This window comes from Bounagaea algeriensis, from assembly GCF_054491375.1.
Genome location: NZ_CM137102.1, coordinates 682,524 through 797,866, shown reverse-complemented (window position 1 = coordinate 797,866; position 115,343 = coordinate 682,524). Strand labels below are relative to the sequence as shown.

Annotated in this window: 98 protein-coding genes, 2 tRNA genes and 1 riboswitch (2 of these 101 cut by a window edge); of the genes, 37 read left to right on the top strand and 63 right to left on the bottom strand. The window is 71.2% G+C overall.

The genetic code is table 11. The features are described from left to right. The 13 genes from ACVGV2_RS03630 to ACVGV2_RS03570 all read right to left on the bottom strand — a co-directional run. On the bottom strand, nucleotides 1-591 hold the 5' portion of the coding sequence (locus tag ACVGV2_RS03630) for an ABC transporter permease (RefSeq protein ID WP_459164633.1). 216 nt of this gene lie to the left of the window's left edge; the window shows 591 of its 807 coding nt (coding positions 1-591); the start codon lies at nucleotides 589-591; its stop codon lies beyond the left edge, outside the window. Nucleotides 592-595: 4 nt separating this feature from the next. Then, nucleotides 596-1,756 carry an ATP-binding cassette domain-containing protein gene (locus ACVGV2_RS03625; protein ID WP_459164632.1) on the bottom strand — a complete coding sequence of 387 codons (1,161 nt, stop codon included), beginning with the start codon at nucleotides 1,754-1,756 and terminating at the stop codon, nucleotides 596-598. A gap of 16 nt (nucleotides 1,757-1,772) precedes the next feature. After that, nucleotides 1,773-2,411, bottom strand: coding sequence for an ABC transporter permease (locus ACVGV2_RS03620; RefSeq protein WP_459164631.1), 639 nt, complete (start codon nucleotides 2,409-2,411; stop codon nucleotides 1,773-1,775). Nucleotides 2,412-2,428: 17 nt separating this feature from the next. Then, the gene (locus ACVGV2_RS03615) at nucleotides 2,429-3,355 is read right to left on the bottom strand and encodes an alpha/beta hydrolase (RefSeq protein ID WP_459164630.1); all 927 of its coding nucleotides are present in this window, start codon (nucleotides 3,353-3,355) and stop codon (nucleotides 2,429-2,431) included. Between the two features lie 19 nt (nucleotides 3,356-3,374). Further along, on the bottom strand, nucleotides 3,375-4,199 hold the full coding sequence (locus ACVGV2_RS03610) for an IclR family transcriptional regulator (RefSeq protein WP_459164629.1): 825 nt from the start codon (nucleotides 4,197-4,199) through the stop codon (nucleotides 3,375-3,377). Nucleotides 4,200-4,343: 144 nt separating this feature from the next. Beyond that, nucleotides 4,344-5,174 (bottom strand): DUF6282 family protein, encoded by an 831-nt coding sequence (locus ACVGV2_RS03605; protein WP_459164628.1) that lies wholly within the window; start codon nucleotides 5,172-5,174, stop codon nucleotides 4,344-4,346. A 63-nt stretch (nucleotides 5,175-5,237) separates the two neighbouring features. Continuing rightward, nucleotides 5,238-6,110 (bottom strand): nitrilase-related carbon-nitrogen hydrolase, encoded by an 873-nt coding sequence (locus ACVGV2_RS03600; protein WP_459164627.1) that lies wholly within the window; start codon nucleotides 6,108-6,110, stop codon nucleotides 5,238-5,240. Between the two features lie 160 nt (nucleotides 6,111-6,270). Next, nucleotides 6,271-6,344, bottom strand: a tRNA-Leu gene (locus ACVGV2_RS03595). 457 nt (nucleotides 6,345-6,801) lie between these two features. Beyond that, a complete protein-coding gene (locus ACVGV2_RS03590; protein WP_459164626.1) occupies nucleotides 6,802-8,124 on the bottom strand; it encodes an NAD(P)/FAD-dependent oxidoreductase in 1,323 nt (440 codons plus the stop codon). Nucleotides 8,125-8,460: 336 nt separating this feature from the next. Continuing rightward, on the bottom strand, nucleotides 8,461-9,402 hold the full coding sequence (locus ACVGV2_RS03585) for a LysR family transcriptional regulator (protein ID WP_459164625.1): 942 nt from the start codon (nucleotides 9,400-9,402) through the stop codon (nucleotides 8,461-8,463). Between the two features lie 38 nt (nucleotides 9,403-9,440). Then, entirely contained in the window at nucleotides 9,441-10,427 is a 987-nt protein-coding gene (locus tag ACVGV2_RS03580) for a formylglycine-generating enzyme family protein (protein ID WP_459165856.1), read from the bottom strand. Between the two features lie 61 nt (nucleotides 10,428-10,488). Then, nucleotides 10,489-12,840 carry an arylsulfatase gene (locus ACVGV2_RS03575; protein ID WP_459164624.1) on the bottom strand — a complete coding sequence of 784 codons (2,352 nt, stop codon included), beginning with the start codon at nucleotides 12,838-12,840 and terminating at the stop codon, nucleotides 10,489-10,491. 978 nt (nucleotides 12,841-13,818) lie between these two features. Then, on the bottom strand, nucleotides 13,819-14,829 hold the full coding sequence (locus ACVGV2_RS03570; RefSeq protein ID WP_459164623.1) for an aldo/keto reductase: 1,011 nt from the start codon (nucleotides 14,827-14,829) through the stop codon (nucleotides 13,819-13,821). 45 nt (nucleotides 14,830-14,874) lie between these two features. On the opposite strand from ACVGV2_RS03570, the gene ACVGV2_RS03565 reads away from it, so the two are divergent. Then, complete coding sequence (locus ACVGV2_RS03565) at nucleotides 14,875-15,843, top strand: mycothiol transferase (RefSeq protein WP_459164622.1); 969 nt, start codon at nucleotides 14,875-14,877, stop codon at nucleotides 15,841-15,843. 60 nt (nucleotides 15,844-15,903) lie between these two features. On the opposite strand, the gene ACVGV2_RS03560 is transcribed toward ACVGV2_RS03565, so the two are convergent. From ACVGV2_RS03560 to ACVGV2_RS03550, 3 genes are all read right to left on the bottom strand, one after another. Beyond that, on the bottom strand, nucleotides 15,904-16,329 hold the full coding sequence (locus ACVGV2_RS03560) for a nucleotidyltransferase domain-containing protein (protein ID WP_459164621.1): 426 nt from the start codon (nucleotides 16,327-16,329) through the stop codon (nucleotides 15,904-15,906). Between the two features lie 223 nt (nucleotides 16,330-16,552). Then, a complete protein-coding gene (locus tag ACVGV2_RS03555) occupies nucleotides 16,553-16,957 on the bottom strand; it encodes a type II toxin-antitoxin system VapC family toxin (protein WP_459164620.1) in 405 nt (134 codons plus the stop codon). Continuing rightward, complete coding sequence (locus ACVGV2_RS03550) at nucleotides 16,954-17,238, bottom strand: FitA-like ribbon-helix-helix domain-containing protein (RefSeq protein WP_459164619.1); 285 nt, start codon at nucleotides 17,236-17,238, stop codon at nucleotides 16,954-16,956. The genes ACVGV2_RS03555 and ACVGV2_RS03550 overlap by 4 nt, the downstream gene beginning before the upstream one ends. Before the next feature lie 276 nt (nucleotides 17,239-17,514). Here ACVGV2_RS03550 and ACVGV2_RS03545 point away from each other — a divergent pair, with 276 nt between their 5' ends. Further along, on the top strand, nucleotides 17,515-17,751 hold the full coding sequence (locus tag ACVGV2_RS03545; protein ID WP_459164618.1) for a ribbon-helix-helix domain-containing protein: 237 nt from the start codon (nucleotides 17,515-17,517) through the stop codon (nucleotides 17,749-17,751). Continuing rightward, nucleotides 17,751-18,050 (top strand): type II toxin-antitoxin system PemK/MazF family toxin, encoded by a 300-nt coding sequence (locus ACVGV2_RS03540; RefSeq protein WP_459164617.1) that lies wholly within the window; start codon nucleotides 17,751-17,753, stop codon nucleotides 18,048-18,050. The genes ACVGV2_RS03545 and ACVGV2_RS03540 overlap by 1 nt, the downstream gene beginning before the upstream one ends. A gap of 39 nt (nucleotides 18,051-18,089) precedes the next feature. Here ACVGV2_RS03540 and ACVGV2_RS03535 read toward each other — a convergent pair whose 3' ends face one another. After that, nucleotides 18,090-18,818, bottom strand: a complete 729-nt coding sequence (locus ACVGV2_RS03535; RefSeq protein ID WP_459164616.1) for a uracil-DNA glycosylase — start codon at nucleotides 18,816-18,818, stop codon at nucleotides 18,090-18,092. A 166-nt stretch (nucleotides 18,819-18,984) separates the two neighbouring features. On the opposite strand from ACVGV2_RS03535, the gene ACVGV2_RS03530 reads away from it, so the two are divergent. The 3 genes from ACVGV2_RS03530 to ACVGV2_RS03520 all read left to right on the top strand — a co-directional run bounded on the left by ACVGV2_RS03530 (nucleotide 18,985) and on the right by ACVGV2_RS03520 (nucleotide 22,453). Further along, on the top strand, nucleotides 18,985-20,469 hold the full coding sequence (locus ACVGV2_RS03530; protein WP_459164615.1) for a S10 family peptidase: 1,485 nt from the start codon (nucleotides 18,985-18,987) through the stop codon (nucleotides 20,467-20,469). Between the two features lie 257 nt (nucleotides 20,470-20,726). Further along, a complete protein-coding gene (locus tag ACVGV2_RS03525; protein WP_459165855.1) occupies nucleotides 20,727-21,611 on the top strand; it encodes an ABC transporter ATP-binding protein in 885 nt (294 codons plus the stop codon). After that, the gene (locus tag ACVGV2_RS03520) at nucleotides 21,608-22,453 is read left to right on the top strand and encodes an ABC transporter permease (RefSeq protein WP_459164614.1); all 846 of its coding nucleotides are present in this window, start codon (nucleotides 21,608-21,610) and stop codon (nucleotides 22,451-22,453) included. Before ACVGV2_RS03525 ends, ACVGV2_RS03520 begins: the two co-directional genes overlap by 4 nt. Nucleotides 22,454-22,464: 11 nt before the next feature. Here the strand turns inward: ACVGV2_RS03520 and ACVGV2_RS03515 are convergent, their stop codons facing one another. The 4 genes from ACVGV2_RS03515 to ACVGV2_RS03500 all read right to left on the bottom strand — a co-directional run bounded on the left by ACVGV2_RS03515 (nucleotide 22,465) and on the right by ACVGV2_RS03500 (nucleotide 25,522). Next, nucleotides 22,465-23,094 (bottom strand): adenosylcobinamide amidohydrolase, encoded by a 630-nt coding sequence (locus tag ACVGV2_RS03515; protein WP_459164613.1) that lies wholly within the window; start codon nucleotides 23,092-23,094, stop codon nucleotides 22,465-22,467. After that, nucleotides 23,091-24,032, bottom strand: coding sequence for a hydroxymethylglutaryl-CoA lyase (locus tag ACVGV2_RS03510; protein ID WP_459164612.1), 942 nt, complete (start codon nucleotides 24,030-24,032; stop codon nucleotides 23,091-23,093). The genes ACVGV2_RS03515 and ACVGV2_RS03510 overlap by 4 nt, the downstream gene beginning before the upstream one ends. Beyond that, nucleotides 24,032-24,556, bottom strand: a complete 525-nt coding sequence (locus tag ACVGV2_RS03505) for a PH domain-containing protein (RefSeq protein WP_459164611.1) — start codon at nucleotides 24,554-24,556, stop codon at nucleotides 24,032-24,034. Before ACVGV2_RS03505 ends, ACVGV2_RS03510 begins: the two co-directional genes overlap by 1 nt. 138 nt (nucleotides 24,557-24,694) lie before the next feature. Then, entirely contained in the window at nucleotides 24,695-25,522 is an 828-nt protein-coding gene (locus tag ACVGV2_RS03500; protein WP_459164610.1) for a biotin--[acetyl-CoA-carboxylase] ligase, read from the bottom strand. A gap of 363 nt (nucleotides 25,523-25,885) precedes the next feature. Between ACVGV2_RS03500 and ACVGV2_RS03495 the strand changes: the two genes are divergently transcribed. From ACVGV2_RS03495 to ACVGV2_RS03465, 7 genes are all read left to right on the top strand, one after another. Beyond that, nucleotides 25,886-26,524 (top strand): Maf family protein, encoded by a 639-nt coding sequence (locus ACVGV2_RS03495; protein ID WP_459164609.1) that lies wholly within the window; start codon nucleotides 25,886-25,888, stop codon nucleotides 26,522-26,524. Between the two features lie 339 nt (nucleotides 26,525-26,863). Next, the gene (locus ACVGV2_RS03490; RefSeq protein ID WP_459164608.1) at nucleotides 26,864-28,267 is read left to right on the top strand and encodes a dicarboxylate/amino acid:cation symporter; all 1,404 of its coding nucleotides are present in this window, start codon (nucleotides 26,864-26,866) and stop codon (nucleotides 28,265-28,267) included. A 191-nt stretch (nucleotides 28,268-28,458) separates the two neighbouring features. Next, nucleotides 28,459-28,839 (top strand): DUF1707 SHOCT-like domain-containing protein, encoded by a 381-nt coding sequence (locus ACVGV2_RS03485; RefSeq protein WP_459164607.1) that lies wholly within the window; start codon nucleotides 28,459-28,461, stop codon nucleotides 28,837-28,839. Between the two features lie 67 nt (nucleotides 28,840-28,906). Continuing rightward, entirely contained in the window at nucleotides 28,907-29,557 is a 651-nt protein-coding gene (locus ACVGV2_RS03480; protein WP_459164606.1) for a DUF3558 domain-containing protein, read from the top strand. Between the two features lie 153 nt (nucleotides 29,558-29,710). Further along, nucleotides 29,711-30,079 carry a hypothetical protein gene (locus ACVGV2_RS03475; protein ID WP_459164605.1) on the top strand — a complete coding sequence of 123 codons (369 nt, stop codon included), beginning with the start codon at nucleotides 29,711-29,713 and terminating at the stop codon, nucleotides 30,077-30,079. A 55-nt stretch (nucleotides 30,080-30,134) separates the two neighbouring features. Beyond that, nucleotides 30,135-31,028, top strand: coding sequence for a PPE domain-containing protein (locus tag ACVGV2_RS03470; RefSeq protein WP_459164604.1), 894 nt, complete (start codon nucleotides 30,135-30,137; stop codon nucleotides 31,026-31,028). Next, nucleotides 31,025-31,903 (top strand): ESX secretion-associated protein EspG, encoded by an 879-nt coding sequence (locus ACVGV2_RS03465; RefSeq protein ID WP_459164603.1) that lies wholly within the window; start codon nucleotides 31,025-31,027, stop codon nucleotides 31,901-31,903. The genes ACVGV2_RS03470 and ACVGV2_RS03465 overlap by 4 nt, the downstream gene beginning before the upstream one ends. Before the next feature lie 41 nt (nucleotides 31,904-31,944). On the opposite strand, the gene ACVGV2_RS03460 is transcribed toward ACVGV2_RS03465, so the two are convergent. Together ACVGV2_RS03460 and ACVGV2_RS03455 are read right to left on the bottom strand one after the other, a co-directional pair. After that, nucleotides 31,945-33,702 carry a glycerol-3-phosphate dehydrogenase/oxidase gene (locus tag ACVGV2_RS03460; RefSeq protein ID WP_459164602.1) on the bottom strand — a complete coding sequence of 586 codons (1,758 nt, stop codon included), beginning with the start codon at nucleotides 33,700-33,702 and terminating at the stop codon, nucleotides 31,945-31,947. Between the two features lie 167 nt (nucleotides 33,703-33,869). Next, nucleotides 33,870-34,037, bottom strand: coding sequence for a hypothetical protein (locus ACVGV2_RS03455; RefSeq protein ID WP_459164601.1), 168 nt, complete (start codon nucleotides 34,035-34,037; stop codon nucleotides 33,870-33,872). 60 nt (nucleotides 34,038-34,097) lie between these two features. On the opposite strand from ACVGV2_RS03455, the gene ACVGV2_RS03450 reads away from it, so the two are divergent. Next, the gene (locus ACVGV2_RS03450; RefSeq protein ID WP_459164600.1) at nucleotides 34,098-34,847 is read left to right on the top strand and encodes an MIP/aquaporin family protein; all 750 of its coding nucleotides are present in this window, start codon (nucleotides 34,098-34,100) and stop codon (nucleotides 34,845-34,847) included. A 51-nt stretch (nucleotides 34,848-34,898) separates the two neighbouring features. Continuing rightward, on the top strand, nucleotides 34,899-36,404 hold the full coding sequence (glpK, locus tag ACVGV2_RS03445) for a glycerol kinase GlpK (protein ID WP_459164599.1): 1,506 nt from the start codon (nucleotides 34,899-34,901) through the stop codon (nucleotides 36,402-36,404). A gap of 131 nt (nucleotides 36,405-36,535) precedes the next feature. On the opposite strand, the gene ACVGV2_RS03440 is transcribed toward glpK, so the two are convergent. The 3 genes from ACVGV2_RS03440 to ACVGV2_RS03430 form a co-directional block, all read right to left on the bottom strand. Beyond that, nucleotides 36,536-37,558 (bottom strand): tetratricopeptide repeat protein, encoded by a 1,023-nt coding sequence (locus ACVGV2_RS03440; protein ID WP_459165854.1) that lies wholly within the window; start codon nucleotides 37,556-37,558, stop codon nucleotides 36,536-36,538. A gap of 257 nt (nucleotides 37,559-37,815) precedes the next feature. Then, nucleotides 37,816-38,211 (bottom strand): thiol-disulfide oxidoreductase DCC family protein, encoded by a 396-nt coding sequence (locus ACVGV2_RS03435; protein WP_459164598.1) that lies wholly within the window; start codon nucleotides 38,209-38,211, stop codon nucleotides 37,816-37,818. A 99-nt stretch (nucleotides 38,212-38,310) separates the two neighbouring features. Continuing rightward, the gene (locus ACVGV2_RS03430; protein WP_459165853.1) at nucleotides 38,311-39,714 is read right to left on the bottom strand and encodes an NAD(P)H-quinone dehydrogenase; all 1,404 of its coding nucleotides are present in this window, start codon (nucleotides 39,712-39,714) and stop codon (nucleotides 38,311-38,313) included. Nucleotides 39,715-39,866: 152 nt separating this feature from the next. Between ACVGV2_RS03430 and ACVGV2_RS03425 the strand changes: the two genes are divergently transcribed. Next, nucleotides 39,867-40,319 (top strand): gamma-glutamylcyclotransferase, encoded by a 453-nt coding sequence (locus tag ACVGV2_RS03425; protein WP_459164597.1) that lies wholly within the window; start codon nucleotides 39,867-39,869, stop codon nucleotides 40,317-40,319. A gap of 10 nt (nucleotides 40,320-40,329) precedes the next feature. Here ACVGV2_RS03425 and ACVGV2_RS03420 read toward each other — a convergent pair whose 3' ends face one another. The 12 genes from ACVGV2_RS03420 to mbhE form a co-directional block, all read right to left on the bottom strand. Continuing rightward, on the bottom strand, nucleotides 40,330-41,763 hold the full coding sequence (locus ACVGV2_RS03420; protein WP_459164596.1) for an FGGY-family carbohydrate kinase: 1,434 nt from the start codon (nucleotides 41,761-41,763) through the stop codon (nucleotides 40,330-40,332). Beyond that, nucleotides 41,760-42,521, bottom strand: a complete 762-nt coding sequence (locus ACVGV2_RS03415) for an HAD family hydrolase (RefSeq protein ID WP_459164595.1) — start codon at nucleotides 42,519-42,521, stop codon at nucleotides 41,760-41,762. Before ACVGV2_RS03415 ends, ACVGV2_RS03420 begins: the two co-directional genes overlap by 4 nt. A 95-nt stretch (nucleotides 42,522-42,616) precedes the next feature. Then, nucleotides 42,617-43,321, bottom strand: coding sequence for a hypothetical protein (locus tag ACVGV2_RS03410; RefSeq protein WP_459164594.1), 705 nt, complete (start codon nucleotides 43,319-43,321; stop codon nucleotides 42,617-42,619). Nucleotides 43,322-43,491: 170 nt separating this feature from the next. Further along, nucleotides 43,492-44,838 (bottom strand): amidohydrolase, encoded by a 1,347-nt coding sequence (locus ACVGV2_RS03405; protein ID WP_459164593.1) that lies wholly within the window; start codon nucleotides 44,836-44,838, stop codon nucleotides 43,492-43,494. A gap of 825 nt (nucleotides 44,839-45,663) precedes the next feature. Continuing rightward, nucleotides 45,664-45,978, bottom strand: coding sequence for a hypothetical protein (locus ACVGV2_RS03400; RefSeq protein WP_459164592.1), 315 nt, complete (start codon nucleotides 45,976-45,978; stop codon nucleotides 45,664-45,666). Nucleotides 45,979-46,186: 208 nt separating this feature from the next. Further along, nucleotides 46,187-46,534, bottom strand: coding sequence for a monovalent cation/H(+) antiporter subunit G (mnhG, locus tag ACVGV2_RS03395; protein ID WP_459164591.1), 348 nt, complete (start codon nucleotides 46,532-46,534; stop codon nucleotides 46,187-46,189). Further along, nucleotides 46,531-46,797, bottom strand: a complete 267-nt coding sequence (locus tag ACVGV2_RS03390; protein WP_459164590.1) for a monovalent cation/H+ antiporter complex subunit F — start codon at nucleotides 46,795-46,797, stop codon at nucleotides 46,531-46,533. Before ACVGV2_RS03390 ends, mnhG begins: the two co-directional genes overlap by 4 nt. A gap of 3 nt (nucleotides 46,798-46,800) precedes the next feature. Further along, nucleotides 46,801-47,355, bottom strand: coding sequence for a Na+/H+ antiporter subunit E (locus ACVGV2_RS03385; protein WP_459164589.1), 555 nt, complete (start codon nucleotides 47,353-47,355; stop codon nucleotides 46,801-46,803). After that, entirely contained in the window at nucleotides 47,348-48,892 is a 1,545-nt protein-coding gene (locus ACVGV2_RS03380) for a Na+/H+ antiporter subunit D (RefSeq protein ID WP_459164588.1), read from the bottom strand. The genes ACVGV2_RS03385 and ACVGV2_RS03380 overlap by 8 nt, the downstream gene beginning before the upstream one ends. Beyond that, a complete protein-coding gene (locus tag ACVGV2_RS03375) occupies nucleotides 48,889-49,338 on the bottom strand; it encodes a Na(+)/H(+) antiporter subunit C (protein ID WP_459165852.1) in 450 nt (149 codons plus the stop codon). Before ACVGV2_RS03375 ends, ACVGV2_RS03380 begins: the two co-directional genes overlap by 4 nt. A 5-nt stretch (nucleotides 49,339-49,343) precedes the next feature. Beyond that, nucleotides 49,344-49,934: an MnhB domain-containing protein gene (locus ACVGV2_RS03370; RefSeq protein WP_459164587.1), complete on the bottom strand. Its 591-nt coding sequence runs from the start codon at nucleotides 49,932-49,934 to the stop codon at nucleotides 49,344-49,346. Then, on the bottom strand, nucleotides 49,931-52,366 hold the full coding sequence (gene mbhE, locus ACVGV2_RS03365) for a hydrogen gas-evolving membrane-bound hydrogenase subunit E (RefSeq protein ID WP_459164586.1): 2,436 nt from the start codon (nucleotides 52,364-52,366) through the stop codon (nucleotides 49,931-49,933). Before mbhE ends, ACVGV2_RS03370 begins: the two co-directional genes overlap by 4 nt. Nucleotides 52,367-52,913: 547 nt before the next feature. On the opposite strand from mbhE, the gene ACVGV2_RS03360 reads away from it, so the two are divergent. From ACVGV2_RS03360 to ACVGV2_RS03345, 4 genes are all read left to right on the top strand, one after another. After that, a complete protein-coding gene (locus ACVGV2_RS03360; protein ID WP_459164585.1) occupies nucleotides 52,914-54,764 on the top strand; it encodes a serine/threonine-protein kinase in 1,851 nt (616 codons plus the stop codon). Between the two features lie 199 nt (nucleotides 54,765-54,963). Continuing rightward, entirely contained in the window at nucleotides 54,964-55,815 is an 852-nt protein-coding gene (locus ACVGV2_RS03355) for a purine-nucleoside phosphorylase (protein WP_459164584.1), read from the top strand. A gap of 84 nt (nucleotides 55,816-55,899) precedes the next feature. After that, on the top strand, nucleotides 55,900-57,591 hold the full coding sequence (locus ACVGV2_RS03350; RefSeq protein WP_459164583.1) for a phospho-sugar mutase: 1,692 nt from the start codon (nucleotides 55,900-55,902) through the stop codon (nucleotides 57,589-57,591). Between the two features lie 151 nt (nucleotides 57,592-57,742). Next, on the top strand, nucleotides 57,743-58,204 hold the full coding sequence (locus ACVGV2_RS03345; RefSeq protein WP_459165851.1) for a flavodoxin family protein: 462 nt from the start codon (nucleotides 57,743-57,745) through the stop codon (nucleotides 58,202-58,204). Nucleotides 58,205-58,688: 484 nt separating this feature from the next. Here the strand turns inward: ACVGV2_RS03345 and ACVGV2_RS03340 are convergent, their stop codons facing one another. From ACVGV2_RS03340 to lat, 3 genes are all read right to left on the bottom strand, one after another. Then, complete coding sequence (locus ACVGV2_RS03340; protein WP_459164582.1) at nucleotides 58,689-59,828, bottom strand: glycosyltransferase family 2 protein; 1,140 nt, start codon at nucleotides 59,826-59,828, stop codon at nucleotides 58,689-58,691. Nucleotides 59,829-60,307: 479 nt separating this feature from the next. After that, entirely contained in the window at nucleotides 60,308-60,934 is a 627-nt protein-coding gene (gene upp / locus ACVGV2_RS03335; protein WP_459164581.1) for a uracil phosphoribosyltransferase, read from the bottom strand. A gap of 198 nt (nucleotides 60,935-61,132) precedes the next feature. Then, a complete protein-coding gene (gene lat / locus ACVGV2_RS03330) occupies nucleotides 61,133-62,677 on the bottom strand; it encodes an L-lysine 6-transaminase (RefSeq protein ID WP_459164580.1) in 1,545 nt (514 codons plus the stop codon). Nucleotides 62,678-63,046: 369 nt separating this feature from the next. Here lat and ACVGV2_RS03325 point away from each other — a divergent pair, with 369 nt between their 5' ends. Further along, nucleotides 63,047-64,453 (top strand): sugar porter family MFS transporter, encoded by a 1,407-nt coding sequence (locus ACVGV2_RS03325; protein ID WP_459164579.1) that lies wholly within the window; start codon nucleotides 63,047-63,049, stop codon nucleotides 64,451-64,453. A gap of 23 nt (nucleotides 64,454-64,476) precedes the next feature. Here the strand turns inward: ACVGV2_RS03325 and ACVGV2_RS03320 are convergent, their stop codons facing one another. After that, the gene (locus ACVGV2_RS03320; RefSeq protein WP_459164578.1) at nucleotides 64,477-66,783 is read right to left on the bottom strand and encodes a heavy metal translocating P-type ATPase; all 2,307 of its coding nucleotides are present in this window, start codon (nucleotides 66,781-66,783) and stop codon (nucleotides 64,477-64,479) included. 213 nt (nucleotides 66,784-66,996) lie between these two features. Here ACVGV2_RS03320 and ACVGV2_RS03315 point away from each other — a divergent pair, with 213 nt between their 5' ends. Next, nucleotides 66,997-68,955 (top strand): cytochrome c oxidase assembly protein, encoded by a 1,959-nt coding sequence (locus tag ACVGV2_RS03315; RefSeq protein WP_459164577.1) that lies wholly within the window; start codon nucleotides 66,997-66,999, stop codon nucleotides 68,953-68,955. Here the strand turns inward: ACVGV2_RS03315 and ACVGV2_RS03310 are convergent. The 3 genes from ACVGV2_RS03310 to ACVGV2_RS03300 all read right to left on the bottom strand — a co-directional run bounded on the left by ACVGV2_RS03310 (nucleotide 68,916) and on the right by ACVGV2_RS03300 (nucleotide 75,477). Beyond that, entirely contained in the window at nucleotides 68,916-71,234 is a 2,319-nt protein-coding gene (locus ACVGV2_RS03310; protein WP_459165850.1) for a heavy metal translocating P-type ATPase, read from the bottom strand. The two genes, ACVGV2_RS03315 and ACVGV2_RS03310, sit on opposite strands and share 40 nt — an antisense overlap. 82 nt (nucleotides 71,235-71,316) lie before the next feature. Further along, nucleotides 71,317-73,833, bottom strand: a complete 2,517-nt coding sequence (locus ACVGV2_RS03305; protein ID WP_459165849.1) for a beta-glucosidase family protein — start codon at nucleotides 73,831-73,833, stop codon at nucleotides 71,317-71,319. A gap of 333 nt (nucleotides 73,834-74,166) precedes the next feature. After that, on the bottom strand, nucleotides 74,167-75,477 hold the full coding sequence (locus ACVGV2_RS03300; protein ID WP_459164576.1) for a benzoate/H(+) symporter BenE family transporter: 1,311 nt from the start codon (nucleotides 75,475-75,477) through the stop codon (nucleotides 74,167-74,169). A 440-nt stretch (nucleotides 75,478-75,917) separates the two neighbouring features. On the opposite strand from ACVGV2_RS03300, the gene ACVGV2_RS03295 reads away from it, so the two are divergent. Further along, nucleotides 75,918-76,823 (top strand): AurF N-oxygenase family protein, encoded by a 906-nt coding sequence (locus ACVGV2_RS03295; protein WP_459164575.1) that lies wholly within the window; start codon nucleotides 75,918-75,920, stop codon nucleotides 76,821-76,823. Between the two features lie 4 nt (nucleotides 76,824-76,827). Beyond that, the gene (locus ACVGV2_RS03290; RefSeq protein ID WP_459164574.1) at nucleotides 76,828-78,477 is read left to right on the top strand and encodes an FAD-dependent oxidoreductase; all 1,650 of its coding nucleotides are present in this window, start codon (nucleotides 76,828-76,830) and stop codon (nucleotides 78,475-78,477) included. A 5-nt stretch (nucleotides 78,478-78,482) separates the two neighbouring features. On the opposite strand, the gene lexA is transcribed toward ACVGV2_RS03290, so the two are convergent. Then, complete coding sequence (gene lexA / locus ACVGV2_RS03285) at nucleotides 78,483-79,145, bottom strand: transcriptional repressor LexA (protein WP_459164573.1); 663 nt, start codon at nucleotides 79,143-79,145, stop codon at nucleotides 78,483-78,485. 92 nt (nucleotides 79,146-79,237) lie between these two features. Here lexA and ACVGV2_RS03280 point away from each other — a divergent pair, with 92 nt between their 5' ends. Then, nucleotides 79,238-80,158 (top strand): alpha/beta hydrolase, encoded by a 921-nt coding sequence (locus ACVGV2_RS03280; RefSeq protein ID WP_459164572.1) that lies wholly within the window; start codon nucleotides 79,238-79,240, stop codon nucleotides 80,156-80,158. Between the two features lie 141 nt (nucleotides 80,159-80,299). Here ACVGV2_RS03280 and ACVGV2_RS03275 read toward each other — a convergent pair whose 3' ends face one another. Both ACVGV2_RS03275 and ACVGV2_RS03270 read right to left on the bottom strand, forming a co-directional pair. After that, nucleotides 80,300-81,967, bottom strand: coding sequence for a class I adenylate-forming enzyme family protein (locus ACVGV2_RS03275; RefSeq protein WP_459164571.1), 1,668 nt, complete (start codon nucleotides 81,965-81,967; stop codon nucleotides 80,300-80,302). 20 nt (nucleotides 81,968-81,987) lie between these two features. Beyond that, on the bottom strand, nucleotides 81,988-82,956 hold the full coding sequence (locus ACVGV2_RS03270; RefSeq protein WP_459164570.1) for a cyclase family protein: 969 nt from the start codon (nucleotides 82,954-82,956) through the stop codon (nucleotides 81,988-81,990). Nucleotides 82,957-83,195: 239 nt separating this feature from the next. On the opposite strand from ACVGV2_RS03270, the gene ACVGV2_RS03265 reads away from it, so the two are divergent. After that, on the top strand, nucleotides 83,196-84,128 hold the full coding sequence (locus ACVGV2_RS03265) for a TetR family transcriptional regulator (protein WP_459164569.1): 933 nt from the start codon (nucleotides 83,196-83,198) through the stop codon (nucleotides 84,126-84,128). A 16-nt stretch (nucleotides 84,129-84,144) separates the two neighbouring features. Here the strand turns inward: ACVGV2_RS03265 and ACVGV2_RS03260 are convergent, their stop codons facing one another. Then, nucleotides 84,145-85,752, bottom strand: a complete 1,608-nt coding sequence (locus ACVGV2_RS03260) for a long-chain fatty acid--CoA ligase (protein WP_459164568.1) — start codon at nucleotides 85,750-85,752, stop codon at nucleotides 84,145-84,147. A 288-nt stretch (nucleotides 85,753-86,040) separates the two neighbouring features. Further along, the gene (locus tag ACVGV2_RS03255) at nucleotides 86,041-86,403 is read right to left on the bottom strand and encodes a DUF2267 domain-containing protein (RefSeq protein ID WP_459164567.1); all 363 of its coding nucleotides are present in this window, start codon (nucleotides 86,401-86,403) and stop codon (nucleotides 86,041-86,043) included. A gap of 263 nt (nucleotides 86,404-86,666) precedes the next feature. Here ACVGV2_RS03255 and ACVGV2_RS03250 point away from each other — a divergent pair, with 263 nt between their 5' ends. After that, entirely contained in the window at nucleotides 86,667-86,906 is a 240-nt protein-coding gene (locus ACVGV2_RS03250) for a hypothetical protein (protein ID WP_459164566.1), read from the top strand. A 294-nt stretch (nucleotides 86,907-87,200) separates the two neighbouring features. On the opposite strand, the gene ACVGV2_RS03245 is transcribed toward ACVGV2_RS03250, so the two are convergent. Both ACVGV2_RS03245 and ACVGV2_RS03240 read right to left on the bottom strand, forming a co-directional pair. After that, complete coding sequence (locus tag ACVGV2_RS03245) at nucleotides 87,201-87,392, bottom strand: hypothetical protein (protein WP_459164565.1); 192 nt, start codon at nucleotides 87,390-87,392, stop codon at nucleotides 87,201-87,203. 233 nt (nucleotides 87,393-87,625) lie between these two features. Then, nucleotides 87,626-88,108, bottom strand: coding sequence for a Dps family protein (locus ACVGV2_RS03240; protein ID WP_459164564.1), 483 nt, complete (start codon nucleotides 88,106-88,108; stop codon nucleotides 87,626-87,628). A 180-nt stretch (nucleotides 88,109-88,288) separates the two neighbouring features. Here ACVGV2_RS03240 and ACVGV2_RS03235 point away from each other — a divergent pair, with 180 nt between their 5' ends. Next, a complete protein-coding gene (locus ACVGV2_RS03235; RefSeq protein ID WP_459164563.1) occupies nucleotides 88,289-89,425 on the top strand; it encodes an AI-2E family transporter in 1,137 nt (378 codons plus the stop codon). Between the two features lie 57 nt (nucleotides 89,426-89,482). Beyond that, nucleotides 89,483-90,667, top strand: coding sequence for a hypothetical protein (locus ACVGV2_RS03230; RefSeq protein ID WP_459164562.1), 1,185 nt, complete (start codon nucleotides 89,483-89,485; stop codon nucleotides 90,665-90,667). A gap of 54 nt (nucleotides 90,668-90,721) precedes the next feature. Here the strand turns inward: ACVGV2_RS03230 and ACVGV2_RS03225 are convergent, their stop codons facing one another. The 10 genes from ACVGV2_RS03225 to ACVGV2_RS03180 form a co-directional block, all read right to left on the bottom strand. Then, complete coding sequence (locus ACVGV2_RS03225; RefSeq protein ID WP_459164561.1) at nucleotides 90,722-93,070, bottom strand: glycoside hydrolase family 65 protein; 2,349 nt, start codon at nucleotides 93,068-93,070, stop codon at nucleotides 90,722-90,724. Between the two features lie 8 nt (nucleotides 93,071-93,078). After that, on the bottom strand, nucleotides 93,079-93,828 hold the full coding sequence (locus ACVGV2_RS03220) for a beta-phosphoglucomutase family hydrolase (protein ID WP_459164560.1): 750 nt from the start codon (nucleotides 93,826-93,828) through the stop codon (nucleotides 93,079-93,081). Nucleotides 93,829-93,939: 111 nt separating this feature from the next. After that, nucleotides 93,940-94,266 carry a DUF2795 domain-containing protein gene (locus ACVGV2_RS03215; RefSeq protein WP_459164559.1) on the bottom strand — a complete coding sequence of 109 codons (327 nt, stop codon included), beginning with the start codon at nucleotides 94,264-94,266 and terminating at the stop codon, nucleotides 93,940-93,942. Between the two features lie 182 nt (nucleotides 94,267-94,448). Beyond that, nucleotides 94,449-95,483: a baeRF2 domain-containing protein gene (locus tag ACVGV2_RS03210; protein WP_459164558.1), complete on the bottom strand. Its 1,035-nt coding sequence runs from the start codon at nucleotides 95,481-95,483 to the stop codon at nucleotides 94,449-94,451. Nucleotides 95,484-95,572: 89 nt separating this feature from the next. Then, nucleotides 95,573-95,776: a DUF2795 domain-containing protein gene (locus ACVGV2_RS03205; protein ID WP_459164557.1), complete on the bottom strand. Its 204-nt coding sequence runs from the start codon at nucleotides 95,774-95,776 to the stop codon at nucleotides 95,573-95,575. A gap of 161 nt (nucleotides 95,777-95,937) precedes the next feature. Next, entirely contained in the window at nucleotides 95,938-96,684 is a 747-nt protein-coding gene (locus ACVGV2_RS03200; protein ID WP_459164556.1) for a DUF2267 domain-containing protein, read from the bottom strand. 101 nt (nucleotides 96,685-96,785) lie between these two features. Continuing rightward, nucleotides 96,786-98,840 (bottom strand): heavy metal translocating P-type ATPase, encoded by a 2,055-nt coding sequence (locus ACVGV2_RS03195; protein ID WP_459164555.1) that lies wholly within the window; start codon nucleotides 98,838-98,840, stop codon nucleotides 96,786-96,788. Continuing rightward, entirely contained in the window at nucleotides 98,837-99,199 is a 363-nt protein-coding gene (locus ACVGV2_RS03190) for an ArsR/SmtB family transcription factor (protein ID WP_459164554.1), read from the bottom strand. Before ACVGV2_RS03190 ends, ACVGV2_RS03195 begins: the two co-directional genes overlap by 4 nt. A gap of 176 nt (nucleotides 99,200-99,375) precedes the next feature. Continuing rightward, nucleotides 99,376-99,448 (bottom strand) — tRNA-Ala (locus ACVGV2_RS03185). 174 nt (nucleotides 99,449-99,622) lie between these two features. Beyond that, nucleotides 99,623-101,176, bottom strand: a complete 1,554-nt coding sequence (locus ACVGV2_RS03180; RefSeq protein WP_459164553.1) for a CitMHS family transporter — start codon at nucleotides 101,174-101,176, stop codon at nucleotides 99,623-99,625. Between the two features lie 183 nt (nucleotides 101,177-101,359). Between ACVGV2_RS03180 and ACVGV2_RS03175 the strand changes: the two genes are divergently transcribed. The 4 genes from ACVGV2_RS03175 to ACVGV2_RS03160 all read left to right on the top strand — a co-directional run bounded on the left by ACVGV2_RS03175 (nucleotide 101,360) and on the right by ACVGV2_RS03160 (nucleotide 107,944). Then, nucleotides 101,360-102,964, top strand: coding sequence for an ATP-binding protein (locus tag ACVGV2_RS03175; protein ID WP_459164552.1), 1,605 nt, complete (start codon nucleotides 101,360-101,362; stop codon nucleotides 102,962-102,964). A gap of 130 nt (nucleotides 102,965-103,094) precedes the next feature. Continuing rightward, a complete protein-coding gene (locus tag ACVGV2_RS03170; RefSeq protein WP_459164551.1) occupies nucleotides 103,095-103,781 on the top strand; it encodes a response regulator in 687 nt (228 codons plus the stop codon). 151 nt (nucleotides 103,782-103,932) lie between these two features. Continuing rightward, a riboswitch (cobalamin riboswitch) is annotated at nucleotides 103,933-104,159 on the top strand. A 133-nt stretch (nucleotides 104,160-104,292) separates the two neighbouring features. Beyond that, a complete protein-coding gene (locus ACVGV2_RS03165; protein ID WP_459164550.1) occupies nucleotides 104,293-106,776 on the top strand; it encodes a ribonucleoside-diphosphate reductase subunit alpha in 2,484 nt (827 codons plus the stop codon). Nucleotides 106,777-106,867: 91 nt separating this feature from the next. Further along, nucleotides 106,868-107,944 (top strand): ribonucleotide-diphosphate reductase subunit beta, encoded by a 1,077-nt coding sequence (locus ACVGV2_RS03160; protein ID WP_459164549.1) that lies wholly within the window; start codon nucleotides 106,868-106,870, stop codon nucleotides 107,942-107,944. A gap of 193 nt (nucleotides 107,945-108,137) precedes the next feature. Here the strand turns inward: ACVGV2_RS03160 and ACVGV2_RS03155 are convergent, their stop codons facing one another. Further along, nucleotides 108,138-110,204, bottom strand: coding sequence for a M28 family peptidase (locus ACVGV2_RS03155; protein WP_459164548.1), 2,067 nt, complete (start codon nucleotides 110,202-110,204; stop codon nucleotides 108,138-108,140). 443 nt (nucleotides 110,205-110,647) lie between these two features. Here ACVGV2_RS03155 and ACVGV2_RS03150 point away from each other — a divergent pair, with 443 nt between their 5' ends. The 4 genes in view from ACVGV2_RS03150 to ACVGV2_RS03135 are tightly spaced (at most 29 nt apart) and all read left to right on the top strand, a layout consistent with a single transcriptional unit that may run on beyond the window. Next, nucleotides 110,648-112,072 (top strand): pyridoxal phosphate-dependent decarboxylase family protein, encoded by a 1,425-nt coding sequence (locus ACVGV2_RS03150; protein WP_459164547.1) that lies wholly within the window; start codon nucleotides 110,648-110,650, stop codon nucleotides 112,070-112,072. Beyond that, the gene (locus tag ACVGV2_RS03145) at nucleotides 112,069-113,766 is read left to right on the top strand and encodes an IucA/IucC family protein (protein ID WP_459164546.1); all 1,698 of its coding nucleotides are present in this window, start codon (nucleotides 112,069-112,071) and stop codon (nucleotides 113,764-113,766) included. Before ACVGV2_RS03150 ends, ACVGV2_RS03145 begins: the two co-directional genes overlap by 4 nt. After that, nucleotides 113,763-115,055, top strand: a complete 1,293-nt coding sequence (locus ACVGV2_RS03140; RefSeq protein ID WP_459164545.1) for a lysine N(6)-hydroxylase/L-ornithine N(5)-oxygenase family protein — start codon at nucleotides 113,763-113,765, stop codon at nucleotides 115,053-115,055. The genes ACVGV2_RS03145 and ACVGV2_RS03140 overlap by 4 nt, the downstream gene beginning before the upstream one ends. Nucleotides 115,056-115,084: 29 nt before the next feature. Next, a protein-coding gene (locus ACVGV2_RS03135) for an IucA/IucC family protein (RefSeq protein WP_459164544.1) crosses the window boundary here: on the top strand, nucleotides 115,085-115,343 show its beginning. 1,520 nt of this gene lie beyond the right edge of the window; the window shows 259 of its 1,779 coding nt (coding positions 1-259); the start codon lies at nucleotides 115,085-115,087; its stop codon lies off the right edge, out of view.

Sequence of the window (115,343 nt, the reverse complement as noted above, 5' to 3'; positions counted from 1 at the left end):
GGCGGTGCGGATGCCGGCCAGCATCACGGGCACGGCCAGCGGCAGTTCGATCTTCCACAGCACCTCCGTTCGCGTCATGCCCATCCCCCGGGCCGCCTCGATCACCGCGGGGTCGACCTGTTGCAGCCCGGCGAGCGTGTTGCGCAGCACCGGCAGGATGCCGTAGATGACAAACGCGATGATCGCGATCGCGTTGACCCCCAGGCTGAGGAAGGTCACCGCGAGCAGCACGATCAGTCCGATGGAGGGGATCGCCTGACCGAGGTTGGCAACGGTCAGCAGCGGCGCGGACAGCGACCGGCTCCAGGAGCGCGTGAGCAGCACACCGGCGGGGATCGCGATCGCGAGGACCACGGCCGACGTCGTGACGGTCAGCAGCAGGTGTTGGACGAACCGGCTGAGCACGTAGTCGGCGTTGAGGCTGCGCTGTTCGATGAGGTCCAGCGGCTGGGCGGAGACGTGGGCGTGCAGGGCGGCCAGCACCACCGCCAGCGCCACCGGCCTCGCCGCGTAGCGCGCCGCCGTCACGATCCCGGCCGGTACGCCGCGGGCGGGCCGGCCGGTGGTGGGGTCGCGGGTGAGGACGGCCATCGCGCTACATCCCCTGCAGCTCGTCGCAGGCCCGCGTCGTGGCGGCGACGCGGGTGTTCAGCAGCTCGCGGAGCGAGTCCAGCTCCAGCACTCCGCGGTAGGTGCCGTGCTCGTCGACGACGACCGTCGCCGAGGAGTTGTGCGACAGCATCGCGTCGAGCGCTGCGAACAGCGTGTCCGCCGGGCCGAGCCGCGTGATCAGCGGCATTTCCGCACCACCTGCACCTGCCGCTTCCCGCGGCAGCCAACCGGTCGGGCGGCCGTGCGCGTCGAGCATCGGCAGGAATTCCTCACCGCGCTCCCGGACCAGGGCGGCCCGCTCCGCACCGGTCATGTCCGCCCGCGCCGCGGGCCACCGCGGAACCGGCACGGATTCGAGGGTGGCCAGCGAAAGGCGTTTGACGGCGGTGCCCGTGCCGAGGAAGTCGGCGACGAACTCGTCGGCCGGTTCGGCGAGGATGTTCTCCGGGGTGTCGTACTGGGCCACGGTGCCGCCCTCGCGGAAGATGGCGATGCGGTCGCCCATCTTGATCGCCTCGTCGATGTCGTGCGTGACGAACACGATCGTCTTGCGCAGTTCGGACTGGATGCGCAGGAACTCGTTCTGCAGCGCCGCGCGGTTGAGCGGGTCGATCGCGCCGAACGGTTCGTCCATGAGCATCACCGCCGGGTCACCGCCGAGGGCTCGTGCGACGCCGACGCGCTGCTGCTGCCCGCCGGAGAGCTGCTTGGGGTAGCGGTCGCGGTAGCGGGCCGGGTCCAGACCGACCAGTTCGAGCAGTTCGTCGGCGCGTGCGCGGACGCGCGCGGCGCTCCAGCCGAGCATCCTGGGCACCGTTGCGATGTTGTCGCCGACGGTGCGGTGCGGGAACAGCCCGGTCTGCTGGATGCTGTAGCCGATCGTGCGGCGGAGTTCGTCCGGGTTCACCTCGGTGACGTCGGTTCCGTCGAGGTGGATGCGGCCCGAGGTCGGCTCGATCAGCCTGTTGATCAGCTTCATCGTGGTGGTCTTGCCGCAGCCCGACGGTCCGACGAACACCACGATCCGCCCCGCGGGGATGTCCAGGTCGAGGTGCTCGACCGCGGCCGAGGACTGCCCGGGGTAGGACTTGCTCAGGCCTTCCAGGCGGATCATGGTGCGCTCCGCGCGCGTCGTGCCGGTCATGGTTGCCTCCCGCCGGTCACCGAGGGGGTGTGGTGAGTCGGTTCAACAGGGCGAACAGGCCGTCGAAGAGCACGGCGAGCAGGATGATCCCGGCGATGCCCTCCAACGTCAGGTAGATCGCGAACGGCGTGCCGGCCTTGGACAACCCGTCGAGGATGAGGTTGCCCAGTCCGGGGCCGTTGACCGCGGCGGCGATCGCCGCGATCCCCAGCAGCAGCTGCGCGGCCACCCGCAGGCCCGTGATCACGACGGGCCACGCCAGCGGGAACTCGACCGAGACGAGCCGCCGCAGCCGGTTCATGCCCATTCCCTTGGCCGATTCGACGACGGCGGGGTCGACTTCCCGCAGCCCCACCACCGCGTTGCGCATCACCGGCAGCAGCGCGTACATGGTCAGCGCGACCACCGACGGGCCGCTTCCCAGTCCGAGCGGTGCGATGAGCAGCCCGAACAGCGCGTACGAGGGGATGGTCAGGAACGTGGACGTGCACCCGAGGACGACGGTGCGGGCCCGGTCGGTGCGGTAGATCGCGATCGCCAGCGGAATGCCGATCAGCACGGCCAGCCCGAGGCCCTGCAGCACGAGCACCGCGTGGTCGAGCGTGGCCGCCGCCACTTCCGGCCAGTTCTCGGCGAAGTACTCGAGGAATCCCATCGCGTCCCACTTCGCTGCTAAGCGCTCACCGGGGCTTGCCCGAAGCCCGCGGAACCGAGCGGTTCGGCCAGGAAGGAGTCGACCATCCCGATCAGGTCGCGGAAAGTCGGGTGTTCGTCGAACATCCACTCCGTGTGGCCGCGACCTTCGAGGATCTCCAGGCGTTTCGGTTCGGCGGCGTGCTCGTACAGCGAACGCGCCTCGGCCGGCTTGTGCAGTTCGTTCTCGCCGCCGTGCACGATCAGCAGCGGACGCGGCGCGAGCTGGTCGGCGACCGCCTCGGGGCGGAACCGCAGCAGCATCTCGGCGGATTGCAGCGTCACGCCGGAGCCGAATCCCGGTGCGCGGTACAACTCCTCGCCCACGTAGCCGTCGGTGGCGGTGTCCAGGTCCAACCGCACGATGTCCCACGGCGAGGCCACTTCGGACCGCCCCAGTTCCGTCCGCCGGGCGCGGTCGGCGACCACGCGCTCCTGCAGGCGCCGCCAGCTGTCCTCGTCGTGCATCGCCCTGGTCGACCGGTTGCCGTCGCCGATCCCGTTGGCGCACACCACCGCTGCCACCCGCGGGTCCTCGGCCGCCTCGGCCACCACGACGCCACCGCCCATGCCCCAGCCGAGCAGGCCGACCCGGTCGGCGTCGATCTCCGGCAGCGCCGAGACGCGGTCCACGGCGGCGCGCAGGTCCTCGACCCACTCCTGCGGGACGAGCCGGCCGCGTTCGCCTTCGCTGAGGCCGAATCCGCGGTAGTCGAAGGTGAGCACCGCGTAGCCGCGCGGCGCCAGCGCGCGGGCGAACCGTTCGGGGTGGATGACCTTGAGCCCCTGGTAACCGGAGGAGGGAAGCACCACCGGGTACGGGGCGCCGGCCCCGTCGTCGGGCAGGTGCAGGTCGGCGTCGAGCCGCAGACCGCTGCTGAAGAATGGCAGAGCGCGTGAGTGCACGGTTCCTCCCGGTGTTGTTTCAACTGCGTGCGCGGCGGCCCGCTCCGACCGGCACGTCCGGCACCGACGGCAGCGGTTCCTCGCCCGCCATCGCCGCGGAGATCTGCCCAGCGGCCGCGCACACGATCCGCCCCGCCTTGTCCAGTTCCCGCTGCAGGCGGAACTTGGGCGCGGAAATGTTGAGAGCGGCGATGACACGTCCGCGGAGGTCGCGGATCGGCGCGGCGGCGGCGACGAGGCCTTCTTCGAACTCCTCGTCCACGAGGGCGTATCCGCGCGCCCGCGCCCGGTTCAGCCGTTCCAGCAGTTCGGCGAGGTCGCGGGCAGCGCCGGGCCCGGCCGCGCCGAACGAGACGTCCGCGAGGAGCTCCTCGACCTCGTCGTCGCCGTGGTCGAACAGCAGGGCGCGGCCGGACGAGGTGATGTGCAGCGGTGTCACGCGACCCACCCAGCCAGCGGTCTGCACGGCCCGCACGGGGCTTTCCGACAGCAGCGTCAGCGCACCGTCGCCGTCGAGCACCGTCAGGTGCGCGCGTTCCTTGGCGGCCGCGACCAGTCGGCGCAGCACGTGCGGCGCCTCCGCCAGCAGGCGTTGCCGCCCGACGTTGACGGCCATGCTGAACAGCCGCCAACCGAGCCGGTAAACCATGGTCTCGGGGTCGCGTTCGACCATCCCGCTGTCCTCGAGTTCGCGCAGGGCGCGGGAGATCTGGGTCTTCTCCTTGCCCACGCGGCGCGCGATCTCCACCACGCCGAACCCGCCGTGCTCGCAGGCCTCCGCCGAGCCGAGAACGGACAGGATCGCCACCGCCCGGTGCACGCTGGACGCCGTCTCCGCTGCCATGGCAGGAATAGTGGCGAATCTCGCAGCTGGGAGCAACGATGGTTGCTGGTACAGCAACATCTTGATCAGGGCCGCGCGGCGCAACCGGCCCGCTGCGGGGAGGCGGGAAGCGCGACTGTTCCGCTTCCCGGGGCTTCTCGACGGTCAGGTCGGCTCGACGAGGGACGCGGGCAGGTCACCGGCGCACGCGAGCAGCCGCCCCCTGTCGAGTCCCTGGCGGGCCAGCACGTCGACGAGCGCGGTCAGCGCCTCGGGCGGTTCCGGCGAGTTCGGCTGCCCCGCGTCGGAGGAGAGCACCACGCGCTCGAGGCCGACCTCCTCGGCGAAGGCTGCCAACCCGCGCGGGGTGCATCCCGGCTGGTGCAGCAGCTGGAACGCGGTGATCTCGACGAACCCGCCCGCCTCGGCGAACTCGGCCGCTTCGGCCGCGCTCATGGCCGGCACCGTGTAGGAGGGGTGGGTGAGCAGCAGTCGGCGCACGCCGTTCTGGCGCGCCGCATCCAGCAACCACCGCACTTCCGGAGCGCTGATGTGCCCGGTGGCGAGCACGGCGTCGGCCTCGGCGACGTACCGGCAGATCGTGCGCACGTCCTCGGCGACCGACCAGTCGACCGGCGGGATCGCGTAGGTGCGCGTTGGCAGGTCCGGTACCGAACAGCACAGCCGCGGCAGGTTCGCGGCATGCTGCGTGTGCGCATCGGCGGTGGGCATCCACACCACTCGTCCGCCGGCGCTGAGGCACGCCGCGACGGCGGTGGGGTTGATCCCGCCCACGTGCTGGTTCAGGGCCACACCGCCGTACACCCGCGGCGACTGGCCGCGTCCCGCCGCCGCGGCGCGACCGACCGTCGACTCGTAGTGTCCTTTCAGGACACACCCGTGGAAACCCGCCGCGGCGTAGGCCGCCACCGTCTGCCGGTCATCGGCACGCCTCTCGGTCACGTCCGGGGCCGCGTGCACGTGCAAGTCGAACACGCCTCCCACACTGACCTCACCGGCCCGGGTGCGCAACGCTCGTTGCTGATCCAGCAACAGGTTTCAATCGGCGCCCTCGTCGGCCAGTCGCCGGGCCTCCCGCGCGAGGAGTTCGAACCGCGCCTCCTGCAGCAGGGGCAGCTCACGCCGCCGGCGGCGCGCCTGCGCGACGTCGATGTCCACTGTGGTCAGGAAGGGTTCGCGCAGGGGCGCCTCGGCCACCACCTCGCCCGAGGGCGCGACCACGCGGGACCCGCCCCAGAACGAGACTCCGCTCTCCTCGCCCACCCGGTTGACGAAGACCACCCAGCACTGCTGCATCCGCGCGATGAACAGCAACAGCTCCCGCCAGTACGCCACCGTGTCGACGGCGCCGCCCTCCGCGGACCCCTGCCCAGCGGGCGCCTCCTCGGCGGGCGATGGCAGAGGGGTGGCGCTGTTCGTCGGGATCAGCAGCACCTCGGCGCCGTCCTGCGCTGCCAACCACGGCAACGGGGGCTGCCAGGCGTCGTTGCAGATCAGCGTGGCCATGCGACCGTGCGGGGTGTCGTAGGCCCGCAGGCTCCGACCGGGGGCGGCGTGCTTGCGCTCCTCCCAGTCGAGGTAGTTGACCAGGTACAGCTTGCGGTGGTTGTGCAACAACGCGCCACCCGTGAAATAGCCCGCCGCGTTGAACCGCCGCACGCTGCCGCTTTCGTGCGCACCGAGGAGCACGTCCGGGCCGTGCCGGGAGAGATCCGCGAGCCGCTCGTCGGCCATGCCCACCGAACGGTCCCCGGGCACGCGGCCGAGGGCGTAGCCGTGCAGGCTCAGCTCGGGGAACACCACGAGGTCGGCGCCCTCGGCCGCCGCGTCCCGGACCATCCGGTGCGCCTCGTCGAGGTTGGCCCGCACATCACCGAGCACGCAGTTGGTCTGGGCCAACGCCACCCGCATCGAGGATCCCTCCGCTTCACCGCCATGACGCCACCGCGACCTTCGCGACCGGCAGTTCTAGTCGTACGGCGGGGAAGCGGCAAGCCCGGTTGCCGAGCGGGCAACCGCGCAGGAGATCTGCCACAACGATCTCCTGCGGACTGTTTTCGCAGTTCAGCGGTGCCCCCGGTCGGGTTCGAACCGACACTTGAACGATTTTAAGTCGTTTGCCTCTGCCAATTGGGCTACGGGGGCCGATCCGTCGGCTACCGACGGTCACAGCACACCAGGGTCATGCTTGTGAGACGTCTCGGCACCATCGTTGGTTCCATCGCCCCGGAAACTCCGCAGGTGGGGTGACGCTGGTCCGGTGCGGGGAACGCCACGTGGCACGACCGCCGGCGGCGTTCACGGACGCCTGCGGCACGGACGGACCCGTCACGGGCACGCGCGTCACGGGCGCGGTCGGGCCGGTGCGCACAACGACACTGCTAAATCGGCCCGCACGACGAAACGGCCCACCACTCGGCTCCCCCTCACCCGCACGAGATCCACTCTTTCAGGCGACACGTTGGGTCAGTGTTCGAGCACTGACTACGCGCTGTCAAGCGAGCCCCGGGCAGATCACACTCAACGGGTCGCGCGCGACAAAGCCGCGTGCCTCGGCGGCACGCGGCTGTCACAGCACGACCGGACACGGCGGGCCGGGCGTTCAGCTCTCCGCAGCCTGTTCGAACTCGGCGCGCGGCTGCTGGATCTGCCCCAGCGATACGGCTTCCCGGCGGAACAGGAACGCCAGCGTCCAGTCGATCAGGATGCGCATCTTCCGGTTGAACGTCGGCATCTTGCCCACGTGGTAACCGCGGTGCATGAACCACGCGACGAAGCCCTTGGCCTTGATGCCGTAGACGTCGGCGACGCCCTTGTACAGCCCCATCCCGGCCACGGAACCGGCGTAGGCGTGGCTGTAGGCGTGCGTCTGCTTGCCCCGCAGCGTGGCGAGGATGTTCTTGCCCATCTGCTTGGCCTGGCGCACCGCGTGCTGGGCGTTCGGCACGCACAGCGCGTTCGGGTCCTCGTCGGTCTTGGACAGGTCCGGAACGGCCGAGCAGTCGCCCCCGGTCCACACGTGCGCCTTGCCCTCGACCTGCAGGTGGGAGGTGGCCTTGACGCGGCCGCGCTCGTCGAGCGGCAGGTCGCTGCTCTTCAGCGCCGGGTTGGCCTTCACGCCGGCGTTCCACACCAGCGTGTTGGTGTCGAACTCGCTGCCGTCGGAGAGCACGGCGTGCTTGTTCTCGATGGTCTTGAGGACCGTGTTCAGGTAAACCTCGATACCGCGTTCCTCGAGGGCCTTGACGACGTAGACGCCCATCTTCTCGCTGACCTCGGGCATCACGCGCCCGGCGCCCTCGACCAGCACCCACCGCATGTCCTCGGGGGCGACAGTGGAGTAGTAGCGGCACGCGAACCGGGCCATGTCCTGCAGCTCCGCGAGGGCCTCCACACCGGCGAAGCCGCCGCCGACGAAGGTGAACGTCAGCAGCTGCTTGCGGAGCTCCTCGTCGTCGGTGTTGGCCGCGGCGTCCATCATGGCCAACACGTGGTTGCGCAGGTAGGTGGCCTCGCCGACGGTCTTGAGGCCGATGCCGTGCTCCGCCAGGCCCGGGATGGGCAGCAGTCGGGAGACCGAGCCCAGACCGACCACGAGGTGGTCGTAGGAGAGGGTCTGCTTGCCGGACTGCGGGTTCTCCACCGTCACAGTCTTGGCACCGTCATTGATCTCCGTCACGGCCGCGGTGACCACGTGGCACCGTTTCAACACTCGTCGCAGTGGCGCTACCACGTGGCGGGGCTCGACCGAGCCCGCGGCCGCTTCCGGCAGGAAGGGCTGGTAGGTCATGTGCGGCTGAGGATCGACGACCGTCACGGAAGCTTCGCGGCGCCCGAGCTTCTTCTGCAGGTGCAGCGCCACGCCCATACCGACGGAACCGCCGCCGAGGATGAGAATCCGCGTGGGATCGGATTTACCAGCCATGGTCCTCATGGTCGCACCACCGCCCTTGGGCGCGCTGCGGCGGCCCCCGGGAATGTGACTCCGATCGCGAGTGGCGTCGATCACGGGCGACCGACCGTAATCGGTCGGCCGCACGCCGTGCTCGCGAAGTCGGGCGGCCACGTGCGGGAGCTGGCGACGTCGACTGCGTTGACATCAGCGCGACGTCAGCTAGGCGTCATCGGCTGGCTTTGCGGATACACTACCGGATCTTGCGAGCGCTGACCGCCGCTGCGACTGTGAGCTTGTCGACGGCCGGGCATTGCCGACGAGGTGCCCGGGACTGGATCGTTTCCGCGCTGCCGGCGACGCCGAGCCTCACGTTCTTCCTCCCCTTTCCGCTGCCCGCCGGGCGGGAGCGCCCTCGCCGGGTCGCGCGCCCCGCGCCGCGTGGCGCGCGGCGAGGTCGACGAATTCGGCGGCGGCCGGCGAGAGCGGCCCGAGGCGCCAGAACAGGCGTCCGCTGCGCACCACGCGCGGGTGCAGCGGCCGGACGACGGCGCCGTTGCGTTCGGCCTCCTCCGCCATCGATTTGGGCAGCAGCGTGGCGCCTGCCCCGGCCAGCACGAGCGGGACGATCATCGCCTGGTGCGCGGTCTCCACCGACACGCGCGGCGGCGCGCCCTGACTGCTGACGGTGTTGTCGATGATCGCCCGCGTGGCCGTGCCCTCGGGAGTCGTGACGAAGTCCAGCGCGGCCAGCTCGGCCAGGCTCATCCGGCTGCGCTCCGACAGCGTCCACTGCGGAGGGAGCACGGCGCGGATCTCCCTGCCGCGCAGCAGCACGCTTTCCATCTCCTTGATGCGGGTGGCCGAGTCGACCATGCCGAGCTCGCACTCACCGCTGCGCACACTGCTCGCCACGTCCGCGCCGAGTTCCGGATCGCGCACCTGCACGCGCACGTCCGGGTGCTGCCGCAGGAAACTGCCCACCAGGCCGGCCAGCGGGTCCACGGCCAGCGTGGTCTGCGAGACGATGTCCAACCGCCCTGCGGCCAGGCCGACCACGCGCCGCACCGAGTCCCCGGCCGTGCGCATGTCCCGCATCACCTGGCGCGCCGGTTCCAGCAGCGCTTCGCCCGCCGCCGTGGGGCGCACCCCCTGCGGGAGCCGGTGGAACAGCCGCCCGCCGAGTTCCTGCTCCAACGTGCCGATCGCGTGCGACAGCGAGGGCTGCGCCACGCGCAGCGCCTGCGCAGCAGCGGTGAAGCTGCCGTGTTCGGCGATGGCGACGAAGTACTCGAGTTCGCGGCGTTCCATCGGCTTCCCCTCCGCTCCCGTTCGGTGGCGGTGTCGGATTATCCGACGCCGTCGACCACGCAGCGGAATCCGACGTTGCCCAACGACGAATCTGGCGTCATGCCCTGACGCCCGGACACCCGGTAGCGGCGGCAGTACGAGGCGTGGCACAAGTACGAACCGCCCCGGGCGCACCGGTGCGTGCCGGAGCGCGGCCCGCGCGGGTCGGTGCGGGTGTCCCGGGTGTGGAACGCGGGGTGGAACCAGTCCTGGCACCACTCCCACACGTTGCCGGTCATGTTGTGCAGGCCGTATCCGTTCGCCGGGAAGGCGTCCACCGGGCACGTGCCGTACCAGCCGTCGGCGGCGGTGTTGCTCCGCGGGAACTCGCCCTGCCACACGTTCATCCGGTGCTCGCCGCCCGGTTCGAGCTCGTCGCCCCACGGGAACGCCTGCCCGGAGAGGCCGCCGCGCGCGGCGAACTCCCACTCCGCCTCGGTCGGCAGCCGCGCCCCGGCCCAGGAGCAGTAGGCCAGGGCGTCGTGGAACGTCACGTGCACGACCGGGTGCTCGAGAAGGTCGTCTACAGTGGACTGAGGTCCTGCGGGATGGCGCCAGTCCGCCCCTTCCACGACCCGCCACCACGGTGCGGCCGCCACGCCCTGCGTCGGCGGGAAGTCGTCCGGCAGCAGCCCGCCGAACACGAACGACCAGCCGTAGCCCTCCGCCTCGGTGCGGTAGCCGGTGGCGTCGACGAACCGGGCGAACTCCCGGTTGGACACGGCCGTCGGGCTGATGCGGAACGGGCTGATCCGCACGTCGCGGACCGGTCCTTCGCCGTCCTCGGCGTAGGAGCGCTCGTCCTCCGACCCCATGGTGAACACGCCGCCGGGCACCGGCACCGCGGCCACGGCGTCGGGCGGACCGGCCGGCACCCGCACCGGCTCGGCCTCCGCGGCGGGGGCGCGCTGCGCCGAAGGAGCGCAGCACGCCTCGGTCCCCTCACGGGTATCCGGGCCCTCCCCGGTTTCCCGAGCCTCCCGGATTTCCCGAGCTTCTCGGATTTCCCGAGCTTCTCGGATTTCCGGGCCGCGCGGTGTTCGCATCTCACTCATGGGCGGTCCGGAACTGCTCGGCGGCTTGGACGTCGCTGCACAGGTCGTCGCCGAGGTCGACGCGCACCGAGCGCAGCACGCCGGTGAACGCGTTGTCCGCGGCCGGGTAGTCCTCGGACACCGGCGATGCCCGGTCGACGCCGATGTCGAAGGTCTCGTCGAAGGCGAAGTAGTACGGGATCGTCCCGTCCACGTACCCCTTGTCCGCGGCCGCACCGTCCACGCGCAACTCGACGGTGCCGCCCTTGCCGACGCCGCCGCCGTCGTAGCCGAAGTCCGCCACGACCTCGTGCTCGCCCGCGGCGAGCACCGGTCCGCGCACCACGTGGGTCCGCAGCCCGAAGTAGTTGTAGGCGTAGCAGGCACGCCCCTGGTGCAGGTACAGCGACCAGCCGCCGAAGCGCCCGCCCTGGGCGACGAGCACGCCGCCCGCTCCCCCGTCGGGTACCGCGAACCGCGCGGTGACGGTGTGCGAGCGGTTCTTCACGTTCGGCGCGGTCTCCTCGGTCAGCCGCGGTGTCGCGGCGTGGAAGATGATGCTGCGCCGGTCGCCGAGCAGGTCCAGACGGCCCGCCTCGCGCGGGTTCTCCCGCTCGGTCATCCGGTCGTCCAGCGGGAACACCTGGTGCCGGGCGGCTTCGATGAGGAACAACTGCTGCAGTTCGCGCAACCTGCCCGGGTTCTCGGCGGCGATGTCGCGCGCCTGCGTCCAGTCGACGTTGGTGTCGTACAGCTCCCACCGGTCGTCGTCGAAGTAGCGCCGCACGCCGTCCTGCACCATCTCCCACGGCGTGCCGTGCCGGGTCACGGCCATCCAGCCGTCCTTGTAGATGCCGCGGTTGCCGACCATCTCGAAGTACTGCGTCCGGTGGCGGTCGGGCGCCTGCGCGTCGTTGAGGCTGTACAGCAGGCTCGTGCCCTCGATCGGCTGCTGCGCAACACCGTCCACACCGGAGGGTTCGGCGATCCCCGCGGCTTCCAGGACCGTGGGCATGACGTCGATGACGTGGTGGAACTGGTGCCGCACGCCGCCAGGTTCGTCGATGCCCCCGGGCCAGTGCACGATCATGCCGTCGCGCGTGCCGCCGAAGTGCGAGGCCACCTGCTTGGTCCACTGGTACGGCGTGTTCATCGCCAGCGCCCAACCCACCGGGTAGTGCGCGTGCGTGGTGGCATCGCCCAGCGCCTCGTCGTGCTCGAGGATCTGCTCCGGCGTGTCCTCGATGCCACTGGCCAGCCGGTGCTCGTTCAGCGTTCCGCCGAGACCGCCCTCGGCGGAACCGCCGTTGTCGCCGAGGATGTAGACGATCATCGTGTTGTCCAGCTCGCCCAGCTCGTCCAGCGCGTCCACGAGCCTGCCGATCTGCACGTCGGTGTGCTCGGCGAAGCCGGCGTAGAGCTCCATCAGCGCGGCGGCGGAGCGCTGCTCGGTCTCGGACAGCTCGTCCCAGTGCGGCACGCCCTCGGCCCACGGGGCGAGTTCGGCGTCCTCCGGCACGACGCCGAGCTCCTTCTGCCGCTGCAGGGTGATCCCGCGCTGCGCGTCCCAGCCGTGGTCGAAAGCGCCGCGGTACTTGTCCCGGTACTCCTTGGGCACGTGGTACGGGGCGTGCGTCGCGCCGAACGGCAGGTAGGTGAAGAACGGGCTGTCCGGGTTGAGCGTGCGTTGCGTGCGCACCCAGTCGATCGCCCGGTCCACCAGGTCCTCGGACAGGTGGTAGCCCTCCTCGGGCTTGCGGTCCGGCTCCACCGGTGTCGTGCCGTCGAACAGCACCGGGTACCAGTGGTTCATCTCGGCGCACAGGAAGCCGTAGAACTTCTCGAAGCCCTCGCCGGTGGGCCACCGGTCGAACGGGCCGGCGGCGCTGACGTCGCGCGCCGGGGTCTGGTGCCACTTGCCGAACGCGGCCGTGTTGTAGCCGTTGCCGCGCAGCACCTGCGCCAGCGTGGCCGCGCTGCGCGGGCGGATGCCGCTGTAGCCGGGTGCGGCGCTGGCCATCTCCGTGGTCACGCCCATGCCCACCGAGTGGTGGTTGCGCCCGGTCAGCAGCGACTGCCGCGTCGGCGAGCAGACCGCGGTGACGTGGAAGCGGCTGTAGCGCAGACCGCCGGCCGCCAGCCGGTCGGCGGTGGGCATCTCGCAGGGCCCGCCGAAGGCGCTGGGCGCGCCGAAGCCCATGTCGTCGAGCAGCACGACGACGACGTTCGGCGCGCCCTGCGGCGGCCGGGTCGGTTGCGCCGGCCGGTGGGCCGGGTCCTGGTCGCGGACGTCGGTGGCGGTGGGCGCGCTCGGCACCGGGTCGGGCAACGGCAGGTGCTGCCGGTTCGCACCGGAATCTGACATGCTTTTCCTCCTCGCCGAAAGGGCGAATCGAGCGGAACAGCGGAAAAATTCGATTTCTCTGGCGTCTCCGGTGGATACTAGTTGCCCGTCCGCCCGGCGCAAACCCCCGACGGCTCCGAATTCGGCGGCGAAAAGCACGGCAGAACATTTCCGCCGCTGCTCACGCGGCCCGCGAAGGCGCCGCAGACCGATTTTCGATAATTTCCATAGATCCCGTCTATGGGATGCGCGGGGATCGCTGCGCACGGGCCGGCCGCAGCTACTCGCCCGGGTGAACTGACGGGGCTCCGAAGCTGCAGGCGAGGAACAGGAACAGGCGGCGAAAACACGGGGAACCGCCCCGAGATACGAGAACGCCCCCCGATCAAAGCCGAGGGGCGAACCGTGCTATCTTGAATCCGCCAAGAGTTCAAATAGCAGGGTCAGCGTAGCACCCGGAAGCGCGCTTCCTCCACGGCCGTCCCAGGCAGGCCGTGGGCAGGATCGAGTCCTGGCCGACGTTCAGCGCGCCGAGCACCCGGGTCAGAACCGGTGAAGCTGGAGCGCGTGGACGTGTCGTTCTCGGAGCAGCCCCGCGACCGATCTTGGAAGCGCCACGCGCAGACCCGGAGCACTATCGGCCCGCCATCGCCGCCCTGCTCCGGTACCCCGGCGCTATCGAGCCGTAACAAGCTCGATGGGTGAAGGCTCCGAAGGCACAAATCCGGTACACCGGAATCCTCACCCCCCTTTGGTCCCGGTCGACGTGTGTTCGTCGATCGGGAGCAGGGGGATCAACAGTCTTACCGTGTCCACGCGGTTCCCGGAGGCAGTCGTCGCTTCGCTCCTGCGTCGGTGCAACAGGATCGAACCAGGCGAGCGCTACGACCGTCGAGTCCTCCTCGCCGTTGATGCTGGCGCTGTCGAGGGCGTCCGCGGGGGACCACACGATCTGTCAACTCCGCAACGACACCAGCGCTCGCCCGTTCACCGCCCTGTTCACTGCTCGACGCGCGCCATCCCCGCGTCGGGATAGCGCTGCCCCGCGGCCGCGCCCGGCGGGAACGCGGCGGACAGCTCCGCGATCACCGACTCGTCGACCGGTGTCGCCGCCGCGCGCACGTTCGACGTCACGTTGGCGATGCGCCGGCTGCCCGGGATCGGCACGACGTCCTCGCCCTGCGCCAGCACCCAGGCCAGCGCCAGCTGCGCCGGGGCGAGGCCGAGCTCCTCGGCGCGCTGGCGCAGCGGCCGGGTCAGCTCGATGTTGCGCCGCAGGCTCTCCTCCTCGAAGCGCGGGTAGCGTTGCTGCCGCGCCTCGAGGTTCTCCACCTCGGCCACGCTGCTGAGACCGGTGAGCACGCCGCGACCCAGCGGTGAGTAGGCCACCAGCCCCACGCCGAGTTCGCGCATCGCCGGCAGCAGCCCCCGCTCCGGGTCCCGGGTGAACAGCGAGTACTCCTGCTGCACCGCGCTGATCGGGTGCACCGCGTGCGCGCGCCGCAGCGTCGCCGCGCTCACCTCGGACAGGCCCAGGTGGCGCACCTTGCCCGCGGCGACGAGCTCACCCATCGCGCCGACGGTGTCCTCGATCGGCGTCGTCGGGTCGAGGCGGTGCAGGTAGTACAGGTCCACGTGGTCGGTGCCCAGCCGCGACAGGCTCGCGTCGATCGCCTGCCGCACGTGTTCGGGACGGCCGAGGCCCATTTCCCGACCCCCGCCGAACTTCGTGGCCAGCACGACCTCCCGGCGGCGTTCGGCGAGCAGGCGGCCGATGAGTTCCTCGTTGTGCCCTGCGCCGTAGACGTCGGCGGTGTCGACGAAGTCGACGCCGCGGTCGAGCAGCTGGTGCAGCGTGCGCAGCGACTGCTCGTCGTCGGCTTCGCCGTACACGCCGGACAGGCCCATCGCGCCGTAACCGACGGCGCTCACCTCGAGGCCGCCGAGCTCCCGCCGCGGCACGGCGGGAACGGCTTCCCCAGCGTTCTCCTGCGAGTTCGCAGACACCACGCGCACTCCGTTCCGTCATCGGCGAGGTCTACCGGTACCCACTCTATGCCGCAGCGGGCAGCCAGGCGCTCGCGATCGTCGAACCGCGCGATGGAGCCGCACCCGCCGTCACGTGGCACCCGCCGTCACGTGGCACCCACCGTCACACCGCACCTGCCGTCACGCCGACAGCGGGCGGATGCGCTCCAGCTCGTCACCGAGGGCGCCTCGCGCCAGCTCGATGTCGTAGCGCATGCGGTTCCGGCGAGCTGCGCTAGGTTCGCGAACATGACGGAACTCGGCGAAAGCCCTCCGCCCGTTCTCGGCGAGCTCGGCGACCCCGCCGTCACCGCGCGGGATCCGCACGCGCTGCTCACGGGATATCTCGACTGGTACCGCGACCGGCTGCTCCGCAAGATCTCGGGGTTGTCGGACGCGCAGCTGACGACCCCTGTAGAACCGCTGGGATGGTCGCCCCTCGGACTGGTCAAGCATCTGAGCATGGTGGAACGGCGCTGGATGCGGTGGGGGTTCGCCGCCGAGGACGTACTCGCCCACCTCCCCGGCGGCGACGCGGCGGAGTGGGACGCGACGTCGGAGCCAACGGCTGCGCTCCTGTCCGCGCACCACGAGGAGGTCGAACGCTCGCGCGCCCTGGCAGCTCAGGCCGAGCTCGACGACGGCCACGCGGGAGATCGCGCCCGTGACGAACTCGCCACCGACGACCACTGGGCGGCGCCCGAGCACATCTTCGTTGAAGTCGTGTCCGTGGCCCGGGGGCGACTCCTGAGCCGGAAGATCGCGCTGGAACGGGCTGAAGACGCGGCCACCGCCTTGGGCGAGATGGCGATCGAGACGGTGAGCTCCGCTCGACTGGTTCCGCGGACGTGGGAGCTGCGAGGTAGCGTGACCGCGTACGACGCCGCGTACGTCGCGGCCGCCGAAACGCTGGAATGTCCACTGCTGACGGGAGATCTCAGACTCGCACGCGCAGGCGGCGTCCGCTGCGAGATTCGACCGATCTCCGGCGAGTGAACGTTCAGCCGATCGCGTCGAGCTTGCTGCGGAGGACGTCCACGTCCAGACCGTTGCGCGTCATCGCCCAGCCATCAGCTTGAGGTCGAGGAGGCGGAAGCGCCGAGTTTCCATATCCGTCGTCAACGCTGCGATCTGCGCCAGGGTGAACAGGCTCGGCTCCGCTTCGTACAACAACAGGCTCTGCGGGCTCAATGCCCGGGCAGTGGCCACCACACCAGCGGTGTTCAGATCGAGGAGGTCGATCGCGTCGAAGCAGGTCAGTTCCATCAGATCATTGATCAACCCGATGGCGTTCAGCTCGGCTCCCAGGCGGTGCCGGCACGCGATGTCCAGATCCGCCGGTGGCCGCAACGGCTCTTGCTCCACCGCGCTGCCGTGCACGACGAGCAGATCGAGCTCGTGCTCGCTGCACAATTGCTCGACCTCACCCGTTCCCACCGCGGCGCGGAGCCGCACAAGCGCTTCGCGCGGTGTTGTCGTCACCACTGCTCAGTATAACTGCTTGATCGGCGAACGGCGGTCAACGCACCGAGCTCTCCCGGCCTCCGTCGATGAGCTGAACCGAGCTCCTCACCGCGCCCCGCCAGCTCCTCGGCCTGCCGGGGCACCTCGCACAGCACCTCCGGGATGAGCCGGTCGGTGAAGGTGTTCCGCTGGCTGAGGTGGACGGATCTGCGGAACCTGGGCGGAGCCCAGACCCAAGTCGTCACGTTCCGGAAGAAACGAGCTCCACCCTGCAGTAGCTCGTCGCCGTGCGCGCGAGTCGACCGTCCGACGTCACGAGGGGGATGCCGCGTGCCTCCGCCAGCGCCACATAAGCGGCATCATAACCGCTGATTCCGGCGCGGAGCTGCCACATGCGGGGGAAAAGCGCGTCGAGCGATACGTGCTCAACGCCGAGCAGCGGGAGACGCTCAACCGCTCGGACGGCTTGCTCCTCCTTGATCTTGCTGCCGAGTGCGAGCCCGCGGACGACCGAGAAGACCTCCGCCTTCCAGTGCTCGGGGGCGGCCCATTCGATATCCCTACCCAGCACAGCCCTCGCTCGGCGCCCGCGCTCATCCGCGTAGAGCAACATGTTCGCCAGCACCGAAGCGTCAACAACGATCACGCCGCTCCACCTGCCCCGGACCGACCGGCCCCGCCACCCGGTTCATCCGGCCTCGCTTGCTCCAGGAGCGACGCAGCGTCCGGCGCGTCGTCGCCGGCCCCACCGCCCTCTCCGAGATCGCATTCGATCTCGGAGAGGAGCTGCCGATTGCGGCTGAACGCCGCCTGCCGCTGCAAGACTCCCAGCAGGAAGGCCTGCAAAGACTGCCCGCTCTCGCGTGCGTCCCTCGCGAGAGCATCCTTGACGTCGTCTGGCACGTCCCGAATCGTCAGCACCGCCATGACTGCATGATGCAGTCATATTGCATGCGCAGTCAAGTCTTCTTCCCGGGACGCTTCGCCCGCTGGAGCACGCCGCGCAGCATCTCCGGGGTGAGCCTGCCGGTGAAGGTGTTCTGCTGGCTGACGTGAACGGATTTACGGAATCCCGGCGATCGCCCTCCTCCCGGCGCAGCACCTCGCCGATCATCAATCCGGATGCCGTCTTCCAGGAGGGCACTGCTCGGCCGACGCGCACAGAACCAACCTGAGCGAATCCCAATTTGGTACCATCTTGGTATGACCAGGCAGATTGCGGTTCGCCTTCCGGACGACCTCGTCGAGTTCATCGACGAGCACGTCGAGCACGGTGATGCCAACAGCAGAGCGGAGGTTGTCGCTCACGCACTCGAGCGTCAGCGTCGACGGGAGATCGCCGCCCGGGACGCGGTCATCCTCGCCCGAGAACCCAGCGACACCGATCTCGACAGTCTCGCCGACCACGCTTCGCGCGCGAGCATGGACGATCTCGACTGATGCGGCCGATCCACAGCGCACGTCTCGACAAGACGCGTCCCGTGCTCATCCTGACTCGCGAATTGGTACGGCCCCACCTCACCCGGGTGTCCGTCGCGCCGATCACAAGCACTATCCGCGGCCTGTCTACGGAGGTTCCCGTCGGTTCGGCAAACGGACTCGATCATGACAGCGTGATCAGCTGCGACAACATCGTCACAGTGCCAACCTCGGCACTGGGTCGCCACCTCGGCTACTTGCTCGCGGATCAGGAAATTGCCCTCTCCGTCGCAATCCGATCCGCCTTTGACCTCGAGTGAACCGAACCTCCCCTGGCCGTGGCGGTCGAACCACCTTGCTCACGAAATCCCCGCCAGATCCTTCGCCCGCTCCAGCACGTCCCGCAGCATCTCGCTGGTCATCAACTTCGTCTGCACGTTCCTTTGGCTGACGTGGTAGCAGCCGAGCAGGTGCAGGTCCCCGCCGCCGTCGGTGGCCGCCAGTTCGGCCTCAGCGGCGTGACCGAACTTCGGCCGCGGCCGCGGGATCCGCCAAGCCGCCTGCCCCAGCACGGGCAGCACGGCCTGCCAACCGAACGCGCCGAGCGCGAGCACCACGCGCAGCGTGGGCCGCAGCAGCCGCAGCTCGCGGGCCAACCACGGGCGGCAGGTGTCCCGCTCCTGCGGGGTCGGCTTGTTCGCCGGAGGTGCGCAGCGCACCGGGGCGGTGATGCGCGTGCCGTACAGGGTCAGATCGTCGTCGATCGAGGTCGACTGCGGGTGCGAGGACAGCCCCACGTCGTACAGCGCCCGGTAGAGCACCTCGCCCGAGCGGTCGCCGGTGAACATCCGACCGGTGCGGTTCGCGCCGTGCGCCGCGGGCGCCAGGCCGACGATCGCGATCGAGGCGTCGGTCGGGCCGAAACCGGGCACGGGACGTCCCCAGTACTCCTCGTCGCGGAACGCGGCCCGCTTGGTGCGGGCGACCTCCTCGCGCCACTCCACCAGGCGCGGGCAGGCGCGGCACCCGGTGACCTGGCGGTCGAGTTCACCCAGCGACGTGATGCGATCAACGGCGTCCGCGGACATGGCCCCAGTGTCCCGGACGCCGTGCGCACCGGCCGCGGCCGGGCAGGCCCGCGCTGACCACAGCTGCCTCGCCCCCGAGGGCCGGCCCCCGGTACGGCTGCCCGACGCGCCGAGGGGCACTGCGGAACGCGATCGCTGCGCGGCGCGCGTGCACTAGTGTGGCGGCATGACGCAGCAAGACGGAACCGCGGAGAGCAAGACCGAGAACACCCGGGACGGCGGCGAAACCCCGGTCGCGGCCGACGACCTCGTCAGCACCCACCACACGATCAGCACGACGGCGGGTGAACTCTCCTACACCGCGACCGCGGGGCGGATGGTGCTGCGCGAGGAGGTGCACGAGGACGGCACGTTCCGCGGCCACAAGCCCAAGGCCGAAGTGTTCGTGACCTCCTACGTGGCCGACGTGGCCGACAGCACGCGCCGTCCGGTCACGTTCGCGTTCAACGGCGGACCGGGCGCGTCGAGCACGTGGCTGCACCTGGGCGTGCTCGGACCGCGCCGGGTGCTCTCGGGGGACGCGGGCGATCTCGCCGCACCGCCGTACGGACTCGCCGACAACGCGGAAACCCTGCTGGCGCACAGCGATCTCGTGTTCATCGACCCGGTTTCCACGGGGTACTCGCGCGCGGTCGAAGGTGGCAAGCCGGAGGACTTCCACGGCTACCAGCGCGACATCGAGTCGGTCGGCGAGCTCATCCGGCTGTGGACCACGCGCAACGGCCGCTGGCTCTCGCCGAAGTACCTCGCCGGCGAGTCGTACGGCACGATCCGCGCGGCGGCGCTGGCCGAGCACCTGCAGGAGCACTGCGGCTGGTACCCGAACGGCCTGATGCTGCTGTCCTCGGTGCTGGACATGGGCACGATCCGGTTCACCGAGGGCAACGACCTGCCGTACGCGGTGTACCTGCCGACCTACGCGGCGATCGCGCACCACCACGGCAAGCACGGCGACCGCCCGCTGCACGAGGTGCTGGCCGAGGCCGAGGAGTTCGCCTCCCGCGACTACCCGTGGGCGCTGGCGCGGGGTGCGCGCCTGACCGCGGAGCAGCGCGCCGAGATCGTGCGGCGCACCGCGCAGCTGACCGGGCTGTCCGAGGACTACGTGGACCGGGCGAACCTGCGCATCGAGCACCTGCACTTCTTCACCGAACTGCTGCGGGACCGGCGGCTGACGGTCGGCCGGATGGACGGGCGGTTCACCGGCTGGGAACCGGACAACGTGGGCGAGACGTTCACCGACGACCCGAGCATCTCCGGCATCCGCGGGGCGTACTCGGCGGCGTTGAACCACTACGTGCGCGAGGAGCTCGGCTACCTCAACGACCTGCCCTACGAGGTGCTCAGCCGCCGGGTGCACCCGTGGTCCTACAAGGAGTTCGAGGGCCAGAGCGTGTCCGTTGTGGACAAGCTCAGCGCGGCCATGCGGACGAACCCGCACCTGCGCGTGCACGTGGCGTGCGGGCGCACCGACGGGGCGACGCCGTACTACGCGGCCGAGCACACGCTGGCGCAGCTGAAGATCCCGCAGCAGCTGCACGCCAACATCGACGTCCGCTACTACGCGGCCGGCCACATGATGTACGTGCACGAGCCGTCGCGGCTGCAGCAGAGCGCCGACCTGGCCGAGTTCGTCAACGCCTCGTCTTGAAGCCGTGCGCGGCGCGGTGCCGCAGTGACCGCCCGGCGGATTCGGACAAAGTTGCTGCACCGGATGGATTCCTTCCGGTAACGTGCACGCGCATCGGAGCAGTCCGCCCCGCGGCCGGCGGATCCTGGTCGCGCCCGCTCGGAGGATCGATGGAACTGGGGAAGATCGCGCACGTCGCCGCGCGCACGTCCACCGCCGGCTCGTCCACCGCCGGCACGGCGAACACCGGCACGGCGCTCGACGTGCGCGACCTGCGCATGCGCTACGGCAGCACCGACGTGCTCACCGGGGTGTCGTTCGCGGCGCGGCGCGGTGAGGTGCTCGCGCTGCTCGGCCCGAACGGCGCCGGCAAGACGACGACCGTGGAGATCCTGGAGGGCTTCCGCGCCCGCTCCGGCGGCGACGCGCAGGTGCTCGGCGCGGACCCGCAGCACGCGGGGGAGCGCTGGCGCGCCCGGCTGGGCATCGTGCTGCAGTCCTGGCGCGACCACGCCAAGTGGAACGTCCGGGAGCTGTTGCAGCACCTCGGTGAGCACTACCGGCCGTTCGCCACCTCCGAGATCGACCGGCCGTGGAACGTGGACGAGCTGCTGGAAGTGGTGGGACTCGGCGCGCACGGGGGCAAACGCGTCGGCTCGCTCTCCGGCGGGCAGCGCCGCCGCCTCGACGTGGCCATCGGCATCGTCGGACGGCCCGAGCTGCTGTTCCTCGACGAGCCGACCGTGGGCTTCGACCCGCAGGCCCGCCTCGAGTTCCACGAGCTGGTGCACCGGCTCGCCGCCGACGAGGCCACCACGATCCTGCTGACCACGCACGACCTCGACGAAGCGGAGAAGCTCGCCGACCGGATCCTCGTGCTCGCCGGCGGGCGGATCCTCGCCGGGGGGACGACCGAGGAACTGTCCCGCCAGGTCTCCGGCGAGTCCGAGGTCCGCTGGACGCTCGACGGGCAGCGCCACACCCGCAGCACCGCCGATCCGGTCCCGTTCGTCCGCGACCTGCTCAACCGGCACGACGCGGTCACCGAGCTGGAAGTGCGCCGCGCCACGCTCGAGGACACCTACATGGCGCTGGTCCGCGCCTACGAGTCCGGCCAGGACGTCGACCAGTTCGCCTTCACCGCCGGGGAGGAGCTCTCGTGAACCCGCACGCAGCACGCCTCGCGTTCCGCCGCGGACTCATCGAGTTGCGGCACACGTTCACCAGCGGACAGGAGCTGTGGGGCTACCTCTTCCCACCCGTGGTGTTCCTCGTCGTGATGAGCACGCAACGCAGTTCCACCGTGGAGGGAACCGAGTTCTCGCTCGCGGCGATGACGCTGCCCAGCGTGCTGGGCATGACCGTGGCCTTCACCGGGATGGTCAACGCCACGCAGGCGCTGACGGTGGACCGCGAGGACGGCACCCTGCTGCGCGCCAAAGCCACCCCGCACGGCATGGTCAGCTACCTGGTCGGCAAGATCGTCATGCTCGGCGGGATCACCGCGGTCAGCATGCTGATCCTGCTCGTCCCCGGCGTCGTGTTCTTCGACGGGTTCGAACTCGCCTCGCTCGGATCGTGGGGGACGTTCCTGTGGGTTGCGGTGCTCGGACTCCTGGCCACGCTGCCCATCGGGGCGGTGTTCGGTTCGCTGTTCTCCAACCCGCGGCAGATGGGCTTCATCATGGTGCCCATCATGGGGCTGGTGGTGATCTCGGGGATCTTCTTCCCGATCACGGTGTTCCCCGGCTGGGTGCAAGTGATCGCGCAGGTCTTCCCGCTGTACTGGACGGGTCTGGGGATGCGCTCGGCGCTGCTGCCCGACCAGATGGTCGTCGCCGAGATCGGCGAGTCGTGGCGGCACCTGGAAACCCTGGGAGCCCTCGGCGCCTGGGCCGTCGTCGGGATGCTCGTCGCGCCGGTGGTGCTGCGCCGCATGGCGCGCCGCGAATCCGGTTCGACCGTGGCCGCGCGCAAGGAGAAGGCCCTCAACCAGCCGATGTGACCCGTACCGGGTCAGACCCCGGGGCCCAGCCCGCGGGTCACCGCCCGGTGCACGGCCCGCGCCAGCGACGCGCCGATGCGCGAGCGCGGACCGCCGTAGTCCTCGGCGGGGCCGTCGGCCGGGCAGAGCACCGCGGTCGCGTCGGTGACCGTGCCGGTGCCGGCCACGCCGGCCTCGGCCAGCGCCTGGGCCTTCGCCTCCGCCGCGGTGGCCACCGCGTTGACCAGGGCCGCGTCGCCGAGCCGCACGGGCGAGAAGCACACCGCGTTGATCGTGCCCGGTTCCCGCACTTCCAGCGCCGGCTCGGGCGCCGCGGCCCACACCGGGTGGGTCGCGCCGGTGGTGACGCAGGCCTGCACGCCCGCGTCCGCGATGGTCACCGCCTCCCGCACGTCGACCGCGGTGAGCATGCCGGCACCGGATTCCGGCAGGCCCAGTTCGGTGCGGATCTCGTCGACGTGCGCGGCCGGGTCGGGACGGGCGTAGTCGCGGTGCACCATCGCGTTGAGCACCCACCGGCGGGTGTCGATCCCACCGCCGTAGGGCGCGGACGACACGGCCAGCCACGGGCGCGCGCACCGCCACACGAGCACCGGACGTGCCCGCACCCAGTGCAGCAGCGGCTCCGGCGCCGCGGTCACGAGGCCAGCGCCCGCACGACGCCCGACGGGCTCGGCTTGCCGAGGCGTTCGGCCATCCACACGCTGGTGTCCACGAGGGACCGCAGGTGCACGCCGTGCTCGATGCCCAGTCCGGACAGCATCCACACCAGGTCCTCGGTGGCGAGGTTGCCGGTCGCCGAACGGGCGTAGGGGCAGCCGCCCAGGCCGCCCGCCGAGGAGTCCACAGTGGTCACCCCGTGGCGGAGGGCGGCGTAGGTGTTGGCCAGGGCTTGGCCGTAGGTGTCGTGGAAGTGCACCGCCAGCCGGTCGGTGTTCACCCCGGCCGCGTCGAACCCGCGCAGCAGGGCGGCCACGTTGCCCGGGGTCGCCACGCCGATCGTGTCACCCAGCGACAGCTGCGCGCAGCCCATGTCCAGCAGCCGCTCGCCCACGTCGACGACCTGGTCGACCGCGACCGGACCTTCCCACGGGTCGCCGAAGCACATGGACACGTACCCGCGCACGGTCATCCCCGCGGACACCGCCCGCTGCACCACCGGTTCGAACATGGCGAACTGCTCGTCGAGCGCGCGGTTGAGGTTGCGCCGGGCGAAGCTCTCGGTCGCCGAGGCGAAGACCGCCACGTCCCGCACGCCGGCGGAGATCGCGCGGTCCAGGCCCTTGTCGTTGGGCACGAGCACCGGGTAGCGCACACCGGGGTCCGGCCGGAACGCCTCGAGCAGTTCCGCCGCGTCGGCCAGCTGCGGCACCCACTTCGGGTGGACGAAGCTGGTCGTCTCCACCACCGGCAGCCCGGCCTCGGTCAGCCGCTCCAGGAATTCGCGCTTGACCTCCACCGGCACCGTGCCGCTCTCGTTCTGCAGCCCGTCGCGCGGCCCCACCTCCCAGATGGTCACCGCGCTCGGCAGGTCCTCGGCGGGCGTGCGCATCGGCAGGCCGGATTCCCAGGCGTCCATCAGTACTCCTCCACCGCGTCCCGCCGGCCGGGCTCGTCCCCGCCGGGAGCGGGCACTTCCTGGTACAGCCGCGTGTACACCTGCTCGACGTGCGGGATGTCCTCGAACTCCAGCGGGTTCTCGGAGGCCGACTCGACCACGAGCGTGCCGCAGCCGAAGATCCGGTCGACGAGGCCGTGCCGGAACTGCACCGAGTTGATCCGCTGCAGCGGGATGTCCACGCCGCTGCGGGTGAACACGCCCTCGCGAACCATGATGCGCTGCGTGGTCACGACGAAGTGCGTGGTCTGGCGACGCAGCACGGGCGTCAGCGTGGCCGGGACGAGGATGATCACGGCGACGGCGGCCAGCGCGATCCAGGCGATCGCGTGCCACGACAGCGGTGCGGCCAGCGCGGCGAGGTAGGAACCGCCGCCGACCACGATGAACAGCACCAGGATCGGGAGGACGAGCTTCTTCCAATGGGGGTGCGCGTGCACCACCACGTGCTCGTCGTCCCCGAGCAGGGAGTCAGGGTAGGCCACCGCGGTTCCTCCCGATGTTCGACGGCTCTCGCGAGCACCGTACCGGCCGGAGGAAGCATCCCGGCAGCTGCCGACCTCGCGGTCGCCCACCCAGTGGCGGAACTCAGTATTAACAACGCGAATGTTATTACTCGTTGATCACGCCTCGGCGGGGCGCAGGTGCACCACGTCGCCGGCGGAGACCTCCGCGAGCTCGCCGGAATCGGTGCGCAGCAGCAGGCTGCCGGTGTCGTCGACGTCCACCGCGGTGCCGTGCACCGCGCGGTCGGCGAGCTCCACCCGCACCTGCCGCCCGAGCGTGCCGCAGTAGCGCCGGTAGCGCTCGAGCAGGCCGGCCCGCGCGAGGTCGCCCTCCGCCGCGCGCCACATGCCCTCGAAGCGGGCGAACTCGCGCAGCACCTGCACCGCGAACTCCTCCCGGTCGACGCCGGCACCCTCGGCGGCCAGCGAGGTCGGCGCGATGGCGCCGCTCTGCTGCGGCAGGTCCGCGCGCGCGTTGTGCACGTTGATCCCCATGCCGAGCACCGCGGCCGAGCCGTCCGAGCCCGTGGTGGCGTCCGCGAGGATGCCCGCGGTCTTGCGGCCCGACTCGCCGATGAGCACGTCGTTCGGCCACTTGAGCGCGACCGGCAGCAGGTAGCCGGTGTTGATCGCTTCCGCCACGGCCAGGCCGGCCACGATCGGCAGGCGCGCCAGGGCCGCCGGCGGCAGCCCCGGCCGCAGCAGCACGCTGATGTGCAGGCCGAACCCGCGCGGGGAGGTCCAGGTGCGCTCGCGGCGTCCGCGACCGGTGCGCTGCTCCTCCGCGATGAGCACGGTGCGGTCGGCCGCACCTCGGCCGCTGGCCTCGACGAGGTCGGTGTTCGTCGATCCGGTCACGGTCACCACGTCCAGCGCCGCGTACGGACCGCGCTCCACCAGGCGCGTGCGCAGCGTCTCCGAGTCCAGCAGCACGGGGTTCGTCATCCGTCCAGAGTAGGACGCCCCCTGCCCGCGACGATCCGGGGCCTGTTCGGGTCACCGCCTCGTTCTCGGCGCGGCAGCGCCGAAGGCGCCCACGACACAACCGCGACCACCGCTGCAATTCGATGTGAAACAGTTCGCATCGTTCGGCCGCACACCGACTCGTCAGGCAAGCGGCGAAGCCGCTTCCTCCCTCGTACGCAGGTCGACCCACCGCGGGTTCTCCGGCGCCGCCTCGCGAGGACAGCCCCGACGTTGTGTAGGTCGCTACTCGAGGTCGGGGATCCCGGAGCGAGGCGACGTCGGAGGTTCCGCTGCGCAAGCCCGTACGCGAGCCGCATCCGGCGCACACCCTAAACTCCCCTCGTGCGTTTCGTGCTGGCTTCCGCTTCCCCCGCCCGCCTCTCCGTCCTCCGCTCCGCGGGTGTCGACCCGGTCGTGCGCGTGTCCGGTGTCGACGAGCAGGCGGTGCTGCGGCGGGTCGCGGAGGCGAGCCCGGGCGAGCAGGTGACCGCGCTCGCGTCCGCGAAGGCCGAGGCGGTGGTTCCCGCGGTCGCGGAGGAGTTCGGCGACGCGGTGGTCGTGGGCTGCGATTCGATGCTGCACACCCGCGACGGCGAGGTCGTGGGCAAGCCCGGCGCGCCGGAGACCGCCAAGCAGCGCTGGCTGCGCAACGCGGGTTCGCAAGCCACGCTGCTGACCGGGCACGCGGTGGTGCGGATCAGCGCCGACCGGCCGGCGGCTCGCGCGCAGGCGCACCGGGCGACGACGGTGCGCTTCAGCACGCCGGGCGAGTCCGAGGTGGACGCCTACATCGGCACCGGTGAACCGCTGCACGTGGCGGGCGGTTTCACGTTGGACGGCTTCGGCGGCTGGTTCGTGGAGGGCGTGGACGGCGATCCCTCCAGCGTGCTCGGCATCAGCCTGCCGCTGACGCGGAACCTGCTCGCCGAGGCCGAACTGAGCGTCGTGACACTGTGGAATCAAACCGACACGGAGCAGTGATCTCCTCGCGAGAGGAGCGGCGCATCACTGCGGCAACCGGATGAACTTGGGCACAACTCGCACCTCCGGGAATGCCATGGCAACCCGCCCGGGTTACAACTGAGCGTGATGGGATACCCGCGGCGCCTCTGGCTGACCAGTCGGCTGCACGTCGATCTGCGACTGCAGGCCAGCGCCATCTGTCGCTGACCGGACACTTCCCAGTCCGGCAACCACCCGGGCCGGCACCGCACCGGTGCCCGCAGTCACCACGGGAAAGCCCGCGGACCGCTCCCCGATCGGCACCCCCGGCAAGCGCACCTCGCGGAGCGGCCGCCTCCAGCGACCTCAGGAGCCCCTGTGCCCACCTCGGCAGCTTCCACCGCGCCGTCGCCCGCACGTCGCCGATTCCGGTTCAACCCGAAAGTCTTCGCCGTCCTCGTCCTCACCTCCCTGTTCGCGGGGGCCGGACTCGGCTGGCTCGCGCGAGCCACCGGAGCGGACTGGCTGACCACCACGCTCGACACCATCGGCTCGACGTTCACCAACCTGCTCACGTTCACCGTGCTGCCGCTGATCTTCACGGCGATCGTCGTGGGCATCAACAGCCTGCGCAACATCGGTGGCGGACGCACCGCGGCACGCCTCGGCGGCAAGACCGCGCTGTGGTTCGCGACCACCTCGTTCATCGCCGTGATCATCGGGTTGGTCATCGGCAGGCTGTTCCAGCCCGGCGACGGCACCTCCCTCGCTCCCGCCCCGGAGAACGTGCGCGAGGTGGCGGACGAATCCGCCGGCTCGTGGCTGGACCTGCTCACCGGGCTCGTGCCGGAGAACCTGGTCAGCGCCTTCGCCGACGGCGAGACCCTGCAAGTCGTGTTCATCGCCCTGCTCGTCGGAGCCGCGGCCTACGGCCTCGGGGACAAGGCCGCACCGTTCGTCTCGTTCAACCGGTCCCTGTTCGAGATCATCCAGCGGATCCTGGGCTGGATCATCCGGCTGGCCCCGCTCGGCACCCTCGGGCTGATCGGCAACGCCGTGGCCAGCTACGGCAACGAGTTCTTCGCGCCGCTGCTCAAGCTCACCGGCGCCACCTACGTGGCCTGCGCGCTCGTGCTGTTCGTCGTCTACCCGGTGCTGTTGTCGACGGTGGCGCGGGTGAACCCGCTGCGGTTCTTCAGCAAGGCCTGGACCGTGCTGCAGTTCGCGTTCGTCTCGCGCTCCTCCAGCGCGACGCTGCCGCTGTCCCGGCAGACCGCCGAGAACCTCGGCGTGCAGCCCGCGTACGCGAACTTCGCGGTGCCACTGGCGACGACCACGAAGATGGACGGCTGCGCCGCGATCTACCCGGCCATCGGGTCGATCTTCATCGCGAACATGTTCGGCATCGAACTCGGCGCAACCCAGTACGTCATCATCGTGCTCGTCGCCGTGTTCGGCGCGATCGCCACCGCCGGCGTCACCGGCTGGTTCACCATGCTCACGCTCACCGTGTCCGCGCTCGGCTTCCCGCCGCAGGTCGTGGCCACCGGCATCGCCATCGCCTACGCGGTCGACCCGATCCTGGACATGATGCGCACCATGACGAACGTCGCCGGGCAGATCGTCGTGCCGACGGTGGTGGCGCGCACCGAGGACCTGCTCGACGACGAGCGGCTGCACCAGCCCTCGGAACCGCCGCTGCTCAACCCGGAGACCGAGGCGGACCCCTCCGCGGCCGAGCAGGAGTCGGCGGACGACTCCGGGAGGCTGGTGCACAGCTGAGCGCCCGCCGGGGCGCGACGACGACGCGCCTCGCGGCACCCGGATGGTGGCCGACGGGCGCGCGACGAAGTGCTGGCAGCTCGCCCGGGTGCGGCGGCGGGCCCGTGCAGCGGCGGGCCCGCCGCCCGCGGACCGTGCCAGCGGGTTCTGGCTGGTGTTTCCGGCACGTCCCGAGCGCCTAGGATGGCGGTGTGGACCGGGACGTGCGCATCGGCGACTCCGAACGCCAGCAGGCGATGCGACTGCTCGGTGAGCACTTCTCCGCCGGCCGGTTGGAACTCGCCGAGTACGACCAGCGCTGCCAGGACGCCGCGGCGGCGCGCTTCCGCTCCGACCTGCGGCCCCTCTTCGCCGACCTGCCCGCCCCGGGGCCCGATGTGCTCGAGCCGGCTGCCCCACCGCGGAGTCCGCCCGCCCGCTCGAGCGGCGGTGGTTTCCCGCTGCGCAAGGTGGTGCTGATCGCGGGCGCGGCGATCCTCGGCGTGGTGCTGCTGCTGACGCTCAAGCAGCTGGGACTGGTGCTGCTCATCCCGCTGGCGATCGCCCTGTGGAGCGGCACCCTCCGCCGGTAGCGAGACGCCCCTGCCGCCGGCGTCGAGGCCCCTCGGGACGGAGATCACCTTCCGCTACCGTGATGCCATGCCTCGTGCACGGAACGGAACTGGCCGGCGACTCGGTGCAGCGCTCGCCGGCTGCGCCGTCGCGCTCTCCGGATGCGGCCTGTCCAGCTCGGACGAACGCTCCGCCCACACCGCACCACCACCGCCACCTGCTCCGACGAGCAGCGTCGCCCCACCGCCGGAACGTCCCACCGACGTCCCGCTGAACGAGACGGACCCGTGCGCGTTGCTCACCGCCGAGCAGCGCGAGCAGCTCGGCTTCGACCGCTCGCCGATCGCGAACGTCGACGAGGGCTTCTCCGACGCGCCGACGTGCAGCCACCGCAACACCACCGCGAAGGTCGGCGCCCGCATCGCTCTGGTGACCACCGAGGACATGGGCCTGTGGACCGACGACACGGCGCAGGTGGAAGCCACCCGCACGACGGTGCACGGCTTCCCGGCCCTGGTCATCAAAACCCCGGGACTCAACCTGTCCTGCAACGTCGCCGTGGGCACCGCGCAGGGCCAGCACATCGACGTCCTCTACCGCGACGACGGCGGGCAACCACCCCCGCCGCTCGACCAGCTGTGCAACGGGGCGCACCACGTCGCCGAGAACGCCGTGGCCACCCTCACCTCCGAGGAGCCGGGAACGAAGCGGGCCGGAAACGGCGAACCGAGCTCTTGACCGCCGAACGGCGTGCCCCCTCCCCCGCGCAGCGCCTCCCGCACGCCGCCGATCGGTGACTAGAGTGATCACGGAATCATGCGCCGAGCCCGCGACCCGCCGCCGCGGTGCGGGACCGCGGGCTTCGTGCGGACTTCGTGTGGGAGGTGCACCGTGCCAGCGAGTTCAGCGGAGGAATCCGTCCCCGGCGGTTCCGGTCCGGACGGATCGGTGCGCATCGCGACGTCGGCCATCCCGAACCTGGTCAGCTCCCTGCAGGGGTCGTTGGACGAGGTCGGCGTGCAGATCGAGCAAGCGATCACCGAACTGCGCATCCGACCGTGGGCGGGCGATCCGGTCAGCACGCACGCCGCCGAGCAGTTCAACCGGCGCTCCGTCGGAGGCGACGAGGACGCGCTGACCGCCCTGTGCGACTACCGCGACCAGCTGCAGAACGCCGTCGAGTCGTTGAACCGCGCCGACGAGCAGTACCGACGCCTCGACGAGGACAACGCGGCCGAACTCCGCGACAGCGGCTGCTGACCGCGCGCCGACGTCGGTGCACGCCGGCGTTCGCCGACCCGCCCGAGGGATGAACATGAGCGATCACCGCTGGCAGGGCTACAGCCACGCCGAGCTCTACGAGCAGATCAACGCCGGGCCCGGACCCGACGGATCCACCGACCCGGCACGCCGGTGGACCGAGCTCACCCGGGCCCTCGACGAGATCGACGAGGGGATCGCCGCCGCCGTGCGCTCCGCAGCAGCCGATTGGGAAGGCGCGGCCGCCGACAGCGCCCGCGACGGCCTGCGCCCCCTCGGCGACTGGGCGGCGCAGGCCCGCCACGCGGCCGAGACGATGCGGGAACGGGCCGAGCAGCAGGCCGAGTTCATCAGCCGCGCCCGCCGCGACATGCCACCACCGGTGCAGGTGACAGCCGAAGAACCCGGCGCTGCGGCGACCCTGCTGACGCACCTCTTCGGCGGGCAGACCGACTACGAGCACCAGGAGGCCCGCAAGGCGGCCGCCGAGCAGCGCGCCCACGACGTCATGCGCAGCTACGAGACTTCCACCGAAACGAACACCACCGCGCTGGCCACGTTCGAGCGGCCACCGCGACCGGTCGTGGACACGGCAACCACGGGCGTGCCGGGTGGTTCGGCCGAACGCGCGGTCACGCTGAGCTGGAGCGCCGCGCCCGGCGCGAACGGCACCACCGCACCCGGCGGTGAACAGCCGGTCCGCCCGCGCACGCAAGCGGGCACGTCCGCGCAACCGCGCCCGGCTGCGCCCGCCCGCGCCGGGACGCCCGCGCACACCGGCGCAGCCGGCCCCCGCGGCGCGCCCGCCACCAGCACGGCCCGGGCGGATGACGACGAAGAAGAAGCCGTCGAAGGGCCCGCGACCGAGGACCTCGGTGGTGACGGGGGTTTCTTCGACGCGCCGCACACCACGGCGGTGCCGGTCATCGGGGGTGATCCGGAACGGTGATCGATGTCGGCGAGACCGCGCAGCACGCGGCCTGTCCCACCACCCTGTCGGCGGTGGAGTTCGACGTCCTCGTCGAACACCTCGACCTGCACCCGGTTCCGCTCGTGCTCACCGTGCCCTCACCGGGGCGCACGCACACCGAGCGCAGCCGCGTCGTCGCGGACGCCTGGCGTGCGCTCGCCGGCCGCGGGCTCGCGGACTCCTCCGCGCCGCACCCGGAGCTGGCGGCGCAACTGCGAGTGCTCGCCCGCCCCGCCCGCGAAGTCGACGCCAGGCTGTGGCTCGGGCGCAGCGTGCGGGCGCTCGCCGCTTCCGGAGCCGGCGGTGAACGGGCGGTACTCGCGGTCAAGGACGGTGCCGCGATCACGACGCACCCGATCGCGGCCAGCGGGCTGCCGCGGCAAGCCCTGTCCGCGCTGCCGGAAGCACCCGCCGGGCCGGGACGTTCGGTATCCGTGCGCAGCGCCGATCTCGACGCGGCCGCCGCGGAGTGCGGAGACGACGTGCACGGCCTCACCGCAGCGCTGCAAGCCCGGGGTGTGCGCCGCGACGACGCCGCCGCGGTCACCGACATGGTGCGCGGCGCGCGTTCGCACGGCCAGTTCGGCGCGGCGGCCCGCGATCACCGGGGCCATCGCGTCCGCGCCGGACACGTGGTCGGAGTCTTCGACACCGACCGCGGGCGCTACCTGCAGCTGCGCCGCAGCACGCCGTCCGGTGAGGAGTGGAGCACGCTCGCCCCGGTCGACGCGCGGCGGCTGCTGGCCCAGCTGGAAGAGCTGCTCGCCGGGTGCGGCCCGGAGCCGCCGGCCGTCGGGGAGTTCTTCCACGCTGCCGCCGAGCACCCACCCGGGACGGGCCCGACGCCCCGATAGCAGGACCGGCGGCGGGAGATCGGCGGCAACGAGCGCGCGGCTCAGTTCGCGTCGAGCGGCGTGAGGTTCTCCCGCACTTCCGGCGCGGCGGAGCGGGTCGCATCGGCCGCCTCGTCGCTGGGCTGCTTCTGCGAATCCCGCTCGGCCTCGACGCGCTTGGTGTACACCTCCACCTCGCGCGCGATCTGCGCCTCGTCCCAACCGAGGGTTTCGGCCATCAACCGCGCCACCGGGTCGGCCGAGTCGACACCGCGGTGCGGGTACTCGATCGAAATGCGGGTGCGGCGGGTGAGCATGTCCTCCAGGTGCAGCGCGCCTTCGTGCTCGCAGCCGTAGACGACCTCGACCTGCAGGTAGTCCGCGGCCTCCGGGACCGGCTTGAGCAGCTCGGGCCGGTCGGCGGCGAGCGCGAGCACGTCGTGCACCCGGGAGCCGTACCTGTTGAGCAGGTGCCGCACCCGGTGCGGGTGCAGGCCGTAGTCCCTGGCCAGCTGGTCGATCTGGTTGACCAGGGCGTGGTAACCGTCAGCGCCGAGCAGCGGCACTTCGTCCGTGATCGACGAGGCCACGCGCCCGCTGATGTCGGCGGCCGCGGCGTCGACGGCATCGGCCGCCATGACCCGGTAGGTGGTGTACTTGCCGCCGGCGATGGCGACGAGCCCGGGCGCCACGCGCGCGACCGCGTGCTCGCGGGAGAGCTTCGACGTCTCGTCGCTCTCCCCCGAGAGCAGCGGCCGCAGCCCGGCGTAGACGCCTTCGATGTCCTCGTGCTCGAGCGGCGTGGCCAGCACCGAGTTGACGTGCTCGAGGATGTAGTCGATGTCGCTCTTCGTCGCGGCCGGGTGCGCCAGGTCGAGCTTCCAGTCGGTGTCGGTGGTGCCGATGATCCAGTGGTTGTCCCACGGGATGACGAACAGCACCGACTTCTCGGTGCGCAGGATCAGCCCGGTTTCACCGACGATGCGGTCGCGCGGGACGACGATGTGCACGCCCTTGCTGGCCTTCACCCGGAACCGGCCGCGCCCGCCGGAGAGCCGCTGCAACTCATCGGTCCACACGCCGGTCGCGTTGACGACCGTCTGCGCGTGCACGTCCGTTTCCTCGCCGGTCTCGGCATCGCGCACGCGCACGCCGACGACCCGGTCGGCGTCCTGCAGGAAGTTGACCACCTGGGTGGAAGTGGTCATCACCGCGCCGTAGGCGGCGGCGGTGCGGGCGACGGTCATCGTGTGCCGCGCGTCGTCGGACTGCGCATCGTAGTAGCGGATGCCGCCGACGAACGCGTCGCTCTTCAACGCGGGCATCATCCGCAGCGCACCGGCACGGGTGAGGTGCTTCTGCCCCGGCACGGAGCGCGCGCCGCCCATCGTGTCGTACAGCGCGAGGCCGGCGGCGGTGTACGGGCGCTCCCAGAACCGGTGGGTCAGCGGGTACAGGAAGCTCACGGGCTTGACCAGGTGCGGCGCGATCTTGGTGAGCATCAGCTCGCGTTCGCGCAGGGCCTCCTTGACGAGGGAGAACTCGAGCTGCTCGAGGTAGCGCAGACCGCCGTGGAAGAGCTTGCTGGAGCGGCTCGACGTTCCGGCCGCGAAGTCGCGCGCCTCGACCATCGCCACGCGCAGCCCGCGCGTGGCCGCGTCCAACGCGACGCCGGAACCGGTGACCCCGCCGCCGATGACGACAACGTCGAACTGCTCGGTGCCGAGTCGGCGCCAGTGGTCCGTTCGTTCGGCGGGTCCGAGCTTGCCGTCGCGGCGAGCCGATTCGTTGCCTGTCGTACCGGTCGTGTGGTTGGACACCAGACGTCCTCCTCGCTCGGATCGCGCCCTGCGTTCGACGCGGACGTGCACCGCCGACGCCGTCCCGGGCGACCATCATGCCGCAGCCGAACGAACAGCGCCCGACGCGTTCGAGTTTCCCGCCTTCCCCGGCGCAACCGCACGGGTTCGGAAATTCCGTCCGCAGTCTAACGCCCGTCCGCGGATGCGTACCGCCGCCGGGAGCCCTCCGCGAAGCCCTGCCCGGGGAAGCCGGTGTGACGCTCGTCCCAGGTGGACAACGGCGCCGCCCAGCGGGCGAGGGTGGCGGCGAGCGTGGACACGTGGTGCGATGCGGCAGTACCGTTCCGACTCATTCCATGTCGGACAGTTGGACGGCCCTGTCCGGAACGGCCGAAGCGTGAAGGAACGGCGGTATGAGCTACGGCGAGATATTCCTCTGGGAAGCCCTCGGAACGGGACTGCTGACGCTGCTCGGCTGCGGGGTGGTGGCGAACGTAACGCTGCGCCGCACGCTCGGCAACGCCGGCGGTCCGCTGATGGTGAACTTCGGCTGGGGTTTCGCCGTGTTCACCGGGGCCAGTGTCGCGGCGCCGACCGAGGCCCACATCAACCCCGCGGTGACGATCGGGATGGCGGTCAACGGGCAAACCCAGTGGTCCGATGTCCCCGCCTACATGAGCGCGCAGGTCGTCGGCGCCTTCGTCGGCGGTGTCCTGTGCTGGGCCGCCTACAAGCTGCAATTCGACACGCACGATGACCCCGCGAACACGCGCGGCATCTTCTGCACCGGCCCGACCGTGCGCCACGGCGCGTGGAACACCGTCACCGAGGTGATCGGAACGTTCGTCCTCGTGCTGTGGATCATCCAGTCCCCGCAGGCCTCCGTCGGAGATACTCCGGGAATCCCGGACTTCGGCAACGCTGCGCTCGGCTACGCCGGGGTGGCGTTCGTCGTGTTGACCATCGGCAACTCGCTGGGCGGGCCCACGGGCTACGCCATCAACCCGGCTCGCGACCTCGGTCCGCGCATCGCGTACGCCGTCCTGCCGATCCGCGGGAAGGGACCCGCCGAGTGGAGCTACTCGTGGGTTCCGATCGTGGGCCCGCTGCTGGGCGGAGCGCTCGCGGGAGCACTCTCCCTCGTCCTGCCCGCCACCGGGTAGCGGGCCCCGGCTGGATCACCACCTCGTTGTACACAGGAAGGTAAGCAATCCATGGCTTCCTACGTCGCCGCCATCGATCAGGGAACCACCTCGACGCGCTGCATGATCTTCAACCGCGAGGGGCGCGTCGTGTCCGTGGACCAAGTGGAGCACCGGCAGATCTTCCCCCGCGCCGGCTGGGTGGAACACGATCCGGAGGAGATCTGGGCCAACGTCCGGCAGGTGTGCGCCGGAGCTCTCGCGAAGGCGGACCTCGTCACCGGCGACATCGCCGCCTGCGGCATCACCAACCAGCGGGAGACGACGGTGCTGTGGGACAAGAACACCGGCAAACCCGTCTACAACGCGATCGTCTGGCAGGACACCCGCACCGTCGACCTGGTGAACTACTTCTCCTCCGGCGAAGGCGGGCAGAACCGCTACCACAGCAAGACCGGTCTGACGCTGTCGCCGTACTTCTCCGGCACCAAGATCCGCTGGCTGCTGGACAATGTGGACGGTTTGCGGGAGCGCGCCGAACGCGGTGAGATCCTCTTCGGCAACATGGACACGTGGGTGATCTGGAACTCCACCGGCGGCACCGACGGCGGCATGCACATCACCGACCCCACCAACGCCTCGCGCACCCTGCTGATGGACCTGGCGAACCTGCAGTGGGACGAAGGCATCTGCGCCGAGTTCGGAATCCCGATGTCCATGCTGCCGGAAATCCGCTCCTCCTCCGAGGTGTACGGGCAGTTCCGGGAACGCGGCGCCCTCGGCGGGGTCCCGATCGCCGGCATCCTCGGTGATCAGCAGGCGGCGACGTTCGGCCAGGCGTGCCTGTCACCGGGCGAGGCGAAGAACACCTACGGCACCGGCAACTTCCTGCTGCTCAACACCGGAACCGAACCGGTGCTCAGCGAGAACGGTCTGCTGACGACGGTCGGCTACAAGCTCGGCGACGAGGCGCCGGTGTACTGCCTCGAAGGATCGATCGCCGTCACCGGGTCGCTGGTGCAGTGGTTGCGCGACAACCTCGGCATGATCGCCAGCGCCCCCGAGATCGAACAGCTCGCGAACACGGTCGAGGACAACGGGGACACCTACTTCGTCCCCGCCTTCTCCGGCCTGTTCGCCCCGCACTGGCGTGCGGACGCGCGGGGCGCCATCGTCGGTCTGACCCGCTTCGTGAACCGTGGGCACATCGCCCGCGCGGTGCTGGAAGCCACGGCTTTCCAAACCCGCGAGGTCGCCGAAGCGATGAACGCCGACTCCGGTGTGCCGCTCAAGTCGCTGAAGGTTGACGGCGGCATGGTCCTCAACGAACTGCTCATGCAGTTCCAGTCCGACATCCTCGGTGTCCCCGTGGTGCGGCCCGTGATCAACGAGACCACCGCGCTCGGCGCGGCCTACGCGGCCGGTCTCGCCGTCGGGTTCTGGACGAGCACGCACGACGTGCGGTCCAACTGGCAACTGGACAAGGAGTGGACGCCGCAGATGCCGAAGGACCGGCGCGAACAGCAGTACCACCAGTGGCAGAAGGCCGTGACGAGGACCTTCAACTGGGTCGAGTGAAAGGGCGCGCCGAACTTCCCGGAACCTTCGTGCTCCGTTGAGCGTGCTCCGGTGAACTCGTCGTGCGGCGGTGACGACCGCAGCCATCCGTGCAGCGCAGGTCGTCACCGCCGCGCGACGTTCCCCCTCCCCTACGACGAGCGCTTCGGGCAGAACTCGTCGACGGCCTCGGTGATCAACCGGGCGATGCCCGGCAGATCGTGGCCCTGCGCCGTGTCGAGCAGTTCCCGCAGATCCCGCTCGGTCTCGCGTGGTGGTCGACCGAGCCGCGCCCGGCTCTTCGCCAGCCCCAGCCGGGCGAGCATGAGCCCGCGCGGCTCGTGCAGCTCCTCGAACCGCTGACACGCGTCCTCGTATACCCGTGCGGCCTCACCGTGCCAACAGGCCCGGAACAACACGTTTCCGCGCATCTTGCGGTTGTAGGCCAACGCGCTGTCCATCCGCATGTCCCGGCAGATGCGTTCTCCCCGCGTCAACAACCGCAGCGCCTCCTCGTGCTCGCCGAACAACGAAGACACGTCGGCCATGCCGCGCAACGCCCAAGCGTTGCCGCGATCGTCACCGCCCTCTTCCGCGACGCACTGCGCCTCGGCGAAACGCTCCCGCGCAGCGGACATGTCCCCCTCCTGCCTGTCGATCTGCGCCAGTCCTTCCAGGGACCACACGATGTGCCGGCACTCCCCGCGCTCGCGCGCTTCGGCGAGCAGCTCCTCGTGCAGCGGACGCGCCCGGACGTAATCCCCTTGGATGCGCAACGTCTCCGCGATCCCGGCGCGCGTGTACCCGTGCGCGAGCAGATCCCCCGCTTCCCAGGCGAAATCACGCCCGCGGACCAGCCACCGCAGTGCCAGCCGCATCCGCCCGCGCTGCCGGGCCAGCGTTCCGCCGCTCCACAGCGCCCAAGCCATGCCGGCGCTGTTCTCGCAGCGCTGCGAGACGCGGTAACTCGACCGCCACGCCTGTTCGGCAGCGGTGAGCTCGCCCAACCGGCGACACGCCTCGGCTTCCGCCAGTCGGGCCTGTGCGAGCTCGCCCCCCTCGGCGCTGCGCCGGCTACGCTCCCGCGCCTGCCGCAGCACGTCCGCGTACGACGCGTTCACGGACAGTTCCCCCATCGCACCCTGGTATTCAGGAGCGAACGCCTGACCGACCATCTCGTACCCCTCGCAGTCCGCGCGTGCAGAGTCCACACACGAGTGTGTGGAGGAGCGGGACAGCTCCGACTCGGCCGAAAAGGCATGCCGAATCGTCCGATCGGCCAGGGTTCAGCCGTGGATTCCGGTCTTCAACCGAGGTCCTCGCCCGTCCGAGCCTGCCCGGCCGGGCGGGTGCTCAGTACCGACGGCGCCCCGGACGCAGTCGAACGGGGCCGCCGTTTCGCCGGCTTTCGGCTCGCTCCGCGCGGAAGTGGTCAACCCGGTGGGGTCCCGCGCGGCCGCTCGTGCTCGGGCAGCTGGCACGCCGGTGTGGTGCCCGGCAGCCGGTGCCGGTGCTCGGCGGTCCACCGGTAGGCCCACTCCGCCAGCGTCCGCGCACCGGGCAGCTGGAGCACGTGCCCGAGCACGTTCCACGGCAGCGCCGCCGCGCGCAGCATCGCCGCCACCGCAGCGGCACCGCCGAACACGCGTCCATCCGCCGCGACCCACAGCACTTCGTGCCGCGCCCGCGCGGGTGTCGTGCGATGCGCCGCGAGGTCGGCTTCCTGCCAGGGCACGGCGCGCATCCGCACCGGCAGGCGCTCGGCGATGCGGACGCAGCGCGTGCAGAAGCCGCAGTCGCCGTCGTAGATCAGCACCGGTGAGCACATCGGCCGCCTCCTGCGGGCGCGGGGAACGTCGCGCGCCGAACGTACCCGCCGCCGACCGAGAACACCGGCGGCCGCGACTCGCAGGTCGAGGTCGACTCGTCAGTCGAGGTCGTCGTGGCGCATCAGCTGCCGCCCGGCTTCGGTGAGCGAACCGGACAGCGAGGGGTAGACGGAGAACGTGCTGGCCAGATCGTCGACGGTGATGTGGTTCTGCACCGCCATCGCGATCGGCAGGATCAGCTCGCTCGCGTTCGGCGCGACGACGACCCCGCCCACCACGACACCGGTCTGCGGACGGCAGAAGACCTTGAGGAAACCGCGGCGCAGGCCCTCCATCTTCGCCCGCGGATTCGTGGTCAGCGGCAACGTGACCGTGCGCGCAGGTACCTCACCGGAGTCGATGGCCTGCTGGCTGATGCCGACGGTGGAGATCTCCGGGTGGGTGAACACGTTGGCCGCGACGGTTTTCAGCTTGAGCGGGGAAACCCCCTCGCCGAGCGCGTGCCACATGGCGATGCGGCCCTGCATCGCGGCGACGGAGGCCAGCGGCAGCACACCCGTGCAGTCCCCGGCCGCGTACACCCCGGGCACGTTCGTGCGCGAGACGCGGTCGACCGGCGTGTACCCGCCGCGGTCGGTGGCGACGCCCACCCGGTCGAGGCCGATGTCCTCGGTGTTCGGCACGGATCCCACGGTCATCAACGCGTGGCTGGCCTCCACCTCCCGACCGTCGGTGAGGTGAATCAGCACCCCCGAGTCGGTGCGCTGCACCCATTCGGCGCGCGCGTGCTTGACGACCTCGGTGCCGCGTTCGGTGAAGACCTCCTCCAGCACGCGCGCCGCGTCGGCGTCCTCGTGCGGCAGCACGCGGTCCCGGCTGGAGATCATCGAGACCTTCACGCCCATCTCGGTGTAGGCGGAGGCGAACTCGACACCGGTCACACCGGAGCCGATGACGGCGAGGTGCTCCGGCAGGTCGGGCAGGTCGTAGAGCTGGCGCCAGGTGAGGATGCGCTCACCGTCCGGCTCGGCACCGCTGAGGATGCGGGGTGTTCCGCCGGTGGCGATCATGACCTGGTCGGCGATGAGCTCCTCGAACCCGCCGTCGGCGAGGTCGACCCCGATGTGGTGCTGGGCCATGCCCAGTTGGGGGTTGGTGAACCGGGCCCGTCCGGGGAGGATCTTGACGCCTTCGCGGCGCACGCGGGAGCGGATGTCGGCCGACTGCGCCAGCGCGAGGCCCTTGACCCGGCCGTGCACGGCCGGGACCTCCACGTCGGCGTCCACGTCACCGGTGCGGATGCCGAGATCACGCGCGTCGCGGAAGGACGACCGGGCACCGGCGGAAGCGATGAACGTCTTGGAGGGCACGCAGTCGTAGAGCACGCACGCGCCGCCCAAGCCCTCCGGCTCGACGAGTGTGACGTCCGCTCCGTGCTGCGCGGCGACCAGGGCCGCCTCATACCCCGCGGGACCGCCTCCCATGATCACGATGCGGGTCACTTCGCCTCCCGTTCCGCGTGTGGGCATCGTGTTCACCGTACGCGGCGAGCGGACCCGGCAATACGGGTGGTGACACGCGATGGTACGCACCACAACCAGGGATTTCGCCAGCCGCTCTTCGTTCGCGGCGACCGATCGTTACCCTGTGAGCTGTGCCGCTGTACGCCGCGTACGGGTCCAACATGGACCCCAACTACATGACAACGCGTGCCCCCCACTCCCCGATGGCGGGTACGGGATGGCTGATGGACTGGCGATTGACCTTCGGTGGTGATGACTACGGCTGGGAAGGCGCCCTCGCCACGATCGTCGAAGAAACCGGTTCCCAGGTGTTCACCGTCCTGTACGACCTCAGCGATTTCGACGAGCGGACCATGAACAGCTGGGAGGGCACGGAGCTCGGCATGTACCGGAGGTTGCGCCTGCGGGTGCAGACCCTCGACGGGCCGGTGCTCGCATGGCTGCACGTGCTCGAGGCCTACGAGGGCGGCCTGCCGTCGGCGCGCTACCTCGGCCTGATCGCCGATGCCGCCGAGTCCGCGGGCGCCCCGGGGGACTACGTCACCGATCTCCGCACTCGCCCGTGCCGCAACGTCGGCCCGTGAGCGCGGTGGTTCACAGCCACCCGCGACTGCGCAGTTCGGCGGTGAAGCGCCGGTAGTTCTCGTCGAGGCGGTCGACCTCCTCCGGTGCCGGTTCGACGACCTCACCCGAGCCCACCATGGCCGCGGCGGCCTCGCCCAGGTCGGCGTGCGCACTGCCCGCGGCGGCCAGCACCGCCGCCCCCAGTGCGGTGCGCGCCCGCCGCATCCGCATCACCGGGCGGTTCAGCACTGACGCGCGGATCCGGCACCACACGCGGCTGGTGGCGCCACCTCCCGCGGTGCGCACGGTCCCCGTCGCCGGGGCACCCAGCTGTTCCAGCCGGCTCAGCGCCAGCCGCTCGGCGAAGGCCACTCCTTCCAGCCGGGCGCGGTAGTCCTCCACCGCGTCGGCCGGCTCGCCGAGCGTGAAGGCGGTGGCCTCGCCCGCGCGGAAGGGGAACCGCTCCCCTTTCCCGCGCAGCGGGTAGCTCACCACTCCGGCCGGGCCACGCCGCTGCGCGGCCTCGTCCCGTTCGGCCAGGCTGTCCGGGTCGAGATCGGCCAGGGCGGAACCGCCGACGTTGGCCGCGCCGCCGGGCAACCACAGCCCGTCCGGGTGCAGGTGGCTGTACACCGCACCGCTCGGGTCGGACACCGGCCGCTCGCTGACCCCCTTGAGCACGAAGGTGGTGCCCAGCACGGTGACGAACTCGCCGGTGCCGACCGCGCCGCAGGCCAGCTGCCCGGCACATCCGTCAGTCATGCCGGCGCGCACGAGGCAGCCGACCGGCAGCCCGGTCTGCTCGGCCGCGTGCGCACTGACAGTGCCCAGCGGTGTGGTGGGGCGCACGACCTCCGGCAGCAGGTGCTCGGACACCCCGAGGGCGTCGAAGACCTCGCTCGCCCACTCGCCGCGGATGACGTCGTAGCCGCTCTTCAAGGCGTGGCTGGTGTCGGTGGGCACGGCGGCACCGGTGAGTTCTCGGGCGATGACGTCCGGCGTGTGGCACACGCGCGCCGCCGGCTCCGGGCTGTGCCGCACGAGCCAGGCGATGTGCGCCAGCCCCGAACCCGCTGAGGGCGCGATGCCGCTGTGCCGCCAACGCTCGCGGCCGACGTCCGCGGCGATCCCGGCTTCGCGCACCCCGCGGTGGTCGTCGTACATCACCGCCGGGCCGCGCGGTGCGCCCGACTCGTCGACGAGCACGACGGTTCCCGAGGTCGCCGACACTGACAGGGCTGCGACAGCAGCGCTGTCGCTGCCCAGGGCTTCGCAGCACTCGCGCAGGCACGCCCGCACGGCGGGCCACCAGGCGGTGGCGTCCTGTTCGGAGGCCCCGCAGTCGTCGCGAACCGGCTCCGGCAGCGGGCGCGTGGCCGCGGCCCGCACCTGCCCGTGCTGGTCGTGGATCTGCACGCGCACGTTCGCCGTGGCGACGTCGACGCCGGCGAACAGCTCGCTCATGCCCGCCCTCCTCGCCCGGTTCTGCTCGCCGCGCCCGGCTGAGGTGGTCGCGCCCGGCCGAGACGGTGCAGCGCGGCCGGCAGCTCCGACAGCGCCGGTATCGTCACGTCCGCTTCCGCCCGCTGCTGCGGGGTCGGTTCGGGCGGGGCTTCGCCCCGCACGACCCACACGGTGCGCAGGCCCACGCGGCGGGCTCCGCGCACGTCGGTGTCCAGCCGATTGCCGACGTGCACGGCCTGCTCGGCGGGCACCCCGGCCTGTTGCAGCGCGTATTCGAAGATCGCGGGATCGGGCTTCTCGGCGCCCACGGTTTCGGAGATCGCCCAGACGTCGACGTGTTCCGCGATCCCGTCGCGCCGCAGCGCGTCCACGACGAGGGCGCGCTGGTTCGCCACGATCGCGATCGCGTACTTCCCGGCGAGCTCGCGCAGCGCGGGCAGCACGTCCGGGTACAGCGCCTCGGACGGGTACTCCCAGTGCGCGGCGGCGCGCCGGGAGAGTTCCGGGCGGTCCGCGGTGGTGAGGAAACGCGCGGCGACGGCGGTGCGCAACGAGCCCTGCTGCGCCTGCCGGCACTCGTCGTAGACGCGCTGGAACGCCTCGGCATCCACGGCGGTACCGCGTTCGGCGGCGAGTTCCCGGGTCGCGCGCAGGAGCGCGTCGCGGTAGACCACATCGTCGTAGATCGGTCCGCCCACGTCGAGCAGGACGAGGCTGGGATCCGCAGCCGCAGCGGGTTCGGCCGGACTTGCCGTCACTTCGGTCCTTTCCACCGGGACCATCGCGATCCCGGCGCACGCATCAGGCAGAAGATAACGCAATTTCTGATAAAAATAACAGAGTTCATGATGGTTCAGGCTCCGTCCCGCAGCGAATGCGCCTCCTCCGCCGCCGGCGGAGACCAGGCCAGCTCCAGCAACCCGGCCGCCTGCCGCGTGCCCCGCCGATCCCGACGGCAGGACAACCGCTCGGCCAAGCGCACCCGGAAACGTTCCGCCTCCTCTCCCAGCAGCACGAACGCCTGCTCCACGCTCGCCAACGCGACCCGGTGCGGCCCGGTGCACAACAACTCGGTCAGCGCCACGTCCAAGGCGAGCACCGGCAGTCCGTCGAGCTCGACGACGTCGGATTCGCGGATCCACGACTGATGCACCGCCAACCCGTGCCCTGGTCGCGGATCGCGGTCGTAGGGCACGGTGACGTGCACGGTGCGCTCCGCCGCGGCCGGACAGCCGTGCAGCGCCACGGCGGTCGACCCGGACAGCACGGCGCGCTCGCCCGCGCGCAGCAGTCCGGCCGCGGCACGCGTCAGCGGATCCCGCATCCGCACGGCGGGCACGACCACCCCGCTCCACGGTTCCAGCAGCGTTCCCTCGCACACCGCCTCACCCACGACGGCGGGGCCGAGCAGTCGCTCCGCCGCAAGCCGGGACAGAGCTCCGTGCAGCGTCTCGTCCCAGAACCGACCCGGCGGGGTGAGATCCTCGGCGCATCGTTGCCGGTGTGCCTCCCGTGCGGGCTGGTCTCCGGCGCGGTCGTTCCATGCGGTGTTCAGCATCATGCCCTGTAGAGCCGCACACCCCCGTGATCCGGGCAGTGACCGCACCCGTACACCCCGATCGGATGAGCCGCGCCGCAACCCCTCGCCGCAGCAGTCAGCGCAGCACCACCACAACACGCACCGCAGCAGTCATCGCAGGCGGCCACCGCGGGCCGCACCGCACGGCCTCACACCCCCGGTTCGCCCGGGCTCCCATCGCCGGTGTACTGCCGCAGCACGTGCAGCGCCGTGTGCACCATCGTGCGCACCCCGACGAACAGCGCCCGCTCGTCCAGCACGAAGCCGGCGTGGTGCAGATCGCCGGCCTGCACGCCTTCACCCTGCACGCCGAGCCGGGCGAACGAGCCCGGCACGTTCTCCAGGTACCAGCCGAAGTCCTCACCGCCGGAGGACTGCGGGGTGCCGCTGAGCGCGTGCTCGCCGAACGCCTCGGACACCCCGGCGCGCAGCAGCGCCGTGCTGGTGGCGTCGTTGACGACCGGCGGCACCCCGCGCCGGTGGCGCAGGTCGACGCCCACGTCCAGCGGCGCCAGCAGGCTGTGCACGATCTCGGAGATCAGCGGTTCGAGCTTGGCCCAGGTGTCCCGGTCGCCGGTGCGCAGCGTGCCGCGCAGGACGCCCTGCTGCGGAATGGCGTTGGGTGCTTCGCCGGCGTGCACCGCACCCCAGGTCAGCACGGTTCCGGTCCGCGGGTCGACGCGGCGGGCCAGCACCGCGGGAACCTCCGTGATCGCCGTGCCCAGCGCGTGCACCAGGTCCGCGGTGAGGTGCGGCCGCGAGGTGTGCCCGCCCGGCGAGTTCAACCGCAGCTCCAGCAGGTCCGTTGCCGAGGTGATGGCGCCGCTGCGGGTCCCGACCGAACCCACCGGCAGTCGTGGATCGCAGTGCAGCCCGAAGATCCGGTCGACCCCGTCGAGCCACCCCTCGGCGAGCACGTCCAGCGCCCCGCCCGGCATGACCTCCTCGGCCGGCTGGAAGATCAGCCGCACCCGCCCGGGCAGTTCCGGTGCCTGCGCCAGCGCCGAGCCCGCGGCCAGCGTGATCACCGCGTGCGCGTCATGCCCGCACACGTGCGCCACACCGTCCACAGCGGAGCTGTACGGGAGGCCGCTCTCCTCGGTGACCGGAAGCGCGTCGATGTCCGCGCGCAGAGCGATCGTCGGACCCGCCGGATCCCCGACGTCGCACACGAGCCCGGTCCCGGCGGCCAGCGGCCGCGGGTTCAGGCCCTCCTGCCGCAGGAGGTCGTCCAACAAGGCCGTGGTCTCGTGCTCCGCCCGCGACAGCTCCGGCCGACGGTGCAAGTGCCGCCGCCACGACACGATCCGCTCACCGCGGTGCGCCAGCCAGTCGTCCAGCCAGACCGGACCGCGCCCCGCACCGAGATCCACCACGCCGGACTCCACACTGGACATGGTGCCTCCGCGGCCGGTCAGCGGCTCGGCGGCGCCCTCGTCGGCGGGCCCGTCGCCCACTCCGCCCGCGGACGAGCCATGCGAGTACGTCGCAGTCAAGCCATGCCTCCGTTCTCGTGCGGGGAACCTGCACCCGACGTTCCGCACCCGCTTCGCCGTGTCGGTTGCACGAACCGCGATGCACCTCCGCGGTGCAACGCGCGCAGCGACGACCGCGCCCCGAAGTCGCGCACGACCGCCGCCGACCGCAGGTTCGTGCACGGCGCGGCTCGTGCGGTGCACCGCGCAGCACGTCACTCGGTCAGAGGCAGTCCGCACCACCGCTACGAGCGGTCACGGCGCACTGCTCCGGCTCCGGTGACCGGTCGAACCACGGCAGCACCGCACGACAGCACCGCACGACGGCACCGCACGGCAGCACCGCACGAAGACGCCCGCACGGCGGGCCGGCGCGCGGCCGTTGTCCGGCCGGCTGCGCACGATCGAGCGGGGCGTCCCCGGGGTGGCGGCGGAACTCGCACGGCTGCGGGCACCTCGGTCGCCAGCTGGTGCACATCCTGCCGCAGCACGCGTGCGCGCGGGAGCGAGGACGCCCGCGGGAACGTTCATCGGTCGCCACTCTGCGCTGAACGGGTGAGCGGGATTCGGCAGAACCGATCGAGGAAGAGGGTGGGCCGGCACCGGTCGGGGGGCTTCCCGGTGCCGGACCACGAACGCCCTCGGCGCCGGCCTGTTGCCGATCACCAACGGGCAGTTGTGAAAATCCCACAGGTTCGGCGTGAGGTCTAGTCCGAATCCGGAATTATTCAAGAGAACTTCTCGCCAAAACCGACCCAACGGCCGGTTTCACGTGCAGCGGTTTCAGCACGGTACCTTCACGTGCGACCGGGCCACTTCTCCTCCCGGGCCACTTCGTCTACCGGGCTACTTCTTCTTCCACTTCACGAACAGCACGGGCTTCTTCCGCATCCGCCGCGAGAGCAGCACCAGCCCGATCAGCGCCACGCCGCCGACGCCGATCGCGATGTCCTGCTGGCTGCGCTGAGCGGCCGAACCGGAATCCAGATCCGGCCCCGGTGGCGGCTGAGCCGCATCGGACGCCGCGACAGCGGGCACGCCGCCGGCCGAGATGTCCATCGCCGCAGGTGCGGGCGGAACGGCCTGGGCGAACCCCGGCAGTCCGAGCAGGGCAACGCCCAGGACCAGCCCGGCGAGAATCCCGCGGCACGTGCGGCGCATGGTGGCTTCCTTCCGCTGTGGCGCAACCTTCGCTGGGGCGCAACCTTCGCTGTGGCGCAACGCTGCCGGAAACACCTACCACCCCGCGAGGCGCGCGCCCGGCATCGACCATTCGATCATAATCACCGCACCCGCGGACCGTCCCGCGAAGCAGATCCCCCGATCCGACGTGCGGCGAGCCCGCCCGGCGGATCGCAGGAGAGGTGCTTCAACGCACCCGTTCCTCGCGGCGCAACCGCTCGTCGAGCTCATCCACCCGCAGGGTGTTGCGGTCGAGGCTGTCAGCGCGGTACCCGGCCCGTCCCACCAACTGGGAGGTGATCGGCGAGATGAGCATCTGGAACAGCGCCACGAGAATCAGCCCGGAAGTGTAGACGCCCTCCAACCGCACCGCCGTACCCACCAGGATCAGCAGCAGCCCCAGGGTTTGCGGCTTCGTCGCGGCCTGCAACCGCGCGGCCACGTCCGGGAACCGGAGCATGCCGATGGCGCCGAGCAGGCAGGACACGGCGCCCATCAGCAAGCACACGGCGGAGAACACGTCGAGCACGCTCACCGGTACGGCTCCTTTCGTTCGACCAGGCGGGCGGCGGTGACCGTGCCGATGAACCCGAGCAGCGCGACCGCGGCCAGCAGCGCCACGTTGGACCCGTCCTGCTCGGAGGCCATGCCCACGCTCACGGCGGCCACCAGCAGCGTGAGGAACACGTCGATCGACACGATCCTGTCCATCGTGGACCGCCCGAGCAGCAGCCGGACGAGCACGAGCAGACCCGCCAGGCACAGCAGACCGAACGTCGCGACGAACACCCAGAACACGGCTCAGCCCTCCGTTCCCCGCGCGGCGACCCGCTCGACCTGGTCCCGCCCTCCGACGGCGTTGACCACCAGGCGCTCCAGCTGCAGCATGTCGCGCCGCACGGTCTCCACGTCGGACTCGGTCTGACCGAGCCCGTAGACGTAGCAGATCCGGTTGAGGCGGTCGATCTGGAGCACGAACTTGCCCGGGGCGAGCGTGACCGCGCTGGCCACCATGGCGATCAGGTGGTCGGAGTCCGCGCGCATCGACACCGACACGATCGACGCGGGCGTGTTCGGCCCGTACCGCAGGGCCTGCCACGACACGCGCACGGTCGACACCAGCAGGTCGACGGCGAGGTAGACCAGCAGGCGCAGCAGCGCCACCGGGCGCGGCACGAGTTCCGTGCGGATCGCCGGCACCGGGAACACCAGCGTGACCAGCAGTGCGACGAGCACACCGTAGATCGCGGTAGTCGTGTCGAGGGTGCCCCACAGCAGCAGCCACACGACCGTCAACCAGAGCACCAGCGGCACCCGCCGCAGCCGGCTGCGCCGCCACGTCACCCGCTCACTCACCGGAACGACCTCCCTCGGCCGTCAGCACAGCGGACCGGTACCCCTCGGCGTGCATCAGGTCCTCCGCTGCGCGTTGGCTGATCCCGGCCAGCGGCCCCGCCACCACTGCGATGACCACGCTCGCGGTCACCAGCAGCCCCGAGGCCAGCACCATCGGTCGGTTCGTCGTCGCGGTGCCCACGACCAGTTCGTCGGTGGGATCCGGGTCCTCCTCGGGGGATTTGACCTGCCCCCAGAAGGCGCGGGTCCACACGCGCGCCATGGCGTACAGCGTGAGCAGGCTGGTCAGCACCGCCCCGCCGGTGACCACGTAGGCGGTCCACGTGCCGGCGCCGATGCCGGACTGCAGCAGCGCCAGCTTGGCCACGAACCCGGAGAACGGCGGAATGCCGGCCAGGCTCAGCGCGGGCAGGGCGAACAGCACCGCGATGAGCGGTGACGCGCGCGCCAGACCGCCCATCCGGGTGAGCGCCACCGTGCCCGTGCGCCGTGCGATCAAGCCCGCGACCAGGAACAACGTGGCCTGCACGGTGATGTGGTGCACCACGTACAGGATCACTCCGGTCAGCCCGACGACGTCGTAGACGCCGAGCCCGAACAGCATGTAACCGATGTGGCTGACCAGCAGGAACGACATGAGGCGGTTGAGGTCGTTCTGCGCCAGCGCACCGAGCACGCCGATGACCATCGTGATCAGCGCGATCACGAGCATGAAGTTCCAGCTCTCCTGGTGGCTGAACACCACCGTCTGCGTGCGGATCAGCGCGTAGACGCCGACCTTGGTCAGCAACCCGGCGAACACCGCGCTCACGGGTGCGGGCGCGGTCGGGTAGCTGTCCGGCAGCCAGAAGTGCATCGGCACCATGGCCGACTTGATGCCGAACACGATGACCACCAGCAGGGCCAGGCCGACGCGCAGCCCCTCGGGCAGCTCGGCGATGCGCGGTCCGAGGTCGGCCATGTTGACCGTGCCCGTCGCCGCGTACACCAGCGCGATCATCGTGATGAACAGCAGCGAGGAGGTGATGCTGACGATCACGTAGGTCATCCCGGCGCGCACTCGCCGAGCCGTGGTGCGCCGGGTGATGAGCACGTACGACGAGGTCAGCATGATCTCGAAGGCGACGAACAGGTTGAACAGGTCGCCGGTGAGGTAGGCCAGCGACACCCCGGCCGCGAGCATCATGTACATCGGGTGGAACGTGGTGCTCGGCCGCTCCCGCCCGTAGTCGGTGATGCGCTGCCCGATGGAGAAGACGAGCACGCCGAAGGTCACCACCGTGGAGACCACCAGCAGCAGTGCTGACAGCCGGTCGGCCACGAGCGTGATGCCGAACGGCGCCGGCCATCCAGCCAGCTGCAGCACCAGGGGCCCGTGGTGGTCCGCGATGTAGAGCAGGGCGCCGGAAACGGCGATGATGATCGCGAGGACCGCGACACCGATGATCCGCTGGAAGTCGGCGAACCGGCCCAGTGCCAACGACAACCCCGCCGCCATCAGCGGCAGCAGTACGGGCAGGGCTACCAGGACGGTCACCGCATCGCCTCCTTGTCCTCGTCCACCTCGGAGTCGGCCAGCGACTCGTCCTCGTCGGTCTCGCCTTCCTCGGACTCGGCCAGTTGCCGCTCGAGCCGTTGGATCCGCCGGTCCTCGAGGTCGTCGCGCACCTCGTCATCCCCCAGCAGGGTCCAGGACCGGTAGGCCAGGGCGAGCAGGAAGGTCGTCAGCCCGAAGGTGATCACGATGGCGGTCAGCGCCAGCGCCTGCGGCAGCGGATCGGTCATCTCCTCCGGCAGCGCCTGCCCGATGAACGGCCCGCGCCCGGGCGGGCCGCCCGCCAGCTGCAGCAGCAGGTTCGAGGCGTGCCCGATCACCATGATGCCCAGCAGGATGCGCACGAGGGACCGCTGCATCAGCAGGTAGAAACCCACCGAGTAGAGCACGGCCAGCAGCACGACCATGGCCAGGTTGACGGTGTCCATGCCGATCATGACTGGCCCCTTTCCGCCGCTGCGGCGTCGGCTTCGATCGCCGAGCCGAGCGTGCGCAGCAGGTCGAGCACCACGCCGACGATCAGCAGGTACACCCCGATGTCGAGCACGAGGCTGGAGACCAGCTTGATCTCGCCCAGCCCCGGTACGGTCAGCTTGAAGATCTCGCCGGTGAGCACGGGGTCGCCGAAGATCAGCGGGAAGAACGCGGTGAGCACGGCCAGGGTGAGCCCGAGGCCGATGAGCACCGGCGGGCGCAGCGGCACCACGGCGCTACCGTCCATGCGGCCGCCGGCGAGGTAGCGCAGCACGAACGCCTGCCCCGCCACGAGCCCGCCGCTGAACCCGCCGCCGACGCGGTAGTGCCCGGCGAACAGCAGGTACAGCGACAGGACGAGCACCGTGGGGAACACGATGCGGGCGGCCAGTTCGAGCAGCACCGAGCGTTCGCGGCTGTCCCGCGGGAACCCGGTGAGCAGCCAGCGCTCGGTCGGGGTGTCCCAGTTCGTCCAGGACCGACGCGCCTGGCGGGTTTCCAGTTCGGAGGTGCCGCGCTGGCCGGACAGCGCGGATCCGCCGTTGCTCATTGCCGACCCTCCCCGTGCGTGTCGGTTCCGTTCGCCGTGCCGCTGTTCGCCGTGCCGCTGGCCGTCGAGGTGTCCGCAGCCGTGCTCGGCGGCGGCGACCCGGTGACGACGTGCGGCGCGGTGCGGGTGCTGCGCCTGCGGCGTTCGTGCCGACCCGCGAGGATGAGGCTGGCCACTCCGGTGGCGGTGATCCCCAGCACCGAGATCTCGCCGACGGTGTCCAGCGCGCGGAAGTCGACGAGGATGGCGTTGACGACGTTCTCCGCGCCGGCGCCTTCTTCGGCGTTGGCGATGAAGTGCCCGCTCACGGCCGAGGGGGCCTGGCGCGCGGCGCTGAACACCAGCGCGGACACGGCGATGAACGTGCCCACGGTGCCGGCCACGAGCGCGCGCGGCCAGCGCAGCCTGTTGTTGCTCTCCCGCTCCTGGCGGAAGCGCACCGGCAGTCGGCGCAGCACGAAGACGAACACGACCAGGGTCAGCGTCTCGACCATGAACTGGGCCAGGGCCAGGTCGGGGCCGCCGTCCACGATGAACAGCCCGCCGATGCAGTAACCGATGATACCGACCATGAGCACTGCCGTGAGCCGGCGCCGCGCACGCAGCACGGCGAACGCGGCGACGATGGCGCCGAGGGCCAGCGCGACCTGCAGCGGGTTGTCGTAGGCGCGCAGGTCCACGGGCAGGTCGGCGGTGTGGGCGAGCATCGCCGTACCGGGCACGAGCAGCACCATCACCAGGATGACGCCCAGGTAGATCGGCAGCGAACCGGCCTGGATCCGCCCGGTGATGCCGACCGCGGTCCGCTCCAGCGTCGCCATGATCGACTCGTAGCCGCGCTGCGCGTCGGCGATGCGGGGCAACCGGGCGCGGAACGCGCCGACCGAGTTGCGGGCGAGGTGCAGTGCCGCACCGCCGACCAGGGCGATCACCGAGCACAGCAGCGCGAGGTTGAACCCGTGCCACAGCTCGAGGTGGTACGTCTCCGTGCCGACCGCGAAGTTCGTCGCGTAGCCGGCGGCGAGCGCGTCGGTGATCGGGTAGCCGATGCCGAGCACGAGGCTGACGGCGGCGGGCAGCGCGGCCGGCACCCACAGCACCGGGCTCGGCGCGGTCGCCCGGGTCGGGGCCAGCCCTTCCTTCGTGGCGAAGGCGCCCCACAGCAACCGAGCGGTGTAGCCGGCGGTGAAGATCGAGCCGATGAGCAGGCCGATCGCCCCCCACGTGCTCAGCGCGCCCCCACCGGCGATGAACGACTCGAAGGCCGCCTCCTTGCCGAGGAAGCCGAGCGTCGGCGGCACTCCGGCCATGGAGAGGGCGGCGATCGTCGTCAACGTGGCCAGCCACGGCATGCGTCGGCCCAGTCCGGAGAGCTCGCGCACGTCGCGGGTGCCGGCCTGGTGGTCGATGATCCCCACGCCCAGGAACAACGCTGCTTTGAACATGCCGTGGGCGAGCAGCATCGTGTCGGCGGCGAGCATCGTGGTGTACGTGCCCGGCCCGGCGAGCACCATCAGGAAGCCGAGTTGGCTGACCGTGCCGTAGGCGAGCAGCTTCTTCAGGTCGTACTCGTGCAGCGCGCGCCATCCCGCCACGATCATCGTGACGAGGCCGAACACCACCGTGAGCACCGTCCACAGCTCGACATCGGCGAAGATCGGGGCCATCCGGGCCACGAGGAACACGCCGGCTTTGACCATCGACGCCGCGTGCAGGTAGGCGCTGATCGGCGTGGGCGCGATCATCGCGGCGGGCAGCCAGTTGTGGAAGGGCAGCTGGGCGGACTTGGTGAACGCGCCGACGAGCACGAGCACGGCCGCGACCGCGGCGGGGGCGCCGCCGGGCGGGTCGGCGGTGAGCTCGGAGATCCGGTAGGTGCCCGCGCTCTCACCGAGCACCACGAACCCGAGCAGCATGACCAGCCCGCCGAGGGTGGTGACCATCAGCGCCTGCACCGAGGAGCGGCGCGATTCCCGGCTCACCCCGGCCTGCCCGACGAGCAGGAACGAGCAGATCGTGGTGAGCTCCCAGAAGACGTAGACGGTGAGCAGGTCGTCGGCGAGGACGAGCCCGAGCATCACGGCCGCGAAGGTCAGCAGCAGCGGTGCGGAGCGGCGCGCGGCACCGCTGCCGGGTCCGAAGTAGGCGGCGGAGTAGACCAGCACCAGGGCGCCGATGCCGGTGACCAGGATCGTCAGCAGCAGTGCGAGGGAGTCGAGGCGGAAGGTGAATTCGAGTCCGAGCAGTGGCGCCCACGTCAGGCTCTCGGTCCGCGGCACGCCGTGGAGCGCGCTGCCCGCGTGCGCCAGGGCCCAGACGAGCATGGCGGCCGGCGGAACGGCGGCGGTGAAGAACGCGGCCCGCGTGCTGCGCCGGGCGAGCGCCGGAAGCGCACCGGCCACGACCAGGTGCACGAGGACGAACGCGAGCAAAGACACCTCCTCGTTGCCGGACGGTCACCGCCGTCGGGTGCGGATGCGCACCGCACGTCGCGGTCCACCGCGACCGCCCGGATTCCGGGGCGGTGCGAACCCACCCGCGGGTTGGGACATGTTCGGCACCCGGGAGGTCAGCAGTCCGACCGGTGCGGAGGCACGCGACATGCCGTCCGGCCCCGCCGAGTCCCACCGTCGGTGAACTCGGCCCCCGAGATTGTTCGCCACCGGCCATCCGTACGCACCGCGACACACCCGCGTCAGCGAGGTGCGTCAACCACCCTCACACGTACCTGCCACCCATGAACCACCGGTGGGGCGAAGCCTTGTGGGCCAATCTAACCGAAAAGTACGACGTATGCCCAATCACGCATATGTCGTGCGCGAGGACGACGCGCCGACGAAAGTCGTTTTCACGGAGCACGAAAGCCGCGCGTTAACAGCTCGCCGCCCTCCACCTCGTGGGAAAAATCACCTACCATCCGGACTTCGAACGAACGACCGGATTCCGCCCCACCTCGCCGAGCACGGGACAATCATCCACTTGACCACCGACAGCGACGACGCCGACGGCGCCGGGCGTCTCATCGGCGGGCGATACCGCCTGGACGCGCGGCTCGGCCGCGGCTCCATGGGTACCGTCTGGTCCGCCACCGACGAGCTGCTGTACCGGCCGGTGGCGGTCAAGGAGATGCGCCTGCCCGAGGGCATCCCTGAAGAGGAAGCCGCCGAGCTGCGCGAACGCGCCCTCCGCGAAGCCCGCGCGATCGCCGCGCTGACCCACCCGAACGTCGTGATGCTGTACGACGTGGCCCGCGAGGAGGGCAGGCCGTTCGTGGTCATGGAGCTCGCGCCCGCCCGCAGCCTCGCGTCCGTCCTCGACGAGCACGGAGCTCTCGAGGACACCCAGCTGGCCCTCGTCGCCACCGGCGTCGCCGCCGGGCTCGACGCGGCGCACCGCGCCGGCATCGTCCACCGCGACATCAAACCCGGCAACGTGCTCATCGGCGGTGAGGAGCGCATCAAGATCACCGACTTCGGCATCGCGCGCAGCCTCAGCGACAGCACCATCACCCGGACCGGGACGATGCTGGGCACACCCGCCTACATCGCCCCGGAGATCGCCGAAGGGCACGGCGCCGCGGCGGCGAGCGACCTCTGGGGACTCGGCGCGACGCTGCACGCAGCGGCCCGGGGAGCACCGCCGTACGACGCCGATGCCGATCCGCTGGAGACGGTCGCCAGCGTCGTGCGCGGCCCCGTCCCGGCTCCGCCCCGGGAAGGCCCCGTCGGGGAGGTCGTCGCGGGCCTCATGGTCAAAGACCCCACCGCCCGCATGCCGCTGACCGAGGTGCGCCGCCGCCTCCAGCCGCTGCTGCCGGAACCGGGCGTGCACCCGTTCGCGATGCTGCTCGATCCGGACGCGCCGACGGCGCGCGCCGACCGGGAGCGCGCGCGCACCGACTCCGCGGACGCCGGGCCCTCCGCGGAGTCGGACTCCGCGGGCGGTGCGCCTGCTCCGGAGCAGGCGCAGGACTCGGAGCGGGTGTCGGGCCCGGACGGGGCGGCCCCCGGGGCCCCCGCGGCGGAGGCCCCGCCCGCCGGCGGTTCCACTGCCGCGAGCGGTTCGGGTCCCGGTGGTTCGGGCGCCGGTGGTGCCGCCTCCGGTAGGGGTTGCGCGGCCGCACCGCTGGCCGCCAGTCCCGGCGCACCCCCGTTCCCGCTCACACCGCCGCGTCCGCGCCGGTCCCGGTGGCGGACGGCGGCACTGGCCGCGTCCGCGGTGCTCGTGTTCGCGATGGCCTCAACTGCCGGTTTCGCCGGCACCCGCGCGGTCGCCGGGGACCCTGTGCTGCCGGCGAGCCTGAGCAGCCACACGGTGGACCGCCCGCCCGCGCTCGGCACGCTCATGCCGTACTCGGACAACGCCCAGCACACCTCCGCCCCGTCGGGAGGCCGCTTCTCGCTGAGCGTGCCCGAGCGGTGGACCGGCTTCCACTACGAAGCGCGCGAATTCGCACCGAACAAGACCATCTCGTTCGTCTCACCCGACGGGACGATCGAACTGGCGGTCCAGCGGTTCGGGGGACTCCTCTCGAGCGGGTACTCCACGTCGGACTACCTGCAGCGGCTGCCGGAACTGGCCGGCGGTTCCCCGCAGGACTTCGAGCTGCTCTCGGACACCGCGGAGCCCGGCGGCAACGCGCACCAGGTGCGCTACACGACGATCGAACGCGGCTCCGACGGCGAGCAGGAGCAGCGCAGCTCGATCGCGGAGCTGCTGCAGCGGGGAGACGACCTGTGGATCGTCCGCGTGACCGCACCGGAGCACTTCGCCAAGACCGGCCGCGAACTGTTCGCCGCCGTGCTGCCCGGTTTCCGCACCGCGCGGTGACCAGCCCGGCCCGGCGAGTCGGATCGACGGGTCGAGCGGGAGACCGGTCGGGGCGAACCGATCAGGGGCAGGCCGTTCAGAGGTGGCTCGTTCAGAGGTGGGGGTGGCCAGGGGTTCGGCCCGACCGCCCCGACGCGCCGGGGTGTGTCGGGAGCGGGGAAACACCGCAATGCTCGGCTCGGCTTCTAAGCTGCCGGATGTGACTGCTTCGAACGCCGACACCAACTCCACCGGGTCCGCCGCCGGGCCCTCCAGCGCCACCAGCTCCGGGGACGTCGCACGGCGCGCCGCGGACGTGCTCGCCGAACGCACCGGGGTCCCGCAGCACGACGTCGCGGTCGTGCTCGGCTCCGGATGGCAGCCGGCCGCCGAACAGATCGGCAGCCCCGCCGCGGAGATCAGCACGGACGAGCTGCCCGGCTTCGCCGCGCCGACCGCGGTCGGGCACAGCGGCAAGGCCTGGTCCGTGCCCCTCGCCGACAAGCAGGTGCTCGTGCTGCTCGGACGCACCCACCTGTACGAAGGCCGCGGCGTCGAACCGGTCGCGCACGGCGTGCGCACCGCCGCGGCAGCCGGATGCCGGACCGTCGTGCTCACCAACGCGGCCGGCGGCCTGCGGGACGGCCTCAGCGTCGGCGAGCCCGTGCTCATCAGCGATCACATCAACCTCACCGGGCTCTCGCCGCTGACGGGAGCGGAGTTCGTGGACCTGACGGACCTGTACTCACCACGGCTGCGCGCCCGCGCGGCCGAGATCGACCCGTCCCTCACCGAGGGGGTCTACGCCGGACTCGTCGGACCGCACTTCGAAACCCCGGCGGAGATCCGCATGTTCCAGCAGCTCGGCATCGACCTCGTCGGCATGTCGACGGTGCTGGAGGCGATCGCCGCCCGCGCCGCGGGGCTCGAGGTGTTCGGGCTTTCCCTGGTCACCAACCTCGCCGCAGGACTCACCGGCCAACCGCTGAACCACGAGGAGGTGCTCGAAGCCGGCAGGGCCTCGGCCACGCGGATGGGGCGGCTGCTGCGCTCCCTCACCGAAACGGCCTGAGGACGGTTTCCAGCGGCGCACCCGGGGTGAGCTGGGCACTGGGCGGGCCGCACGAAACCGACGAGAAATCAACCGGACGGGAACATGGCCATGGACGCCGCAATCAGGCAGACTACGCGCGAGTGGGTCGCCAACGACGTCGATCCACTCTCGCGCGAGGAGCTCGACGACCTGCTCGCACGGGCCGACACCGGTCACACGGCGGCCGCGCGGGAGCTGGTCGACCGCATGTCCGGGCTGCCCCGGTTCGGTACGGCTGGGATGCGCGCCCCGGTGCGGGCGGGCACCAACGGCATGAACCGCGCGGTGGTGATCCGCACGACCGCGGGGCTGGCGGCTTGGCTGCGGAAGACGGAACCGGGCGAGTCGGTCTTCATCGGGCGCGACGCCCGGCACGGCTCCGAGGCGTTCGCGCGCGAAGCGGCGGCGGTGCTCGCCGCTGCGGGCTTCGACGCGCGAGTGCTCACCGACCCCTTGCCCACGCCCGTGCTGGCCTACATGACGCGGACGCGCGGAGCGGCTGCCGGCATCCAGATCACGGCCTCGCACAACCCGCCCGCGGACAACGGGTACAAGCTCTACCTGCGCGGGGGCGTGCAACCGGTCGCCCCCACCGACGCGGAGATCGAGGAGGAGATCGCGGCCTCCGCGCCGGCCGCCGCCGTACCACGCGCGGACACGTGGCAGTGGTGCACCGGTGCGCTTCAGGACTACCTCGACCGCGTGGTCCACGTGCCGCGCCGGACCGCTGCCCCGCCCCGGATGCCGCGGGTCGCGGCGACCGCGCTGCACGGCGTGGGAGCCGCGGCGCTGCGCGAGGCGCTGCGGCGCTGCGGGTTCGGTGACGTGTCGTTCGTACCCGCGCAGGAACACCCGGATCCCGATTTCCCGACCGTGGACTTCCCGAATCCGGAAGAGCCGGGTGCGACCGATGCGCTGCTGGTGCACGCCCGGGAGAACGCGGCGGATCTCGCGATCGCGCTCGATCCGGACGCCGACCGCTGTGCGCTCGGCGTGCTCGAGGGCGGGCAGTGGCGGATGCTGCGCGGCGACGAAACCGGCGTTCTGCTCGGTTGGCACATCATGTCCGCGCTGCAGGGGTCGTGCGATCCGCCGCCGCTGGTGGCCACCACGTTCGTGTCCGCCACGATGCTCGGGCGCATGGCCGCTGACTTCGGCGTGCGCTACGCGGAAACCAGCACCGGTTTCAAATGGCTGACCCGCGCCGGCGACGGGCACGGCACCGGTCTCGTCTACGCCTACGAGGAAGCCCTCGGCCACTGCGTCGACCCCGGACACGTCCGCGACAAGGACGGGATCTCGGCGGCGGTGCTCTGCTGCGACCTCGCCGCGCGGCTGGCAGCGCAGGACCGCGGCCTGCTGGATCTGCTGGACGAGTTGTCCCTGCGCCACGGAGTGCACCGCACCGACCAGGTGTCGCTGCGCGTGCCGGACAGCGCCGAGCGCATGGCGCAGCTGCGCGAGCGGCCGCCGGCCGAACTGGCCGGGGCGCCGATGCGGCTGCGCGATCTGCTTCCCGGTGCTGACGCGCTCGAGTTCACCGGTGCGGATGACACCAGAGCGGTCGTCCGGCCGTCCGGGACGGAACCGAAGCTGAAGTGCTATTTGCAGGTGGTGGAACGCCCGGCGCCCGAAGCGCACGCCGGCGATGCGGTCGCGGCGCTCGCGGCGGCGAAGGAACGAGCTGCGGGCCGGATCGCACGGCTGGGCACGGCCGTGGCGGAGCTCCTCGCACCGCACGGGCCAGCGGCATGACCCGCCACGCCCGCGGACCGCCCGGTGCCGCCCGTCCGGGTGCCCGCGCTGTCCGCTGCCCGTCGGTGGGTCCGCTCCGGTCGTTCCCGGCCCGTTATCCACACTCCCGGTGGGTTGCGTGTTCACGCGCATCCGCGAGAAGGTCCACAACGTGCCCAGGTTGCTGATCGTGCATCACACCCCGTCGCCGAACCTGCAGTCGTTGCTGGAAGCGGTGCTCGACGGGGCGGACACCGACGAGATCGAGGACGTCGAGGTCGTGCGCAAAGCCGCGTTGGAAGCGACCCCGTCCGACGTGCTCGCCGCCGACGCGTGCGTTCTCGGCACGCCGGCCAACCTGGGCATGATGAGCGGCGCGCTCAAGCTCTTCTTCGACACCGTCTACTACCCGTGCCTGGATTCCACCCGGCAGCGGCCGTACGGGCTCTACGTGCACGGCAACAGCGACACGTCCGGCGCGGTGCGCGGCATCGAATCCATCACCACGGGACTCGACTGGACGAAGGCCACCGACAACGTGCGCGTCACCGGCGAACCGGACAAGGACGACGCGGAGGCGTGCTGGAACCTGGGCGCCACGGTCGCCGCCTACGCCGCGGGGCTGATGCCGTGACGCACCCCGCTGCACCACCCCCGCAACTCCCACCCGAGGCGTGGACGGAGCATCGCGCTTCGGTGCCACCGGCCGTCACCGCTCGCGCGGAACCCGGTGACGTCCCCACCCTCCGCGCGAAAGCCCGCTACGGAAGGGCCGCTGCGCGAAAACCGTGGTCATACGGGCAGATTACCCCAGTTGATCTTGGTCGGCGTGGAACGAGTAACCTGATCGTGTCGTCAAGGTCCGCCTTGGCGGCCAGTGGGCGCCCTGAGCAGAGCCCGCCTTCCCTCATCACCGTGCAATGTTCAGGGCGCCCCAGTCCGCAACCACATCGGTCGTCCTCCACGTAGCGCGGTACCGCGCGGGGAGGACGCGACACCGCAGCCCGCGCACGGGCGCAACGGTGCACCGCGGTCGAACCCCCATCGTCCCAGCCGAACCCGACGTCAGCGCGTTCCGGCGCGCCGGAACGCGCCGGCCGCTCCGTCGCCGGACCCGCTCAGTAGCGCGTGCGGCGCCCCTTCCACGCCGTCTTGCCGCGCACGACGCGCACCACGCCGTCGAGCAGGACGCTGCCGAACATCGTGCCGGACACCGGAGCCAGCGGCGCGTACCGCGGATCCGAACCCATCATCCGTGCGGTGCGCACGTGCGCGATGCTCTGCGCGGCCCAGCCCGCAGCCCCCACCGCGGCCAGTCCCCGGCGGCGCGTGCCCAGCCCGACCAGGGTGGCCGCGGGGGCGGCCAGCGACGCGACGATCTGCCCGACGCCGATCGCCGCCAGAGCGGGCACCGAACCGCGCGTACCGGCCACGAAACTCTTCCGGAACGACCGCCAGCCCTGGCGGAACGGGTCCATGCCGGTGGTGACCGCGTGCGTGCCCGAATCGACCAGCTGCGTCGTGCCGCCGTGGTCACGCACCCGCGTCGCGATCGCGATGTCCTCGTTGCGCACGGACGCCAGGGCCGACCACCCGCCGATCTTGTCGTAGTGCGAACGCCGCAGCAGGATGCAGTGACCGATCGCGAAGGCCTTGCGCCCCCGGCCGTCCGGCGCCGCGTTCTCCCCGATCATCTGCAACCCCGGCGGCATCAGCCAGGGCCATGTCGCGGAGTGCTGCTCCGGCGGACCACCGGGCGTGGAGACCAGGTCGGCATCGGCGTCCTCCGCCGTCGCCAGCAGACGGCTGACCAGTTCGGGGCCGAGCTGCATGTCCGCGTCGACGAACATGAGCCACTCGCCGGCCTCCGGCTCGTCCGCGTGCGCAACCCCGGAGTGCATCGCGTGGACCTTGCCGCTCCACCCCTCCGGCAGTTCGTCCAACCGCACCACGCGCACCCGCGGGTCCGCCTCGGCGTGCTGGCGGGCGATCACCGGCGTGTCGTCGGTCGAACCGTCGTCGACGACGACGATGCGCAGCGCGCCGGCCGCGGAGCCGGCCCGGTTGCCGTGGTTCTGCTCCCGCAGTGCGCGCACGCACGCGTCCAGCACGGCGGCTTCGTCGCGGGCGGGAACGACAGCGGTGACCTTCGGCGGCAGCGTGCTCGGGGCGCTGGACCCACCGAGGGGCAGCACCGCACGCACTTGGGACAGCGTCCGGACGTTGCGGTACACCACCCCGGCGGCTGCCGCTGCCAACAGGCCGCGGGCGCCCGCACGTAAGAAACCGGATTGTCGTGATGTCACGTGCACAGGTTCCCACGAACCCGGCGAGCTGGTCTCCCCCGGTCGTGGGGCTCGTACTCCGAGTGCACGTCCCCACCGGCGGCGAACCAACACGATCGGCCGCACTTCCGACTTCTCGGGAGGAGAGCACGTGCTCCTGTTCGCCGGCAGCGATCGTTGCCCCGGTCGAGCGCGCAAGCGGAGCGCCTACCGTCCTCGTGCTCCGGCGCGTCGGACCCCAACCGACCCCACCTGACCAGGGGTTTGTACATTTCTCGAGAAATGTCGCCGACTTTTCTCGAGAAACGTGCACACGGCCGAGCCCCACCGCGCAGCAGGCACACCGCGCAGCAGTCCCACCGCGCGGTTCAGCTGTGGGAGCCCGTTCGCGGGGCGTCCCGGGGCAGGCGTCCCGGTGCAGGCCTCCCAGGTGAGCCTCCCGGGTGTGCCTCTCAGGTGACGGCGCCGTATTCGCGGTCGCCCGCGTCGCCGAGGCCGGGCACGATGAAGCCCTTCTCGTCGAGCCGCTCGTCCACGCTGGCGGTGACGACCCGCAGCGGCAGTTCCGAGTCCTCGAGCCGCCGCAGGCCCTCCGGCGCCGCCAACGTGCAGATCGCGGTGACGTCGCTGGCGCCGCGTTCCACGAGCATGCGGATCGTGTACGCCATCGACCCGCCGGTGGCCAGCATCGGGTCGAGCACGAACACCGGGCGGCCGGAGAGGTCCTCCGGCAGCGACTCCAAGTACGGCGTCGGACGCAGGGTCTCCTCGTCCCGGGCGAGCCCGATGAAGCCCATCTGCGCTTCCGGGATCAGGCGGTGCGCCTGATCCGCCATCCCGAGACCCGCCCGCAGCACGGGGACGAACAGCGGCGGCTCGGCCAACGTGTACCCGCTGGTGCGCGTGATCGGCGTGTCGACGTCATAGGTGGCCACCGCGGCCTCACGGGTGGCCTCGTACAGCAGCATGAGCGTGAGCTCCTGCAGCGCGGCGCGGAACTCGGCGCTGTTGGTGCGCACGTCGCGCATCGTGCTCAAGCGCGCCTTGGCGAGGGGGTGCTCGATGACCCGGACATCCATGAACAACCACGGTAACCGCAGGCGCAGCGCACTTGACGAACCGGCGGCACCGGCGTGGTCTCCGTCGCACCGCGGGTCACCACGTCGCTACCGCAGGTCGCCGCGTCGCCACCGCGGGTCACTGCGTCGCCACCGCGGGGCGGCGGCGCGGGGCACCGCGGGGCGGAGCACTCGGCTCCGCCCCGCGCCCCTCCCCGATCAATGCGCCCGGTGCAAGCACGTGCGCATCGCCGCGACCGCCGCGGAGACCTCCTCCTCCGAGACGGTCAGCGGAGGGCGCCACCGCACGGAGTCCGGCCCGCTCGGCAGGAACAGCGTGCGACACCGCCTCCGGGCATCGGCGATCACGTCGTCCCGCACTGCGCGGTCGTGAAAGCCGATGGCACACATGAGACCACGTCCGCGCGGATCCCGCAGCGCGTCGGGGAACTCCGCGGCGAGCCCGCGCAGTTCGGCCCGCAGCAGCTCCCCCATCCGCGCGGCGTGGTCGAACAGCTCATCGCGTTCGATCCTCCGCAGGACGTGCGTGGCCCGCACCATGTCGACCAGCGAACCACCCCAGGTCGAGCTGATCCGGCTCGGCTCCCGGAACGCGTTGTCCTCGACCTCCAGCACGCGGCGTCCACCCTGGACACCGCAGACCTGCATGCGCTTGCCGAAGGCGATGAGATCCGGGCGCAGGTCGAGTTCCGCCGAGACCCAGGGAGCCCCGGCGAGGGCCCCCGTCTGCACCTCGTCGGCGACGGTGAGCACGTCGTGCTCGGTGCACAGCTCCCGCAGCGCCCGCAGGAACCGCCCGCGCAGGTGCCGGTCGCCGCCCTCGCCCTGGACCGGTTCGTAGACGAGGCAGGCGATCTCCGCGCCGTAGCGCTCCAGTTCGGCGCGTGCCTGCTCGAGCGCGGCGTTCTCGGCCGGCAGCAGCCCCGGGGACTCCCACTCCTCGGCGGAGACGACCGGGCTGGGTATCCGCGGCCAGTCGAACTTGGGGTAGTCGCGGATCTTCGCCGGTTCGGTGTTGGTCAGCGACATCGTGTACCCGCTGCGACCGTGGAAGGCGTGCCGCAGGTGCAGCACCCGGTGCGCGCGTGCGGCCACGCCGGCGCGCGCGTTGCGCTTCGTCTTCCAGTCGAACGCGATCTTGAGCGCGTTCTCCACCGCGAGCGTGCCGCTGTCGATGAAGAACAGCAGCGGCAGCGCGGGATCACCGGCAACGCGGCGGAAGGTCTCGGCGAACTCCGCTTGTTCCGCCGTGGCGAAGTCCGGATTGGACGGTTTCGTGCGCGCCGCCCGCAGCAGCGCGCGTTCGCACGCCGGATCACGCAGCGCCGGGTGCCCGTGCCCGAGCGGTGCGGAGCTGAAGTACATCGTCATGTCGAGGTATTCGGTGCCGTCGCGGGCGTCGCTGAAACGGCATCCGCTGCCGGAGTCCAGGTCGACGACGATGTCGAGCAGGTCGCCGGTGACGCTCGCGCGCAGCTCCTGCACCGCACGCGCGGTGGGGACCGTGCCGCCGTCCCCCCGCGGGCCAGGCGCAGCGGCATCGGCACCGCGTCCGTCGACGCTGCCACCGGGCTGATCGACGCTGCCGCCGGGCTCCTGAGTGCCGTCACCGGGCTGCTGAGCGCTGCTGCCGGGCTGGTCAGTGCCGGGCTGGTCAGTGCCGGGCTGGTCAGTGCCGCCGTCGGCGCTTCGGTGCTCGTGCCGTGTCGCGGCCTCGCGCGCCGCCTCGTCCCGCAGGGTCATCTCCGACCTCCCGAGTACGCCGTGGGAACGATTTTCCCAACTGACCCCACAGTAGTTGAATAATATCCTTTTCAATACCACTTACTAAGGAAATTTTCCCACATCGGAGGATGTCACGCGGAAGGCGGACACCACAGCGCCTGCGCGGCGATACCCTCGCCCCGACGACCGCGCCCCGCGCGGCCTCCGCCGTCCACTCACACGCCGCGACACCGCTACCCGACCCGCACCACCGCCCACCGGTTCGTCCCCCGTCCACAGTGCTCGGACGTGCGACGTTCGCGGAGCGGCGGAAACCCCGCACAGCTCGTATGATTCGGCCGGGCGATCCGCAGTTCGGACCCGGCACAGCCGTCCTAGGGAGCTGCCATGGCGAGTGGCACCGCACGCGAGAACAACAGCCGGCAACGCGACCGCGGAAGCGGCCTCGTCATCGGCGCGTCGATCATCGCGGCGTTCGGCGGGCTGCTGTTCGGCTACGACACCGGAGTCATCTCGGCGGCCATCCTCTACATCCGACCGGAGTTCGGGTTCGGCGACTCCACGCAGGAAGTCGTGACCGCCTCGATCCTCGTCGGTGCGGTCATCGGCGTGCTCATCGGCGGCCCCGTCTCCGACCGGGCGGGACGCCGCAACACGCTCATCGCCGTGACCGTGCTGTTCACGCTCGCCACGCTGGCCTGCGCGCTGGCGCCGAACGTGGAGTTCCTGGTGACGTCCCGCGGATTCCTCGGCGTGGCCATCGGGATCTCCTCGCTCGTCGTCCCCGGCTACATCGCCGAGATGGCGCCACCGCATCGGCGGGGCACGCTCGTGTCGCTGCACCAGTTCATGGTCACCGTCGGCATCCTCGTCTCGTACATCGTCGGCTACGGCCTGTCCCACACCGGCGCGTGGCGGTGGATGCTCGGCGTGGCCGTTCTGCCCGCCGTGGCCATGTTCCTCGGCCTGCTGCGACTACCGGAGAGTCCGCGCTGGCTGATCACGCACGGCCGGCAGGACGAAGCGCGGGCCGTGCTCGCCCGCACCCGGCCGCCCGAGCACGTCGAATCCGAACTCACCGAGATCCGCGACACGGTGCAGGCCGAAGGACGCATCACCTACCGCGAACTGCTCGGGCCGCGCTACCGCCGGTGGGTCTCCGTCGGCGTCGCCGCCGCCGGCGGCAGCCAGGTCGTCGGGGTGAACGCGATCATCTACTACGCGCCCACGATCCTCACCGACGCCGGATTCGGCGATGCGGGCGCGATCCTGGCCTCGGTGGGCATCGGCACGCTCAACGTGCTGTTCACGATCTTCGCGCTGGTGTTCATCGACCGGCTGGGGCGGCGCCCGCTCATCCTCGGCGGCACGGTCGTGATCATCGCGGCCCTGGCGTTCATCGGCCTGCTGTTCACGCAGCCGGTGCAGGGCACGGTCGCCGTGCTGCTCATCGCCGCCCTGATCGTCTACCAGTCGGCGTTCGCCTGCAGCCTCGGCATCGCGATCTGGCTGGTCAACAGCGAGATCTTCCCGAACAGCGTGCGCGGCAAGGCGGGTTCGTTCGGCATCGTCTCGCACTGGGCGCTGAACTTCGTCGTGTCCATCTCGGTGCTCACGCTCATCGGCCTGTTCGGCGGGCCCGCCGGGGTGTTCTGGCTCTACGGCGTGCTCGGGCTGTTCGTGCTGATCTACCTCTACCGCTGGCTGCCGGAGACGAAGAACCGCACGCTCGAGGACATCGAAACCGAGCTCACCAGCCGCACCGGACGCCAGCGGGCCCGCCGCGAGACGTGACGACCGCGGCGGCCCGCCCCGGGTCACCGCACCGCGGAAACCGGCACCGCCGAACGCGGGCCGCCGCGCCGCGCACCCGCCTCGGCCTGTCCCGCGGCGCTGCGGAACCTCCGCAGGCGCAGGCTGTTGCTGACCACGAACACCGAACTGCACGCCATCGCCGCACCGGCGATCATCGGGTTGAGCAGGCCGGCCGCGGCCAGCGGCAGCGCCGCCGTGTTGTAGGCGAACGCCCAGAACAGGTTGCCCTTGATCGTGCCGAGCGTGCGGCGCGACAGCCGGATCGCGTCCACCGCGGCCCGCAGATCACCGCGCACCAGCGTGAGGTCGCCGGCCTCGATGGCGACATCGGTGCCCGTGCCCATCGCCAGGCCGAGGTCGGCCTGCGCGAGCGCGGCGGCGTCGTTGACCCCGTCACCGATCATGGCCACCGCACGGCCCTCCGACTGCAGGCGCGCGACGGCGTCCACCTTGTCCTGCGGCAGCACTTCGGCACGCACGTCGTCGATGCCGACGGCCCCGGCGATGGCCCGCGCGGCCGCTTCGTTGTCCCCGGTCAGCAGCACGGGGCGCAGCCCCAGGCCGCGCAGGGACCGCACGGCCTCGGCCGAGGTCGGCTTGACCGCGTCGGCGACGACGAGCACCCCGCGGGCGATCCCGTCGGCGGCCACGAGAACCGCGGTGGCGCCCTGCCGCTCGGCCGCCTCCGCAGCGGCGGCGAGCTCCTCGGACACGGTGACGCTCCACCGCTGCAGCAGGGCCTGCCGGCCGACGAGAACGGCCCGCCCCTCGACGATCCCGCGCACACCGAGACCGGCTTCGCTGCCGAACTCCGCGACCTGGCCGAGCCGGCCGGTGCGCTCACCGGCTCCGCGCACGATGGCCTGCGCGACCGGGTGCTCCGAGCCGCTCTCGACCGCGCCGGCGAGAGCGAGCACCTCGTCCTCGGTGCTGTCGGCGGTGACGTGCACACCGGTCAACTCCATTCGCCCGCTGGTGACGGTGCCGGTCTTGTCCAGCACGACCGTGTCGACGCGGCGGGTGGATTCGAGCACTTCCGGGCCCTTGATGAGGATGCCGAGCTGGGCACCCCGGCCGGTGCCGACGAGCAGCGCCGTCGGCGTGGCCAATCCGAGCGCGCACGGGCAGGCGATGATGAGCACGGCCACGGCTGCCGTGAACGCCTGCACCGGACTGCCGCTGACCAGCCAGAACACGAGCGTGCCGAGCGCGAGGACCAGCACGATCGGCACGAACACCGCGGAGATGCGGTCGGCGAGCCGCTGGACCTGCGCCTTGCCGCTCTGGGCGTCCTCGACGAGCCGCGCCATCTGGGCCAGGCGCGTGTCCGCGCCGACGCGGGTGGCGCGCACGACCAGCCGCCCGCCCGCGTTGACCGTGGCGCCGACGACCTGCTCGCCCGGGCCGACTTCGACGGGCGCGGACTCGCCGGTGAGCATGCCCGCGTCCACGGCCGAGGAGCCCTCGACGACGACGCCGTCGGTGGCGATCTTCTCCCCGGGGCGGACGACGAAGACGTCGTCGACGCGCAGCTCCTCCGCCGGCACGCGGTGCTCCTCGCCGCCGCGCAGCACGGCGACGTCCTTGGCACCCAGGTCCAGCAGTTTGCGCAGCGCCGCACCGGACCGGCGCTTCGACCGCGCTTCGAAGTACCGGCCGGCGAGCACGAACGTGGTCACGCCCGCGGCGACCTCGAGGTAGATCGCACCGCCACCGTGGATGCGCTGCACCGAGAACTCGAACGCGTGCGTCATGCCGATCTCGCCGGCACGGCCGAAGACGAGCGCGTACAGCGACCAGCCGAACGCGGCGAGCGTGCCCATCGAGATGAGCGTGTCCATCGTGGCCGCGCCGCGCCGCAGGTTCGTCCACGCGGCGCTGTGGAACGGCAGCGCGCCCCACAGCACGACGGGCGCGGCCAGCACCAGCGAAACCCACTGCCAGGCGGGGAACTGCCAAGCCGGCACCATCGCCAGCGCGATGACCGGCGCGGACAGCACCGCGGAGACGAGCACGCGCGTGCGCAGCGCGGTCAGACGCCGCTGCTCGGCCTCCGCGGCGTCCGTTTCCGGCTCGGGCAGGTGAGCGCCGTAGCCCGCGGCTTCGACGGTGCGGATGAGCTCCTCGTCGCTGATCGCGACGGGGCGCTGCACCTTCGCCTTCTCGGTGGCGTAGTTGACGCTGGCCTCGACGCCGTCGAGCTTGTTCAGCTTGCGCTCCACCCGCGCGGCGCACGAGGCGCAGGTCATGCCTTCGATCGCGAGTTCCACACCGGCGCGCTCGACGTCGGTGGCCTCCGGGTGCGCCATCGCCCGACTCCCTCCGCAGCGGTTGCGACACACCTGAATTTATACCCTAGGGGGGTACGGTGTCAAAGATCGAATCCCCCTCCGATCCACCGCGGGGACCGCAGCTGCGCGGAGAGCACCTCCCGGTCGACCACCTCCGGTCGCAGCACACCGGAGCAGGAGGGGCGACCGGGGCTCGGCGGACGCGGTGAACTGCCGCGCGAGAATGTCGCCGTGACATCCGCACGCAGATCCGCACCGAGCTGGCTGCTCATCGCCGGCCCGGTACTGGCCACCGCCGTCGTCGTCGCGATCGCCCTGGCCGCGGGAGCCCTGCCCTACGCGGCCGTGGGCAGCGCCGACCCCGGCGCGGCCGTGCGCATCGGCGCTCCCGTGCTGCGGCTGGTCACCGAACTGGCCGCCGTCGTATGCCTCGGTGCGCTGGCCTTCGTGGTCTGCTGCACGCGCGCCCGCACCTCCGGCACGGTCACCGCCCCCGGGTATGCGCAGCTGCGCGTGGCCGGGCACAGCGGAATCGTCTGGTGCGCGGGCGCGCTGCTGCTGGTGCCGTTCAGCGCCGCGCAGCAGGCCGGGGTTCCGCTGCGCGAAGCGCTCGTCCCCGAGCAGCTGCTCGGACTGCTGCCCGCGCTGGAACCCCCGCGGGCGTGGCTGATCGCCGCGGCGCTCGCGGCGGTCGTCGCGTTCGGCGCGCGGACCGCGCTGGCCTGGCGCTCCGCGGCCGGGCTGCTGGCGCTGGCCGTGCTCGCGCTGCTGCCGCCGCTGGTGACCGCGCACGGCTCCTCCGACGCGGGCCACGACCTGGCCATCGCCGTGCGGATGATGCACGTTCCGGCAGCGGCCCTGTGGATCGGCACGCTCATCGCCCTGCTGGTCCACGCGCGCCGCGCCGGCACCATCAGCGGCGAACTGGCGACGCGGTACTCGCGGCTGGCCGCGGGCTGCCTGCTCGTGCTCGCCGCCACGGGCGTGGTCGACGCGTTCGTGCTCACCAGCCCGTCCGAGCTGTTCACCTCCCCGTACGGGCGCGCGCTGCTGGTCAAGACACTGCTCGTCGCCGCTCTGGCCGCGGGCGGTGCGCTGCTGCGGCGCCGGGTGCTGCGCGGCCTGGACCGACCGGGGCAGGGCTGGTCCGGACCGCTGCGGCTGGCCGGGACCGAGCTGCTCGTGCTGCTGGGCGCGGTGGGGCTGTCGATCGGACTGACGCACCTGCCGCTGCCGGCGGCGCTGGACCGGGCCAGCGGCACGCAGGACACGTTGCTCGGCTACCACCTGGCCGGGCCGCCCACACCGTGGCGGCTGCTGACCGACTGGCGGTTCGAGCTCGTGTTCACAGCGCTCGCCGCGGCCCTGGCGGTCGGATACCTGGTGGGGGTGGTGCGCCTGCGGCGGCGCGGCCAGCCGTGGCCGCTGGTCCGCACGCTCGCCTGGCTCGCCGGGTGCCTGCTGCTGCTCGTGGCGACCTCCTCCGGCCTCGGCCGGTACGCGGCGGCGATGTTCAGCATGCACATGGCCAGCCACATGCTCGTGTCCATGGCCGTGCCGGCGCTGCTCGCTCTCGGCGGACCGCTGACGCTGCTGCGCACCTGCGCCCGGCAGCGCACCGGGCAGCTGCCGGGCGCGTCCGACTGGGCGGACCTGCAGCACTCGCGGGTGGTGCGCTGGCTGACGCACCCCCTCGTGGCGCTGGTGCTGTTCGCCGGTTCACCGTTCCTGCTGTACTTCACCGACCTGTTCGACGCCCTGGTGCGCTACCACTGGGGCCACGTCCTCATCAACGCGTGGTTCCTCGCGGTGGGCTACCTGTTCGCCTGGCCGCTCATCGGCGCCGACCGGGCTCCGCGACCGCTGCCGAGCATCGCGCGGCTGGGCATGCTGCTGGCCGCCATGCCCGCCGACATCGTCTTCGGTGCGCTGGTCATCGGCACCGACCGGGAGATCGGCAACGGGCCGGCCGCGTCGAACATGTACGAGGCGCTGGCACTGCCGTGGGTGCCCGATCTGCTGGCCGATCAGCAGCTGGGCGGCATCTTCGCGCTGGTGATCGGCGAGCTGGTGCTGTTCGGCATGCTGGCCGCCCTGCTCGCCCAGTGGTCGCGCACCGACGAGGCGTTCACAGCTCCCTCGCCGGAGAACTACCGCGTGGCCACCGGAGCCGAGGCCTCCGCGCGCTGAACATCCGCAGCGCGCCGGCCGCCCGCATCGGTGAAGCTGCGCAGCCGCATGCTGTTGGACACCACCAGCAGCGAGGAAAGCGCCATCGCTGCCGCGGCGACCAGCGGGTTGAGCAGGCCGAACGCCGCCACCGGCAGCGCGGCGACGTTGTAGCCGAAGGCCCAGGCCAGGTTGCCGCGGATGGTGCCGAGCGTGGCGCGGGCCAGGCGGACCGCGGTCGGCACCACGTGCAGATCGGTGCGCACGAGGACCAGGTCGGCCGCGCCGATGGCCACGTCGGTGCCGGTGACCACGGCCAGTCCCAGGTCGGAGCGGGCCAGCGCCGGCGCGTCGTTGACCCCGTCACCGACCATCGCCACCGTGCGCCCCTGCCCCTGCAACCGTTCCACCACGGCGGCCTTGTCCGCGGGGAGCACCTCGGCGATCACCTCGTCGACACCGATCGCACCGGCCACCGAACGCGCCGTGGCCTCGTTGTCCCCGGTGAGCAGCACCGTGCGCGGTCCGAGGGCGCGCAGCTCGGCCACCGCCGGGCCCGCGCTCGCCCGCACCCCGTCGGCCAGGGCGAACAGTCCGACCGCCGCCCCGTCGCGGGCCACGCAGACGGTGGTGCGCCCGGCGCCTTCCCACTGCTGGCGCACCTCGTCGAGCTCGGCGGGCAGCTCGACGCCCTCCTCGGACAGCAACCGCCGCGAGCCGACGAGGACCTCGTGGCCCTCCACCGCGCCGCGGGCCCCGAGGCCGGCGAGCCCGGCGAAGTCCGCCACCTCGGGCAGCCTGCCGACCGCGTCGGCGGCGTGCTCCGCGATCGCGCGGGCCACCACGTGCTCGGAGGCGTGCTCGACCGCGCCGGCGTGCCGCAGCAGTTCCTCGGCGTCGCCGGTGGCTCGCACGTCCACCACGGACATCCGACCGGTGGTGACCGTGCCGGTCTTGTCCAGCACCACCGTGTCCACGGCGCGGGCGGACTCCAGCGCCTGGTGGCCCTTGATGAACACGCCGAGCTGGGCGCCGCGGCCGGAGGCCACCAGCAGCGCGGTGGGTGTGGCCAGGCCGAGGGCGCACGGGCAGGCGATGATGAGCACGGCGAGGGCGGCGCCGAAGGCGGTCTCCACCCCGCCGCCCGCGAGCATCCACCCGCCGAAGGTCAGTGCGGCCAGCGCGAACACCGCTGGGACGAACACGCCCGAGATCCGGTCGGCGAGCCGCTGCACCCCGGCCTTGTCGGTCTGCGCCCGCTCGACGAGGTCGACCAGCTGGGCCAGCTGCGTGTCCGAGCCGACGCGGTCGGCGCGGACGACGAGGCGCCCGCCGAGCGCCACGGTGCCACCGATCACCGCGTCGCCCGCGGCCACCTCGGCCGGCACCGACTCGCCCGTCATCGAGCTGCTGTCCACGGTGGCCGCGCCGGATTCGACGACGCCGTCGGTGGCGACGGTCTCCCCGGGCCGCACGACGAACCGATCGCCCACGCGCAGCTGCGAGACCGGCACTGTCGATTCGGAACCGTCGCCGGCCACCACGACGACCTCGCTGGCGCCGAGCTCGGCGAGCGCGCGCAGGGCGCCGCCCGCGGTGCGTTTGGCCTTGGCCTCGAACATCCGCCCGGCGAGCACGAAGATCGTCACGGCCACGGCCACTTCGATGTACAGCGCCCCGCCGGGTTCGAGCACCAGCCCGAGCACGCCGTCGGCGGCGCGTTCGACGTCGCCGTAGGCGAAGGCCGCGTAGAACGACCAGCAGCTGGCCGCGATGATGCCGACCGACACCAGCGTGTCCATCGAGCTCGTGCCGTGCCGCGCCGCGGTGAACGCCTTGTGGTGGAACGGCCACGCGCACCAGGTGACCACGGGCAGCGTCAGCAGCACCAGGCCCCACTGCCAGCCGGGGAAGCGCAGCGAGGGCACCAGCGCCAGCGTGATCGAGAAGTCCGCCAGCGGCACGCCGAGCAGCAGGGCGACGACGAGGCGGCGCCACAGGTAGCGCACGCGGTCCGCGTCGGGTTGGGCGTCCTCCTCGTCGGGGTGGTCGCGCCGCACGGGCCGGGCCGTGTAGCCGGCCTTCTCGACCTGCGCGACGAGCTGCTCGACGTCGACCTCCGCCGGCGCCTGCACCGCCGCGTTCTCGGTGGCGTAGTTCACGCTGGCCGAGACGCCGTCGAGCTTGTTCAGCTTGCGCTCCACCCGCGCGGCGCACGCGGCGCAGGTCATGCCGCCAACGGCCAGTTCGACCGCGCGCTGCTGCGCGGTGCGCTGGTCAGGTTCGACGTCCGGCTGCACCGACACGATCGGCTCCCATCGCGTTCGCGGCGTGTCCGGCCGCCACGATACTGCGGGTCCGTGAGCGCAACCGGCGGCCGTCTCAGTCGACGCGCACCGGGGCGTGCAGGCGCGGGTCGGCGACGCTGCGCCCGACCTCGGCGGTGTAGTCACCGGGGACGAGCCGCCACCCGCGCTTGCCGGTGTCCCAGAACTCCGCGGCCCGCCGCGGCAGCGCGATGCTCACCTCGGCGGTCTCGCCGGGCCCGGCTTCTGCGGTGGCGAAACCGGCCAGCACGCGGGCCGGGCGGTCGACGGCGTCCTCGGTCGGGGCGGCGTCCTCGGTCGGAACGGCGAGGTAGGCCTGGACGACCTCGCGGCCGGCTCGTCCGCCAGTGTTGCGCACGCGCACCCGCAGCGTTCCGAGCTCCCCGCCGGTGCCGGGAGCGACCTCGAGCGCCTCGTAGGACCAGCCGGTGTAGCCGAGGCCGTGGCCGAACCAGTAGGCCGGTTCCGCACCGCTGCCCGATCCCGCACCGCTGCCCGATCCCGCACCGCTGCGCTGCCAGGCGCGGTAGCCGATGAACACGCCCTCGTCGTAGACGAGTTCCCCGTCCTCCGGGGTGACCCGCGTGACCGGGGCGTCGGCGAGCCTCGCCGGCCACGTGGTGGGCAGCCGCCCACCGGGTTCGGAGGCGCCGAGCAGCACGTCGGCCAGCGCGGCACCCGCTTCCTGCCCGGGGAACCAGGCGAGCAGCACCGCGGCGACGTCGTCCCGCCACGGCATCTCCACCGGCGAACCGGCGTTGACGACCACGACCGTGCGCGGATTGGCCGCGGCCACGCGAGCGACGAGTTCGTCCTGGCGGCCGGGCAGGCGCAGGTCGGCGCGGTCGAAACCTTCGCTCTCCACGCGTTCGGTGGTCGCCACCACGACCACCGCGGCCTCGGCCTCGGCCGCCGCGGCGGCGGCCTCGTCCAGCAGCTCCTCGGCGTCGCGCTGGGGCTCGCGGTGCGCCAGGGAGAACGCGACGGCATCGATCGGCAGCTCGGCGGAGCGCTCGACCGCGTGCAGCAGGCTCACCGGCACTGCTTCGCCCGCGCGCAGGTCCACTTCCCCGCGCGGTGCGGGGCCGGCGAAGAACGCGCCGAACACGTCACCGCCGGCGGTGCGCTCGGTGCCGTCGAAGACCACCGTCGACCCGACGGTGAGCACGAACCGGCCGAAGCCCTGCGTGCCGAAGGAGTGCGCGCCGCTCGCGCGCGGGGTGAAGGTGCCGGTGATCTCGACGGTGTCCACCTCGGCGAAGTCGACCCCGGCGGGGAAGTCGCCGAGCCACTGGATCGCCCCGTTCGGCAGCGGTTCCTCCGCGAGCACGCGACCGTCGGCGGCGCGGACGACCGCCCGCAGGTCGAAATCCCGGCCCGCGACGGTGAGTCCCGTGCTCGGCTCGGCGCCGACGGCGTGGTGCACGGCCGCGTTCGGCGGCAGCGCCTGCTGCAACCCCTCCAGCGGGGAGACGACGTGGTCGGGAAAGACCTGCGCGGATCCGCCGCCGAGCACGCGGGCCTCCGCGGCGGCGGCACCGAGCACGGCCACCGAGCGGGGCTGTTCCAGCGGCAGCGCTCCGCCTTCGTTGCGCAGCAGCACGAAGGAACGCGCGGCGAGTTCGCGGGCCGCCGCCCGGCCGTCGACCGGTTCCGGCAGCTCCGCCGCGGGTGCACCGGCGAGCGCGCCCGCGCGGGCCGCCAGCCGCAGCACTGCGCGCACCGCTTCATCCACAGTGGACTCGCCCACCTCGCCGGCGCGGACCGCGGCGGCCAGCGCCGGGCCGTAGACGGTGCGCGGTCCCGGCATGGCCACGTCGAGTCCCCCGGCGGCGGCGCGGGCGGTGTGCCGCGCGCCGAACCAGTCGGACACGACGAAGCCGTCGAAGCCCCACTCCGCGCGCAGGACGCCGTTGACCAGGTCGTCGTGCTCGGTCATCGTCTTCCCGTTGACCGCGTTGTAGGCGCCCATCACACCCCACGGGTGCGCATCGCGGACGATCGCTTCGAAGGGGGCCAGGTAGAGCTCCCGCAGCGTGCGCTCGTCGACGCGGTTGTTCACGGTGAACCGCTCGGTTTCGGCGTCGTTGGCGACGAAGTGCTTGACCGCGGTGGCGACCCCGCCTTCCTGCACCCCGGTCACGTAGCCGGTGCCGATCGCGCCGGTCAGCAGCGGATCCTCGGAATAGCACTCGAAATGCCGCCCGCCGAGCGGAGACCGGTGCAGGTTCACCGTCGGCGCCAGCACCACGTGCACCCCCTTGCGCCGCGCCTCCTGGGCCAGCACGCGCCCGGCGCGGCGCGCCGACTCCGGGTCCCACGTGGCGGCCAACGCCGTCGGACTGGGCAGGGCGATCGAGGTGTCCGCGGCGGTCCACCGCACGCCGCGCACGCCGACCGGGCCGTCCGACATGACCAGTGCGGACAGCCCGATCTCCGCAACCGCGGGCAGCGACCACATGTCCTGCCCCGACAGCAGCGCCGCTTTGGTGTCGAGGTCCAGCCGGCCCAGGGCGGCCCGCACGGCACCTTCCACCTCGTCGGCCTCACCGGGCACGGTCTCTTCGGGCACGGTCTCTTCGGGCACAGCCTCATCCGACACAGCGCTCCTCCTTCGCGACGGGTCGCTCACCGCACGCTGCGCACGCGGGTGACCAGCACGAAACCGGCCGTGCTCTGGGCGATCACGGGAAGCTTCCGCACCGATCCGCTCCTAGATCGGTGGGCGACGTTACTCCCCCGAGCCCTTCTCGAGCCGAGAGACCCCGCTCATCGCCGCGCTCGAGGCACGCTGCGCAGCACGCCGGCGAGCAACCCCGCGCGCCTGTTCGAACAGCAGCCACGCGCGATCGGACCCGAACGCGCGGTTTTCCGCCCGGAGTGGACGGCGTGCGGCGGGGCGCGCTCAGGCTGCCGCGCCGGACTCCCGCGCAGCGGCGAAATCGCGCCGCTCGAGCACGAAGGAGACCGCCACCCCCGCCAGCAGCCCCCAGAACGCCGCGTTGATGTTCAACGGTTGCACATCGGAGACCGTGACGAGGAACGCGACCAGCGCGCCGAGCGTGCACCCGCCGCGGAAGGCCGTGGTGAAGGCGCCCTGCAGCGCGCGCAGCATCGCGAGCCCGCCGAGCACGGCGATGAACGCCGGCGGCGCCGCGAGCATGAACCGCACGAAGGCGGGCGCGAACATCCCGGTGACGATCGCCAACAGGCCGCAGACCAGGCCCGCGGTGTACTGCCGCTCCCGCTCGCCGGAGGCCACCAGCAACGCGTTCGTCGGACCGGTCAGGCAGGTCGACACGGCACCGACGAACGCGGCGGGCAGCGACCACACTCCGCAGAGGACGGCGGAGGTGTTCACCGGCGGCTCGTGCCCGGCCTGCCGCAGCACGGCGATGCCCTGACCGTTCTGCACGACGAGCACCGTCACCGCCAGCGGGACGACGAGTTCGAGGATCGCCGCCCACGACCACTGCGGGGTCTGCAACAGCGGGCTCGCCAACCAGCCGGCGTCCTGCCCCGAGCCGCCGGTGAAGCGCCCGCCGGCGAGCAGGGCCACCGCACCCGCCGCGAGCGCGCCCAGCACCGGCGGGATCTTCTTGCCGATCGCGTGCGCGCTCAGCAGCACGAACACCGCCACCATGGGCACCGCGAGCACCGGGTCCGCGCCGAGCGAGGTGACCAGGTCGAGGCCGAAGCTGAGGAACACCCCGGCGACCATGGCCATGACGATCGGCATCGGCAGCGCCGCCATGACCGCGCGCACCCAGCCGGTCAGCGCCAGCACGAGCACGAGCAGTCCGGTGACGAGGAACGCGCCGAGCACCTCCGGCCAGGCCAGGTGGTTCAACGACCCGCCGACGACGACCGTGCCGGGGATCGTCCAGAAGAAGGCCAGCGGTTGGCGGTACAGCCACGACGCCAGCACGGTCAGCACTCCGTTGAGGGCGAACACGCCGAACACCCATGAGGCCAGCTGCGCCTGCGACAGACCGCCCTGCATTCCGGCGGCGAGGATCACCGCGATCGGTCCCGTCGCGGAGAACACCAGGCCGATGAGGCCGTTCGCCGCGGTGCTCGCCGTGAGGTCCGCGAGCACGCGGCGCGGGCCGGCCACCGGCTGCACGGGGCGCTCGAACCGCGGCGCGGGTCCTGCCTCGTGCGGCGCCTCCGGAGCATCCTCGGGGCGAGCCTGCTGCCCGGTCGTGCTGGTCACGGGACCTCCCTGCAACGGTGGTGCTCACTCCGCGGCGTGCGGGTGCACCGGCCGGTTCGGCGCTGCGCGTCGCGCGGCACGTGCCGAGCCGCCCTGGCCCGGTGCGGCGATCGAGTATTCCCAGCGGATCCTGCGGCGTGAAATATCGACTGCGACCGGGTCCATACCCGGCGCGCATCAATCGGGCCGGGCGGGACAGCCCGTGGAGTGGATCGCGACCTCGGCGGCGCGCTGAGACCCCCGCACCGGAAGTCCGCCGAGCGCGATGGCGGCCGTTTCCGGGGCTCGCCCGCCCCCGGGGGCCGCTGGCCGACCATCGTGGTGATTCGCACCACAAGATCTTGGAGTGAGCCCCTTCACGCGGTATCCAATAGCTGTTACCTTGAGTAACAGTTACCGCTTGGTAGTAAGCAGAGTCGTCATCCTCGCAGGGAGCTCCCATGACCGCGGAACACACGGCCCCGGCGCAGACCGATCGCCACGAGATGGCGGACCGGCTGCTGCGCTCCTCGGAGACCCTCTCCTACGACCCGGCGCAGGAGGTCGACTGGGAGACGCCGCTGGACACGAACTACCACGGCGCAAGCCCCGAGTGGAGCACTCTGTACGGAACCGCCTACTGGCGCGAGATGACCGCGGAGCAGCAGCGCGAACTCACCCGGCAGGAAGCCGCGTCGGTGGCGAGCACCGGGATCTGGTTCGAGATGATCCTGCAGCAGATGATGCTGCGGGACTACTACGCGAAAGACCCGACCAACCCGGACTTCCAGTGGGCGCTGACCGAAATCGCCGACGAGTGCCGGCACTCGATCATGTTCGCCCGCGGAGCCGCCAAGCTCGACGCGCCCGCCTACCGCCCGCGGCGGGCGGCCGTCGAACTCGGCCGCGCGTACAAAACCCTCGCCACCGGCGAAGCCGCCTACGCCGCCATCCTCGTGGCCGAAGAGGTCCTCGACGTAATGCAGCGCGACTGGATGCGCGACGAACGCGTCGTCCCGTTCGTGCGGACCGTGAACAACATCCACGTCGTCGAGGAATCGCGGCACATGAAGTTCGCCCGCGAGGAGACCAAGGCGCGGCTGGCAGGGGCGAGCCGACTGCGCCGGGAGATCAACGCTTTCGTCGTCGCGGTCGCCGCCTACGTCATCGTCACCAGCATGGTCAGCGACGAGGTCTACGAACGCGCCGGCCTCGAGCCGAAACGCGCCATCCGCGAAGCGAAGGCGAACGAACACCACAAGTCGATGCTGCGCTCCAGCTGCTCGGGACTGATGGAGTTCCTCAGCTCCGCGGGCCTGCTCACCAAGCCGGCGCAGCAGATCTACAAGCGCGCGAACCTGATCTGACCCCATGGCATTCGCGATCACCCAAACCTGCTGCAACGACGCGTCCTGCGTGGCGGTCTGCCCGGTCAACTGCATCCACCCGACGCCGGACGAGCCCGACTTCGGCAAGACCGACATGCTCTACATCGACCCGGCGACCTGCATCGACTGCGGTGCCTGCGCCGACGCGTGCCCGGTCGAGGCGATCTTCCCCGTGGACAAGCTGACCGAACCGCTCAAGGACTACGCCGACATCAACGCCGCCTACTACGAGCGGAACAGGACGGCACCGGCGGCCGGCGATCCGGCGCCCAACTTCCACGAGTGGGACCCGCCGGTGTTCACCCGCACCCTGCCCAGCGACTTCCCGCAGCTGGACGTCGCCGTCGTCGGCACGGGCCCCGCCGGCATGTACGCCGTCGAAGACCTGCTGCTGCACACCAGCGCCCGCGTCACGCTCATCGACCGGCTGTCCACCGCCGGCGGTCTCGTGCGCTACGGCGTGGCACCCGATCACCCGTCGACCAAGAAGATCGGCGAGACGTTCAGCCGCTTCCACGACCACCCGCGGCTGCGGCTGCGTCTCGGCGTCGAAGTCGGCAAGGACGTCACCGCCGCGGACCTCGACGAGCAGCACGACGCCGTGATCTACGCCGTCGGCGCCGCCACGGCCAAGCGCCTCGGGCTGGCCGGTGCGGACCTGCCCGGCAGCATCACCGCCACCGACCTCGTGGCCTGGTACAACGGGCATCCGGACGTACCTGCGGGCGGGCTCGACCTCACCGCCGAGCGCGCGGTCGTGATCGGCAACGGCAACGTGTCGCTCGACGTCGCGCGGATCCTCACCGCCGACCCGGCCGAATTGGCGGACACGCCGATCTCGCCCGCCGCGCTGGAGCAGCTGCGGTCCAGCAACGTGCGGGAAGTCGTCGTCCTCGGCCGGCGCGGTCCGGAATCCGCCGCCTACACGGCACCGGAGCTGCGCGCGCTCGACCGGAAGTCCGGTGTGGACCTCGTCGTCGACGGGCACGATCCGCGCACCGCAGCGAGCATCGACGCCGCGGACGACGAGGAGAAGGCGGCGCTGCTGCGCGGCCTCCCCCGCGAAGACGTCGACTGGTCCGCGCCGCCCCCGCGGGGACGGCCCCGCATCGTGCTGCGCTTCCACTCCGCACCGCGGGAGTTCCTCGGCGAGGAGCGCGTGCGTGGGCTGCGCGTCACCGGCAGCAGCGGCAGTGCCGGTGCTGGTGACAGCAGTGCCGGTGCGAACACTGCGGACAGCACCGGCAGCAGCGGCGATGAGGCCGCGGTGGACATCGCCACCGGCAGGGTGGTCACCGCGGTCGGCTACCGGGGCACGGCGCTGCCCGGTCTACCGTTCGACGAGACCAGTGCGACGATCCCGCACACCAACGGGCGCGTGCAGAACCGGCCCGGCACGTACGTCGCGGGCTGGATCAAGCGCGGACCGTCCGGCGGGATCGGCACGAACAAGACCTGCGTGCAGGAAACCGTGGGAGCACTGATCGATGACGCCATCGCCGGTCGGTTGAGCCCTGCCCGCAAGCCGCGGCTGGCGGAACGGGCCGCCTCCGCGCTGCGGCGTCTGCGCACGCAGCCGCACGAGACCCCGAGCACACCTGAGCCGAGCACGACGGGAAGGCGCGGCAGCTGACCCGTTCAGACGCTGCGCAGGACGGAGATGACGACGCCGAGGACGACGGCGTCGTCACCGTCGAGCACCGAGTAATCAGGGTTGCGCGGTTCGAGGACGACATGGCCGTTGCGCCGCCGGTACACCTTGACGGTGGCCTCCTCGTCGATCATCGCCGCGACGATCTGACCCGTGCGCGCCTCGTGCTGCTGCCGCACCACGACGATGTCGCCGTGGCAGATCGCGGCGTCGACCATCGAGTCACCGCGCACCCGCAAGCCGAAAACGTTGCCGCGCCCGGCCAGTTCCCGCGGCAGCTCGAGCACGTCGTCGGCGTGTTCCTCCGCCGTGATGGGACTGCCGGCGGCGATGTCGCCGACCACCGGCACCGGAACCGAATCCGCAGTGGACTCCTGGCTCGACCGGTCCTGCAGGAACATCCGCACGTCGATCGGCCGGGACACGCTGGGACTGCGCCGCAGGAGCCCCTTGTCCTCGAGCGCCGAGAGGTGCTTGGACACCGTGGACGTCGACCGCAGGCCGACCGCGTCGGCGAGCTGCCGCGTGCTCGGCGGGTATCCGTAGCTGACCACCCAGTCCCGGATCGTCAGCAGGATGCGCTGCTGGCGCATCGGCAGGCTCGCGGCATCCAGGTGCTCGAACGCGGACGGATCGTCGTAGGCGGTCACCCGCCACATGGTAAGGGTTGGCCGCGCCGCGGTTGCGCGGTGGCGCGGCGGTCCGCTGTGCTGGGAGCGCAGGAGCGCGCAGGGAGGTCCCGATGTCGATGCTCGCCCACCCCGCAGCGGCGTCGCTGGCTGGCCGGACGATGCAGTTGGCGGCGCGGCTGGCCCCCATCCCCGGCCGCGACCGCTACCCGAGTTGCCCGCGCCGCGTCGTCGAGATCCCGCACCACGACGCACCTGCGCGCGCCGTGGTGTACCTGCCGGAGCAGCCGACGGGCGCCCCGGTGTACGTCAACTTCCACGGCAGCGGGTTCGTGCTGCCCCTGACCGAGTGGGAAGATCCGCTGTGCCGCTACCTCGCCACCGAAGCCGGCGTCGTGGTGGTCAACGTCGACTACGCGCTCGCTCCGCAGCACCGCTTCCCCGGACCGGCGCACCAGGCCTTCGACGTGGTCCGCTGGATCGCCGAGCACGGCGGCAAGCGGGGCTGGGACACCGCTCGGCTGTGCGTGGGCGGGCAGAGCGCCGGCGGCAACCTCGCCACCGCGGCGGCCCGCCAGGCCCTCGAACACGGGGGGCCGTCGATCGCGTTGCAGGTGCTGCACTACCCGGTGCTGGACCTGGCCAGCGAACGCCCCTACGAACCGCGAGGTTCGAACAGCCCGGTGCTGCGGCCGTGGATGCGGGAGGTCTTCGACAACTCCTACGTTCCCGAACCGGCGCGGCGCACCCACCGGCTGGCCTCGCCCGCGCATCCCAGCGACTCCGCCGACCTGGGCGGGATGGCGCCGGCCGCGGTGATCACCGCCGAACGGGACGTGCTGCGCCCGGAAGCCGAACGCTACGCCGAACGCCTCCGCAGCGCGGGGGTGCTGCTCGAACACCACACGGTCACCGGTGTCGACCACGGCTACGACACGCACGACACCAGGGCCGCGCGCGAAGCCCACGCGCGCATCGTCGGGCACGTCCGGCGGGCGACACGACCGGCCTTCCGACCCGACGGGCCCCGCTGACAGGTACGGCCCGGGGCCCGCTTCGAACTCCCCTGCTACGGCCGTCGCTCAGCGGAAACCACCCCGGACCGGTGCACCAGCCCGCGGCATTCATCGCCGCACGCGGGGGCCGCACCGCGGGCACGACCGTTCGCCGCCCCGTCACGCCTGCTCTTCGCGAGCCCGGAGTTCGCGCCGCAGCAGCTTGCCCGTCACGGTCTTCGGCAGTTCCTCGAGCACGTCGACCTGCCGCGGGTACTTGTACGCGGCCATGCGCTCCTTGCAGAACGCGACGAGTTCCTCCGAGCGGGCCTGCGCACCGGGGCGCAGGCTGACGAAGGCCTTGACCGTCTCGCCGCGGTACGGGTCGGGAACGCCGACGACCGCGGCTTCGCGCACGGCCTCGTGCTCGTAGAGCACGTCCTCCACCTCGCGCGGCCAGATCTTGTACCCGCCCGCGTTGATCTGGTCCTTCTTGCGGTCGACGATGTAGAACCAGCCGTCCTCGTCCATGTAGCCGACGTCGCCGGTGTGGAACCGGCCCCCGCCCATCGCCTCGGTGGTCTCCTCCGGCTTGTTCCAGTACCCGGGGGCCACCTGCGGTCCGGAGGTGACGAGCTCGCCGACCTGACCCGGCGGCAGGTCACTGCCGTCCTCGCCGACGATGCGCACCACGGTGTCGTAGACGGGCACGCCGACCGACAGCGCACCGGAAGCACTGTCCACAGGGGCCGTAGCACCTAGCGGAACCCCGTGCGAGGGCGAGGTCGTCTCGGTCAGGCCGTAGAAGTTGTGGATGTAGCGGCCGAAGGTGTCCTCGAACGCCGCCACGGTGCTGGGCGGGATCGGCGCGCCACCGGAGAACACCTTGGACAGGCTCGTCAGGTCGTCCTCGGCCGCCCCGGCGACGTTCATCAGCGCGATGAACACGGTGATCGAACCGATCGTGAAGGTGGGCTCCTCCTCCCGGATCGCGTCCAGCGCCACCTCGGGGTTCAGCCGGTGCATGAGCACCAGCGGAGCGCCGGTGAGCAGCGCCAGGGCGGCGTGCCCGACGAGTCCGGTGATGTGGAACAGCGGGGCCACGGCGAGGATGACGTCGGTGGAGCCGAGACCGATCCAGTCCCGGTAGGTCTGCGCGTTGAACACCACGTTGCGGTGCGTTGTCATCGCGCCCTTGGGCGGGCCGGTGGTGCCGGAGGTGTACGTCAGAAACGCCACGTCGTCCGGAGCGGGGGACACCGGCGGCGGCGAGTGGCCGCGGAAGCGCCGCAGCAGGTCGGCCATGTCGACCGTGCCCTCGCAGCCCCCGATTTCGACGTCGCCGAACACGCGGTTGTCCCCGCGCGTCTGGTACTCGAGTTCGGACGTGGTGACCACGGTGCGCACCGGCGTGTTCGGCACGACGGAGGCGGCGACGTCGCGGTAGAGCCCCTGCAGGCACACGAGCACGCTCGCGCCGGAGTCCTGCAGCAGCACGTCGAGTTCGCGCTCCCGGTTCATCGGGTTGACCGACACCGCGATGCCGCCGGCCTTCCAGGTGCCGAGCTGGGCGATGACGAACTGGGGGTTGTTCTGCGTGTAGAGGGCCACCCGGTCGCCGGCGCGGAAACCCGCCTCCGCGAGCAGGCCTGCGGCGAACGCGTCGCTGAGCTCGTCGAGCTCGCGCAGCGTCAACCGCCCGTCGAAGTACCGGATGATCTCGCCGTCCGGATTGCGCCGCACCGCGGCGGCGAACATGGCGACCGCGTTGTCGTGCTCGAGCTCGATCCCGGCGGGTTGGTCCGCGGGATAGCGCGCCAACCACGGCTTGTCGTCGTAGACGCTCACGGCTGCTCCTCAGCTGCCCCTCAGCGGATGGCGATCGGGTTCACCGGGGATCCGGTTCCTTCAACGACTTTCAGCGGGGCCGCCGCGTAGAGGAAGCTCCACCGGCCGTCCCGCGCGCAGGCCTCGGCGAGGTCGTCCAACCAGATCACCTCGCTGAGCAGCACGCCGAGGTTGCGCATGAGCGCGCAGTGCAGCGGCAGCATCACCCCGGTCTCGGGCTCCTTGGTGACCTCGTTGGCGATCGTGTCCGTGACGAGGTTGGGAATCTCCTTGTCCCGGAACCACTCCACGAGTTCGCGCGAGTACGTCAGGCCGGGTTCGAGGAAGTTGTCGTAGAACTCCTCCGGGGTGGTCTCGTACCAGTAGCCGATGAATCCGGTGCGGATGAGCAGCACGTCGTGCTGCTCGATGGACACGCCCTGCTCTTCGGCAGCGGCCCGCAGGTCGTCGTGGTCGAACGTCTCGCCCTTGTCGAGGTAGCGCTTGCCGCGGTGCCGGGCCATGTCGATGAGCACGCCGCGGCCGACGACGCCCTTCTCCGCGATGGGCAGCACGGAAGCCTTCGACAACCCGCCGACGGTGGTCTCCGCGTCGTAGCCGTTGTAGATCTTGCCGTCGTACCAGACGTGACCGAGCGCGTCGTACTGCGAGGAGCCCTGCAGGAAGATCCGCGCGACGTCGTCGGCGTAGTGCAGGCCGCCGGGGAAGTCCGGTGCTCCTTCCTTGTCCGGGCCCCAGCTCGATTCGTCGAGGATGTTCTCCCGTTCGATGCTCTTGCGTCCGGGAAAGACCGGATCGCCCTTGGGGTGCCCCATCGGGGTCTGCAGGGTGAACACCTCGCCGGTGCTGATGTGCCGCACGCCGCGCAGCACTTCGCCCGCGTCGAGGTAGTTCAGGCAGCCGATCTCGTCGTCGGCACCCCACTTGCCCCAGTTGTGCGGGGCGTCGGCGCCGAGTACGTCGCGCATGGCGGGGGAAGAGTCGGACATCGGTGGGCTCCCTCAGCGGTTGCTGTGCGATGGCACGGGCTCATCGCGGCACGGGCCCGCTCGCGGCGACCCGTGCGCTGTGCTGGTTGCTAGATCGTCCGATCGTTCGCACGGTGAGCTGTTTAGCTATGGTGTGCATCACGGACGCGGTTGTCAATGAGCGTTAACCGCGCCGAAGACGTACTCGCTGAACCGGGCGTGTTTAGAATAAATAAACACCCGTTCGACGAAGGGGGCGCATGGCCACCGTCGACGCCGACCGCACAGAGGACCCCGGCGCGCTCGGCGCGCACGTGCGCCGAGCCCGCCTGCGGCGCGCCACCAGCCTCCGCGCGCTGGCGGAGGCGGTCGGCGTGAGCCCGGCGACGATCAGCCAGATCGAGCACGGCCGCACCGCGCTCAGCGCCGTGCGGCTCGCCCGCATCGCCGAGGCCCTCGGCACGACCGTCGCCGACATCCTGGAACCCGCCGAACCGGAGAGGGCGGCCGCACCGGCGAGCCCCGCCGCGCGCACCCCGACGACACGGGGGGAACCGACCGGCGGTCCGACAGCGCCGGCGCGGGCGGACGAACAGCACATCCGGCAGTGGCGAACCTACGAAGCGCTCGACTTCGACCCCGTGCTGCGGGCCGCGCTCGACGAGATCCTCGCCATCGGCTACCACGGAGCAACCGTGCGCAGCATCGCCGCGCGCAGCGGCCTGTCCGTGCCGGGCCTCTACCACCACTACGCGAGCAAGCAGCAGATGCTGCTGAGCATCCTCGAACGCACGATGGGGGAACTGCTCGCCCGCGGACGCGCCGCGCGTGCGGAAGGCCGGGATCCCGTGGAACGGTTCGGGTTCCTCATCGAGCACCTCGCGCTGTTCCACACGCACCGCCGCGAACTCGGTTTCGTCGGCGCGAGCGAAATGCGCGGTCTCGACGATCCCGGCCGGCGAGCGATCGCCGCGATGCGCACCACCCAGCAGCGCATGGTCGACGAGGAGGTCGAAGCGGCCGTGCGGCAGGGGGATTTCCGCGACGACCACCCGCTCGAAGCGGCCCGCGCCACGGTGACCATGTGCACCGCGCTGGCGCACTGGTGGCGCCCCGACGGACCGTTCACCGCGGAAGAAACCGCCCAGCAGTACGTCGGTTTCGCGCTCGCACTGATGAGCCGCTGCCCCTGAATCAACACGGCGAGGTTCAGCCGATGAGCTCCTCGCGCAGGGTCTTCTTGGAGAACTTGCCGGTGCTCGTCTTCGGCACTTCGGCGACGAAGCGGATCTCGTCGGGCAGCCACCACTTGGCGACCCGCTCGCGCAGGTGCGCGAGCACCTCCTCCTCGCTGAGCTGCTCGCCCTCTGCCGTGACGATGCAGGCCAGGGGTCGTTCCGTCCACTTGTCGTCCGGTTTGGCGATGACCGCGGCCTCGGCCACCCTCGGGTGGGCCATGATGTGATTCTCCAGGTCCACCGAGGAGATCCACTCGCCGCCGGACTTCACCAGGTCCTTGGTGCGGTCGACGATGCGCACGTAGCCCGAGCGGTCGATCGTGGCGACGTCACCGGTGCGCAGCCAACCGTCCTCCGTGAACGCGTCGGAGTGGTCCTGCCCGTAGTAGGCCGAGGCGATCCACGGGCCAGCGGCCTGCAGCTCGCCGATGGACTCGCCGTCCCACGGCAGCTCGCTGCCGTCGACGGCGTCCGCGATGCGCAGGTCGACCAGCGGCACCGCTTGACCTTGGGTGGCGCGGACCTCCGCCAGGGATCCCGCGTCGAGTTCCTCGTGCTCGCTGCGCAGACCGGCGACGCTGCCGAGCGGGCTCGTCTCGGTCATGCCCCACGCCTGCGTGATCGGCAGGCCGATGGCCTCGCGCCAGGCCTCGGACAACGACTGCGGCACGGCCGAGCCGCCGCCGATGACGGTCCGCAGGCTGGAGACGTCGTACTCGCCGAGCTTGGGCAGCATGCCCATCCAGATCGTGGGCACGCCGGCGGTGAGCGTGACCCGGTGCTCTTCGATCTGCTTGAGCAGCGCGTCCGGTTGCATGGCGGGACCGGGCAGCACGAGGTTCGATCCGGCGGCCACCGCGGCGTACGGGATTCCCCACGCGTTGACGTGGAACATCGGCACCACGGGCAGGATCGTGTCGCGTTCGCTGACGCCGAGCGAGTCCGCGGTGAGGCTCATCAGCGAGTGCAGCACCGTCGACCGGTGCGAGTAGAGCACGCCCTTGGGATTGCCGGTGGTGCCGGACGTGTAGCACATGGCCGCCGCCGTGTTCTCGTCCGGTACGTCGAAAAACCCTTCGTGGGGCGTGGATTCGGCGAGCAACCGCTCGTAGTCGCGGATCCGCGGATCGTCCGGGACCTCCGCGTCGCTGCCGTCGTCGAGCACGACGAAGTGCTCCACGGCGGTCAGCTTCTCCGCCACCGGCCACAGCACGGGCAACAGCGAGCGGTCGACGAAGATCGCGCGGTCCTCGGCGTGCTCGACGATGTAGCTGAGCTGGTCGGCGAACAGGCGGATGTTCAGCGTGTGCAGCACTCGGCCGGTGCACGGAACGGCGAAGTACAGCTCCACGTGGCGCTGCGTGTTCCAGCCGAACGTGCCCACCCGCGCCCCGGAGGGCAGGCCCAGGGTGTCCATCGCCGTGGCGAGCCGGCGCACCCGCTCTGCCCACTGCGCATAGGTGTTCGACACCTCACCATCGACCCGGGCCGTGACGATCGTCTTCGAGCCGAAGTGCCGCTCGGCCCGGTGGAACAGGTGCGGCAGGTTCAGCGGGCGGTCCTGCATCAGTCCCTGCATCTGCGTCTCCGTAGTCGCTCGGGGACGTGGCTCGGCCACGGGTGACGTGGTGCACAGATTTCCAGCAGGATAAACGGTTGGAGACACCACACCGCAAGGCCACCGTTGCGCCCAGCCCGTTGCGCCCCGAGCGCAACGGACCTGTTCGCCGCCCGCACGCCCCGAGCACCAGCTGCCCGCGCTCGACAGCGGGCGGAGACGAGCTGCGCGAAAACCACCGGCGAAGGCCTACCCCACCGGAGCCCGCACGGCACCGCTCACCCGGTTGCCGAGGGGTCGCGCTCGGCGTCACTGGAACAGCGCGGCGTATCCGGTCGGCAGCTGCGCCCGCAGGTCTTCGATCTCGCCCTCGGAAACGAACCCGGCGATGGTCCCGAGGACCGCCTGAGCGTGCGAGAGGGCCTGCTCCGGGCTGCACCCGCGCCCTTCACGGTCGGCCACCCGCCGGAGGAAGTCGTCCAGGTCATCACCGGTCTCGTCGGCGCCGACGTGTTGCAGCAGCGGCTCCTGCAACTCCTGCGGCAGCTGACTCGCCAAGTCCCGAGGTTCGTGCCCGGCGAGGCGCTGGCCGATCGTGGCCAGCACGATCTTCGAAGCCTGATCGGCGTGGTCGCGATCGTTGACCCCGCTCTGGTCGCTGACGACCGACAAAAACTGATCGTATTTCACGCTGACGCCCTCCCCGTCTCGCCGAGTCGTGGACCGGATTCTCGGCGCACTGCTCCGGGAATCCCATGCACTGCTGTGGATACCCGGTGCACCGCGCCGGGAAACCCGAAGTACCGCAACGCGCGCGTCTCGCGCCGCAGACCGCAACCTCGCACCGCGGTCCGCGGCGGTGGGAGGGACCGCCCGCGGTGCGCTGGATGGCAGGCTGGTGACACGCAACGGCACGTCCGCAACGAGGAGTTCCGATGAACGAGCACGCGGCCGGCGACTGGGTCACCACCCCGGACGAGCCGGACTACGACGAGGAACGGGTGCAGGAACGCGCACAGCTGCTGCCCGAAGAGGAGACCGTGGGCAGCACCGACCCCGAAGAACAGGCCCAGGCGATCCTGCAGGAGTCCGAGGAGCGCAGCGCGCAGGCGGAAACCGACGCGCGCACGCACGACGAGCCGATCGAGCGGCACGGCCACGACACTCCACTGTGACCGGTTCCTCCCAGCTGCCCCAGTCACCCGCCCGCAGCGGGCAAACCAATCCGCGGACTCCCTAGCGCGCGGATTGGCGGTCGGTTGCTTGGTCGCACCGTTCGCCAGGTAAGCGGCGGAGCCGCTTCCTTTTCCGTGCAGGCAGGCCGGGCTGCCGGGGGTTCTCAGGCGTTGCCTCGCGAGGACAGCTCCGACGTTGTGTAGGTGGCTACCCGATGTCGGGGATCCCGGAGCGAGGCAGCGCCTGAGGTTCTCCCACCCGACCCACAACGCCAGCCAATTCGAAGCACTCCCTTACGCGGAGCCCGCGGCGTTGCGCTCCCGGAAGGCACGCCCGTGCTCCTCGTTGCAGAACGTCAGCACGACGTCCTCCCCGCTCTGCTCGTCGTACTGCCGTTCGTAGTGCGCGTTGTCCCGGTCCACGGTGTTGCCGCACCAGTCGCACGCTTCGACGACGTCACCGTACTCGCGTGGTTCTCGGTTCATCGCGCTCGCTCCTCCTGCTGCTGACGACTGCGGTGTTGTGCGCTGTCCGCACGCTGCTCGGCAGGGCCTGCGATCCGGTTCCGCCAGCCCTGCGATCCGGGTCTGCCCGGGGAGTACCCAGCCGTCCAACGCGGGTCACATCCGGTGCGGAACGACAGCGCACATCCGCGTGCGGCAGCCCGCCCGGTGCGCGAGCCTGCCCGGGTGCACGCGCCCGGCCGGGCGCGCGTGGCTCATCCGGCGAGCTGGGCCTGCCACATCCAGTGGGCCTTCTCGAACTCCCCGCTGATCCGGATCAGCAGGTCCTGCGTCACCGGATCAGCCTTGTCCATCTCGCCGATCCGCTCCCGCAGCCGGCTGATCACCCCGGCCAACGAGGTCACGACCGCTTCGATGACCTCCTGGTCGTTCTTCCAGCCGCCCTCGAGCGAAGCCAGCTCCGAGGTGTTGGCGATGGTCCGCGCGCGGCCGTCCGGCGAACCACCGAGCGCGACCGCGCGTTCGGCGGCTTCATCGGCGAATCCGCGCGCTGCCGTGACCAGCTCGTCGAGCTGACGGTGCACCTCGCGGAACTTCGCGCCCACGACGTTCCAGTGCGCTTGCTTCCCCATCAGGTGCAGGTCCACCAGATCGACCAGGCTGGCCTGCAGCACGCGGAGAGCAGCTTCCTGTTCGGGCTCGTTCAACGGACTCGTGATCGCGGCCTTCTCGGTCATGCTCGAACCTCCTCGCAGCACTCCGATCTCGCTTTCCACTCCCCCGCGTACCCGTGATCGCCGGGTTCCATAACGAACCGCAGGTGTGATCGCAGACACGGCTCCATCCACCGCGCCACCAGGTTTCGACACCGAGCGGCACGAGGTTTCGACATCGACTCCACCGGGCATCGAGCACGCGTGAGCAATCGGAATTCGAACAACGACCCCGCCCGGAGTTCGGTGTTGCACGCGGCCGCGGCGTTCTGCGCCCGCTGGCTCGTGGTCGCAGCGGCTCTGGCCGTCGTCGGGTGGGTGGCAGTGCAACTCCTCGTCGTCGTGCTGCCCCTGGTGGTGGCCCTCTTGCTGGCCGCTCTGCTGGCGCCCTTCGTGCGCGGCCTGACCCGGCGTGGCGTGCCGCGCAGCCTCACCACCGCCCTGGTCGTCCTCGGTGGTGTCGCCGCCGTGGCGGTGGTGGTGATGTTCGTGGTCGGGTCGTTCATCGCCAACATCCCGGTGCTGTCGCAACAGCTGGCCGACAGCGTGCAGCTGGCGCGTTCCTGGGCGGTGCACGGACCGTTGAACATCGATCCACAGCAGCTCACCGGCCTGCAGCAGCAGATCACGACGTGGGCGGGCAACAACCAGCAGAGCTTGGCCCAAGGCGCACTGGCAACGGGATCCACGGTGACGAGCGTGCTGACCGGGATCTTGCTGACGCTGTTCGCCCTCGTGTTCTTCCTGCACGAAGGCGAGCGGCTCTGGAACGCGACCTGCCGCATCGCACCCGCCGCTCAGCGCCCGCGCATCCTCGAAGCCGGCCACCGGGCCTTCACCGCGTTGGCCGCCTTCATGCGGGCGACCACCGTCGTCGCCGCGGTCGATGCGGCCGGGGTGGGCCTCGGCCTCGTGCTGACCGGTGTGCCGTTGGCGGGCCCGCTCACGGCGCTGGTGTTCATGGGCGGATTCGTCCCCGTGCTGGGCGCCGTCGTGTCCGGGATCGTCGCGGTGTTGGTGACGCTGGTGACCCAGGGGCTGGTGCCGGCGATCATCATCCTGGTCGTGGTGGTGCTCGTGCAGCAGCTGGAGGGCAACGTCCTGCAACCCTGGTTGCTCGGAGACGCCGTGCGGATCCACCCGCTGGCGGTCGTTTTCGGCGTCACCGGTGGAACCACCCTCGCCGGGGTCGTGGGCGCCCTCGTGGCCGTACCGCTGATCACCACGGTGCACAGTGCGGTGACCACGTGGACTCGACCCGAGTCCGGTGCGAATGCCAGCACCGACTCGGCCGCCGAATCCTCGGAGCGGGCGCGGCACGCCCAGCACGACCACCGGTGATGCGGAACAATGCCGAGGCACGGTCGGCTGTTGTCCGAACGACAGTAGGAGCCACCCGTGGATCAGGACGACCCGCGCGACGACCAGAACGGGCGAGCGAACGAGCAGGAGGACCCGCGCGACGAGCAGCACGTGCAAGCGCGCGAAGGGGAGGGTTCCCGCGTGCTCGGCATCGTCGCCGAGCCGGACATGCCCACCCAGGTCGGAACGCGCCTGGCCGCGCAGCTGACGGACTGGCTCGACGAGAACGCCGGTGGCGAGTGGACGATCGAAGTCGTCTCCGAACCGCTGACCGCAGGTCTGACCGACCGCGAGACGTTGCTGCAGAACATGGAAAGCTACCGCGCGGAACGCGAGTGGGTCTACGCGATCTGCCTGACCGACCTGCCCGTGCTGCTGCGCCACCGCCCGCTGATCGCGAGCGTCTACCCTTCCCGCAGCGTGGCCCTGGTGTCGCTGCCGGCCCTGGGCGGGATGCAGCCCTACCGCCGGATGCGGCAGATGCTGATCCAACTGCTCGAGGAGTTCCAGCACGGCGGTGAACGGGCGACCGCCGCCTCGAGCAACCACCGGCTCTACAGCTGGCTCACCAACGCGCTGGCGCCGGTGCACCGCACGAGCAGCGACGGCGAGGAGGGAGTGCTCTACACCGCCAACCGGGCGAGCGGATGGTTGCGGCTGCTGTCCGGCATGGTGCGCACCAACCGCCCGTGGCGCTTGATCTTCGGGCTCTCCCGGGCCCTGGTCGCCGCCATCGCCACCAGCGCGTTCGGGCTCTCCTCCAGCACGATCTGGCAACTGGCCGACAGCCTGCCCGCAGCGCGGCAGGTCCTGGCCGTGCTGTTCTCCGTCGGCCTGCTGGTGTTCTGGCTCATCGCCGCGCACGGACTCTGGGAACGCCGCGGGGACACGGGCGCGAACAGGCTGCGCCTGCTGTACAACAGCTCGACCGCGATCACGCTGTCGATCGGCGTGGCCGGCCTGTACCTGGGGTTGTTCCTCGTCAACCTCGCCGTGGCCACCATCCTCGTGCCCGCCTCGGTACTGAGTTCCACCCTGCAGCACCCGGATTTCGTCAGCACCTACGTCAACTTGGCCTGGGGGTTCACCACCATGGGCGCCGTCGCCGGCGCGCTGGGCTCGAGCCTGGAATCCGACCGCGCCGTGCGCCAGGCCGCCTACGGCTACCGCGAACAGCAGCGCCGCGCCCAGCACAGCGACGACTCCGACCGCAGTGGCTGACCACAGCAGTACCTGATCAACCCCAGCGCCTGGGCGGCGAAGCGTTGCGGAACTTCAACGCCGCGCCCGCTCCCGTGGTTCCTTTCCGGGCGGCTGCACCACGGTCGGGGTTTCGTGTTCCACCGCCGGGATCGGGAGCTCCCGGGGGCTCGTGGTGTCGACGGTGACCGGTTGCCCGTGGTGGGTGATCTCCAGCGATTCGCCGCCGAGCAGGCTGTAGGTGGCGGTCTCCTGCGTGATCTCCACGACGAGCCTGCACCCGCGGATGCGCATGCCGAAGCTCACCGCGTCCAGGTTCGCCGGAAGCCGCGGGGCGAAGGTGATTTGGCCATCGTGGTCGCGCATGCCGCCGAATCCCGCGACGAGCACCATCCACACGCCCGCGAGCGCACCGATGTGCAGACCGTTGCGGACGTTGCCGTGGATGTCTTCCATGTCGGTCAGCATGGTTTCGACCAGGTACCAGTACGCGAGGTCGAGGTGCCCGACCTCGGCGGCCAGCACCCCCTGCGTCGGGGACGACAGCGACGAGTCGCGCACCGTTCGCGCCTCGTAGTAGGCGAAGTTGCTCGCCTTCTCGGTCGGTGTGAAGGCATCTCCGCGCAGGTGCATGGCCAGCACCAGATCTGCCTGCTTCACCACCTGCTTGCGGTACAGGTCGAAGTACGGGTAGTTGAGCAACAGCGGGTAGTTCTGCGCGGGGGTTCCGTCGAAGTCCCACTCGGCCTGCTCGGTGAACCCGTCCGCCTGCGCGTGCACGCCCACGGCTTCCGAGCGGGGGATCCGCATCGCTTCGGCGGCCCGGTGCCATTCGGCGCGCTCCGCCTCGCTGACCGCCAACTCCTCCGCGATGGAGGGCCACGCGTCGCACGCCCGGAGCGCCTCGCGGAGATTCCGCTGCGCCATCAGGTTCGTGTAAGCGTTGTTGTCCACGATCGCCGTGTACTCGTCCGGACCGGTCACCCCGTCGATGCGGAACGCTCCGGACGTGTCGAAATGCCCGAGGGAACGCCACAACCGGGCGGTTTCCACGAGCATCTCGGCGCCGTAGTCGCGGTCGAACTGGGTGTCTCCCGTCGCGTGCACGTAGCGCGCGACCGCGTCCGCGACATCCGCGTTGACGTGCATCGCCGCGGTGCTCGCAGGCCAGTAGGCGGAGCACTCCGCACCGTTGATCGACCGCCACGGGAACGCGGCACCCTCCTGCCGCAGCACCGCAGCGCGGTGCCGAGCTTTGTCCAACGTGGAGTAGCGCCAGAACAGGGCGTCCCGCGCAGCACCCGGCATCGTGTACGTGAGGACGGGGAGCACGAACGTCTCCGTCTCCCAGAACGCGTGCCCGTCGTAGCCCGTCCCGGTCAACCCCTTCGCCGGGATGCTCCTGCTCTCGCCACGAGCTCCGGCCTGCAGCAGCTCGAACAGCGCGAACCGCACGGCCTGCTGGGCCGTGTCGTCCCCCTCGATGCGCACGTCCGCCGACTCCCAGAAGTCGTCCAGGAACTGGCGCTGCTCGGACAGCAGGCCCTCCCAGCCCGTCTGCAGCGCGCCGGTCAGGGCGGCTTCCACCTGGGAGCGCAGCGCCGGGATGGAGCGCTGCGAGGACCAGCCGTATCCGAGGTACTTCTTCAGGCGCAGCCGCTGCCCGCGCGGCACGTCCACCGCCACGGTCATCCGTGCGAGGTCGTCCTCGACGTGCATCCGCTTGCGCATGCCGGCCGGCGCGTCGATCTCGTGGTCCATGGCGGCGGCCATGCGCAGTCCGGAATTGCTCGTGCGATGCACGAGCACCGCGCGCTCGTGGTCGGACGCGTAGAACTCCGCCGCCAACGGGTGCTGCATCGCGGCGGCGACGCGCGGATCGGTGCTGCCCGACTCGATCGGCTCGTTGGCGAGCAGGTCGGACTGCACGACGAGCTGCAGTTCCTCGTCGAGCGGCTCGACCTCGTAGCAGATGGCGGAAACGGCCCGCTGGGTGAACGAGACGAGGCGTTCGGAGCGGATGCGCACCCGCGTACCGGTCGGCGACGTCCAGTCGGTCGTTCGGCGCAACGTGCCGGTGCGGAAATCCAGCACGCGCTCGTGGTGCTCAGTCTGCCCGTACCGCAGGTCGAGCAGCTCGTCCCCGACGAGGAGCCTGATGATCTTCCCGTCGGTCACGTTGATCATGGTCTGCCCGGATTCGGGGTAGCCGTATCCGGACTCGGCGTACGGCAGCGGGTACTCCTCGTGGAAACCGTTCAGGTAAGTCCCGGGAATCCCGCGGGGCTCCCCTTCGTCCAGCGTGCCCCGCAGACCGATGTGCCCGTTGGACAGCGCGAACATCGTTTCCAGGCGCTGCAGCGCCTCGATGTTCAAGCCCTGCCAGCGGTACCGCCACGTCGCCGCGTCGTCCTGCTCGTGCACTGCGACGATCACTCCTTCAGCAACTCCGCCAGATCACGCACCACGACATCCGCCCCGGCATCGCGCAACCGGTCGGCCTGGTCGGCCCGGTCGACGCCGACGACGTGCCCGAAACCGCCCTCGAAACCAGCGCGCACCCCCGAGACCGCGTCCTCGTACACGGCGACCCGGTGCGCGGGGGAACCGAGCTCCTCCGCGCACGCCAGGAAGGTGTCCGGCGCCGGTTTTCCCCGCAGCTCCTCGGCCGCGAGGGTGCGACCGTCGACGAGCGCGTCGACGAAACCGCTCAACTCCGCGGATTCGAGCACGCGCGGCGCGTTCGCCGAGGAGGTCACCACACCGATCGCCAGGGCGTGCTCGCGCACCGCCCGCAGGTACGCCAACGAGCCCGGGAAGACGTGCACCCCGCGCTCTTGGAGCAGTCGCCCGAGGAGCTCGTTCTTCCGGTTGGCAACAGCGTGCACGGTGGCACCGCCCGGCTCGTCCTCGGCCGTTCCCTCGGGCAGTTCGATACCGCGGGACCGGAGGAAAGTTCGGACTCCGTCGGCGCGGGGCAGGCCGTCCACGTACGCGGCGTAGTCCTCCGCGCTGAACGGCGCCTGCCCCGAACCGGCGTGCTGCTCCGCGAGGAAGTCGTCGAAGGTGCGCTGCCACGCCTGCCGGTGGATTTCGGCGGTGCTGGTCAGCACTCCGTCCAGATCGAACAGGCACGCTTCGGTGTCCGCGGGCAGTCCCAGCGCGTCACGTCCCCTGCTCACCTCGACCCCCGTCCGTCGTTCGGCCAATGCCGGTCGCTGCGCCCGCCCCGCGGGATCCTGCGCACCCGTGCGGCGCGAACGCGCCGAAAACGAATGACCCGCGCCGCGCGCTCAGCTGCCGCGGTTCTCACCGAGCTCGTCGACGATCGGGTTCTCCGGGGTGTCCCGCTGGTGCTCCGCCAACCCGCTGTACTGGTGCCGGCTGGCCTGCTGGGCCTTGTCGGCGCTCGACTGCCCTTCTTCCTCCGCCATGTCCAGCGGAGCGGACCGGATGATCTCGGTCATGTTCTCGTACTCGGCCACCGGCAACGCCCGCAGGGAGCGCACCGTCTCCTCATCACCGCCGTGGTTCTGCGCGTGCGCGACGAGGTCCTCCTTGGAAGCCGGGAAATCCACTTCGGACAGGGCCGCTTCCAGGCTCTCGCGGTCAGTACCCATCGTTTCCTCCGAACTGCTCTTGCTACTCGGGGCGTCGGTGCGCGGATGCGCTCCCTCGCCGACCACCTCCGCCGGAGCGGCCGGTGCAGTTGCGGGCAGGCGCGTCCGCGCTGCCCGCAACTGCACGCAGCACGGACGCGCCTGCTCACCGCTTCCCGCTCGGCGGTGACCGCTGCGGGAGCTCAGCCGTTGAGCGGGAAACGCAGCAGCGCACCCACGCCGTCGGCCATGTTGGTTCCCCCGGTGACCAGGTCGACATCCGAGCTGGTCCCGGCGCAGGCCCTCAGCAGGAAAGCCTCACGCGTGGCCGGCCTGCCGTGTTCGAACAGCAACGTGGCCACGGCTCCCATCTCGGCGGCCTGGGCCACCGCATCACTGCCGTGCACGGCGTTTCCGTGGGCGAGCCCGGCGTTGAGCTCCTCCGCTCGCGCTTCTGCCGCACCGGCGCTGTGCTCGCTGGCCGCGTTGGAGAGCTGCTCGGCCAACGCCTCTTCCGAAGCGTTGCCGTCCCGTCCGCTGCTGCCGGTTTCGACGAGGAGATCCGCCAATTCCGAGGGGAGTTCGTCGCGCAGCGCGCTGCGCGCTTGCACCTCGCCGGCCAGCACCAGCAAGCGGGGGCGGAACTCCGCCCGCAGCGCGTTCAGCCGCTCGACGATGTCGTTGACGTTGCGCTGCACCGCCTCCTCGGCCCGCCGCTGGATCTGGTTGTGCGACAACGCTCCGCCGCGAGGCTTGTGCACGCCCTCCGAAGCGCCGCCTTCGACGGTTTCCACGTCGAACTCGCGTGCGGTGTGCTGCGCCGCGCAGACTTCCTGGCGGATTTGCGCGCCTTCCTGATCGACGACCGCGACGAGCGCGCGCACGGACCGGGCCTCTTCCCGAACGTAGGCGGCCAGCTCCGGTAGGCGCGTCCAGTGCGCGTGGTCGCCGGTGCCGAGCGCGGCGTCCCACGGCTCGTCGAACACGAGCCCGGCGTCCACGGCGACGAGCACACGTCCGTCGCCCTGCTCCTCGCCCGCCTCTTCGCGGTCGAGGGCCGACTCGATCGCGTCCAACGCCGGCGCGGTCGCTCCCTCGGACGCCAGTTCCTCGCGCAGGCCCTTCCACCGCAGCCGAACTTGCTGCGCGGCGTCCTCGCCGGGCGAGCGCCCCTCGAGGTAGACCGTGGCGAACGGTCCTTCGTGCTCGTACACCGGGCGCAACCTCGCCAAGTCCACGTGTTCCTCCTCATCGCTACGACGTCGGTGCGGGCGATTCCACCCAGCTGCCACCAGCACCGCTGCGCAAATGCTCCAGCGCAGTCCTGCTACTCCTGCTCGGGGCGCTGCGGAACGGCGGCTTCGACATCGTCCGTACTGGTGTACTCCCGATCGTCGAGACCCTGCAGCGCCCGCAGCGTCTTCTGATCGGCCTGGCGCGTTTCGGCGTAGTCGAGCAGGTAGCTCTTGCTCACCGGGAATTCCAGGCCTTGCAGGATCTTGCGGACGCGCCGTTCATCGGCATCAGTCATGATCTCCTCCTCGATATCCGTCGTTCTCCGCCGGCGACTCCGGTTCCGCGGAGCACATCCGGAATCGCCTGCGGTGCACTGCCGTCGCGCATCCGACCGGGTGGCGGTCTGCGATGTGCACGGCCGAGCGCGCACTTCGCGCCGACCCCGCGTGGTGGGGCTCAGCGGGCCAGCGCGGTGACCGTTTCCGGCAGCTGGCTCAAGGTCGCCTCCAGTTCTTCCGGAGCCCACTGGCGGAGCACGCCGAACACGTGTGCGGTGTCCTCGCGCACGCGGTTCGGATTCGTCGCGCTGACGCGATCGGACACACCGGCGAGGAAATCCTCCGCTTCGGTGCGTGACACCGACCGCGTGATGCGCAGCGCGTCGCCGAAGTCCGCCGGCAACCGCAACGCCAGATCCCGGGCCTGTCCCGCACTGCTGTGCTCGGCGAGCGCGCTGAGCACGCCTTCGGTCAGCTCGCGCGCCTGCTCCAGCGTGTCGACCTCCACGCGCTGGCGCACCTGGCCGAGCAGCGTTTCCGCCGAACCGGACAGGCCGATGGAGCCCGGCACGGCATCGCGGAACTCGGCCGGCAGGGCCGCCAGCAACTCGCGCACCTGTCCGGGCGAAACGGCCTCGGTCAGCACCGCGAACGCGGCTCGCAGCTGGTCACCGACCTGACCCTCGTCGGCGGCCCCGGACAGTTCGCCGACGCGCACCACGAACTCGTCCCACGAGCGGTCCGGGTTCATGCCCGCCGGCTCCACTCGTTTCAGCTCCCCGGGCAGTTGCGCGCGAAGAGCCGCCACAGCGGTGTGCGCCGTCTCGTCGAGGGCCTGCAACGTGGCCGCGAGCACCGTCTCGGCAGCTGACCACTCCAACGAGGCACGTTGCCGCAGGCCTTCCACCATGTCCTCGTACTGCACCAGCGTCCCTCCGAGGTCGCATCGACGCCGTCTTGGACAACGGACGTACCCACGGATCGCGATCACCAAACACTCGGCGGGAGGGCCCCGGGACGGCCGTACTAGTGGTGACGGGGTTCTGCGGTAGCGGGTTTTGCAGCAGCGGTGGCTGGAGCACAGCAGGCGCACCCGTCGAGTTGCTCAGCCGAGTCCGCGCGGCGGATCCGCTGCGTACCGTCCGCCGCAGTCGGCACTGAACCCCTGGTCAGCGCACGGACCCGTCCGGCGCGGACGCCGTTGGCGATGACGAGCACTTCGGCGAGTTCGTGGATGAGCACCACGGTCGCCAAGCCGAGCGCGCCGATGGTCGCGAGCGGCACCAGCAGCACCACGATCGCCGCGGACAGCCCGATGTTCTGCAGCATGATCGCCCGGGCGCGGCGGGCGTGCCCCAGCGCCCGCGGCAGGTGGCGCAGGTCGGTGCCCATCAACGCGACGTCGGCGGTGTCGACGGCCACATCGGTGCCCATCGCACCCATGGCGATGCCCACGTCGGCGGTGGCCAGGGCCGGAGCGTCGTTGATCCCGTCCCCGACCATCGCGACCTCTCCCGGCTGCTGGGCGCGGAGCCGGTCGACGATCGCGGCCTTGTCGGCGGGGTGGAGTTCGGCGCGCACGTCGGTGATGCCGGCCTGCTCGGCCAGGGCCGTGGCCGTGCGGGTGTTGTCGCCGGTCAGCATCGCCACCCGCATCCCGGCCTCGTGCAGCGCCCGCACGGTTTCGGCGGCCTCGGGGCGAAGCTCGTCGCGGATGCCGACAACGCCGAGAACGGTGCCGCCGCGTTCGACGACGGCGGCGGTGGCACCGGCGTCCTGCAGGCGGATCACGTCGGCATGGAGCGGTCCTGGATTGATCCAACCGGGTTTGCCGAGGCGGGCCGGCGTGCCATCAACGGTGCCTTCCAGCCCAGCACCCGGCACGCTGGAAACTTCCTGAGCGGGGACCGGTTCCGACGCGGTGGCGAGGATCGCGCCGGCCAAGGGGTGTTCGCTGCGCGCCTCCAGTGCGGCGGCCACCGCCAGCACCCGTTCGGCCGGCACGCCGTCAGCGGCCACGATCTCGGTCACCGCGGGCTCGTTGCGGGTCAGCGTGCCGGTCTTGTCCAGGGCCACGGTGCGCACGGAGCCGAGGTTTTCCAACGCCGCCCCGCCCTTGACCAGACCCCCGAGGCGCGTGGCCGCACCGACCGCGGCGATGACGGTGACCGGCACGGAGATCGCCAGTGCGCACGGCGCGGCGGCGACCAGCACGACCAGGGCGCGTTCGACCCACGTCGCCGGGTCGCCGAGAACCGCGCCGAGTCCCGCGACGAGCACGGCGAGCACCACGACCGCGGGCACCAACGGGCGGGAGAGGCGGTCGGCGATGCGCTGCCGGGCGCCCTTGCGTTGCTGGGCGTCCTCGACGATGCGCACGATCCTGGTCAGCGAGTTGTCCGCGACGGCGGCGGTGGCCTCGACGGTGAGCGCACCGTTGGCGTTGATCGAGCCGGCGAAGACCTCGTCCCCGGGGCCGATCTCCACCGGCATCGACTCCCCGGTGATCGCCGCGGTGTCCACACTGGAGCGTCCGGTGGTGACGACGCCGTCACTGGCGATCCGCTCCCCGGCGCGCACCAGCATCTGATCACCGGCGCGCAACTCCTCGGGCGGAACGACCGCTTCGCCGCCGGCTCGCAGCACGCGCACCTGCTCGGGGACCAGGGCGAGCAGAGCGCGCAGACCTCGGCGGGTGCGCGCGAGCGAGTGGTCTTCCAGCGCTTCGCTGATCGAGAACAACAACGCCAGCATCGCGGCCTCGGCGAACTGGCCGAGCAGCAGCGCGCCGACCAGCGCGATGGTCATCAGCGCGCCGACCCCGATCCGGCGGTGCCACAGCGCCCGCAGCGCGCCGGGCACGAACGTCACCCCGCCGGTGAGCGCGGCCAGCACGTGCAGCACCGCCTCGGCGGGTTCGGAGCCGGACCAACCGGCGAGGAACCCCGCCGCGAGCAGGACCCCGGCCGCAGCTGCCAGTTGGATTTCCCGCGCCCGCCACAACCGCGGCGGCCGGTCGGCGCCGCGGTCTTCCGCGGCACGGCTGTCGTGGTGGTCGGTGCCGCAGCAGTCCGCACTCATGCCGAATCGACCTCCGCCCGCTGCTCGGAGACCGGGTCCAGGAGCTGGTGGCCGACGGTGCTGAGCCGATACATCACCAGCTTGCCGTCCCGGCGCGAGTCGGCCAGGCCGGCCGAGCGCAACTGGCGCAGGTGGTGCGACACCAGTCCCTGCGCGGAGCCGACGATCCAGGCCAGGTCGCACACGCACAGCTCGCCGCCCACGTGCAGGGCGTGGGCGATGCGCAGCCGGGTCGGCTCTCCCAGGGCCCGCAACCGCGCCGCTCGATCGGCGAGCGCACTCTCCTCGGGCAGCGCGGTGCGCAGCCCCTCGGCGTGGTCGAAGTCGATGCACAGCAGCTCGCACCGGTCGTCGCTCATGAAGTCAAACTAACGACCGTTGATATGTTCGGTCAATGATGAATGCGCGTGCGCAGAACCGACGCCGCCCATCCGCGCGGACGAACCGAGGCGGCAGCAAACATGAAAAAGCCCCGGCCAGCGACAACACGCCGGCCAGGGCCTCGTGGAAAGGTGCTCGGCAACGAGCAATCGGGTGGAGCTGAGGGGAGTCGAACCCCTGACCTTCTCGATGCGAGCGAGACGCGCTACCTCCTGCGCTACAGCCCCATCCGCGACCCCGCGGTCACGTGCCGCTCGGCTGCGCCAACTCGCCGGATGGCCTCGCCGCGCGGCTCGTCCAGCCTAACGAACGCTGAAGACGGGGTGACGCCCCGGGGTCCGCGCCCGCCCCGCTGGCTGCTCGTAGCGGCGCAGCAGCCAGCGGGGCGGGGGACGCGAGCGCTACAGCGCGACCACGCCGAGCAGCACGGCCGCCAGCAGCATCACGAGGCTGAAGCCCCACATCGGCAGGAACGAGTAGCGGATGTGCTTGCCCATGTCGACACCGGCGAGCCCGATGCCCAGCCACACCGAGGCGTTGAACGGGCTGATGTAGGTGCCGATCACGTTCCCGATGAGCACCGCGTACACCACGGTGGTCGACCCGATGCCGAACTGCGTGGACACGTCGTGCACCAGCGGCAGCAGCGCGAAGTAGTGCGCGTCGGTGCTGAGCACGAGCTCCAACGGCATGCCGAGCACGCCGACGATCAGGTGCAGGTACGGCACGATCGACTCGGGCAGCACGGAGATCATGTCGCTGGCCAGCGCCTGCAGCATGCCCGACTCGGTGAGGATCCCCAGGAAGCAGCCGGCCGCCAGGATGATGGCGCCGGTACCCAGCGCACTACCGCCGTGCGCCTTGATCCGGTCCATCTGTTCGGAGACCTTCGGGTAGTTGACCACGAGGGCGGCGCTGAGGCCGAGCATGAACACCAGCCCGGACGGCAGCACGTCGGCGACCAGCACCCCGAGCACCGCCACCACGAGCAGCCCGTTGAACCAGGGCAGGTGGGGCCCGCGCAGCTCCTCCGACTCGCCGGCACCCTCCGCGGCACCGTCGGCGCCGGTGGTGCTGCCGGTCTGCGCGGAAGCGTCCGCGGAGCCTCCGCCCGCGGCACCGCTCGCCCCGCCGCCGACCGTCACGGCGCCAGCCGTCGCATCGCTGCCAGCCGTCGCATCGCTGCCAGCCGTCGCATCGCTGCCAGCCGTCGCATCGCTGCCGGCCGGCACGTCGCTGCTGACCGGCACGTCGCTGCTGACCGTCGCAGCACCGTCGACAGCGCCGCCACTGCCGCCGACACCGGCCATCGCGGGGACCTGCTGCGTCGAGGTGCGGCGGGCGATCCGCCGCTGCTCCCGCAGGCCCAGCAGCGCGGCCATGCCCATGAGCAGCACGACACCGACCCCCTGCAGCGGGATGAGCCCGTGCCAGAGTTCGACCGGGTCGTTGCCCGTGGAAGCGGCAGCGCGCCCGACAGGACCGCCCCAGGGAACCATGTTCAGGATCGCCATGCTCGTGCTCAGCAGCAGCATCAGCAGGTACGGGCTCATGCCGAGCCGCTTGTACAGCGGCAGGAGCGCCGGGATCGCGATCAGGTACGACGTCGCCCCGGACCCGTCCAGGTGGCAGACGACACCGATGAGCACCGTGACCACGGCGACGCCGACGACGTTGCCGCGGCTGAGCCGCACCATCACGGTGATCAGCGGGTTGAACAGCCGGATGTCGTTCATGATGCCGAAGAACAGGATGGCGAACACGAGCATCACGGCGACGTCCAGCACCGATTCCAACCCGGAGTCGAAGAACGTGCCGATGTCGCTCGGGCTGAAACCCGCCAAGAAGGCGCCCACCGTTGGGATCACGGTCATGCCGACGACCGGGGCTATTCGGCCGAGGATCAGCAGCGTCGCTATCGACGCGATGATCGCGAAGCCGATGATGCTGAGCATGTTGGCCTCTCCTGCGTACGTCGTTCGGGAACTCGCGGCTCCGGAGCCCGTGCGGCTTCCCGGTGCGCGGCGATTGCGACATCCTGGAACGCACGTGTCCCGGATCACGAGTTTTGTGTGCATTGGGTAAGTAATGGTCGTATTGGTCTCGCGGAAAGCCTTGCCACGGAAGGTGGTGAACACATGACGGAGCGCGTTCGCGGCCGTGCGCGGCTTTCGCTGACCCGCTACCTGCTCCTCGCGAACACGGTGCTGCTGATCGTCACGCTCGCCACCGCGGGAACACTGTGGACACTCCGCGAATACCGCGACGTGCGAACCGAATACACCGAGCGCGCGCTGACCATGGCGCAGTCGGTGGCTGCGCTGCCCGAAGTGCGCGACTACCTCGCCGATCCGCAGCACCGCGGCGAGATCGCCTCGCTGGCCGAGACGATCCGCCGCGCCTCCGACTTCCGCTACGTCGTCATCGTCGACGCCGAGGGCATCCGGCACTCGCACCCCGACCCGCGCGCCATCGGCGGCCGCCCGCACACCGACCCGGCGCCGGTGCTGGCCGGCAACACGTGGACGGGCGTGGAATGGGGCCCGGCCGGGCTCACCCTGCGCGCCCGGGTGCCGGTGCGCGAGGCCGGCGAGGTCGTCGGCTACGTCTCCGTCGGCGTGCTGTCCTCGCGGGTCACGCTGGCCGCGTCGAACGCGCTGCCCGTCATCGGCACGACGCTGCTGCTCGCCCTCGTCCTCGGCGCGGGCGGTGCGCTGTGGATCTCCCGCCGGATCCGCGCGAAGACGCACGGACTCGAACCGGCCGAGATCACCGAACTGCTGGAGAGCCGCGAAGCCCTGCTCTACGCCATCACCGAGGGCGTGCTCGCCGTCGGCGCGGACGGTGCAGTGCTGCTGGCCAACGACTCCGCCCGCGAGATGCTCGGCCTGCCGCAGGACTGCGTCGGCCGCACCCCGCACGAGCTGGGGCTCGACGAGCGGCTGCGCGAGGTGCTGCGCGGTGCCGACACCCGGGAGGACGTGTTCCTCGCCGTCGGCGGGCGGCTGCTCGTGTGCAACCCCCGGCCGGTGCGCATCGACGGCCAGGGCACGGGCCGACTGGTGACGCTGCGCGACCACACCGAGATCGTGCGGCTCGGCGGTGAGCTGGACGGCGTGCGCACCATGGCCAACGGGCTGCGCGCGCAGACCCACGAGTTCGCCAACCGCATCCACACCGTCACCGGCATGCTCGACCTCGGCGCGGTCGGCGAAGCCCGCGACTACCTGTCCGAACTCTCCGCCACGACGGCTCGGGCGAGCACGTCCGTGTCCGAACGCGTCCACGACACCGCGCTGGCCGCGCTCGTGCTGGCGAAGTCGGCGCAGGCCTCCGAGCAGGGCGTGGAGTTCGAACTCGCCGAGCTCAGCGACGTGCCGCGGGAGCTGCCGCCGCAACTGCGCGACGACGTGCTGCTGATCGTGGGCAACCTGGTGGACAACGCCTTCGAAGCGGTGGGCGGATCCGGGTGGGTGGAACTGCTCGTGCGGCTGCACCGGGACGGCGAGCCGCTGCTGGAGATCCGCGTCACCGACTCGGGTCCGGGGTTCGACCCCGCGCTCGCCGAGGAGGTGTTCACCGCCGGGGTGAGCACCAAGGAGCACGGCGGATCCGGTCACCGCGGGCTCGGGCTCGCGCTAGTGCGGCAGGCCGCCCAGCGGTGGCACGGGTCGGTGGACGTGGACGCCACCGAGGAGACCGTGTTCAGCGCCTACCTGCCGGTGCGGGAGGATTCGCGGTAGCACGCCGGTAACGTCGCCGGCCGCGGCACGTGTCCGCGCAGTTCCGGTGACGGCCCCGCCGTGCCCGTCCAGGCGCAGCGCTCGTCCGGGCGCAGCGCCCGTTCGGACACCGAGCAGGAGGTGGGATTCGGTGCTGTCGGTGCTCATCGTCGACGACGACGCGCGGGTGGCGCGCAACCACCGGGAGTTCGTCGAATCGGTCCGGGGATTCACGGTCGTCGGCGTCGCCCACACCGGCGCCGAGGCGCTGCGCTCCGTCGCCGAGCACCAGCCCGATCTCGTGCTGCTCGATCTCTACCTGCCGGACATGTCGGGCATCGACGTGCTGCAGCGGTTGCGCGCCCCGGACGACCCCGGCCCGGGCACGCCCGTGGACGTGCTCGTGATCACCGCGCTGCGCGACATCGACAACGTGCGCGCCGCGCTGCACGGCGGAGCGATGTACTACCTGCTCAAACCGTTCAACCTGACCGCGCTGCGGGAGCAGCTGGACAGTTTCGCCGCGGTGCGCGACAAGCTCGCGGGCGTGGACCAGGCCACCCAGCGCGACGTGGACCGCGTGTTCGGCGTGCGCCGCCGGAGCACGCGGACGAGCCTGCCGAAGGGGTTGACGGCCGAAACGGCGCAGCTCGTGGCGGAGACGCTGCGCGCGGCCGACTCCGACCTCTCGGCCGTGGAGGTCGCCGAACGCGCCGGCATCGCGCGGGTGACCGCGCGGCGCTACCTCGAGCACCTGTGCGCCGACGGGCAGGCCGCGCTGCGGATGCGGTACGGCTCGGCGGGGCGGCCCGAGCACCGCTACCAGTGGGTGCGGTGAATCGAGAGAAAGCACCTCCAGAAACGCAAGTGGGTGCGCAGCAGAACCTCCGGGGAAGCTCTCGCTCCGGGTGCTCGACGTCGAGCAGCGACGATCAGACCTGTGCCGACACGCGATGTGGGCCTGCGTGAGATCTCAGAACTCAACATGTAGTGTGCTCGGTGCCGGTGGTTCACGGGGCCGGAAACGGCCCGGTGAGGCGAGAGGGAACCCGGTGCGAATCCGGGACTGCCCCGCAGCGGTGAGCGGGAACGACCGCCGTCACCACCCCCGAGGTGGTGCAGCACTGGACGCACGTCCGGGAAGCGACGGCCAGTAGGGCCGGCCGAGCGCCGGAAGCCCGCGAGTCCGAAGACCTGCCACCGGTGTGCGCGGGAGAACGCGCACGCACACCGGGCCTCGAGGGCGGGTCGCGGACACGCGGAGCACACCGCGGCGGCGCACGGCGCCCGCGTCCACCACCCCCGCTCGCGAGGTTTCCGATCGGACGGACTCGCGAGAGGAGAGCGTCGTGACCCAAGCGCCCCCGGCAGCATCCGCGCGCACACCGGAGCTGAACGTGCGCGAACCCGACGGCGGCCTGCGGCCGCTCGACTGGGACCGCGTGGTGCGCCTCGTGCAGCACGCGGTCAGCGGGCTCGCCGACGTGCACGCCGAGCCGGTGCTGACCGAGATCCGCCGCAACCTCTACGACGGTGTGCGCGCCGACGAACTCGCGCAGGCGCAGATCATGGCCGCACGCACCCTCGTCGAATCCGAACCGAACTACGCGCACGTCTGCGCCCGGCTGCTGCTGCACGCGCTGCGCGGCGAAGCGCTGCGGCACGTCGCCGCGGTCGCACCCGGCTCGGACACCGGCGAACCGAGCACCGACTACCGCTCCCACTTCCCCGCCTACGTGCGCCACGGCGTCCACCTCGGACTGCTGGATCCCGCGCTGGAGCGGTTCGACCTGCAGCGGCTGTCCTCCGCGCTCGTCGGCGAACGCGACCTGCAGTTCACCCACCTGGGCCTGCAGACGCTCTACGACCGCTACCTGCTGCACGACGACGGGGTGCGGTTCGAGCTGCCGCAGGCGTTCTTCATGCGCGTGGCCATGGGGCTGGCGCTGCACGAGGACGACCGCGAACGGCGGGCGATCGAGTTCTACGAACTGCTGTCGACGTTCACGTTCATGACCTCCACGCCGACGCTGTTCAACGCGGGCACGCTGCGGCCGCAGCTGTCCTCGTGCTTTCTCACCACTGTGGACGACGACCTCGCGTCGATCTTCCGGTCCTACCGCAGCAACGCGATGCTGGCGAAGTACTCCGGCGGACTCGGCAACGACTGGACCCCCGTGCGCGGGCTCGGCGCGCGCATCCGCGGCACCAACGGAACCTCGCAGGGAGTCGTGCCGTTCCTGAAGATCGCCAACGACACCACGGTGGCGGTCAACCAGGGCGGCAAGCGCAAGGGCGCGGCCTGCGCCTACCTGGAGACCTGGCACATCGACATCGAGGAATTCCTCGACCTGCGCAAGAACACCGGCGACGACCGGCGCCGCACGCACGACATGAACACGGCGAACTGGGTCCCGGACGAGTTCATGCGCCGCGTCGAAGCCGATGCCGAGTGGACGCTGTTCTCCCCCGACGAGGTGCCCGACCTGCACGAGACCTGCGGCACCGACTTCGCCGAGCGCTACCGCGCCGCCGAGGCGGCCGCCGACCGCGGCGAGATCGCCGTGTTCCGCCGGGTGCGGGCGGTGGAGCTGTGGCGGCGGATGCTCACCGCGCTGTTCGAAACCGGGCACCCGTGGCTGACGTTCAAGGACCCGTGCAACCTGCGCTCACCGCAGCAGCACGCCGGCGTGGTGCATTCCTCCAACCTGTGCACCGAGATCACGCTGAACACCGGTGCCGACGAGGTGGCCGTGTGCAACCTCGGATCGGTCAACCTGCAGGCGCACGTCGGCTCCGGCGGCCTCGACCACGCGCGGCTGGAGAGCACGGTCACCACCGCGGTGCGCATGCTGGACAACGTCATCGACCTCAACTTCTACACGCTCGACGAGGCCCGCGACTCCAACTTCCGCCACCGCCCCGTCGGGCTGGGCATCATGGGTTTGCAGGACGCCCTGTTCGAGCAGAGCATCCCGTTCGCCTCCGCCGACGCGGTCGATTTCGCCGACACGAGCACCGAGGCGGTCAGCTACTACGCGATCGCCGCCTCGGTGCGGTTGGCCGCCGAACGCGGCCGGTACGCCTCCTTCGACGGTTCGCTGTGGAGTCGCGGCGTCCTGCCGATCGACTCGCTGGGCCTGCTCGAGCGGGCTCGCGAGCCCGAGCACGCCGAGCTGGACCACTCCGCCCGCATGGACTGGGACGGGCTGCGCCGCCGCGTGCGGGACACGGGCATGCGCAACTCCAACGTGCTGGCCATCGCCCCGACCGCGACGATCTCGAACATCTGCGGCGTGGGCCAGTCCATCGAGCCGCTGTTCTCGAACCTGTTCGTCAAGTCCAACATGTCCGGCGATTTCACCGTCATCAACCCGTACCTGGTGCGCGATCTGAAGCGGCGCGGCCTGTGGGACGCGGCGATGGTCGCCGACCTGAAGTACCACGACGGCACCGTCTCGGCCATCGACCGCATCCCCGCGGACCTCAAGGACCTGCACGCGAACGCGTTCGAAGTGGACAGCTCCTGGCTGGTGGAGGCCGCGGCGCGCCGGCAGAAGTGGCTCGACCAGGCGCAGTCGTTGAACCTCTACATCTCCTCGCCCAGCGGCAAGCAGCTCGACGCGCTGTACCGCTCGGCCTGGCGCAAGGGGCTGAAGACGACCTACTACCTGCGTTCCCGTGCGGCCACGCAGGTGGAGAAGAGCACGCTGCGCGGCACCGACGGCAAGCTCAACGCGGTTCCGACATCGCCGGCAGCGGCGCCGGGCACCGACCGGGCCGAGACCGCCGCCTGCGCCACCGACGACCCCGACTGCGAGGCCTGCCAGTAACACCGGCCGCCCAGCTCAGCGCAGACCGCCAGTGCAGCACACGTGCGCTGCCGCTACCGGCGGCCGCACCCGCGTACCCCTGGAGCATTCGATGACCACCGCCGCGAACGACACCGACACCACCGGCCTCGGCGAGATCGACCGCGACGCCGAACGCGTCACCGTCGACGACAAGTCCATGATCAACGCCCGCGCCGACGTGAACCAGCTGATGCCGCTGAAGTACCACTGGGCCTGGGACAAGTACATCGCCGGCTGCCACAACCACTGGATGCCCACCGAGGTCGGCATGCAGGCCGACATCGCGCTGTGGAAGTCCGGCGACGGACTCACCGAGGACGAACGGCTCATGCTCAAACGCAACCTCGGGTTCTTCGCCACGGCCGAATCCCTGGTGGCCAACAACATCGTGCTGGCCGTGTACCGGCACCTGACCAACCCGGAGTGCCGCCAGTACCTGCTGCGGCAGGCCTTCGAGGAAGCCGTGCACACGCAGACGTTCCAGTACATCTGCGAAAGCCTCGGGCTCGACGAGGGCGAGCTGTTCAACGCCTACCGCGAGATCCCCTCCATCGCCGACAAGGACGCGTGGGCGCTGCAGTACACGCAGAACCTCGAGGACCCCGGCTTCAGCACCGGAACCCCGGAGGCCGACCAGGACTTCCTGCGCGATCTCATCGCCTTCTACGTGATCTTCGAAGGCATGTGGTTCTACACCGGTTTCGCGCAGATCCTCTCGCTGGGCCGGCGCAACAAGATGGTCGGCATCGCCGAGCAGTACCAGTACATCCTGCGCGACGAGTCGCTGCACATGAACTTCGGCATCGACTGCATCAACCAGATCAAGCTGGAGAACCCGCACCTGTGGACGGCGCAGTTCCAGCGCGAGGTGCGCACCATGCTCGCCGAGGCCTGCGACCTGGAAGTCGCCTACGCCCGCGACACGATGCCGCGCGGCATGCTCGGGCTGACCGCAGAGCTGTGCGAGCAGTACATGCACTTCATCACCGACCGCCGCGCGCAGCAGATCGGTCTGGACCCGCTGTTCGGCGTGCAGGACAACCCGTTCCCGTGGATGTCTGAGACGATGGACCTGCGCAAGGAGAAGAACTTCTTCGAAACCCGGGTCACCGAGTACCAGAGCGGCGCGGCGCTCGACTGGGACTGACCCGCTGTCCGCAGTGGTCGCCCCGCCCCGCCGCGCGGGGTGACCACTGCCAACCGTGTGCTCCCGCGCTTCCCGTCTCCGCGGGGAGCACACCAGGTCCGTCCGGCAGGATCGGCCGTCCCCACCGGGCGGGCCGCGGCCGTCCCGCGGGGAGCGATGTGGCACCGCTCCCCGCGGGACGAGCTCAAGACTGCTACGCCACCGCGTCGCGTGCGGCGCGGGTGGCCTGGCGCATCGACTCGACCAGCAGGTCGCGGTACTTCTCGGCCGTGGCCGCGTCGCCGTCGGAGATCGCGTCGTCGATCGCCGACAGCGGTTGGACCTCGTAGCCGGTGTACATTCCCGGGGCGTACACCATGTGCTTGTACCATTCGCGGCCGGGCAGGCCCTCGTCCTGCGTCAGCGCGCGTTCCTGCTGCAGCAGCGCCTCGTTGATCCGCTCCGCGTCGGCCGTCCCGTCGCGGGCAGCGCCTTCCAGCCGCGCGGTGGCCGCGCGCCACTCCCGCGCCGCCGCGTACGCCGGCGACAGGTCCACCACGGAGTCGTCGGACTGGGCCTCGTCCAGGTCCCGCAGGTGGCCGTCGACCGCGTCGGCGTAGTCGGAGTAGGCCATCGGCAGCACGTCCGCATCGGCCAGGCGCAGCGCGAACGTGCCGGCGTACGCCGCGGACGCCTCGTGGTACCGGTACCCGGGGTCGAGGAAGTTCCGCATCGCGTGCAGGTCGTCGTAGGCGCTGTGGTACTCACCGCCCGGTGTGGACATGCCCATGTCCGCGGCGGCGATGCCCAGGTGGTTGAGGAACGGCGTGTAGTCGGAACCGCTGCCCAACCGCTCCGGCACCGGTTCGGGCTGGTCGGTGTTGTTCTTCCAGTTCTCGTACAGGGTGCCGTGCTCCGGGTCCTCGATGTCCTTGGCGATGTCGGCGAGGACGTCGTCGAGCGCGGGCACGGAACTGGCGGAGAAGTTCTTCCCGCCGCCGGCGCCGTCGAGGTTCAGGTACGTCACCGCGTTGTCGACCAGGTCGGCGCGGTGCTGCTCGGCCCACTCGGTCGCGCCGAGCAGCCCGTACTCCTCACCGTCCCAACCGGCCAGCACGATCGTCCGGTCCGGCTGCCAGCCCTGCTCGCGCAGCTGCGCCAGCGCCCGGGCGGCCTCCATCACCGTGGTCCAGCCGGACACGTCGTCCTTGGCGCCGTAGGTCCACGAGTCGAAGTGCGCGCCGAGCACGACCTTCTGCTCGGGGTGCTTCGCCCCGGGGATCTCGGTGATCACGTCGCGCACCGGGGTTTGCTCGTAGTCGATGTCCAGGTCCATGTTGACGTTGGTCGGACCCGGCCCCACGCGGTAGTCCATGTCCAGTCCGCCCTGCCAGCCTTCGGGCGCTCGCGGCCCTTCCAGCGCGGCGAGCAGGTGCTCGGCCTGGCCGTAGGAGATCGGCGTGGTCGGCACGCTGGTCGTGTTCTCCGCTTCGGACGGGTCGAGCCGCGGCACGCCCGGCTTGGACGGAGTTCCCGGCGTGAGCGGATCACCCGGGTGCTGGAAGATGTACTGCACGCTGCCGCGTTGGATGCCGTCGGCGTTGCGCCACGGCCCGTCGGGGTAGACCTCGCCCTGGCGGAATCCGTCGTCGGCGGGGTCGGAGTACAGGATCACGCCCGCGGCGCCGTGCTCTTCGGCCACTTTGGACTTGACGCCGCGGAAGCTCTCGCCGTAGCGGGCGAGCACGATCTTGCCCTCCACGTCGACGCCGAGTCGTTCGAGTTCGGCGTAGTCATCCGGCAGGCCGTAGTTGACGTAGACGACGTCGGAGGTGACGTCGCCGGCGGGGGAGTACGCGTTGTAGCCGGTGACGACGTCCTCGAAGTTGTCGTGCCACGGGTAGGCGGGCTCGCGCACTTCGAGTTCGCGCTGTTGCGGCGCGGTCATCGTCACCGAGATGTCCTGCGGCGAGGACGCGTGGACGTCGTAGCTCTCCAGCTTCGCGTCCAGTCCCCACTGCCGCAGTTTGTCCACGGAGTACTGCGCGCGGCGCTCGGCACCCTCGGTGCCGACCAGGCCCGGGTAACTCGCCATGTCTTCGCTCATCCGCGCCGCGCTGTCGGCGTCGACCTCCTGCTGCAGCCGCTCTTCCCACGGCTGGGCGTCGTCGGTGTCGGCCGCTGTGGACGCCTGCACCGCTCCGCCGAGGACGAGCGCGGTGCTGCACGCGGCCGCGCCGAGGGCGCGGACGAGGCGGCGGTGTCGTGCGTGGTGGGACATCCAGCCTCCTGAAAAACCTGATATCGAGTTGAACAGCAGGCGAAAAGTACAAAGTGGCCACCTCTCCCGCAATTGGTGCCACCCGTTCGGGCGCGAACTTCCCGCGACCGGTTGATCACGACGCCTGGATGCCGCCGAAAGCACCGCGGAATGTGAGTCCGTGCACAACGCGGCGGGCGGCGACTTCCACCCGTCGCAGCCCACCGCGGCCGCAGCCGGTGAGCGGCCGCCGGGTGATCTGCCGGGATCCGCGGAGATCCCCTTGATGCGCAACGTCACCGCCGTTACCTTGCAGAAAGGCTAGGCAAACCTAATGTCTGCGTGATCTCGGCGAGCGAACCCCGTCGCCGCGACGCCGACCACCCGGTATCGAACCCTCGACTGCCGAAACAGCTCCAACCCGACGGAACTCCCCTCCCCGACACAGCAAGAGGTGACCGCGCGTGCGGACCAATGCACGGCTCGGCGGTGGCAGCGACGGCGCCGACGCGCTCGCTCCGCTGCTGGAGACCGCGCTCGACGCGTTCCACAAGGGAACTTCCGAACGCGATGGCCCGCTGCCAGCAGGAGGCGACCCCGCCGTGGCGGAACGGGCCGGCACCGGCGGACGATCGCTCCCGGACACCGGCGTCGGAGCCGAACAGGCGCTGCACGAACGCGTTCGGGCGTTCACGGCGAACGCGGCGGAACCGGCCGATCCTCGTTGCGCCGGGCATCTGCACGCCCCACCGCTCGCGGTCGCGCTCGCCGCAGACCTCATCGCCGGCACCCTGAACTCCTCGTTGGACTCCTGGGACCAAGGCCCCTCCGGCACGGTGATCGAAAAGGACGTCGTGCGCACCACGGCGAGGCTCATCGGATTCGACCCGGACGAGGCGGCCGGTGCCCTCACCTCCGGCGGCACGGAATCCAACCTCACCGCACTGCTGCTCGCCCGCGACCGCGCGCCGACGCACCGCCCGCGGGTGTTCTGCTCCGCGCAGGCGCACTTCTCGATCGCCCGCGCCGCGGGAACCCTCGGCCTCGGCGAGGACGCCGTCGTCCCCGTACCGGTCGACGAGCAGCACCGCATGGCACCGGAGGGCCTGCGGGACGCGCTCGCGCGCACGCAGGAGGCCGGCGACGCGCCGCTGGCCGTGGTCGCCACCGCCGGCACCACCGACGTCGGCGTGGTCGACCCGATACCCGAGATCGTCGAGATCGCGCGGGAATTCGGCACGTGGGTGCACGTCGACGCGGCCTACGGCGGCGGCGCGCTGTTCTCCGAGCACCTCGCCCCGCTCCTGCGCGGCATCGAGCGCACCGAATCCGTGGGCCTGGACCTGCACAAGCTCGGCTGGCAGCCGGCGGCGACCGGCATGCTGCTCACCGGGCGAGCCGAACTGTTCGACCCGCTGGACCGGCGCGTGCCCTACCTGAACACCGAGGACGACGAAGAAGCCGGATTTCCCGGGCTCGTGCACCGCTCGCTGCGCACGACGCGCCGCGCCGACGCGTTCAAGGTCGACGTCACCTTCCGAGCGCTGGGCAGGAGCGGCCTCGGCGCGCTGGTCGACCGGTGCCACGAACTCGCCCACCACGCCGCCGACCGCATCGCCGGCCACCCGCAGCTGCGGTTGCTTCGCCGACCCGAGCTGAGCACGGTCGTGTTCCGCTACGTCCCGGAGCGCGGCGAGGCTGATCGCTGCAACGCACGGCTGCGGCAGCGGTTGCTCGACGAGGGCCGCGCCGTGGTCGGACGAACCGAAGTGGACGGACGGGTCCACCTGAAACTGACGTTGCTGAACCCGCACGCCACCGGAGTCGACGTCGACTCGGTGCTCACCGCGGTGGTCGAAGCCGGAGACGAGGAAGCATCGACCCGATGACGAGCAGTTTGCACGCGGACGCCCCCGCGATCCAGGGGCAGGACGACGCCGAACGCGCCGCCGGCGACGCGGCCACCGAAGGACTGCTGCGCTGCTGGGTGCGTGAGAAAGCGCTGCGGTTGAGCGGCGATTCCGCCGTGTTCGACTTCGCGGTCAGTGGGGTGCAGGTGACCGCACCCGTGCTGTACCGCTCCGCGACCGGTCATCACCGCTTCGGCACACCGCGCCTGCCCTCCGGCGCGGCGGTCAGCGCGGTGACGCTCGCGACGCTGATCGGCCTCGAGGCCACTGCGGGGAGGCGACGGCAGCAGCACGTGACCGATGACCTCGTGGGGCGCGTGGCCGATTCGCAGGCGCGCGTCGCCCAGTACCTGCGGCACCGGGCGCAGCACGAGGAGCCGGTGGCCGAGACGTCGCCGTTCCTCGCCGCGGAGCAGGCGCTGGTGCTGGGGCACCCGCTGCACCCCGCGCCGAAGAGCCGCCAGGGCATCAGTCCGGGCGAGGCGAGCCGCTTCTCCCCCGAGCTGCAGGGCGGTTTCCCGCTGTTCTGGTTCGCCGCCGACCCGTCAGTGGTCTCCAGCGAGGGCTCGCCCGTGGCCGCGTTGGGCGATTTCGCGCCCAAGGTGCCCGCCGGAACCGTTCCCGTTCCCGCGCACCCGTGGCAGGCGCGGGAAGCGCTGTCCAAGCCCGGCATCCGGTGCATGCGCCAGCGGGGCCTGCTCGAACCGCTGGGCGAGCACGGCCCCGAGTGGTTCCCGACCGCCTCGGTGCGCACCGTCTTCCACCCGGACGCCCCGGTGATGCTCAAGTTCTCGCTGAGCATGCCGATCACCAACTCGGTGCGGGAGAACCTGCGCAAGGAACTGCGCCGCGGAGCCGAGATCGACCGGCTGCTGCGCGGCGGTCTCGCCGAGGAGCTCGCCGCGCAGCACCCCGGTTTCGGCGTCGTGCGCGATCCCGCGTGGATCGCGGTCGACGTGCCCGCGGCGAGCGAGAGCGGGTTGGAGACCGTCGTGCGCGAAAACCCGTTCCGCGACCGGGAGCGGGCCGTGTGCGTGGCCGGGCTGGTGGCCGAACGGCCCGACCGCGGGCGTTCCGGAATCGCCGCCGTGCTCGAACGGCTCGCCGCCGCGGAAGGCACCGGAACCGCCGAGATCGCCGAACGCTGGTGCGCGCGCTACTTCGACGCCGTCCTCGCCCCGGTGCTGCGGCTGTACCGCGAGCACGGGCTCGGGTTGGAGGCGCACCAGCAGAACACCCTGGTGGAGCTCGACGAGCAGGGCTGGCCGCGCGGTGGCTGGTACCGGGACAACCAGGGCTACTACATCTCCGAGCAGCGCCACGACCTGCACCGGTTCCTGCCGGAGGTGGGCGACGGGGAGAACCTGTGCCCGGACGAGCTCATCAACGAGCGCCTCGGCTACTACATCGGCATCAACAACCTCCTCGGCCTCGTCGGCGCGCTCGGCAGCCAGGGCTTGGCCGATGAGCCGCGCCTGCTCGGCGTGCTGCGCCAGCGCCTGCTCGGTTTCGCCGACCTGGCGCTGGCGCGCACCCTCGCCGAGGCGCCGACGCTGCGGTGCAAGGCCAACCTGCTCACCCGCGTCGACGGGCTCGACGAGCTCGTCGGCCCGATCGCGAGCCAGTCCGTGTACTGCGACATCCCGAACCCGTTCGCGGAAGCCACCTCATGAGCCCTGCCTACGACCTGGTCGGCGTCGGCATCGGACCGTTCAACCTGTCCGTGGCCGCGCTCGCCGACTCGCTGCCCGACGTCACCGTCGCGCTGTTCGACGAGAACCCGGAGTTCGCCTGGCACCCGGGGCTGCTCATCGAAGGCACGACCCTGCAGGTGCCGTTCCTGGCCGACCTGGTCACCATGGTGGACCCGACGAGCCCGTGGTCCTTCCTGTCCTACCTCAAGGAGCACGACCGGCTGTTCCCGTTCTACTTCGCGGAGAACTTCCACGTCCCGCGGCAGGAGTACAGCCACTACTGCCGCTGGGTCGCCGAGTCCCTGCCGTCCTGCACGTTCGGCGAGCGCGTCACGGCCGTCGACTGGGACGCCGCCAGCGGGCTGTTCACCGTGGAGCACACCGACCGGCGCACCGGCGAGACTTCCGCGGTCACCGCGCACAACGTGGTGCTCGGCGTGGGCACGAGCCCGTCCGTGCCGGAACCGTTCACCGAGCTGCTCGGCAAGCAGGTGTTCCACGCGGCCGCCTACCTCGACCGGTTCGAGTCGCTGCGCGAGGCCGAGGACATCACCGTGCTCGGTTCGGGCCAGTCCGGATCCGAGGTGCTGCTCGACCTGCTGCGCGAACAGCGCAACGCCGGCTGGCGGCTGCGCTGGCTGACCCGCTCTCCCGCGCTGGCGCCGATGGAGTACTCCAAGCTGGGCCTGGAGCACTTCACACCGGACTACACGCAGTACTTCCGCACGCTGGACCAGTCCACGAAGGACGGTCTCGTGCCGCAGCAGTGGCAGTTGTACAAGGCGAGCAGCGCGGGCACGCTCGCCGAGATCCACGACCTGCTGTACCAGCGCGGCATCGGCGGACAGGCGCCGGACGTCACGATCATGCCGAACATCGCGGTGACCGGCGCGCAGCACGGCGAGCGCATCACGCTGAACTGCCACCACGTGCAGCAGGAGCGCACCTTCGAGGTCACCACCGACCGGGTGGTGCTGGCCACCGGGTTCACCGCGGAACGGCCCGCGTGCCTGGACCCGCTCACCGAGGCGATCCGGTGGGACGAGCGGGGACGCTACCGGGTCACCGACGACTACCAGGTGGTCACCGACGACGAGGTCTCCGGCGGCCTGTACGTGCAGAACGCCGAGATGCACACGCACGGCGTGGGCGCCCCGGACCTCGGTCTGGGGGCGCACCGCGCCGCGACCATCCTCAACTCCGTGGCCGGCCGGCGGTTCGCCCTGCCCGAACGCACCGCCTACACCACGTTCGGCGTCGAACCCTGAGCCGAACTCCGAACTTGCGAGGTAGCCCCATGACGCTGTCGCTTCCCGCCGAGCTGACCGAGCAGAACTGGCGGCGCGCCGGCCGCGCCCTGCTGGCCAAGTCGCTCGGCGAGCTCTCGTACGAACAACTGCTCGAACCCGTCCACGTCGACGGGGACCGCTACCGGGTGGACCTGCCGGAGGCCGTGTCCTACGCGTTCACCGCGCGGCGCGGCGCGTTCCAGGACTGGCGCGTGGACCCCGCGACGATCGTGCGCACCGGGCCGGGCGGCGGCGAGGCGGCCGAAG

What these genes read in the sequence shown, in the direction of transcription:
- ACVGV2_RS03625 (WP_459164632.1), bottom strand. Translation starts at nt 1,756, where the DNA reads ATGACCGGCACGACGCGCGCGGAGCGCACCATGATCCGCCTGGAAGGC.
- ACVGV2_RS03620 (WP_459164631.1), bottom strand. Translation starts at nt 2,411, where the DNA reads ATGGGATTCCTCGAGTACTTCGCCGAGAACTGGCCGGAAGTGGCGGCG.
- ACVGV2_RS03610 (WP_459164629.1), bottom strand. Translation starts at nt 4,199, where the DNA reads ATGGCAGCGGAGACGGCGTCCAGCGTGCACCGGGCGGTGGCGATCCTG.
- ACVGV2_RS03600 (WP_459164627.1), bottom strand. Translation starts at nt 6,110, where the DNA reads ATGCGGGTGGCGTTGGCCCAGACCAACTGCGTGCTCGGTGATGTGCGG.
- ACVGV2_RS03590 (WP_459164626.1), bottom strand. Translation starts at nt 8,124, where the DNA reads ATGGCTGGTAAATCCGATCCCACGCGGATTCTCATCCTCGGCGGCGGT.
- ACVGV2_RS03585 (WP_459164625.1), bottom strand. Translation starts at nt 9,402, where the DNA reads ATGGAACGCCGCGAACTCGAGTACTTCGTCGCCATCGCCGAACACGGC.
- ACVGV2_RS03575 (WP_459164624.1), bottom strand. Translation starts at nt 12,840, where the DNA reads ATGTCAGATTCCGGTGCGAACCGGCAGCACCTGCCGTTGCCCGACCCG.
- ACVGV2_RS03565 (WP_459164622.1), top strand. Translation starts at nt 14,875, where the DNA reads ATGCCGCAGCGGGCAGCCAGGCGCTCGCGATCGTCGAACCGCGCGATG.
- ACVGV2_RS03550 (WP_459164619.1), bottom strand. Translation starts at nt 17,238, where the DNA reads ATGGCGGTGCTGACGATTCGGGACGTGCCAGACGACGTCAAGGATGCT.
- ACVGV2_RS03545 (WP_459164618.1), top strand. Translation starts at nt 17,515, where the DNA reads ATGACCAGGCAGATTGCGGTTCGCCTTCCGGACGACCTCGTCGAGTTC.
- ACVGV2_RS03540 (WP_459164617.1), top strand. Translation starts at nt 17,751, where the DNA reads ATGCGGCCGATCCACAGCGCACGTCTCGACAAGACGCGTCCCGTGCTC.
- ACVGV2_RS03535 (WP_459164616.1), bottom strand. Translation starts at nt 18,818, where the DNA reads ATGTCCGCGGACGCCGTTGATCGCATCACGTCGCTGGGTGAACTCGAC.
- ACVGV2_RS03530 (WP_459164615.1), top strand. Translation starts at nt 18,985, where the DNA reads ATGACGCAGCAAGACGGAACCGCGGAGAGCAAGACCGAGAACACCCGG.
- ACVGV2_RS03525 (WP_459165855.1), top strand. Translation starts at nt 20,727, where the DNA reads ATGCGCTACGGCAGCACCGACGTGCTCACCGGGGTGTCGTTCGCGGCG.
- ACVGV2_RS03510 (WP_459164612.1), bottom strand. Translation starts at nt 24,032, where the DNA reads ATGGACGCCTGGGAATCCGGCCTGCCGATGCGCACGCCCGCCGAGGAC.
- ACVGV2_RS03500 (WP_459164610.1), bottom strand. Translation starts at nt 25,522, where the DNA reads ATGACGAACCCCGTGCTGCTGGACTCGGAGACGCTGCGCACGCGCCTG.
- ACVGV2_RS03480 (WP_459164606.1), top strand. Translation starts at nt 28,907, where the DNA reads ATGCCTCGTGCACGGAACGGAACTGGCCGGCGACTCGGTGCAGCGCTC.
- ACVGV2_RS03470 (WP_459164604.1), top strand. Translation starts at nt 30,135, where the DNA reads ATGAGCGATCACCGCTGGCAGGGCTACAGCCACGCCGAGCTCTACGAG.
- ACVGV2_RS03455 (WP_459164601.1), bottom strand. Translation starts at nt 34,037, where the DNA reads ATGAGTCGGAACGGTACTGCCGCATCGCACCACGTGTCCACGCTCGCC.
- ACVGV2_RS03450 (WP_459164600.1), top strand. Translation starts at nt 34,098, where the DNA reads ATGAGCTACGGCGAGATATTCCTCTGGGAAGCCCTCGGAACGGGACTG.
- glpK (WP_459164599.1), top strand. Translation starts at nt 34,899, where the DNA reads ATGGCTTCCTACGTCGCCGCCATCGATCAGGGAACCACCTCGACGCGC.
- ACVGV2_RS03440 (WP_459165854.1), bottom strand. Translation starts at nt 37,558, where the DNA reads ATGGTCGGTCAGGCGTTCGCTCCTGAATACCAGGGTGCGATGGGGGAA.
- ACVGV2_RS03435 (WP_459164598.1), bottom strand. Translation starts at nt 38,211, where the DNA reads ATGTGCTCACCGGTGCTGATCTACGACGGCGACTGCGGCTTCTGCACG.
- ACVGV2_RS03420 (WP_459164596.1), bottom strand. Translation starts at nt 41,763, where the DNA reads ATGAGCGAGCTGTTCGCCGGCGTCGACGTCGCCACGGCGAACGTGCGC.
- ACVGV2_RS03410 (WP_459164594.1), bottom strand. Translation starts at nt 43,321, where the DNA reads ATGCTGAACACCGCATGGAACGACCGCGCCGGAGACCAGCCCGCACGG.
- ACVGV2_RS03400 (WP_459164592.1), bottom strand. Translation starts at nt 45,978, where the DNA reads ATGCGCCGCACGTGCCGCGGGATTCTCGCCGGGCTGGTCCTGGGCGTT.
- ACVGV2_RS03375 (WP_459165852.1), bottom strand. Translation starts at nt 49,338, where the DNA reads ATGGACACCGTCAACCTGGCCATGGTCGTGCTGCTGGCCGTGCTCTAC.
- ACVGV2_RS03370 (WP_459164587.1), bottom strand. Translation starts at nt 49,934, where the DNA reads ATGAGCAACGGCGGATCCGCGCTGTCCGGCCAGCGCGGCACCTCCGAA.
- ACVGV2_RS03350 (WP_459164583.1), top strand. Translation starts at nt 55,900, where the DNA reads ATGGCCATGGACGCCGCAATCAGGCAGACTACGCGCGAGTGGGTCGCC.
- upp (WP_459164581.1), bottom strand. Translation starts at nt 60,934, where the DNA reads ATGGATGTCCGGGTCATCGAGCACCCCCTCGCCAAGGCGCGCTTGAGC.
- lat (WP_459164580.1), bottom strand. Translation starts at nt 62,677, where the DNA reads ATGACCCTGCGGGACGAGGCGGCGCGCGAGGCCGCGACACGGCACGAG.
- ACVGV2_RS03325 (WP_459164579.1), top strand. Translation starts at nt 63,047, where the DNA reads ATGGCGAGTGGCACCGCACGCGAGAACAACAGCCGGCAACGCGACCGC.
- ACVGV2_RS03320 (WP_459164578.1), bottom strand. Translation starts at nt 66,783, where the DNA reads ATGGCGCACCCGGAGGCCACCGACGTCGAGCGCGCCGGTGTGGAACTC.
- ACVGV2_RS03295 (WP_459164575.1), top strand. Translation starts at nt 75,918, where the DNA reads ATGACCGCGGAACACACGGCCCCGGCGCAGACCGATCGCCACGAGATG.
- ACVGV2_RS03290 (WP_459164574.1), top strand. Translation starts at nt 76,828, where the DNA reads ATGGCATTCGCGATCACCCAAACCTGCTGCAACGACGCGTCCTGCGTG.
- ACVGV2_RS03280 (WP_459164572.1), top strand. Translation starts at nt 79,238, where the DNA reads ATGTCGATGCTCGCCCACCCCGCAGCGGCGTCGCTGGCTGGCCGGACG.
- ACVGV2_RS03270 (WP_459164570.1), bottom strand. Translation starts at nt 82,956, where the DNA reads ATGTCCGACTCTTCCCCCGCCATGCGCGACGTACTCGGCGCCGACGCC.
- ACVGV2_RS03265 (WP_459164569.1), top strand. Translation starts at nt 83,196, where the DNA reads ATGGCCACCGTCGACGCCGACCGCACAGAGGACCCCGGCGCGCTCGGC.
- ACVGV2_RS03260 (WP_459164568.1), bottom strand. Translation starts at nt 85,752, where the DNA reads ATGCAGGGACTGATGCAGGACCGCCCGCTGAACCTGCCGCACCTGTTC.
- ACVGV2_RS03250 (WP_459164566.1), top strand. Translation starts at nt 86,667, where the DNA reads ATGAACGAGCACGCGGCCGGCGACTGGGTCACCACCCCGGACGAGCCG.
- ACVGV2_RS03245 (WP_459164565.1), bottom strand. Translation starts at nt 87,392, where the DNA reads ATGAACCGAGAACCACGCGAGTACGGTGACGTCGTCGAAGCGTGCGAC.
- ACVGV2_RS03240 (WP_459164564.1), bottom strand. Translation starts at nt 88,108, where the DNA reads ATGACCGAGAAGGCCGCGATCACGAGTCCGTTGAACGAGCCCGAACAG.
- ACVGV2_RS03215 (WP_459164559.1), bottom strand. Translation starts at nt 94,266, where the DNA reads ATGGGTACTGACCGCGAGAGCCTGGAAGCGGCCCTGTCCGAAGTGGAT.
- ACVGV2_RS03205 (WP_459164557.1), bottom strand. Translation starts at nt 95,776, where the DNA reads ATGACTGATGCCGATGAACGGCGCGTCCGCAAGATCCTGCAAGGCCTG.
- ACVGV2_RS03195 (WP_459164555.1), bottom strand. Translation starts at nt 98,840, where the DNA reads ATGAGTGCGGACTGCTGCGGCACCGACCACCACGACAGCCGTGCCGCG.
- ACVGV2_RS03190 (WP_459164554.1), bottom strand. Translation starts at nt 99,199, where the DNA reads ATGAGCGACGACCGGTGCGAGCTGCTGTGCATCGACTTCGACCACGCC.
- ACVGV2_RS03180 (WP_459164553.1), bottom strand. Translation starts at nt 101,176, where the DNA reads ATGCTCAGCATCATCGGCTTCGCGATCATCGCGTCGATAGCGACGCTG.
- ACVGV2_RS03175 (WP_459164552.1), top strand. Translation starts at nt 101,360, where the DNA reads ATGACGGAGCGCGTTCGCGGCCGTGCGCGGCTTTCGCTGACCCGCTAC.
- ACVGV2_RS03160 (WP_459164549.1), top strand. Translation starts at nt 106,868, where the DNA reads ATGACCACCGCCGCGAACGACACCGACACCACCGGCCTCGGCGAGATC.
- ACVGV2_RS03155 (WP_459164548.1), bottom strand. Translation starts at nt 110,204, where the DNA reads ATGTCCCACCACGCACGACACCGCCGCCTCGTCCGCGCCCTCGGCGCG.
- ACVGV2_RS03145 (WP_459164546.1), top strand. Translation starts at nt 112,069, where the DNA reads ATGACGAGCAGTTTGCACGCGGACGCCCCCGCGATCCAGGGGCAGGAC.
- ACVGV2_RS03140 (WP_459164545.1), top strand. Translation starts at nt 113,763, where the DNA reads ATGAGCCCTGCCTACGACCTGGTCGGCGTCGGCATCGGACCGTTCAAC.